This window comes from Aminivibrio pyruvatiphilus (assembly GCF_004366815.1).
Classification (GTDB): Bacteria; Synergistota; Synergistia; order Synergistales; family Aminobacteriaceae; genus Aminivibrio; species Aminivibrio pyruvatiphilus.
The window spans coordinates 1-113,726 of record NZ_SORI01000004.1; the positions used below are offsets into that span (position 1 = coordinate 1).

Here is a 113,726-nt window from a genome sequence, read left to right on the forward strand (position 1 = left end):
TGGTCTTCGGGAAGCCAGTCCTCAATGGACTGGGGGAGTATGTACGGAGTCGCTCTGTCTACTGTCTGGAATCTGGTCACCATGCTCTTTCGCCGCCTTTGGTCGGGATGAGTCTATTTTATCCGATGTGGCCTAAGTCCGACAGGCTCCTAGACTGCGAAAGACTTGAGGAAATGCACAATGTAATATGATAAAGTTTTCAACACTTTAGGAGACAGCATTATGCCCCTATATCTGGACAAAAATGAAAATCCTTTCCAGACGCCGAAGGAAATCAGGGATGCTGTTGCGAAAAAGATTTCCGGTCTTCAGTTTAACAGGTACCCTGATCCGGGGTACCCTTTCCTGAAGCGTAAGCTCGCCGGTCTTGCAGACCTTTCTCCGGAATCCGTGGTGATCGGCAACGGCGGCGATGAAATCCTCGGGATGGTTTTCTCCCGCTTTGTACGCCCCGGAGATCAGGTTCTGACGTTTTCTCCCACTTTTTCAGAGTATTACAGGCTGTCCCGACTCGCCGGAGCGAGGCATATTACTCTTCCCATCCACCTGGAGGGGGAGGAACCGGTTTTTCCCGCCGGGGCTTTTCTCGAAGCGGTTGAAAAGGAAAAGCCGGCTCTTGTTCTTCTCGACACGCCGAACAACCCCACCGGAAAAAGCCTGCCTTCTTCTTTTATCGGAGATGTAATTGCCCGAAGTGAGTCCTTCGTGGTAGTTGATGAAGCCTACGGAGAATTCGGAGAAAGCACCTTTCTGGCGGGCCTTTCAGGGGCCCGGGTTCCTGACAACGTTATAGTTCTGAAGACGCTCTCTAAGGCATGGGGAATGGCCGGGGTGCGCTTCGGATGGGCATACTGCGGAGCTTCTGCCGCATCCGCCCTGGAAGAGGCGAGGAGTCCCTTCAATGTGGGAATTTTTACGGAAGCTGCGGCGGAGGTTGTCCTGGAATATCCCGGGTTCCCGGCCCTCTCCGCTGAAAGAGTGAAGAAACTGAGGGATGTTGTCCGGGAAGGCATCAATACCCTTGAAGGCTGGAAGGCCTTCGGGAGCGACGGGAATTTTCTTCTGCTGCGGTTGCCTGTTCCGGAAGGTGAGGTTCGTTCTGCTGCGGAAGGGCGCTTTTGTTTCAAGTTTCTCGATCTGACGCCGGAAACAGGGGACGGGCGTTGCTGGATCAGGCTGACGATCGGCACAGAGGATGAAATGACTGAAGTTCTCCGTTTCTTTTCTTCACTGGGGAATAATCCGGAACGGTTCAGAAGCCGAGGAGGTGCCATTGATGGTCGAAAAATGGAAGGATAAATTGACGGATCAGCTCTGCCAAGCGCTTCTCTCCCTCGAAACTCCGGAGGAAATTTACAGTTTCCTCGAAGACGTGGCAACCATTGGGGAAATCAGGGCTCTGGCCCAGCGGCTTGAAGTGTCCCGGCTCCTCAGCGAGGGATACACATACCCCCAGATTGCCCAGCAGACAGGCGCCAGCACCGCCACAATCAGCCGGGTGAAAAAATTTCTGGAATACGGAGCTGACGGCTACAAGATAGTGCTTGAAAGGCTGCGGAAGGAAGAATCCTGAAAATCGCCCCGCACGGAAAAAACGGGCCCCTCATGAGAGGGGCCCGTTTTTTCCGTTATAGGGACAGAGTCCGGAGATCCGGCATTTTCCGCAGGCCGGTTTTCTTGCACCGCAGACGCCCCTGCCGTGTTCGATGATATTAATGTGTCCCCCGTAAAAACGCTCCCGGGGAACCCATTTCTCGAGGAGAACCTGCATTTCTTCCGGCGCGGTCTTTTCCGAAACCCACTCCATGCGTCTGCAGAACCTTGCAATGTGGGTGTCCACAGGAAAAGCCGGTTTCCCGAGATCGAACAGCATGACGCAGGCGATGGTTTTTGCGCCGATACCCGGCAGCGAGGAAAGGTATTCCCTGACCTTCGTGCCTTCCCAGCCCCTGAGTTCCTTCAGCGAGTAGGTCCCAAAGGTTTTCCTGATCGTATCGAGGATGCGGAGCAGTCTTTCCGATTTTGTTTTCGCCAGCCCGGCGGGCCTGATGCATTCGGCGATGTCTTCGGAGGAAGCACCGGCTGCTGCGTTCCATTCCGGAAAGCGGGCCTTGAGAGCGTCAAAGGCCCTGTCCCTGTTTCGGTCATTGGTGTTCTGGGAAAGCAGGGTCAGCACAAGCCCGTCGAGGGGTTCCTCATGAGCCAGGTCCGGAGGAGCCGATTCATTCCCCCACATCTTTTCCAGGCCGTCAAATACCTCGTCGATTGCGGCGGGTCGGGGAAAGCTACTCTTCGCCATCGTTTTCGTCTTCCTCCGCCTCGAGCTTGTACTTTTTCTTGAGTTTGGCCCCTTCCTTCATCCATTTCTTGAGCCTGTTTTTCACTTTCCTGTGGATGGTGGAAGGAGAAACGCCGGTAAGGAGCTCGATGCCTTCGTCAATGGTCTTGACGGAAAACACTCCGAACATGCCGTCCTTTACCGCTTCCAGGATTTTTTCCTCGAGCATGAGATGGCGGACGTTCTGGACCGGAATGATAACGCCCTGCTCCCCGGTGAGGCCGCGGTGTTCGCAGTACTGGAAAAATCCTTCGATTTTCTCGTTGACTCCGCCGATGGGCTGAATGTTGCCGAACTGATCCACCGATCCGGTCACGGCGAATCCCTGCTTCAGGGGGACACCGGAAAGGGCGGAAAGAAGGCAGTACAGCTCCGTTGAAGAGGCGCTGTCTCCCTCGATGCCTCCGTACATCTGTTCGAAGGTTATGCGGGCGGAAAGGGAAAGGGGCATGTCCTGGGCGTATTTCCTTCCGAGGTAACTCGTCAGGATGAGCAGTCCCTTGTTGTGGATCGGCCCGGTGAGCTTTACTTCCCGTTCGATGTTGACAACGCCTTCCTGCCCCATGTAGACGTTCGCGGTTATCCGGGAGGGGTGCCCGAAACGATAGTCCATGAGATCCACCACGGAGAGGCCGTTGATCTGGCCGACGATTTCCCCGGATGTGTCAATCCTGATGACCCCGTCCTCGTAGGCCCTGGCGATCCGTTCCTGGATCAGGTTTGAACGGAACTTCTTCTCTTCCACCGCCTTCTGCACGTGCCGGCCGGTGACGAGGGAGGCTCCGTCCGCTTTTGCCCACGCTGATGACTCCACGATGACTTCTGTTATTTTGTTGAACTCGGTGGATATTCTTTCCTGGTCGTCGGAAATTCTGCTCGACCAGTCGATGACTTCCGCAACTCCGGAAGCGTCGAAGGGCAGTCCGTTCTCCCGCTTCAGACAGGTGGCGATAAACCGGGCCATCTGCTGTTCCGTCTCCGCGGTCCTCAGCATGTCCGTGTCGAAGTCGGCCTTTATCTTGAACATTTTCAGGAACTCGGGATCGTAATATTGAAGCAGGGCGTACAGGTAGGGGGTTCCCACCATGACGACCTTGAGTCGGATGGGAAGAGGCTGGGGTCTCAGGGAGGAGACGGGAACCGCACCGTACTGCTCGCCCAGGTTTTCAATGTTCGCCTCTCCCGTCCTGAGTACCCGCTTGAGCGCTTCCCATGACATGAAATTAAGAAGGACTTTCTCCGCATCAAGAACGAGAAATCCGCCGTTTGCCTTCTGGAAGGCTCCGGGCACGATCTTCCTGAAGTCGGTGTAGAGATATCCCTGGCGGCTTTCGTATTCAACTTTTCCTGAGAGATTGTAGTATGTCGGGTTGGTCTCCCATATGACGGGAGAACCGTGCTCGGGGTCGTTGCAGACAAAGACGTTTACGGTATAGCGGGTGAAGTCTATGTCGGCGTTTTCGTCTTTCGCCGCGGCGACGAAGATGCTGAAGTTATCGATGATGTCTTCCGTCAGGGCGTCAATCCAGGAACAGAGGATCTCGGTCGTTCCGAACTTCTCCTTCACGTCCTGGAGGTAGGGGGTTATGGCGTTTCTGCATATTTCCGCCTCCAGCTTGACGATACGCTCCTTCAGCCCTTTCTCCAGGTCACGGATTTTCCTGAGTGTGTCCAGGGTTTTCTGGGAAACTTCTTCCGATTTTTTCTGCCAGGACTTCTGATCCTCGTCGGAAAGGGCCTCGAACTCCTCCTGCTGGATTTCCCGCTTCATTTTTTCCCCGTTTTCGCCTTCCTCCTCGGTGAGGGGAATATTGACGAATCCCTGGGGAGTCCTCTTCAGGGAGAATTCCTTTTCCGCAGCCCAGGCCTTCACCTCTTCCATAAGCTGGTTGACCTCTTCCTGGAATTCTTTGACCAGCTGTGCCTTTGCGTCTTCGTACTGGCTCTTCTCGAAGGCCTTGCTGATGGAGATCTTGAGTTCTTCAAGAAGTTCATCAAAGGCAGCGCCGAGAGCCTTTCCTTTCCCTGCCGGGAGGTTTATCGCCAGCGGCTGTCCAGGATCATCAAAGTTATAAACGTACACCCAGTCGTCCGGGGCCGCTCGTTTCGCTGCCGCCGACCTTAGCCGCTCGAGAGAGTAGGTTGTTCTGCCGCTGCCGGGGTTGCCGAGGACAAAAATGTTGTAGCCCTTGCTCTCCACCTCCAGGCCGAAGGAAATGGCGGAAACGGCCCGTTTCTGGCCGATAAATTCCTGCAGGGGCTGAAGGTCCTCCGTTGTGCTGAAGCCGAGAGACCTGATATCTGTTTTTTTTCGAAGCTGTTCCAGTGAAATCTGTTTTCCTCCAGAGTGTTTTGCCATAGAGATATCCTCCCGGAATATGTCTTGTATTCGGTGCCTTTTCAGCAGTCGATTCCCTTTCTGGCCAGAATTCCCTTCCTGTAGGGATGTTTCACCTCGGCCATGTCTGTCACAAGGTCAGCTATTTCTATCAGCTCGGTCGGAGGATTCCTCCCCGTGAGCACCACTTCCACGTGGAGCGGTTTTCGTTTCAGGAGTTCGAGGACTTCCGCAAGGGGTACCAGGCCGAATGAGAGGGCTACGTTGATTTCGTCCAGAATGACAAGATCATAACATCCGGAGAGAAGGACCTGCCGGGCCGCCTGCAGTCCTTTTTCCGCTTCGGCGAAATCAACGGGGTCAATTTGCCCGGGATAGATGTAATCAGGACGGCCCGTTTGGATGAGCTTGACTCCGGGAAGAAATGAGAGCCCCCGGACTTCGCTGTAGAGCCATCCTTTCATGAACTGGATAAAAGCGGTCTTTCCGCCGCATCCGGTCATGCGAACCACGAGTCCCAGGGCACTTGTTGTTTTACCTTTGCCTTCACCCATATAAACATGAATGAGACCGAAGTCCAAAAGCGACATGGCTTCATCACCCCGTTCCACTATGCACCTCTTTCTTTGTATATTACAATGCATTCAGATTGGAGGTTTGTCAATGCTTTTCCACAGAAAGATTCTCGTCTCCGGCATCGTTCAGGGTGTCGGATTTCGTCCTTTTTGCGCCCGACTGGCAGAAAAACTTGGTCTTGCCGGATCGGTCAGAAATACGTCGGGAGGAGTTGAAGTCGAGCTCACCGGTGAACCTGAGGTCCTGGACAGGTATCTCCACGCTCTTTCCACAGAGAATCCCCCGGCTTCCGTAATTACTTCGGCCGTTGTTCTCGAGGACCGCCGGGCGGAGGATTCGGGGGAAACGGCTTTCAGGATTCTCGAGAGCAAAAAGGAAGAAGAGCTGTCTGTGCTCATCCCGCCGGATCTTGCTGTCTGCGATGACTGCGTGTCAGAGATGCGGGACCCGTCCGACAGGAGATACCGGTATCCTTTTATTAACTGCACGAACTGCGGCCCCAGGTACACGATCATACGGGACCTCCCCTACGACCGGCCGAAGACGGCCATGGCCCCGTTTGCCATGTGTCCTTCCTGCAGCAGAGAATATCATGACTCTTTTGACAGGAGGTTCCATGCGCAGCCCAACGCCTGTTTCGACTGTGGTCCTTCGGTATGGCTGGCCGACGGCGGAGGGACCGTTCTCTGCCGCGGAGACGAAGCGGTCAGGGAATGCTCGGCCTTTCTCGAAGAGGGACGGATTGTAGCTGTTAAAGGCATCGGAGGGTTTCACATTGCATGCACGCCCTTCAGCGATGAGACAGTGACACTGCTGCGGCAGAGAAAAGGGAGAAAAGACAAGCCGTTTGCGGTTATGGCTTCTTCCATGGAAGAGGCGGAGAGGATGGCATATATCCCTGGAAGTGCCAGGGATCTGCTTCTTTCTCCGAGAAAGCCCATTGTTCTCTGCTGCCGGAGAACGAAATATCCCCTTTCGGAACTTGTGGCGCCGGGCCAGAAAACGGTGGGGCTGCTCCTCCCCTATTCACCTCTTCACCTGCTGATCCTTGAAGAAAAAAAAGCCCTGATCATGACCAGTGCGAATTTTTCCGATGAACCCATCGTTTCCTCGAACGAAAAAGCCCTCTCCGCCCTTGCGGGGATTGCAGACTTTTTTTTGCTCCATGACAGGGAAATTTATATGGCCATCGATGATTCGGTAGCCGCTCCCCTGGGACGGTCATACTTCCTTCTCCGGAGAGCGAGAGGGTATACACCCGCCCCCATGGCCATCCAGGAAGATACGCCGGTCATTCTCGGAGCGGGAGCGGAAATGAAGTCCACATTCTGCGTTTCAAAAGGAAACCTCGTTTTCCCGGGGCAATACCTTGGAGACATGAAACAGCGGGAAACGGCAGCCTATTTCGGCCGGGCGATGAAACACTTCATGACGTTGTACGGCCTCAGCCCGGAATACCTTGTCCATGATCTTCATCCCCAGTTCCTTTCCACCGCTGCCGCCCTGATGAACCTTCCTTCCTTTGAGGGAGAAAGATTGGCAGTACAGCATCATCACGCCCACCTCGCTGCATGCCTGCTTGAAAACGGCGTCAGGGGCCCTGCCATAGGGGCGATTTTTGACGGCACCGGATATGGTCCGGACGGAACCGTCTGGGGCGGAGAATTTCTTGTGGGGGATTGTTCGGGTTTCTCCAGGAAAGGGCACTTCCATCCTTCCCGCCTTCCCGGAGGTGATGCCGCCGTGATGGAGCCCTGGCGGTACGGGCTTTCACTTCTCGCCGAGACCATGGGACCAGAAACGGCACTGCCGCTGGGGGAGAAACTCTGGCCGGCCAGAAAAGCAGTGATCCGTCAGGTTCTTTCCGTTCTCCGGATCTCGCCGCTCACGACCTCCTGCGGAAGATTCTTTGACGGCGTTTCCGCCCTTCTGGGACTTGCGGAAAAAATCACCTTCGACGGGCAGGCTGCCATGGCTCTTGAAGGGATTGCGGAGGGAGGTCGGATCAGTGCTCCTTTTACTGTTGAAAACCGGGAAGGACACTTGATACTTGACTGGAGGCCCGCCGTCCGCTGGTTGATGGAAAATCGAGGCACCATGAGGAAGGAACTTATCGCGGGAGCGATGCACACAGGGCTTGCCCATGGGGTTGCCGAAGTCTGCTGCCGTTTGGCGGAAGACACAGGGATACGGGATGTGGCTCTTTCGGGAGGCGTCTGGCAGAACAGGAGACTGACGGCAACGGTAAAAAAACTCCTCGTGAAGAGGGGACTCAATCCCCTGCTCCACAGGCTTGTTCCGCCCAACGACGAGTGCGTTTCCGTCGGCCAGGTGGCCATCGGGGCTGAAAAGTGGAAAAAGAAATAAAAAAAGAAGGCGGGAAGAGGTCACCTTTCCGCCTTCTCCTGCTTCAAGTCCTTTGTCTTCAGACCGTGCTGTATTCGATGCCGCTCACCTTGGAGAGTTCCGACAGCTTCTTCGGCATGTGGATGCTGTCCACGAAGCGGATAGTGCCGCTTCGTGATCTCATGACCATGGAACTTGTATGAATTTCCCGACCTTCGTAACGGACGCCCTTCAAAAAATCTCCGTCGGTGACGCCCGTAGCGGCAAAGAACACGTTGTCCCCCCTGACGAGGTCGTTGATGGTGAGAACCTGGTCAAGATCGAGGCCTCTTTTCCTGCTTTCGGCTATATCCTCGTCATTTCTCGGCCAGAGCTTGCACTGCATGCTGCCTCCGAGGCACTTGATGGCGCAGGCTGTGATAACTGCTTCCGGAGACCCGCCGATGCCCATGAGGAGGTCGGCTCCGCCGCGGTCCTTGCATGTGAGAAGAGCTCCGCCGATGTCACCGTCGGGGATGAGCTTGATCCTGGCACCCACATTCCGTAGCCGGGTTTTCAGTTCCTCGTGGCGGGGGCGGTCCAGGACGACTACCGTAACATCATCCAGGGCCTTTCCCTTTGCCTCCGCCACGCGGGCCACGTTTTCCTCGGGAGTGAGGTTGATGTCTATGACGTCCGCCGCTTCGGGACCGACGACGAGCTTGTTCATGTAGTAAATGTTCTTGGGGTTGAACATGGTACCCCGTTCGGAAACGGCGACGACGCTGATGGCTCCGGCAAGACCGAGAGCGGTCAGTCTGGTGCCGTCTATGGGATCGACGGCGATGTCGACTTCAGGGGCGTTTTCCGCTCCAAGCTTCTCTCCGTTGTAGAGCATGGGGGCTTCATCCTTTTCTCCTTCTCCGATGACAACGACACCGGACATGCTGACCGTGTTGAGAATGTACCGGAGCGCGTTTACCGCCGCTCCGTCAACAGCGTTCTTGTCTCCCCGCCCCATCCATCGTCCCGCTGCCATGGCGGCCGCTTCTGTGGCCCTGACCAGCTCGAGCGCAAGGTTCCTGTCAGCAGCAAACATAGTATCTCCTCCCGAATAGATTATATGTTGCCCTGTTACCGGCGGAAACGTGCGAATATCTCGTCAACCCAGCGGAAATAGTGATCGGTTGAAAAAAGGCCCTCCAGGTCCTCCGGGGAAAGACGGGATGCGATCCGTTCATCTTCAAGGAGCAGCTCCTGGAAAGATTTTCCCCCTGACCAGCATTTCATCGCGTTTTCCTGAACTATGGCGTAGGCTTCTTCCCTCGGAAGGCCGAACCGCTCGACCAGATCGAGGAGAATACGCTGGCTGAAAACGAGTCCCCGGGTTATATCCAGATTTTCTCTCATTTTAGAGGTATTTACAACCATATTTTTAACAATATATGTCATTTTTGAGAGCATATAGGTGATCAGGTGAAAAGCATCCGGCCAGATGACTCTTTCAGCGGAGGAATGGCTTATATCCCGTTCATGCCAGAGGGTCATGTTCTCCATGGCGGTGAGGGCGTATCCTCTCAGGAGCCGGCTCATTCCGGAAATGCGCTCGCACAGGATGGGGTTTCTCTTGTGGGGCATGGCGCTCGAACCTTTCTGTTTTGCGCCGAAGGGTTCCATTGCCTCCATAACTTCCGTTCTCTGCAGATGGCGGATTTCTGTTGCAAATCGGTCGAGAGCGCCTCCGAGGAGGGCAAGTGTGTTCATTGCGTTGCTGTGCCTGTCTCTCTGGAGAATCTGGGTTGAAACCAGAGAGGGTTTGAGTCCGAGAAGGTCGCACACTCTCCGTTCCACAGAAGGTTCGCAGTGGGCGTAGGTTCCCACTGCCCCTGAAATTTTGCCGTAGCTGACCTGTTCTTCCGCCAGTTCCAGCCTTTCCGTGTCCCTCTGGAGCTGGTAGAGCCAGTTGAGGAGTTTCAGCCCGAAAGTGGTGGGTTCGCCGTGGATCCCGTGAGTTCGCCCGACGCAGGGGGTGTATTTGAATTCTTCTGCCCGCTCGGCTATGGCGCCCATCAGGGCTGCGGTTTTTTCTTTCACTATGGAGAAAGAGCGTTTCAGCGACAGGGAGGACGCAGTGTCAATCACATCGCTGCTTGTCAGGCCGAGATGGATGTATCTGCCGTTTTCCCCGACTTTTTCGGCGACGGCGGAAACAAAGGCGATGACATCATGGTGCACCTGCTCCTCTATCTCGTTGATTCTCCCGATGTCAAAAGAGGCTTTTTCACAGATGTCCGTGTAGGCATCCGCAGGGATGATTCCCTTTTCCATCCAGACCCTGCAAACGGCGAGCTCCACTTCCAGCCAGGCTCGGAATTTGCACTCTTCGCTCCAGATGGCTTTCATTTCTGCTGTTTGGTATCTCCCGATCATTTTTTGCTCCTCCTCGATTCCATTTCCAGGATCCATTTTTTCCTTACGGCTGAAAGAAAACCGTCATACAGGCCTTGTGCAAAATCGGGAAAGGTGTAGTCGAAGGACTCCCATTTCTTGAATCGGAAACGGAGGGTCACTTCGCCGTGAATTCCTCCGCCGATGTACACCCGATGCGCGTGGTCCTTGGTCGAGGCAAGCACCAGCCGCGCTCCGTTCACATACCCCGGATCGATGTTCACCGCTCTCGGGGCGCCGCTCTCATTCTCGAGCCGGCAGGCGGCCCGTTTCCATTCCGGCAGAGCCCCGCCGTCACGAAGACCCGGAAAGGAAAGAAACCGGCGGAACAGGACGGGGGAAATGTCGGTGTAATAGTCCGTGACGGTGAAGGGAAACTCGGAACTGACATCTTCTGGTAATCCCCAGAGGGCCGAGAGTTTCTCCGCCGTCCAGATCCAGCGGTTTTCGTCCGGGTAGAGAACACCCACGACAAGTTTAACGGGATAAAACAGCGTACCGTCAGAATTCCTTTCCATCCTTCACCTTCAGGTATCCCAGGATGTTATCGTCCCATACGCAGGCCAGGACTTCATCCCGTTCATCTTCAGCGGCAGAGGGAACTTCCGTTGTCTTCTCCACGGAAAAGCCCTTTCCCCTGAGGCGTGAAACGAAGGCTTTCCCTACCGCAGCCCACCATGTCATCTCTTTGGCGTTCCCCATATCCTCGGAGACATCATCCACCAGAAATACTGCGGGATGAATCTCCCTGAACAAAAAGCACTTTCCGCCGGACGTCTCACAGAGAAACTCAGGTCCCTTCCCCCGGGGCACCGGGATGCCGCCGAGCACCTCCGCCGCTTTCCGGTTGGCGGTGAAGCGCCCGCCGGTCCAGGATACGAAAGGAAGGGGGGCATCCCACCAGAGGGGAATGCCCGTTTCGACGTCCCCTTCCGCCATTCCCGCTATGGATGAAACCGAAAGAATCCTCAGGTCGGCGTCCTTCAGAACAAGAAGTTCCGTCTGTTTAACGAGGACCTTCTTTTCAAGAAGGTCCTCAAGAGTTGAAAAGGAAGGGCAGAGTTTCGTCAGTTCACAGACGTTTCTTTCCCCTTCACCCTTTTCGAGCACGGAGATGATCTGATCCTTTGAAAAAACAGGATGCCCCTCACAGGGAGAGAAGAAAAGGCAGAATTCTATTCCGTGGAGGTAGAGATCACGGAGAACCTTCGAAAGTGTAGGGGCGGCTTTTTCGTCTATTCGTCTTCGGGGGGTCTTTTTAGTTTCCCTGCCCATGGCTGTCATCTCCAAGGAGGGCACTGACGAATTCCCTTATATCGAAAGCCCGGAGATCTTCTTCCCCCTCTCCAAGCCCGACATAGCGCACGGGAATTTTCAGGCTGTCTGCGATAGCAAGAAGAATGCCTCCCTTTGCTGTGTTATCGTATTTCGTGAGAACCACGCCGGACAGGGGGAGCAGTTTGTTGAACGTCTCAGCCTGGGCAAGGCCGTTCTGACCCATGACGGAATCAAGAACCAGCAGTACTTCCATCCGGGAGTCTCCCTTTTCTTTTTCCAGGATGCGGTGAATCTTTCCCAGTTCTTCCATGAGGTTGTGCTTGGAATGAAGCCTTCCGGCCGTATCCACGATGAGCACGTCAGCACCGGAGGCCTTCGCTGCCTGGAAGGCGTCAAAGGCGACGGCCGCTGCGTCGCTTCCCTGCTGCTGGGCTATGACGCGGACGCCGGAGCGATCTCCCCACACTTTCAGCTGCTCGATGGCCGCGGCACGGAATGTGTCTGCTGCGGCGAAAACGACCTTTTTCCCTTCTTTCGTCCACCGGGAAGCGAGTTTTCCTGCCGTTGTTGTTTTTCCGCTGCCGTTGACGCCTACAAGGAGGATAATGACCGGCCTTGGATGGGCTATTGACAGGGGCTGCCCCATGGAAGGAACGGCAAGAAGCTGGGAAGAAATTGTATCCTCGAAAAGCCTGAAAAGGTCTTCGGGCCTGCTGATTCTCTTCTCGGCGGATTCCTTCTTCAGCGAATCGATCAACCTGAGCGTCAGGTCAATCCCCACGTCACCGCTGATGAGTATTTCTTCAAGATTGTCCCAGAAGGCCTCATCCACGACGCTTCCGGAAAAGAGGCGGGACAATCCCCCGCTCCACCGCTCCCGGACACCTTTCAGTCCCTGCTTCAACCTTTCAAAAAAGACCACGGCGCTCTACACCTCCGGAGATGGACTGGCTTTTGTATTCTCGCCCTGCTGTGATGGTGTTTCCCTGTTTCCTTTCTGGGGGCGCCTTCGCCTGCTGTTCGGTTTCTTTTTTTTCTGTCCTTCACCCTGACGGACTTCCTGTTCCTGCTGCCTGGGTTTTTCAGGAGCAACAGGTGTCTTTTCAGGGGAAGAAACCGGGGTTGCCGGGGCTTTTTCTCCCTGGGAGGGTTTTCTTTTTCTCCGTCGTTTTTTCTTCGCCGCTCCCGCCTGGGGAGCGGTATCCTTTTCTTTTTCCTGCTCCCGGGGAATTTTCTCCTCGGTTTTCCGTCGCTCCTGTCGGGGAGGGGATTTTTCTCCCGCGGCTTCCTCCCTGGGTTCGGGAGTTCTTTTCCTTGCCGGCCGGAAAGTGTCCTCTCGGGTGCTCCTGAGTTCCTTCGGTGCGGCTGCATCTTCCCAGGAACCGCCCTCCATGACCGTTTCTTTGAACCGCTGGAATTCTTCGGTTTTTACAAGAATTTCCTTCCCTTCCGGTGTCCTTATCCGGACGGATTGGGCAGAGAGCTCAACTCCGTCAATAAGGAAGTTGCCGCCCGGGGTCCTGAGTTTCGAGCCTGGATTCGGCAGCCCCTTCCAGAGTTCTCCGTAGAGATGGTGTTCATAGGACATGCAGCACATAAGTCTGCCGCAGATGCCGGAAATTTTCGTGGGATTCAATGCCAGGTTCTGTTCTTTCACCATTTTGATGCAGATGGGGGTGAACCGGTGAAGCCAGTAGCTGCAGCAGCAGCGCTGGCCGCATGGAGCCAGCCCCTTGACGGCCTTGGCTTCGTCTCTGACGCCTATCTGCCTGAGCTCGATGCGGGTTTTGAATTCCTTTGCGAGGTCTCTGACGAAAGCCCGGAAGTCGACTCTCTGTTCCGAGGTAAAATAAAAAAACAGTTTTTTCCTGTCGAGAAGGAACTCAACATCCACGAGTTTCATGGAAAGATTGTGATTCCTGAGGAGTTCCCTGGCCTTCAGGAGAACGGAGTTCTCCTCTTCCCTCTCCAGGGACGCGTCGTTCATATCCTCTTCGGTTGCTTCTCTGACGAAGGCTATTTCCTGCAGCGCAGGTTCGCCGCCCTTCACCTGGCTGTCCGAGGAATCGTCGCTGCATGAGTTTCTGTAGCGTTCCTCCTGTTCCGGCGAGAGAGGGCCGCCCAGAAGCGCGAGTTCTATCCCCCGCATTGTTTCAGTTACAAGCCAGGCACCTCGTACGGGCACCGGTTCCTGGAGGTCGAGAAGTCCGAGATATCTTGGTTTACCAAAAATCGCCAAATAAATGCTCAAAAACAATACCCTCCTTGAGAGCCAGCACTGTCAGATCAAGAGCCATGGTTCGGGAAAGACGCCTGGATTCCAGCAGAATTCTCAGGCGTTCAGCTTTTCCTGCCCCCTCATGGTCACCGGATTCCACCAGGTGGCGGATCCATGGTTCGAACTGCGGCAGTACGTCGTCAATCTCACTGCCGCTGTTTTTTTCAACCCATCTGCCCCACTCTTCCGGTGAGGACGGGACGGGTTTTTTCTCCGTCTTTTTCCCGTCACGAAGGGACACCGTCCAGGCCCTGCTTTTCAGCGTGGGGAGCAAACGCTCTTCCTCGGAGACGAGAAAGAACACAACACCATGTACGGGCGGTTCTTCCGCAAGTTTCAAAAGGCTGTTGGCTGCAGGCAGCAGCATTCGTTCGGCGGAAAAAATAACGGCGCACCGTTTATGAGAGACCACCGGACGGTATGCCATGGCCCGTATGACCTCTCTGCAGGCGTCTATGGCAGGAGCCTTTCCCGGCTCTCCGCCCCTGACGAGGTCAGGATGGTCTTCCCCTGACCATGCCCTGCAGGCTGTACAGTCGTCTCCCCCGGTCCGGTTGAGGCAGAGAATCATCTCCGCTATTTCCCTGGCGAGCATTCCGTGGATATTCTCCGGTGCCGAAAGGGAAATGCAGTGGGGGAAGAGATCGAGGGCAGCGAGAGACTGAAGTCTCTTCCAGGGTTCGGATGCGGTTAGAGAAGCAGGGAAATGAGACATCCCTTCACCTCTTCCATCAACTGAAGCATTCGGGTCCTTTCGCCTTCCCTCCTGAAAACGACTTCCAGTTCTCCCAGGATGGATTCGACTTTTTCCACCGTGACGTACAGATTGCGGTCGTTCCGTCTCCATTTCATGTCCCTGCGGATACGCAAACCGCCGATTGCCCTCCGGAGGAGCTCTTTCACCAGGTTTCTGTATTGCTGCAGGGTGCTTTCCGCAGGGAACTGGGTCATTTTTCTGCCCAGGAGTTCCAGTTTTTCAATGAGTTCCATTGTCTCGGCGTCTTCGAGAGACTGGGAAAACGGACGGGGTTCCGTTCCCCGGGCCGGGGAGGAAAGCCCTTTCTTTCTCGCCTGGAATCCGGATTCTCCCCCGGAAATTCGTTCATCGGCGTTTTTCTTGACCTTCAAGGGGAAAGAAGCACCTCCGCCCTCCGCGCAATCTCTCCGGCAATGGCGTCTGCGTCATTGTCTCCGTCCAGCCGGGTTATTCGTTCCGGTTCCCGTTCGGAGAGAAAAAGAAAGCCCCTGCGGACATTTTCAAGAAAGGGTGTTCCCTTCTCCTCCATACGGTCCGGGCCTCCCCGGCGTGACACTCTATGATAGGCTTTCCCGGGCGGCAAATCAATCCAGAAGGTCTGGTCCGGAACAGGAAATGCACACCACCGAAACAGCTCCTCGATCTTTTCGAGGGGTATCTTCCTGCCCCATGACTGATAGGCAAGGGTGGAATCGGTATATCTTTCGCATACGACAATTTTCCCCGCTTCAAGGGCGGGAGCGACAACTTCCCTGATATGTTCGCACCGGTCGGCGAGAAAGAGAAAAAGCTCGCTCAGAGGATGCTGCATTCCGTGTTTAAGGAGAAGATCCCGTATTTTCTCCCCTCCTGTCCATCCGCCCGGTTCTTTTGTCCAGAGAACGGCATCATCCCCAAACCGCGAAGCCAGGTTCCCCACAAGGATGCGGGCCTGGGTTGTTTTGCCGCATCCGTCAATGCCTTCCAGGGTGAGAAACACCCCGTTACTCCTCTTCATCTTCAGTCTGCTCGCTGTTCTTTCCATCGCCCTGCTTCACGTTCACAATTTTTCTGAGCAGTCCCTCCACGACGAATTCTGATTTGAAAATCTGGAGAGTGCCGTCCTCGAGCCGCCGTTTCTTCATCTCGCTCAAAAGTTCCTGTTCTTCCCTGGAAACCGGATCCTCGGTATCCCTGCGGTCTTTTCCTCGTTTTGAAACCTTTTCGTAGTTGAACTCAATGATCAGTTCGTTGTTTGTTTCCAGGGCGGACATTTCGGTAAACATCTGGCGGAAATTCGCAATGGTCTTCCACCCCTGGATAACTGCCGACTGATTGAGAGGCTCGATTCCGCCGCCCCTGACGAGAATTTCGCACAATCCTCCGGCATCTTTCGGAATAACGATTTTGAAGACTTTTTTTACCTGCTTCCTGCGGTAAGGCCTCAGGTTAACTTCCACTTCGACCGTGTCTCCCGCAGAAAACGATTCTCCCTTGACCTCGATGCCCTCGATGAACATTAGTCTCGGTTCCTCGGTGAATTCCGCCGAGACTGTCACGCCGAGGGGGTAGACTTCCGCAAATGGGTTGAGGAAGATGATATCCAGCAGGTCAGCCGCTTCCTTCAGCGCGTCGGCTGCAAGGTCCTTGTCGGAGAAGAACATGTTCCTCCGGGTCCAGCCCTGCCCCATGCCCCTTCCGTGTACCGTCAGGGAAAAAACGGCGGTCCCCTGCCCTTTTCTGCCCCAGAGATCGTCGATGAGCCCTGTGAATATTCCGGCGGAAAGCTTTGCCCCAATGAAAGGATCCGGCACGAAGTGGAACCGCTTTCTGCCGTCTGCCTTCCTGTCGGTGTCCATGAAATTGAGAGTGGCCGAAACGGAGGGAGTGAAATAGCCGATTCTCCCTCCGATGGCCTGGGGCCTGTCATGGGTAACTGTTCCGACGATTCTGAGGGGGCTTCCGACCTTGAACGGCGCCTCGAGACTGGGCACGACGCTGTGGATATAGGCCCTCGCTACGGGATAATTCACTGCTCCCTTTCCGAGGAAGGGGTGGGCGAATCCGATGAACCGACCGTCCTGAGCGACCGCCGTGAGGGTTCCGGTTGACCCGATGGTTACATCGCCCCAGGCAAGAAGAACGGTGATCGCCTCTCCGGGAAGAAGTTTGGCATTCATTTCGACGGGGATGTCTTCTGAAAAGCCTCCTCCCGGAACATACCGTTCCTTTCCCAGAAGAGCGGTGAGTTCCGTGGCTTTTCTGGAGCTGATCCCGTCAATGAAAAGAGGTGATACTTCTCCCTGCAGCAGCGGCCCGTCCTCTTCTTCGTCCTTTTCTTTCTCCCGGGTTTCTTTCCGGCTGTTTTCAGGTTTTTCTTCCTTTTGGTCGTTGTCATCTTCGGCTGGCCCGGTTCCCAAAGGAGGGAGGCCCGGAAGGACAACCTTCTTTTCCGGCCAGTCCCATATGGAGGCCATATCCTCGAGAGGCGTCACAAGGCCGAGGTTGTGTTCGCTGAAGTTCCATCCGTACCCGATGGCACCGATGAGCTTTCCATTCACGTACACGGGGCTCCCGCTCATCCCCGCTGCTATTCCCCCGGTTTTCGCTATTACCGGTCCGGAAGCCCGTACCATGATGAGGTTTCTCGGTGAGCCTTTTCTTGGAATGACGCTGACGATCTCAACGGGGAACCGGATTATCTCCCGCCCGGAAACGACCGTCAGGGCATGTCCCTTCATTCCCGGCCTGAGCGATGACGCACCCAGGGAAGGCCCGGAGGGCCTGAAGGGTGCTGCGTCTGCAGAGACAGCCAGCAGAACGGACAAAAGGAGAAACAAAAAACAACGAACAGGCTTCATGGGTTATTTCCTCCCGAATAAGAATCGTCAGTTCTGTTTCTTCCAGCGCAGGAAATTCATGATAAATTCGTCGATATCGCCGTCGAGAACAGCCTGAACGTTTCCCGTTTCGTGTCCTGTCCGGTGATCTTTCACCAGCGTGTAGGGATGAAGAACGTAGCTTCGTATCTGGCTTCCCCAGCTGATTTCCTTCTTTTCTCCCTGAATTGCCAGAAGTTCCTGCTGCCTTTCCTGCCATGCCTTTTCAAAAAGCCTGCTTCGCAGCACCTGCATGGCCACCTGCCTGTTCATGTGCTGGGATCTTTCGTTCTGGCATGCGACAATGATTCCACTCGGAATATGGGTTATCCGGACCGCTGAATCCGTCCTGTTGACATACTGACCTCCGGCTCCGCTGGCCCTGTAGGTGTCCATCTTCAGGTCCTCCGGCCGGATCTCGATCTCCACATCGTCAGGCAGCTCGGGCGCAACGTCCACCGAGGCAAAGCTCGTATGGCGGCGTTTTGCCGCATCGAAGGGAGATATCCTGACGAGTCGGTGAACGCCCTTTTCCGACTTCAGGAAACCATAGGCAAAATCACCTTCCACAAGAACGGTGGCACTCTTTATACCGGCTTCCTCATCCTGGAGAATTTCGAGAATTCTGGCTTTGCAGCCTTCTCTTTCCGCCCAGCGGAGGAAAAGCCGGAGGAGCATTTCCGCCCAGTCCTGGGAGTCAAGTCCTCCCGACCCCGCATGTACTGAAAGGATTGCGTTGTTGCCGTCGTATTCTTCAGAAAGAAGCAGAAGAAGCTGTTCTTTTTCAATGATTTTCTTCAGGTTCGCAGAAGTTGTGCTAAATTCGCTCTGCAGTTCATCGTCGTCAGATTCGGACAGCATTTCTGAGAGAACGGCCAGGTCCTGAAAAATGCCGTCCACCCTGTCCCAGGTGTCCATTTTTTGCTGAAGCCGGGCTATCTCCCTGGTGACGGTATGACAGTCCTCCCGGCCCCAGAAATCCGGGGCGGACGCGGAAGCTTCCAGTTTTTCTTTCTTTTCCCTTATCGAATCCAGGTCAAAGACTGTCCTGCAGGTCTTTTCTCATAACCCGCAGTTCCTCCAGAACAGTGGCGTTTGAAGTTATCGCCATGTCGATTCCCCCTCATTGTTATTGTGCTGCGTGATTTTTCATTATATCATTCGGCTTGGAAGATAAGGGGGACATTCCATGAAATCTCGACGCGCAACCGTTGAACTCTGCCGCCTTCTCCGCGATTCCGGGGGGACCGTTGTTTCAGGAGGAGTTGTCTCGCAGGTGCTTTCCCTTTCAAGACAGGCTGTCTGGAAGGCCGTTCGTGACCTCGAAGAGGAAGGTTTTTCCGTTGCTTCTGTTCCGCAGAAAGGGTACATTCTCCGGGAACTCCCGGTGTATGATCTTGCTCCTTCCCTGATCGGCAGCATGATTTCTCCTGATTGCCCCTGGGGAGGGGAAATCCATGTTTTCGAAAGCGTTTCGTCCACCCAGGAGGCTGCCAAAAGAATAGGCAGGCAGGGCGAAACCGACGGAATTGTCGTCATTGCGGAAGAACAGACAAAGGGCAGGGGGAGAAGAGACAGAACCTGGGTTTCTCCCCGGGGCGCAGGCCTGTACTTTTCCGTTTTTTTCAGGCCCCGCATGCTTCCCGGACGCCTGCAGCTGGTGAACCTGGCCGCAGGGCTGGCGGTCAGGGAAGCAATACGCTCCGTCTGCGGCCGTGAGGTATCTCTCAAATGGCCGAACGACCTGCTGTTCAGGGGGAGAAAAATCTGCGGAATCCTTTCCGAGGCTTCAAGCGATCCCGAAAGAATACGGGACTGCTGTACAGGAATAGGTATCAACATTTCCCTGAGCAGGGAGGATCTTGCCGGCGGCGGACTGGAAAACGCGGCATCCCTGGGTTGGGAAACCGGGCCGGTCCACAGGGGTGCCCTCTGCGCGGCGGTCATAGAGAAGTTTTACCTTCTTATAGCAGGCCTTTCCGGCGACGGGGGAGAATCCCTCCTTTCCCGCTACAGGGAAGAATGCTCAACTATCGGAAAAAACGTTACCGTTCTTACGGAAGAAGAATCCTTTGCCGGAAGAGCCTCGGGCATCGGCGAAAATGGAGAGCTTCTTGTGGAAAACGGCAAGGGTAGCAGGTCATTTTGTGCCGCTGACGTTGTCCATGCCACACCGGAGGGGAAAGGGCTCTAAGAGGGAATTTTCGGGCTGGTGCCGTCTCGAAGGACAAAACCCGCCTTTTCGGAAAGCCTGAATTCATCAGCTGAATTCAGGCTTTTTTTGCCCGGTTTCATCCGTTAATCTCCCTTTTCCGGGTACCGGCGAAGGCCCGAAATGCGTTGTAATTGTAGACAAAACATAGTATCATGAATCTGGTATATAAATATGGAACGAAAAAATCAACATGGAACGATCGGAGTGTATTTTTGTTGTTTTCAACAGAGGTTTCCTACAGCAAAATTTTAACCGTTCTCAGCCTTTCCATGTTCTGTGCCATGCTGGGGATCGGCATTATTGCCCCCGTGCTGCCTCTCTATGCGAAGCGGCTTGGTGCAAGCGGTCTCGCCATAGGAATGATTATCGGTTCCTTTTCCTTTTCCAGGACCGGCGGTATGATCGTATCCGGAGAACTGGCGGAGAGGATGAACAGAAAAGTACTCCTTCTTTCGGGCCTTGCTTTTTACGCTCTTGCATCCGTTGCCTATACATTTGCAGCCACCACGGAAGGCCTCATCGCCATCAGGATAGGCCATGGCATCGGTTCAGCCATGGTCGTCCCCATTACCATGGCCATAGGGGCCGAAGTGGCGCCGAAAGGGAAAGAGGGAGTTTTTTTCGGCTCCCTCCAGGGTGCCCTTTTTCTCGGGGTGGGTACGGGCCCGCTCCTGAGCGGTCTCCTCGCCGAAACAATCGGTTTTAATGCACCTTTCTACGCCATGACGGCATTGACCGTCCTTTCCATGGTCCTTGTCTTCCGTTTCCTGCCCGGCAACCTTTCTTCCGGTCGGGGAAGCGAGGCTTTCTGCGGGCTCAGGTCTGTTTTCCACGGGATTCTCACGGACCATGAAATGCTGATCGTTTTTTTCTTCCAGTTCTGCTCCGCCATGTCCCGGGGAGTGCTTGTGATGATGATTCCCCTCCTCGCCTCGGAAATACGGCTTTCTCTTTCGGAAATTGGATTCGTGGTTTCCCTCAACTCTCTCTCCACCGGCCTTCTGCAGCGGGTTTCCGGCAGGCTCGCCGACAACCTGCACAAGCACCGGCTCATTCTTGTGGGGGGACTGATTTCTGCAGTAACACTTCTTGGTCTTCCGAACCTGAGAACTCTCCTGAGCCTCTCCATTGCCAGCGTAGCCTTCGGCGTCGGCCATGCCTTTGCTTCTCCATCCCTGGCCGCCATGGCTGCGTCAAGGGGAAAGACGTATGGGTCCGGGCGCATAATGGGCCTTTTCAACATTGCCTTCAGTCTCGGAATGACTACGGGGCCTGTCCTGGTGGGAATGCTTCTCGATCATACTGGGAAAGGGATTCCGTTCTATTTTCTCAGTGTCATGCTGCTTCTTGCCGCATATCCTTTCTTTTCGCTGAAAGAAGCAGGATAAGGGAAACGGTACACCGGGAATGCCGGTTGATTCAGGAGCTTTCTTTTCCTGTCTGCTGACGCTGCCTGAGAGGGGCCAGACGATTCCACAGCAAAAGAAACTGATCGTGGAAAAAAAGGAGAAGATCCTGTTCCTGCCCGGGCCGTCCAAGAACAAGGATGTCCTTGTTTCCCTTCAGGGCATCCCTGATCGGTTTTGGGGTGCCCGGGTCGACAATCACCGGAATCCTCTGCTTCAGCGCGTCGCTGACGTTCATCTGCATGCTCTGCAGATCCTCTCCCCTTCCCCACCTTTCCTTCAGTTCCCTGTCCCCGGGTAGAAGAGAGCATCCCGCCGCCGATAGAAGGCTGGAAAAACCGCCGGAAAGGTCAAACACCGGATAGCCCTTCAAAAGCTGTCTACCAACGAGAACAGTACTGTCGAGCCTGGTCTGGAATTCCGATAATCTTCTCTGGTAATAGGAGTAATTCCCCGGATCGAACTGGGACAGGGCAGTAAGGACTCTCTGGGCAATAAAGGGGAGAACGGACGGGTCGGAAAAGTGATAGTCCGCCCGTGTCCTGTCGAAGGGCACCGTGCCGTAAAGGATGAAAAGTCCGGAGAACTGTTTCCGGTCGAGCCCCAGAGAGGCGGCTTCGGAAGCGTCAAGAGCCACTATTCTCGAATCGGTGGGAATGTTCCGCTGGCGTATCTTCCTGAAGGGTAATCCTTCCTCGTTCCATTCCTGGACTGGTTTTACCGAAACATTGACTCCGCCGATGAAGCGGGCTATCGTGGAAAGCCAGGGAGAGGAAACGAACAGATCCCATGAATATCCCGGCGCAGCAGGAAAGAAAATCAGAATGATGGAAAGGGAAAGAAGGAACGCCGGGAAACGGATTCGCGTGGTACGTTTTTTTTTCATTTTGTCTCCGAGGCCTCCCGGTTCAGCAAAAAAACAGCGTTCCGTGCGGCGGCGAATTCGGCGGATTTTCTGCTTTCACCCTCCCCCGCTCCGGCTTCTTCGCTTCCTACAAGGACCCGGACTGAAAACACGGGAGAATGAGCCGGGCCCGAGACCGAAAGGATTTCATAGACGGGACTCGGCATTCCTTTCTCATGGGCCAGCATCTGGAGGGCGGATTTCGGGTCGTTTTCTTCGCCGTCTATGGGATGACGGGAAAAATGGAAAGCGAGATACCGGTTGACCACATCCATTGCCCTGGAGAACCCCCCATCCAGGAAAACCGCCCCCAATAGAGCCTCCACCGCATCGGAACAGAGAGATCCATGGCGCACCTGCTCTGTTTCAAGGCCCCTGCCTGTCCTGAGCAGCTCGCTCAGTCCGAGCTCCCTTCCCCACTCTGCAAGAGATTTCCCGCAGACAATGGCGGCCCGGGACCGGGTCAGCCTGCCTTCGTCAAAGGAGGGAAAGGAGTCGTACAGAAAACGGGAGACGCCGAGCTCAAGCACGGCATCTCCCAGATACTCCATTCTCTCGTTATGGTCCGATTTGCCCTTTTCGTAGGCGTAGGAAGAATGCACCAGGGCGTTCTCCAGTTTTCCCGCGTCACTGAAGCAATATCCAAGACGATCCTGGAGTTTTTCCAGCTCTCCGGAAAACCAGGCTGCATAGTTCATGGAGAAACGGACAGCCTAATCCTCAAATTTCTGGAAAGCGGCCACGCCGTTATGCCCGCCGAATCCGAAACTGTTGACGAGGAACCTTGAGACGTTCTTCTCCACTGCCCTGGAACCGACAACATTGATGGCGCATTCAGGGTCAAGCGTGTCAAGATTGATCGTCGGGTGGATAATCCCTTCCTGGATTGACTGCATGGCAGCCACTGTTTCCAGCGCACCGGCCGCACCGAGACAGTGCCCGATCATGGATTTTGTGGAATTGACCAGCACCTTGTCCGTATGTTCACCGAAAACCGAACGGATAGCCATTGCCTCCATCTTGTCGTTGAGAGGAGTGGAAGTTCCGTGGGCATTGATGTAATCAACGTCTTCCGGCAGCCATTTTGCGTGGGCCATTGCTTTGCGCATGGCCCTGGCCGCTCCGTTGCCTTCTGGATCCGGGGCGGTGATATGGCTCGCGTCACATGTGGATCCGTAGCCGACGAGTTCGGCGTAAATATGAGCGCCTCTTTTCAGTGCATGTTCCAGTTCTTCAAGGACGAGCACGCCTGCCCCTTCGCCCATGACAAAACCGTCCCGGTCAATGTCGAAGGGACGGGACGCTTTTTCGGGAGCGTCCATCCGGGTGGAAATCGCTTTCATTGCAGCGAATCCGGCGATGCTGATGCTTCTGAGAGCTGCCTCCGTACCTCCGGCCAGAATGACATCCGCATCGTCCCGAATGATGGTGTGGTATGCCTCGCCCATGCTGTGGACCGATGTGGCGCAGGCTGTGACAACACACATGTTCGGCCCCTGCGCATGGTGCTTGATGGCCACGTACGCTGTGGACATGTTACTGATCATCATGGGAATGAAAAAGGGACTGACTCTTTTCGCCCCTTTTTCCATCATGGTCTTGAAGTTGTTGAATGTTGTTTCTATGCCGCCTTGTCCGCTTCCTATGTAGACTCCGAATTTATGGGGATCCAGGCTTGCCGTATCAAGCTTCGCGTCAGTGACGGCCAAATCCGCGGCTGCCACTGCAAATTGAATGACCCGGTCGGAGCGCTTGGCTTCCTTGTTGTCCATCCACTGGGACGGGTCGAAATCCTTGATTTCCGCTCCAAAGGGAACAGGGCAATCTGTGACATCAAAAGTGGTATACGGCCCGATGCCGTTTTTGCCTGCTTTCAATGCCTGCCAGTAATTTTCTCTTCCTGTTGCAATTGGGCTCACGACTCCAAGCCCGGTTACGACAACCCTTCTCAAAACGCTTCACTCCTCCGCAGCAGGGTTGGAACATAATAAAACGAAAGGGACCTGACGGGAAATCCGACGGACTTCCCGTCAGGTCAGTTTCCCTGCGACCTACTCTTCAACTCCGAGTTTGCCGAGGGTATAGTTCATTGCTTCTCCCACGGACGTCAGCTTTTCAGCGTCTTCGTCGGGAATTTCAATGTCAAATTCTTCCTCGATGCCCATAATGAGCTCGACGATGTCCAGCGAATCTGCGCCGAGGTCTTCCACGAAGGAAGCCTCCGGAACTATCTGGTCCTCTTCGACATCAAGCCTGTCGATGATAATTTCTTTCAAACGGGCGAGCATTTCCTCTTTTTTCATTCTCGTTCACCCCCTTCCATTTAATTTCAGCACATGGTCATACCGCCGTCAACGGCGATTACCTGCCCGGTTATATATGACGCATCCCCGGAGGCGAGAAAAGCCGCTGCCGCCGCCACATCTTCCGGGGTTCCCGAACGGCCGGCAGGAACCTGCTGTAAAAGTGCGGTTCTTGCGGCGTCAGGAAGGGCATCCGTCATTTCCGTGGAGATAAACCCCGGAGCGAGTGCATTCACTGTAATGCCCTTGCCGGCGTATTCTCTCGCCACGGCCTTGGTAAAGCCGATGATGCCGGCCTTGGAAGCGCAATAGTTGGCCTGTCCGGGATTTCCTATCAGGGCGACCACCGACGAGATATTGATGATCCTGCCCCACTTCGCCCGTACCATTCCTCGAATAGCTTCCCTGGTGCAATGATACACCGAGGACAGATTGGCTGTCAGCACGGAATCCCAATCCTCGGCGGGCATTCTCATAAGAAGCCCGTCTTTAGTTATTCCCGCGTTGTTGACCAGCACGGACACAGGGCTTAGTTTCTTCTCCACTTCGGAAAACAGTTTTTTCACGTCACTCCCGGAAGAAACATCTCCCCTAAAGGGAAATGCTGTTCCCCCGGAATCGCTGATCATCCGGCAGACTTCCTTCGCCTGCTCTTCGCTTCGATTGTAGTTTACCGCGACAAGAAATCCCATCCCCGCAAGACGGAGGGCAACCGCTCTGCCTATCCCCTTGCCTGCACCGGTAACAAGTGCGGTCCTGGCATCCGTCATTCTACACCATCTCCTTCAGTTTGGTTGAAAGAGCTTCGAATTCTTGAACAGAGCTGCAGGTTTGGGCGGTGACTCCCTTTCTGCATTTTTTTACCAGCCCGGTGAGCACTGATCCGGGGCCGATTTCAAAGAATGTATCGACGCCGTCGTCCGCCATTCTGATGACCGAGTCGTGCCACAGGACGGGCATGAAGGTCTGGTCGAAAAGGGCCTGCTGTATTTCGGCGACGGAACGTACCGGCCGTGCAAGTGCGTTGGAGATGATCGCCACTGAAGGCTCATTCCACATCAGGGAGCCAAAGGCTTCCCGGAGTTGGTCGGCTACGGGGCGCATCTGCCTGCTGTGGAAGGGGGCGCTGACGTTCAGGAGAACGGTTTTTTTCGCCCCCGCTTCTTTTGCCTTCTCCATGGCCGCATGGACAAAAGCCGTGTTCCCCGAAATGACCACCTGGCCCGGGGAGTTGAAGTTCGCCGGCTGACACTCCCCCCCGGGGGCTGCGGCCGAACAGACTGCAGAAACCGATTCCTGGTCGAGTCCGAGAATGGCTGCCATGGCGCCTTCACCTTCAGGCACCGCTTCCTGCATGAGCCTGCCCCGAAGATGAACCAGCCGAACGCCGTCTTCGAGAGAAAGGACTCCCGAGGCCACAAGAGCCGTGTATTCCCCGAGACTGTGTCCGGCCAGGGAAAGAGGCGCGGGATTAATGCCTGCTTCCTTTTTCAGGCATTCCAGAATGGCTGTGCTGACAGTGAGGATTGCCGGCTGGGTGAATGCGGTCCTTCTGAGTTCTTCCTCCGGACCGTTGAAGATGATATCCGACAGCGAAAACCCGAGAGCCTGGTCGGCTCGAAGGAAAATTTCCCTTGCAGAGGAAAAGGCATCGTAGAAATCTTTTCCCATCCCCGCTTCCTGGGACCCCTGGCCGGGGAAGATGAGCGAATAGGCCATAACACGCATCACCTCACCTGAAAATCTTTCCGGGAAGGGAGTCAACAACGTGCTCCGCTCCCGAGAAGAGTTCTTTAATGATATCGGCTGCGGGCAGAATGGCATTCACGAGAGCGGCGCTCTGCCCCGCCATGACGGAACCCCACTCCACGTCGCCGTCGACGACCGCGGCACGGAGTTTTCCGGCGCCGAGCCGTTCGTATTCCTCCACTGAGGCGCCGCCTTTTTCAAGTTCCTCGAATTTTGCGGTCAGCTTGTTCTTCAGGCAGCGTACGGGATGTCCCGTAAAACGTCCTGTCACCACGTTGCTCCTGTCCCTGGCGTTGATGACGGCTTCCTTGTAGGCCCGGTGAACAGTGGATTCCTCACAGCAGATAAAACGGGTTCCGACCTGAACTCCCTCAGCTCCTAGGGCGAAGGCTGCTGCCACTCCCCTGCCGTCGGCAATGCCGCCGGCAGCGATGACGGGTATCTCCACGGAATCGGCGATTTGAGGGATGAGGACCATGGTCGTGAGTTCCCCGATGTGCCCGCCCGCCTCCATTCCTTCAGCCACCACGGCGTCGGCCCCCTGTTTTTCCACTCTTTTAGCCTGGGCGACCGAAGCGATAACGGGAACGATAATAGTACCCAGCGGCTTAAGAATTTCGATAACCTTTCCCGGGCTTCCCGCTCCGGTGGTCACAATGGGAACCCTGTATTTGGCCACCAGGTCGATAACCTGGTCGACGGTGGGCGACATGAGCATGATGTTAACCCCGAAGGGCCTGTCAGTCAGGGTCCTCACCTTCTGCAGCTGGATCTCGAGAAGGTCGGGGGGCATATTCGCCGCGGCGATGAGGCCAAGCCCTCCGCCGTTGCTCACCGCAGCGGCAAGACTGGCATCCGCTACCCAGGCCATGCCTCCCTGGACCAGGGGGTACCTGCACCCGAAAAGACGGGTAATTCTGTTTTCGCTGAAAGCAGCGCCGGAGTCATGCTTCATAGATAATACCTCCATAGGTCATGCCCGCTCCGAAAGCCGTAAAGAGCAGCCTGTCTCCTTTTTGCACCCCGCCCGCCCCGAAAAATTCATGGAGAGCGATGAAAACCGAAGCCGCTGAAGTGTTGCCGTATTCGTCGATGTTGATGACCACTTTTTCGGGAGAAATTCCGAGACGTTCCGCCGCCCGCTCGATTATTCTCTGGTTTGCCTGGTGGAAAAACCACCAGTTAATTTCTTCCGGTTCCATTCCGGAGTCAAGGCAGAACTGGCGCAAAAAAGGCGGAATGATCCGGTTTACGAACCGGAAGACGTCATTTCCTTTCATTGAAACGAAATGAAGCTTGTTTTCAAGAGTTTCAGTTGATGCCGGATGTTCCACTAGCCCGCCGGATAAGGTGATCTGGTCGTGTTTTGTTCCGTCGGATCTCAGGTCTGCGGAAATAAACCGGCCTTCACCTTCTCCGGACACGCCGAGCACCACGGCGCCTGCACCGTCTCCGAAAAGGATGCATGTGTTTCTGTCCGTCCAGTCTATCAGGGGAGAAAGAACTTCGGCCCCGATGACGAGGACTTTTTTCCAGATCCCCGATGCAATGCCGCCGGCCGCCAGGGATAGGGCGTACACGCCGCTCGTGCATCCCGACTGGACGTCAAAAGCGCCTGCCTTTTCCGCTCCGAGGAGGCCCTGTACCTTTGGGCCGACTCCGGGAAAGAGAGTATCGGGGCTGTTCGTCGCCACAATAATCATATCAAGGTCAAGGGGATCGGTACCGGAATTCAGGAGGGCGTCGCGGGCCGCCCTGAAGGCAACGTCGCTTGTCAGCTCTCCTTCCGCTGCAATATGCCGGCGGCAGATGCCGGTTCTCTCCCGAATCCACTCGTCGTTCGTTTCGACCATCCGGGAAAGATCGTCATTCGTCAGTACCTTGTCGGGAACATACATTCCCGTACCCTTTATTGAAACGGGAACACCGGAAAAAAAACCCATAGGGGAAACCTCCTTTACCCCAGCTCTTCTCTGATAAGCTCGACGCCGTTCTGCAGAACGAAATTCCGTGCCACTCTCAGGGCATTCGTGATAGCCGGGGCCTTGGACCGGCCGTGGGCCTTCACAACGATCCCGTTTACTCCGAGGAGGGGGGTGCCTCCGTGTTTCTCATAGTTGAACCGTGCCCAGAGGTCCTTCATCATGGGAATCATGAAGACCATTCCGAACTTGGGCATTATTCTGTGTCCCATCTCTTCCTTGAGTATGGAGTACACCGCCGACATCAGGCCTTCCGCAAACTTGAGCACCACGTTCCCCGAAAAGCCGTCGCAGACGACAACATCGGCCCGGCTGTAGGGAATGTCGTCTCCTTCAACGTAACCGGAGAAATTCAGGCCGCTGGCCTTAATGAGAGTTTTCGCTCCCGCTATGACCTCATCGCCCTTGATTTCTTCCGACCCGTTCGCCAGGAGTGCAACCTGGGGCTCGGAAACACCGAGGATTTTTTTTGAATACACGTTGCCCATGTGAGCAAACTGAAACAGGTTTTCGGGCTTGCTCCGAACGGTCGCCCCCACGTCGAGCAGAAAGGTGTACTTGTTGAGCGTCGGGAGAGCCACTCCAAGGGCGGGCCGGTCGATTCCCGCAATCCGTCCCACAACCAGAACGCCACCAGCTACAATCGCTCCCGTGTTGCCGGCGGAAACACATCCCGAAGCCTCGCCGCTCCGGACCATTTCCATAGCTACACGAAGGCTCGAGCGGCGTTTCTTTCGGATGGCGACCGTAGGATGCTCGTCCATGCCTATCCGTTCTTCCGCATGGACAATGGAAATTCTCCCGGAAACGTCCCGTGACACTCCTGCGAGCAGCGGCTCAATATCAGAGCTTTGGCCCACGAGAACAAGTTCGAGATCAGGGTGCTCTTCGCAGGCGGAAATCGCTCCCCTGCAAACTTCTGAAGGGCCATGGTCACCGCCCATGGCATCCAGGGCAAGAATCAAATGGAGTTCACCTCTCTCACGCTACGCTGGTCCGCTGTGTGATACTACTGCAGCAATGAATCTCCCGACGAAAATTTCCTTTTCGCCCACTTTCGTCCTCACGCTGACAATATACTTTTCGTCCTTATGGACACCGACCTTGGCCCTGGCGACCAGGGAATCTCCCACCCTCGCGTGTCCCTTGTATTCTCCCCGCATGGAATCCACTATGACAAGATCGGCTTCCACGACGGCGATGGCAATCGAGCTTGCCTGGGCGTAGATGTAATGATCCCACACCATGTCCGTTTCCCGGAAAGCCATTTCTCTGCGGGTTTCCAGCACCGAAAGGGCCCACTTGTTCGGCTCAAGTTCAAGAAGGTCTCCCACCACTTCGCTTTGTTTCAGAGAGCGGAGCCTGCTGGTGGCCTTCTGGGCCATGGAGCGCATCCTTTCCCTCAGCTCCGGGACACCCAGAACAGCTCTGTCCAGCCTGATGGTGCTCACGCTTGCTGTAAGGAAAGCCGCGAGTTCTTCATCGGTGGCCAGAGGATTGTGTTCGATAAGCTTCAATAGCCTGTCCTGTCTGTTTTTCTTTTTTTGAGACTTAATGGATGTCCCCTCCATTTTGGCACCTGATGATATTATCTGCTCTTAAGATGTGGCAAGTATAGTACCACAGGGGCGAACGGTCAATATGGGGGAGGGCGGAAAATAAAAAAAGAGGAAGGTTTCCCTTCCTCTTGCCTGGTTTCTCCGGATTAAGCCTCTTTTTTCTCTTCCGAGGCGGTCTTTATCACTTGCCTGCCCCGGTAAAAACCACACTCACCGCAGGCCCGGTAATTCTGGATCACCTCACCGCAATGGGGGCACGTCGTAACTTCCGGAGCAGTAAGAGCCCCGATCCACTCAGACTTCCTTTTATGTGTACGGGCATGGGATACCCTGCTTTTCGGCGTTGCCATTCTGGACTTCCCTCCTTTTCGTTATTCTGGCGTCTCTTCAATGTTTATGCCGAGAAGCTTTTCCATCCTCGGATCGAGCTCATTCAGTGAACAGCTGCACTTCCCGTTTTTGAGAGGACGCCCGCACTGGGGGCATAGCCCCTTGCAGTCAGCTGAACAGAGAACTTTGCTGGGAAGTGATATAACAATGCACTCCCATACATGATCCGAAATATCGAAAAAACGCTGCCATCTCGACACCTGTACGACATGGAAATCTTCATCCGCGGAAGTGTCCCCGGCAGACGCTTTCTTCCGCAATGAATAAAGATACAGGAAATCGTTCAGAATTTCAATACGTGAAGGTTCAAGACATCGTGAACATGGAACGGAAAAGGCTGCGGAGATCTTCATTGAAACCGCAAGATCGCTGTCGGCCCAACGGGCCTCTGCATCCACGACCATCGGTCCCTCAAAGGCAAATGTCAGGCCGTCGTACAAAATGCTGTCGAGCTGCTCTGTTCCCGTTTCGGCATGAAGACTGGTCACGGCTTCCGGGTTGCCGAGTTCCGGAGTTTCAAGCTCGAATTTCCATGACGCCGGCTTTTCTGTCAGCATTCTCTGAAGGGCCTCTCGGGATTTTTCCTTTAGTTCCTGTCCATGGCGATCTTCTTCGTATCCCTGGCGATGACGAGTTCTTCATCGGTGGGAACGACGAGGACCTTTACCCGGCTGTCGTCGGTGCTGATAATGCGCTCCTTGCCGCGGACATTGTTTTTCTCAAGGTCAAGCTTGACCCCCATGAACTCAAGGCCGGTGCAGATGCCTTCCCTGGCCCTGCCGCTGTTTTCGCCGATGCCGGCGGTGAAAACCAGCACGTCCATTCCGCCCATGGCGGCGGCATAGGATCCGATGTACTTCCTGACTCCGTAATACAGCATGTCTTCCGCAAGCCTGGCTCTCTGGTTTCCAGCATCCGCTGCTTCTTCGATATCTCTGAGGTCACTGCTCACGCCGGAAATTCCCAGAAGTCCGCTTTCTTTGTTGAGAACATGGCTCATGGCTTTGTTGTCAATTCCTTCCTGGTCAGAGAGGAAGGAAACAAGCAGCGGGTCAACGTCCCCGGATCTCGTTCCCATGATCACGCCGGGAAGAGGGCTGAATCCCATGCTGGTATCCACGGATTTTCCGCCCTTGACGGCGGCGATGGAACTGCCGTTGCCCATGTGGCATGTGACGATGTTGAGGGATTCCACGGGTTTCCCGAGGATTTCCGCAGCCCTCCTGGACACGTAGAAGTGGCTTGTGCCGTGGAAACCGTAGCGGCGGACCTTGTACTTCTCGTAATAGTGGTAGGGAACACCGTACATGTAGGCATATCCCGGCATGGTCTGATGGAAGGCGGTGTCGAAAACGCCCACCTGGGGTATGTTGGGAAGGGCTTCTGTAACGGCATAAATGCCCATGAGGTTTGCGGGGTTATGGAGGGGGGCGAGGGGGACGCACTCTTCAAGGGCGTCGATGACATCCTGGGTGATCATGACTGAGCCGGCATACTTTTCCCCTGCATGGACTACCCGGTGTCCCACGGCGGAAAGTTCGTCGAGGCTCTTCAGCGCTCCGTGGCTATCGTCGAGCAAGGCCTCGACTACAACCTTGAAGGCCACCTTGTGGTTGGAAATCTCCGTGTTCCTGATAACGGCATCCATACCGGTCTTCGTGTGCTTGATCCGGGCTCCCTCTATGCCTATTCTCTCCACAAGTCCCTTGGCGAGGACCGATTCGTCGGTCATGTCAAAAAGCTGATACTTGAGGGATGAACTACCGCAGTTGACCACCAGAATTTTCATTACGCAACCCCTTCCTCTCTTCTTCTTGACCGCTGCCGTCCCCAGGCTGTATTTTTATGGTGAAACCCTGCGGAAGGCGGATGGTCGGAATATATAAAAAAATAATAGGTATTGTGGCCGAATATAACCCGTTTCATAACGGTCATCTTTTTCATCTCGGAAAAGCAAGAGAAAACAAGGACGACGCCATTGTTGTCGTGCTCTCTTCCTATTTTACCCAACGGGGCGAACCTGCCATAATGAGCAAATGGGACAGGGCTGAATCAGCACTCAGGGCCGGGGCCAATCTCGTGCTTGAACTGCCGGCTTTTTTTTCCTGTCATAACGCCGGTGTTTTCGCCGCAGGTGCTGTGGATATTTTAGCCGCCGCGGGGGTGGTGGATTCTCTTTCTTTCGGGATGGAGCAGCCCGAATTCGACACGGCCCCTATTCTTGATATTCTAGTGCACGAACCCTCACATTTCAAGGATAATCTGAAAAAAAAGCTGAATTCGGGATTTTCCTACGTCAAGGCCCGGGCCGCAGCCCTCGAAGAAATACACGGCGGGTGGGGGACTTTTGTGTCGTTGCCGAACAATACTCTTGCTCTCTCATATATGGAAAGAATTGCAAAAAAAGGGTACTGTCTTTCCTGCAGGCCTGTGCAGCGGAAGGGAGCCGGGTTTCATGACACGACGCTGGGAGATGCCCTGCCGAGCGCTGCGGCAGTGAGGAAGGCCCTTGCGGAGGGCAATCGAGAAAAGGCCCAAAAAGCCCTTCCCTCCTCTACCGTCGGGATATTAAGCCGATGCATCAGAGACGGGAAAGTGGTTCTCTCCGGGGAAATGCTCTGGAGACTGACCCGCTTTCTGATCCTCAGAACGCCCCCGGAAGAGCTGGCCCGGTCGTCCGAGATGACCGAAGGCATGGAAAACAGGATGAAAAAATATGCCGCCCTCAGTACTTCCTGGCCCGGTTTCGTCTCACAGTGCATCACGGCCCGCTATCCGCGGGGCAGAATACAGCGCCAGCTGATCCATTTCCTCCTTGGGATAGGTCACCAGGAAAACAGGAAGCTTCAGCGCTCGGGCCCTCAATATATACGGGTTCTCGGTGCGGACGTGGTCGGTATGGAGATTCTTCGAAAAATGCGTTCCGCGGCGTGCCTCCCCGTGATGGGGAAAGCCCCGGCAGGACTGAAGGGAGAAGGTCTTCTCCTCGCAGGCATTGAACAGACGGCGTGCACTGTGTGGGAAGAGCTGACGTCCGTTTTTTCTCCGGGAGAAGAAAAGAAACGGCATCCCCTCATGGGAGAATGTTTCCCGGAAGGGGAAAACGTTCCCTGAGCCGCCGGAAGACCCCGGGGGGTACCATGTCATGGACTGCGCCGCCGAACTGGTAAATTTCCTTCACCGCATGGCTCGACAGGTATGAATACCGCGCCTCGGTGACGATGAACAGCGTTTCGATTTCCGGAGCAAGCTGTCTGTTCATAAGGGCAAGCTGGAACTCGTACTCGAAGTCCGAAAGGGCCCGGAGTCCCCTGATGATGATCCGGCTCTGCTCCTGCCGCAGAAAGTCCACAAGGAGGCCCGAAAAAGAGTCAACCTTTACGTTGGGAAGATGGCTCAAAGCCTCCCGGGCCATTGCCTTTCGCTCTTCAACCGAAAAGGCCGCCTTTTTTTGGGGATTCAGCAGAACGCTGACCACAACCTCGTCGAACAGAGCGGCTGCCCGTTCTGCAATATAGATGTGCCCGTTCGTGATCGGGTCAAAGGAACCAGGGTACACCGCGCTTATTGACCGTTTCATTCTTCTCCCCCTCTCCCGGCAGACGAGAGAAATGTCAGGACCGAGTCTCCGTATTCCCGGCTGTCAATAACCTGCCAGCCTTCCCCTTCCGGCATCTCCTCCCTTGAGGAATGTTCCACAACCGCCGTTCCCCCCGGAGCGAGAAGGGATCCTTCGGGGGGAAAGAGAATCGGCCCCAGGACGGAAGGCCACCCTTCCCCGTAGGGAGGGTCAGCGAATATCACATCGAAAAGAAAGCCCTTTCTCCGCAGAAAACCGACGGCTCTTCTGACATCCATAGTCAGTATGGTAACATCGTCATCTCCGGAAAAAAGGGACCTGATGTCCTTCACCCTCCGGGGCAGAATTTCGACAGCCGCCACAGGGGCCGCTCCACGGTCCCTCGCCAGGCGGGCAACTCTTCCCGTACCGGAAAACAGGTCGAGGAACGCCTTGCCGCGCAGATCGCCGAGAATGTTGAAAAGGGCCTGCAGTACTATCCCGGAGGTTGGACGGACTTCCTTCACCTGGGCCGCCCCTCTTCAGCTCTGCCCGCAAAGAGACTTTTCGCCTGCGCGGGGCCCGAGCTTTTCAGCGAGATTTTCGATGGCGCCCTTTACCGAGGGAGTCAGAAAGGGTGCGGAATACGGCGACACTTTGATAAGCACGTCTTCCTCACGCTGGACCGCCTGGAGAAAAAACTTCTGTTCGAAAGCTCCGTCGGAGGCGACCACTTCAATCAAACGGACTCCGTCTCCGGCAGCGTACTGTTTCCTGAACACCCAGCGGGCATCAGGCACGCCGCCTTCAGCGCCATAGAGACTGCCGAGAAAAGAATCCAGATCATGTTTTCCCATTACGCGAATATGCACGTTTTCAGCCCTCCCAAGGAAACCGGACTTCCTTTCGCAGTTCCCGTCTCTTTTCGAAAATCGTGACAGAAATATCTTTTTCCCCATGTCGAGCCATTTTCGTTCATATTTTGTCCTGATACTTCTCGGGGGATTAATTTCCCATGCGCTGAGCGAAAGCGCCGGGTGGGATGAAAGGGCGTCCCGTACTTCCCTCCCGTACCATTCCTCGTCCGTGACCAGTTCAAAAAAACCTCCGGGCCTGAGCACCCTTGCGATTTCCGCCGAAAATTCTCCGCTCGACACCCTTCTCTTCGAATGCTTCTTTTTCGGCCACGGGCAGGGAAAATTCATATAAATACCCTGAAGAGAACAGGAGGGAACGCATTCTTTCAAAATGAACCTGGCGTCTCCGCATACAAGGAAAGCATTGAGGAGATCCTTTTTTTCAATTCTTTTCCAGGCTCTCATCAGGCAGGCTTTTGACATTTCAACGCCCCAGAAAACCCCCTGCCTGTTTACTCCGGCGAGGTTCTCGAGAAATTCTCCGTTGCCGAATCCTATCTCGAGAAACACATCCGCTCCGGTCTTTCCCCGGTCCATTTCCAGGGGAAGATCCTCCTTCTCGGGCGAAACAATGGCTCTGTTCATATCGCTCACATTCGGGACCCCTCTTCGTTCAGTTCAAAGTTTTCAGGGTTACAATTATAACAGCCCTGATCCCGCCTCCGCACAAACGATGCCGAAAATGGCTTTTGCCTCACGGAAAACCGGAATCTGCAGTCTGAACCATTTCCCGGTGACAGGCCTCTCCCGCGGTTTCTGATTCAGCAATTTTTCTCACACAATTTTTTTCACAAATTGACCGGACGAAACTTTATGGTAAGATCAGCACGTGAAAATTTATGTATTTTGGTTTTCATCCGATGCCGCTGCCGGATTATACAGAATGCAAAATCCCTGTTTTGATGTAAAATAAGAAGGTAAGGCAGTCCGAATTCGCCTTTCGCATCTATTCCGAAGGAATAATAATCAGGCCGAGGGGCTCAAGGCGCCCCCGCCTGAAATTCAAGAGGGGGTACCTTAATGAAAAGAAACTGGAAAACGATGGACGGAAACACCGCGGCGGCTCACGTCTCATACGCTTTCACTGAAGTTGCCGCAATCTATCCCATCACACCGTCCTCCACAATGCCCGAAGTGATTGATGAATGGGCGGCCCATGGCAGAAAGAACATTTTCGGAAAAACTGTCAGGGTCACCGAGCTCCAGTCCGAGGCAGGAGCTGCCGGCGCAGTTCACGGAAGCCTTTCCGCAGGTTCTCTCTCCACCACGTTTACGGCCTCCCAGGGACTTCTTCTCATGATGCCCAATATGTACAAGATCGCCGGCGAAATGCTTCCCGGAGTTTTCGATGTCAGTGCCCGGGCCATAGCAGGCCACGCACTCTCAATCTTCGGCGATCACAGCGACGTCATGGCCTGCAGAGGCACCGGCTTCGCCATGCTTGCCGCGGGAAGCGTCCAGGAAGTCATGGATCTCACTGCGGTGGCCCACCTTGCCGCCATCAAGGGAAGCATTCCCTTTCTCAACTATTTCGACGGCTTCAGAACTTCCCACGAAGTCCAGAAGATCGATGCCCTGGAATATGAAGACCTGGCGAAACTCGTAGATTATGACTCCCTTGCGAAGTTCAAGGCCCGGGCCATGAACCCGGAACGCCCCTTCCAGAAGGGAACCGCCCAGAACCCCGATATTTTCTTCCAGGCAAAAGAAGCCATCAACCGTTTCTATACGGTGATTCCCGAAATAGTCGAATCCTACATGCAGGAGATCAAGAAACTTACCGGACGGGAGTATCACCCCTTCAACTATTACGGCGCCCCCGACGCGGAGCACGTGATCATCGCCATGGGCTCTGTATGCCAGGCCATCGAGGAGACGGTAGACTACCTCAACGCGCGGGGCGGCAAGACCGGCGTGCTCGAAGTTCACCTCTACAGGCCCTTCTCAGAGAAGTATTTCTTCGATGTTCTTCCGGCTTCCGTCAAGAGAATCGCCGTGCTCGACCGCTGCAAGGAAATCGGCGCACTCGGCGAACCTCTCTATGAGGATGTCTGCACCCTCTTCAAGGACAAGGCCGAGAAACCCCTTGTGATCGGCGGAAGGTACGGTCTCGGCTCCAAGGATACGACACCGACCCACATCAAGTCGGTGTTCGACAATCTCAAGTCCTACCAGCCCAGGGACCATTTCACCATCAGCATCACCGACGACGTCACCTTTACCTCGCTGCCGGTCAACGAGGAGATTGCCGCCGCACCGGAAGGAACCATCCGCTGCAAGTTCTGGGGACTCGGCTCCGACGGAACGGTGGGCGCCAACAAGAACTCCATCAAGATCATCGGCGACGAAACTGATCTCTACGCCCAGGGATATTTCGCCTACGACTCGAAGAAGTCGGGCGGTATCACGGTTTCCCATCTCCGTTTCGGAAAAAAGCCCATCAAGTCCACCTACCTCATCGACACGGCAGATTTCATCGCCTGCCACAAGCAGGAGTATGTCCACCTGTATGACGTTCTTGCCGGCCTGAAGGAAGGCGGCACGTTCCTGCTGAATACCCAGTGGACATCCGTTGAAGATCTGGACAGGCATCTTCCCGCCAAGGTCAAGCGCTACCTTGCCAACAGGAAGATCAACTTCTACGTTATGAACGGAACCGATATCGGCGAAGAAATCGGTCTCGGCAACAGGATCAACATGATCATGCAGTCCGCCTTCTTCAAACTTTCCGGCGTCATTCCCATCGAGGACGCGGTGAAGTACATGAAGGATGCCATCGACCACACCTATGGCAAGAAGGGCGAAAAGATCCTCGAGATGAACTACAAGGCAGTGGATGCCGGGATTGATGCCCTGAAGAAGATCGAAATCCCTGCCGATTGGGCAAACGCCTCCACCGATCCGGTGCTTCTGAGCGGCCTTCCCGAGGAAATCCCCGATTTCATAAGGGAAGTGTGCATGCCCATCAACGCTCAGCAGGGCGACAGCCTTCCCGTCAGCGCTTTTGTCGGCCGGGAGGACGGGCATTTCCCGTCGGGCACGTCGGCCTATGAAAAGCGGGGCGTTGCCGTCAACGTTCCCGAGTGGAAGAGCGACAAGTGCATCCAGTGCAACCAGTGCTCCATGGTCTGTCCTCACGCTTCCATCCGCCCCTTCATCCTGAACGAAGAGGAAGCCGGCCAGGCTCCCGAAGGATTCGGCGCAGTGGAAATCAAGGGAAAGGAATTCCCCGGATGCAGGTACAAGATGCAGGTTGACGTCCTGGACTGCATGGGCTGCGGAAACTGCGCTGACATCTGTCCCGTGGGCGCCCTCGAGATGAAGCCCCTTGCCACCCAGGAGAAGGAAATACCGAACTGGAACTACGCTCTCACCGTTTCGGACAAGTCTGCCGAGACGAACAAGTTCACAGTCAAGGGAAGCCAGTTCTCCCAGCCGCTTCTTGAGTTCTCCGGTGCATGCTCGGGATGCGGAGAAACTCCTTATGTTAAACTGGTCACCCAGCTCTTCGGAGACAGGATGATCGTTGCAAACGCCACCGGATGCACCTCCATCTGGGGCGGTTCGGCTCCGAGCATGCCCTACACCGTCAACGCAAAGGGGCAGGGGCCTGCATGGGCGAATTCCCTCTTCGAGGACAATGCCGAATACGGGTACGGCATGAAACTCTCCCTCAACGCCACGGTTGATTACATCGTCGATGCCATGAACGGCCTCGTTGCGATGGATATCCCCGAAGACATGAAGGCCGCCTTTACCGAATGGCTGGAGTCCATGGACGACGGAGAAAAATCGAAGGCAGCCGCGGAAAAGGTGCTCGCCGTCCTGGACAGGGATATCGGAGCTGAAGGCAATAAGCTGCTGTGCGAAATTGCCTGCAGGAAAGACTATCTTGTCAAGAAATCCGTCTGGATTTTCGGCGGCGACGGCTGGGCTTATGATATCGGCTTCGGCGGCCTCGACCATGTGCTTGCTTCCGGAGAAGACGTGAACGTCCTCGTCCTCGACACGGAAGTCTATTCCAACACCGGCGGACAGTCCTCCAAATCCACTCCCACCGCCGCTATTGCCAAGTTTGCCGCCTCCGGCAAGCGGGTCAAGAAGAAGGACCTCGGCCGGATTGCCATGACCTACGGTTACGTCTACGTTGCCCAGGTTGGCATGGGAGCAGACAAGAACCAGCTGATGAAGGCCCTGAAGGAAGCCGAAGCGTACAAGGGGCCCTCCCTAGTGATCGCCTACGCCCCCTGCATTGCTCACGGCATCGGTGCCGGAATGGGCAAGACCCAGGAACAGACGAAAAAGGCGGTGGAAGCCGGCTACTGGCACCTTTACAGGTATAACCCCGACCTTGCCCTTGAAGGAAAGAACCCCTTCGTCCTGGATTCCAAGGAGCCCAAGGCTGATTTCCAGGAGTTCCTCATGAGCGAAGTCCGGTACGCTTCCCTGAAGAAGGAGTTCCCCGATGTGGCGGACCAGCTCTTTGAAAAGGCCGAGAAGGACGCCAAGGAGCGGTATGAGATCTACCGCCAGCTTGCCGAAATGGGCAAACAGCCCGTGAAGGCGGAAGCATAGGTTTCACGGTACGCTGGGGGGAGAGGCATTGCTTCTCCCCCTTTTTTCAAAAGAGTACATTATTTTTCTCCCTTGACCGATGCGCCGGAAAAGGGTAGAATATCCCGGTCAGTACGGGACGTAGCGCAGTCTGGTTAGCGTACCTGCATGGGGTGCAGGTGGTCGGAGGTTCGAATCCTCTCGTCCCGACCAGAAATGACAAGCGGGGTTTTACAGCCCCGCTTTTTTTGTATTCTCATGGGAGTGAAAACAGCATGGTTGAAAGGAAGCCGTTCCGCCATAAAAAGAGCCTGGGGCAGAACTTTCTTGCCGACAGGAACATTCTCCGGAAAATCGTCGAAAGGGCCGCTCCTGCGCCCGGAGATGTTCTTCTGGAGGTGGGAGCGGGCCAGGGAGTGCTCACCAGGGAGCTCCTTGCCTCTCCATGCGCCTTTTTGTACAGCATGGAAATCGACAGGGGACTGGAGCCTTTTCTTTCCGATATCCCCCTTCTCCACCCCGCCCGCTTTCGCCTCATCTGGGGCGACGCGCTGGAGGCAGACTTTTCTCTGCTTTCCCCTGCTCCGGACAAGGTGGTGGCAAACATCCCCTACAATATAACGACCCCCCTGCTCTGGAAACTTCTCGAGACCCTTCCTTCTGCCGCCTATTTTCTGCTCATGGTCCAGAAAGAGGCCGCAGACAGAATGATTGCTCCTCCCGCCACGAAAGAACGGTATCCGCTGGGGGTAACCCTTGAATTGACGGGGAGTGTCCGGAATGTGCTGAATGTTCCGCCGACGGCTTTCCGTCCTGTTCCGGCGGTCAATTCCTGCCTGCTGGAAATATCCCTGGGGAAAGAACACCGGGAACTTGCCACGGACGTCTTTTGGAGAGGAATGCTCAGGAGCGGTTTTGCCCAGAGGAGAAAAAAGCTGCTGAAAAACCTGAAGGCCTTCAGGGATGATGTTCCGTGGCCGGAGGTATTTGCAGATCTGGGGATAGGGGAGAATTCGAGGGCTGAAGAGCTTTCCGGAGAAAAATGGCTTGCATTGTACCGGAGAGCAAAAAAATGAAGGCCTCTTCTTCAAAAAAAGAGAAGAGGCCAACCAAAAAAAGAAAGGAGAGCGATTATTCCACCTTGTCCTTGAGAGCTTTTCCGGGCCTGAAAACGGGAACCTTCTTCGCAGGGATCTTGATGACTTTCTTGGGATCCTGGGGGTTCCGGCCTTCACGGGCAGCTCTTTCACGGACTTCGAACGTTCCGAAGCCAACCAGCTGAACCTTTTCACCCTTTGCAAGGGCACTTTCGATGGCTTCGAAAATCGCTCCGACGGCAGCGCCGGAAGCCTTTTTGTTCAACCCTGTCGCCTTTGCAACCTCAGTTACGAGTTCTGCTTTGGTCACCTTTTACAGCCTCCTCTGGATTAAAATGTGGTACCGGTTCGAGTAAAATAAAGCCAACTCAGGTCCGAACCATCATTACGTTTATTATTACCAGCAAGTCCAGTTCTGGTCAAGCATTAAACTTCATTTTTCCTCTTTTCCCCGCCAGAAAATGCGAAGAGGTACCCCTTCGAAGTCTTCAAGTTCCCGCAATTCGTTTTCGATATGGTTTTCAAATGCCTTTTCAGCCAGTTCCGGATAATTGACGAAAAAGATAAACGTCGGCGGCTCGATCTCTGCCTGGGTACAGTAAAATATCTTGAAAGCTCTCCCCCTGTTGTCGGTGGGAAGCCTGTCAAAGGCGAGGATATCACGGAGAAGCCTGTTTAATAAAGTGGTTTTTATCCGTTTCTTCCGGTTTTCGAACACTTTGATCACAAGGTCCGATATTTTCTGCATCCCTCTTCCCGTAAGGGCAGAGACGAAATGCACAGGCGCATGGGAAACGAAGACCATTTCATCCTTTAGCTTCTTTTTCATGGAATCTCCGAGGGTCTCTTTCTTCCCGAGGAGATCCCATTTGTTCAGAAGAAGCACAATCCCTTTTCCCCGTTCGATGATTTCCCCCGCAAGTTTTTTGTCCTGATCGGTAAAGGGCTCTTCGGCATCCATTACGAGGAGGGCGACATCGCACCTGTCGATGGCCTGAAGTGTTCTCACGTAGGAATAATATTCGATGTTGTCTTCGACCCGGCTTTTTCTCCTCAGGCCGGCGGTGTCGATCAGGCGGAATGTGGTGTCGCCAATTTTTACAAGGGTGTCGAGGGCATCCCTGGTAGTTCCGGGTATATCGCTCACCAGGGCCCGCTCTTCCCCTGCAAGCCGGTTGAGGATACTTGATTTGCCCACGTTCGGCCTGCCTACGATGGCCACTCTCACGGCACTGTCATCCTGGGGGACGGGAGCGTCTTTGGGAATCTTATCAAGAATGAGGTCCAGAAGGTCGTAAATATATCTTTTGTGTTCGGCGCTGATCCCTATGACATCCTCAAATCCCAGGGAGTAGGCCTGAAAGACGGAGTCTTCGTGGACTCCCTCGTCAATTTTATTTGCCACGACGATGACGGGTTTTCCTGATTTTCTCAGCATATCTGCAACGTCTTCGTCCATCCACGTGGGGCCTTCCCTTCCATTGATGACGAAGAGGACGAGATCGCTTTCGGCGATGGCCGTCGCGACCTGCTGTCTCATACCGTGGACGAAGGCGTTTTCATCCTTGGCGAGAAAACCCCCGGTGTCGATAACGTAAAACTTTCTTTCCCTCCACTCCACCTCGCCGTACAGCCTGTCCCTGGTTACCCCCGGCATATCGTCGACGATGGCTTCCCGCCGGCCGATAAGCCGGTTGAAAAGCGATGATTTGCCGACATTCGGTCTTCCGATGATGGATACTACTGGCATGGATACTATTTCCTCCTTGGGCTCAATCTATCCAGACGGTAATTTCGGGAAAACCGGTCCTGGAGTTTCCTATGGAAAAAAAGGGAGCAAGGGCATTCTGAACCCTGGACGGTGAAGGAACCGTCACCCAGAAGACAAGAGGCGGTTCTCCCGGATCCATCGGGACCAGCCCTGTTTCCTCCAGTTTCGCCATTATACTCTCTTTCAGGCGCTGGGAAGGAGACTTGATCTCGAGAAGAAACGAAAAAGGAGGCAGCTCGAGTTCCCTTCTTTCGCGGAGTTCATCGTTCCAGAAATGATCCCAGCCGAGAAGCATCCCCTTTTGCCACCCGCTGCCCGGACGCCTGCTCTGGAGGAGGACGGTGCGCCCATCCGGGCTTCCTCTCCAGAGAGATTCCCACATCATGGAAAAGGCCGTGAATTTCGCCTGAAATGAAACACTCCTCACTTCGCTGTCGGCGTCGATCCACGCAGCGAAGCCCACGTCGGCCATGTCGCACAGAGCCAGGGCGGAACGGGTTCCCAGGACGATGCCCCCCTCCGCGAATTCTTTTCTGAGTTCCTGGGCTGCCTTCTTTCCCGAGGCTTTTGTTCCATCCCAGACAAGCACCGGTTTCTTATCAGGCGCTGCCGCCCGGGCCACTGGAAGGAGGGCCTCAAGACCGGGGCGCTTCCCTGTGAGAAGGACTCCCCTGCAGGAGGGGCAGGCCTCAGGAAGGGGGAAAACCCTGCCGCAGGAAGTGCATCTGAGTCTCCGGCGTTTTTCCTCCCAGGCTGCGACCCGTCCGCAGAAACTGCATAAAAGGGGATTTCCGCATTCCTCGCAGGCCACCTCGCCTGCGTATCCCTTTCTGTCCAGAAGCCAGAGAGCCGTTTTCCCCGCGGCAAGGACCCGCGTTGTTTCTGAGAAAAGCGCGGCGGAAAGGGGAAGGGAACCCGAGATGCCCTGGAATTCGGAAGAAAAGCTGTCTTTCAGATCCACAAGCTTTACTGACTCCCGGGGAGGGCGCCGGGTGCATTTCGGTTTTCCGCGAAGGTATACCCTCGAGGAAGGCAGCCGTCCTGAAAGGATGAGGGCCGCTTGTGCCAAAAGGGCCTTTCTGGCGGCAACCGACCTGATGTTGAGAAAGGGGCGCCTGTAGGTCCTGTAAGCGCCGCTGCTTTCTTCATCCACAATGACGGAGCGGATACGGCAGAGCGGGGCGAAAACGGCTCCCGGCCCCCCGATAATGCCTCTAACCCGCCCCATTCGTGCTGCAAGCCAGGCATCGTGCAGTTTTTTCCCTCCTGTCGGGGGCCACAGGAGAGAAGTTTCCCTGGCCGTGGGTGAAAGAACGTCAAAAAACGCTGCTGCCATCCTCTGTTCCGGGAAAAGGGCAAGGAAGGGATGACCGTTGTTCAGGGATTCTGCAAGTTTTTTCCACCGGGAGGAGGTGTCGCATTCATAGAGGAACATCTCTTCGTACTGGCCGGGGACCTCCGGAAAAGGCCCTTCTGCTGGGGTAAAGTCTTCAAGAGAGCCGGGGCAGGAGAGAACGTCAGGCGGCACGGCAATTTTCAAAACCTCGCCGGGACCGCAGAGGAAGGTCTTTCCGGTCCAGTTGATGAGATCGAGTTCTTCGTCCGTTACCAGGGGGCCGCCATCGCAAAGAATCTCCGCCTGACGAACGGTGAATGATTCTTTTTCCGGAAGGGAGGCAAAAAATGAATCCGCTATTCCGAACCGCGTTCCCCTGCCTACAGGTATCCTCAGGCGGCATCCGCGGGGAAGGGGTGAAGGCAGTTCATAGGTCAGGGGGTTCCACCATGGTCCCGGTACGATGACATTGCAGAAACAGGGAGCCCCCACATTATTCACAGAAGCCAGTCCTCTTCAAGAATTCTGTTCCACACCCTTTCGGCCACATCCTCCTTTGTTCCGGAGAATTCGTCGGCGCTCCCGTCCCTGGAAAGAAGCCTGACCGAGTTGGTGTCGGTCCCGAAACCTGAACCGGAGGCGGTTATGTCATTGGCAACAATATAATCGAGATTTTTCCGCTTCATTTTTTCGGAGGCGTTGGCCAGCAGGTCGTGGCTTTCAGCGGCGAAGCCGATGAGAGTCTGTCCCTGCCGCTTCCGCTCCCCGAGCGAAGCGGCAATGTCCGTGTTCTGGACCAGGTCCACCGTGACAGCGTCGGCATTCGCCCTCTTGATTTTTCTGTCGCTGAAGGAGGCTGCCCGGAAATCGCCCACTGCGGCCGCCTTGACGATATAGTCCATTTCTTCTGAAAGGGCCAGAACCGTCCGCTTCATTTCCTCTGCAGACACAACGGACTTGACGTCAAACCCGCTGAGGTTGGAAAAGGCGGCAGGACCATGGACAAAGGTTACCGAGGCGCCTCTGTACCATGCAGATCTCGCCATGGCATACCCCATCTTCCCCGTGCTGGGATTGCTGAGAAACCTGACGGGATCAAGAAATTCCCAGGTGGGGCCGGCGGTGACGAGGACATTTTTTCCCTCGAGTTTTTTTGAAGGGCACAGGGTTTTCCACATTTCCTCCAGAATAACCTCCACGGAGGGGAGCCTGCCTTTGCCTTCGTATCCGCATGCCAGGCTTCCCGTTTCCGGATCGGCAATGATGATTCCCGTTTCCTTCAGGATTTCCATGTTTCTGGCCGTAGCGGGATGATTGAGCATATTCACGTTCATTGCCGGGAACACCACTACGGGCGCTCCGGTAGCAAGGAGCAGAGAGCAGAGCAATTCCTTTCCCGCCCCCCTGGCCATGTTCGACAGTGTTTCCGCTGTGCAGGGGGCGACGATGACCACATCAGCCCAGTCCGCCAGCGTAATATGGGGTATTTTCCACCCCGCGTCATCGGAAAGGAAGTCGGATTGTCTCCAGACCCGTTTGCCGGCCAGTGTGGACAGTACCATGGGGCTGACGAACTTTTCGCCGTCGGAGGTGAGCACTGCCTCCACGTCACACCCGGATTTCACGAGAGCACGTACGATCTCCGGGGTCTTATAGGCGGAAATGCCTCCCGTTATGCCGAGAACGACTTTTCTCTTCTGCTTCCAGTCAGGCATGGCGAATCAGGAATCGGCTCCGTTCTCCGGGGCGGATTCCTGCTCCAGGGAGAGGCGGACTGCGCCGAGATCAAATTCCTGAAGGGCTGTGGAGATGAATTTTTCGTTGTCCTCATCAAGGGTACGCCCTTTCTGTTCGCTGAGAGCCCGGGCACGGGCTGCCACTGCGGCGGTGAGGAGATATTTGTTGTTTATACCCTGTTTTTGGGCCAGAGAATCCATATCGTAGAAAATCATTTTCGTTCCTCCCTGATTGATCTGTAGCCGGTAATTACGGACTTCAGTTCTTCGGAAGCCCGTTCGGCGTCATCGTTCACTATAACGTAATCATAATCTTTGGCTTTCATCATCTCAAGCCTGGCATTTTTCATCCTGAGCCGGAGATGTTCACCGCTCTCCGTTCCCCTTTCCCTCAGGCGGTGCTCAAGTTCTTCGAGGGAAGGAGGAGAGACGAACACAAGGACGCTCTCGGGCATTTTTTCCCTTATCTGGAAAGCTCCCTGGACGTCAATTTCGAGTACCATATCAAGGCCGCCTGAAAGTGCCTGCTCCACGTCTTCCCTGAGGGTTCCGTAGTAATGTCCATGGACTTCCGCATGTTCGAGAAACTTGTCCTCCTTCAGAAGGGAAAGAAAGGCTTCTTCGGAAATAAACCGATAGTCTATGCCCTCCTTCTCTCCCTGCCGGGGAGGCCTTGTGGTGCATGATATCGAAAAACGGATGCCCTGCACCGTTTCGAAGACTTTTTTCCGCAGTGTTCCCTTGCCGGCGCCGCTTGGGCCGGAAAGGACAAAGAGCTTACCCCTGTCCGAGCGATTCATCCTCAATATCTTCCTCGAATCTGTTCACGATTGTCTCGGGCTGAATTGCCGAAAGCACTACATGGTTGCTGTCGGTGATCAGAATCGCCCTCGTTTTTCGGCCCTGGGTGGCGTCAATGAGCCTGCCCTGTTCCTTCGCTTCCTCCTTGAGACGCTTGATGGGAGCCGAGGTGGGATGAATGATTGCCACGATCCTCTCCCCTACGATCATATTGCCGAATCCGATATGAACAAGCTTTGCCGTCATCACGGTCACTCCACGTTCTGAACCTGTTCCCGGATTTTCTCCAGGAGAGTCTTTGCCTCCACCACCATCCAGCGGAGCTCGGCATCCGTTATTTTGGATCCCATGGTATTGACTTCCCGATTCATCTCCTGAATCAGGAAATCAAGTTTTCTCCCCTCGGAAGAGGGGCCTTCAAGGATGGTGCGGAATTGTCTGCAATGGCTCCTGGAACGGACGAACTCTTCGGAAATGTCCCATTTGTCCCCCATAAGGGCAAGTTCCTGGGCTACCCGCCCCTGATCAGCTTCAGTCGTCACTCCTTCAAGCAGAAGGGTGACCCGTTTCCTGAGTTCTTCGAAGAGCTCCTCCTTTTTTCCGGTCCAGTATTTTTCAATGGAACCGACGAGGGATTCAAAGGAGGAAAGATACCCGTCGACCGCCCGCCGCAGGTTCTCACCCTCTCTTTCCCGCATCCCGGCAAGGCTTGTAATTCCGGTCCCCACGATTTCTTCAAGGGCCCCGCCCACCTGCCCCTCCACCATGGAGAGCACGGAGGGCGAGTCGAGAACGCCCGGAAGGGACAGAAGGGACGGAAGCCCCGGTTTCTGCCCGGTTCCGAGTTCCTCCGAGAGAGAGAGGATCTGGGTATAATAATTGCGGAGGACGTCCCCGTCAATGGCGAGGGCCCTGTACCTCGGAGCCCAGCTTATTTCGGCGAAGAACCGTACCTTCCCCCGTCCCAGGCCGGAACGGAGAAGGCCTCCGATTGCCGATTCGAAGGAGGCGAGTTCCCTCGGCAGACGGATCGTAAGTTCCTGGTACCTGTGGTTCACCGAGGAAATCTCTATGGTGAGGGTTCCCCACTCGAAGTTTCTGCTTTCCCTTGTAAAACCCGTCATGCTGCGTATCATGAGTCCCCATTCCCTTCTCTGGAAATCGTCTCCGTCTTTTGGAGAAAGGCGTCAAGGGTTGCGAGCAGCTCGGGCAACCCTGTTCCGGAAAGGGCGCTGATTGAAACGGCTGCTTCTCCCGCCTCCCTGAACTTCTCCTCCACAGCCCGGCTTTCATCCGGGGCGAGAAGATCGCATTTGTTCAGGGCAAAAAAACGGGGAATCTCTCCTCCGCCGATCTCCTGAACAGTTTTCTCGACGACTTCCCGAACCTCCTGGTAATCCGGAGCGGCTACATCCAGAACAAAAACGAGAAAAGCGGACGACACGATTTCTTCCAGTGTTGTCCTGAAAGCCGCCACGAGGCCGGGAGGAAGGTCCCTGATGAAGCCCACTGTATCGGAAAGCAGAATCTCCCTTCCCGACGGCAGTCTCACTTTCCTCATGAACGTATCCAGGGTTGAAAAGAGCCTGTTCTCCGCCACAAGAGACGCATCCCTGCTCAGCGCCCTGAGGAGGGATGATTTTCCGCTGTTCGTATATCCCACCAGCGAAACAACGGGAAGATTCATTTTCTTCCTCCGGTCACGCTGCAGGGTCCTCTTTCTTTTCAGCACTCCGAGTTTTTTGCTGATGTCCCGCACACGCCGCTCAAGCTTTCTCCTGTGGCGCTCGAATTCCGTCTCTCCCGGGCCCCTGGTCCCGATTCCGCCCCCGAGGCGGGACATCTGCGCTCCGAGTCCCTTCAGGTGAGGTATCTCATATTTGCACAGCGCCATCTCCACCTGCATTTTCGCTTCGGAAGAACTTGCCCGGAGCTCGAAGATTTTCATAATGACAAAGGGCCGGTCCCACACCTCCACGCCTGTGGCTTTCTGGAGGTTGTTTTTCTGCCCCGGAGTCAGCGATTCGTTGCATACGAGAAGCGTTGCGCCCACGCTTTTGCAGAAGAGAGCCAGTTCTTCCGCCTTGCCTTTCCCTAGGAGAAAAGCCGGGTCGGGCCTGCTTCGCCGCTGTATGACCGAACCTGCGGACGCTATGCCCAGATTTCCGAGGAGAAGCTCCAGCTCCTCAAGAAGCACCGAGGGAGAAAAAGGCTGATCCGGGAGTTCCAGTCCCGCTATCACCGCCTTACGTTCAGGCATGACCGTCAAAGAAGGGCCCGGGCCCTGGGCTCGAGGGAAACCAGTTCTTCTTCCAGTTTTTTGAGCAGCAGATCTCGCCCCTCCCTGCCAAGTCTTGCATATTCTGCTGTTTCAATGGTCTCGCCGACAACCACCGAAAGATGGAGGGGCTTGACGAATTTTGAGCCCGGAGGCATGGCCTCGAAAGTTCCGGCGACAAAGGCCGGGACGACCGGTGCGCCCGATTTCAGGGCGATAAGGGCGGCCCCTCCTTCAAGGGGTTGGAGCTTTCCGTCCAGAGATCGGCCTCCCTCCGGAAACAGAAGCACATTTTCACCGTCATCGAGCAGCTTCAAAAATGCCCTCAATGCGGCTCCGGCGCTCTGGCTGTCCTGTTTCAGCACTGGAGTGGCGCCCAGTGCACGGACCATGCTCCCGAAAATGAAGGGCTCAAAGAGCTCTGCCTTGGCGAGAAAGCGGAGCCTTCCGGGGAAAATTGCTCCCATGACCACGGGGTCAAGGTTGCTGCAGTGATTGGCTATGACGATGTAATTCCGGCGCGGAAGCGGAGAGAGCCAACGGATTGAAATCCTGTTGTACACCTTGAGGGAGATGTAAAAGAACCATTTTACAAAAAAATAAAAGAGTTTATTGGACAGCGTCATTATGATTCTCCTTGTTCAGGATTTCTCTCACCAGAGCGAGCACACTGCCGGTCACTTCCCCGATAGTCAGTCCGTCGGTACTCAGCTCGACCGCGTCATCGGCCTTCCGCAGCGGAGCTGTGGAGCGGCTGCTGTCCGCCCGGTCCCTCTCCCGTATCTGTTCAAGCACATCTTCATAGCGTGCGTTTTCCTTCCGCTCCCTGAGTTCGAGAAAACGGCGCCGTGCCCTTTCCTCGTCAGATGCGGTGAGGAAAATCTTCACCCGGGCATCAGGAAATACGACGGTCGCCATGTCTCGCCCGTCCGCTACAAGACCTTTCCTTTTTCCCTGTTCCCGCTGGAGGTCAAGGAGGCGGTTCCTGACCATGGGCAGCGATGCGTAGGCGGAAACAACGGTGTCGATGCGGGGAGTGCGTATTTCGGCCCCGACGTTTTTTCCCTCGAGCAGGATTTCTTTTTCGGTTATTTCCAGGGAGACCTCCTGAAGGGCTGAATACAGTGCATCGCATTCCACGGGCGGAATGCCCCTGGCGTCAAGAAAGAGGGCAAGCGCCCTGTACAACGCCCCGGTGTCAAGATAGGGAACCCCCAGGGATCCGGCTACCAGTTTCGCCACGGTGCTTTTTCCGGCTCCGGCCGGTCCGTCGATGGCCACAATGAGCGGCTGGGCCGTCATTGGAAAGCTTCCTCCATTTCCGACAGCTCCGCCTCTGCCTGGGCGACGAAATCCACCAATTCGGACATGAGAAGTTCATAATCGGTGATGCCGAGCCTTTCCAGCGACTCTGGATAGAGATAGCTCTGGAGGCCGTCGGCGCCGAGTCCGACGCCGAGCATGAGGCAGAGGGAGTTTGCGATATGGACCACGTCGACCAGGGGTTGGTATTTCGGTTCCTGAAGGGCGTTGGGAGAGTGGTGATACGCCACCGCAAATCTGAAGGGGTCGGGAAGTCCCCATTTTTCTACCAGAAGGGTTCCCACAGCGGCGTGGTCAAACCCGAGAACCTGGACTTCGGCGTCGAGGAAGGGAATCTGCTGCTCCTCCACCAGTTTGACGATGATGCCGTATCCGAAACGGACATAATCGTTCAGCACCACTTTCCCGATATCGTGAAGAAGCCCTCCGACGTAGGCTTCTTCCGGAAGGGCTTTCCTGGTCTTCTGGGAAATGTACCGTGCCGCATAGGCCACGGTGAGGGAATGGCGCCAGAGGGCTCCCCTGTCAAGGGCATATCCCGTGAGGGATTTGTCCATCACGGAGTAAACCGAGGCCGAGAGAACGATGTTGCTGATGTTCTTGTACCCCAGGAGAGCGATGGCTTCCGCGACGCTCGAAATCTCCCTGGAAATTCCATAGGCAGCGGAATTGGCCAGCTTGAGGGTCCGGATAACAAGCCCCTCGTCCCGGGAAAGGCTGGCGGCCACATCCTGGGCGCTGCTGTCCGGGTCATTCAGTTTGCGCATCGTTTCCACGACGAACTGCGGAAAAGATTTGATTTCCTTTATTTTGTTGAGGATGCGTGTTTTAATGAGTTCCCGTGACCGCTCGTCAATTCCGTCCATCTTCCGCCCTCCTTGAATGACCTAAACGCTTCCCCCCGACCGGATCGCATTCCAGAGTTCCCCGCGGGACATCTCGACGAACTTTCCCGCAGGAAGTTCCTTCAGCTCCATTTTACCAATTCTTTTCCGAACAAGCACTTCGACTTCAAAGCCGAGACTTTGGGCCATCCGGCGCACCTCCCGCTTGACCCCCTCCGCCAGGACCACGGAGACCCACCTGCCCGCTGGTTCCCGGTCAAGGATAAGAACACTTGCCGGCTTCAGCAGACGCCCGTCGAGCTCCACGCCGGAAAGCCACTCCCTGGCGGATTTCCGGTTAATTTCCCTGTCGAGAAGGGCGTGGTATTCCCGCAGTATTCTCCGGGAGGGGTGCAGCACCTCCTGGGCGAAGGTGCCGTCATTGGTGAGGATCAGCAGGCCTTCTGTTTCCCTGTCGAGCCGACCCACGGGAAACAGGCGGAAGGAGCGGTACTTTTCCGGAAGCAGGCCGGCTATGACCGGATCAAAGGGATCGCTGACGGAACAGACCCAGCCCGCAGGCTTGTTCATAACGACGTACACTTTGCTTTCAGGCTGAACACGGCTGCCGTCGACGGTAACTTCATTTCCTTCGTCCACACGGTATGCCGGCATGAGAACCACCTTTCCGTCCACCTTAACACGGCCGGAAGAAATGATATCCTCGACCTTTCTTCTCGCTCCCAGCCCGCACATGGCCAGGAACCTGTTGAGCCTGATCCCTTCATTCACGGCAGATCATCCCCTCTCCGCCGTCCCCGATTTCTTTCGGCTGACCGGCCGATTCCTTCCGGGGCTTTTCTTCGGGCGGCGGCGCAAGTTCCTGAAGCTCCTCAAGGGTGGGAAGTTCTGAAATGGAGGAAAGGCCGAAGGTCTCCAGAAAGAGGTCCGTGGTCCTGTAGAGCAGCGGTGAGCCGGTGCCTTTTTTTCTTCCGGCGATTCTGATCATCCCGTGAGAAAGGAGTGTTTCAATCACCCGTTCGCACCTGACCCCCCGGATGTCCTCCACTTCGCTCCTGGTCACCGGCTGGTTGTAGGCGATCACGGCCAGCGTTTCGACCGCTGCCCTGCTCAGGCGGATCTTCTGCGTCTGGGCTGTATCGCGGAACAGGGAGACTGTATCGGCCACGTCCTCTGCCGTCACCATCCGCCATCCTCCTGCAGTTTCCTGGAGGAGAAGCCCCGATCCGGTCCTCCTGAGGAAGTCTCCGAGTCGCCGTATTTCTCCTGAGATGATTGAAAGAGGCAGGGACAGGACCTCTGCAAGTTCCGCAGCCGCAACAGGAGTTCCGGCGACGAAGAGGATCGCCTGAATCCTTCGGCCGGTGTCGGAAATGCCTTCAGACACTGTATATGAGCACATCCCTGAACAGCTCCTCCTGTACGATGCGGATTCGCCCCATTCTGCTCATTTCGAGCAGGGAAAGAAGCGTCACGACGAAAACGCCCACGTTTCTGCCGTTTCCGAGAAGGCCCGAGAAGGAGAACGCCGGGGATTTTTTGAGAATCCCCATTATCTCCGAAATCTTCATGTCGATCTGCTCCTCATCCGGCAGCGGAACAGGCATTCCTTCCCAGTCATCTTCCCTGTCCATCCAGGAGAGCTTTCCCGAAGAACCGGAGGACCTTTTTTCTTCCAGAAGGTCCCACCAGAGACTGCACAGTCCGTAGAGGTCGCCGAGGTCCCAGGATTGTCCTTCTTCCCCGGAGGAAGGACGGAAAAAAACGAAATCCTGCTTTTCCTTCCTGTTCCAAAGGAAAAAGGCTGCTTTCCGGTATGGCCTGTACCGGGAAAGTTTTTCCTCCACATCGTACCCGTCAAGGGGTTCATCTTCCATGCCGGACTGGTCATCTTCCTGCCCTCCGGCTTTCCCCGGGAGAAGGAACCTGATCTTGTTCAGCACCAGAGAGGCCGCCAGGGTCAAAAATTCGGAGACCACGGCAACGGAGACCCGCCTCGTGTTGGCCAGGTAGGCTCCGTAGATCCTGACGGCCTGACCGACGGAAATACCGGCCGCATCGAGCTGTCTGTTTTCCACCAGGTAGCATAGCAGGTCGAAAGGGCCGGAAAAACCGCTTACCTCCGCCTGAAAACCGCTCAGGTTGTGGTTCGGAACCACATCATCGACCTACCCTCTCCGGACGAATCCCAGGGCGGCCACAACCTCGTCCATGGTTTTGCGGGCGACAGCCCCGGCCTTCACTGCTCCCTCCCTGAGGATGTCCCCGAGAAGATCGGGATTTTTTTCGTAATATGCCCGTTTCTCCCGTATGGGGTTCATTACCCTCTCCACATGAACCTTCAGCTTCTTCTTGCAGTCCACGCAGCCGATGCCTGCGGTCCTGCAGCCCTCCGCTATCTCGGCTTTTTCACTGTCGCTGTTGTTGAAGACCTTGTGGATATCCCAGACAGGGCATTTTTCCGGATCGCCGGGGTCGGTGCGTTTTTCCCGGGCAGGGTCGGTCACCATGGTCCGCAGTTTGTTCCAGACATCCTCAGGGCTGTCGGCAAGGTTGATCGAATTTCCGTAGGATTTGCTCATTTTCTTGCCGTCCGTTCCGGGAACCTTCGGAGTGGGGGTCAGCATGATCTGGGGTTCGACCAGGACCTCCCCGAAAAAGCCGTTGAATCTCCGCACCATTTCCCTGGCAATTTCCAGGTGGGCGCTCTGATCCTCGCCCACGGGCACGATCCCCGCCTTGTACAGAAGAATGTCCGCCGCCATGAGGACAGGGTATCCGAGGAAAGCATAATTGCTGAGGTCCTTGTTCTGTATGTTGATGATCTGTTCCTTGTACGTGGGGCATCTCTGGAGCCAGCCGAGCGGTGTGACCATGGAAAGGGCAAGATGCAGCTCCGCGTGCTGGGGGACGTGGGACTGAACGAAAATGACGCACTTTTCAGGGTCAAGGCCGGAGGAAAGCCAGTCGATAAGGACCTCCCTGCAGTTTGATTCTATTTTGGAGCTGTCGGCATAGTCCGACATGAGGGCATGCCAGTCAACAATGCTGTAGAAGCAATCATACCCATCCTGGAGCTTGATCCAATTCGTCAGGGCTCCCGCAAGATGCCCAAGGTGGAGCTGTCCTGTGGGTCTCATTCCGCTGAAAACACGCTGGTTCATTTCTAACCACCTCGAATGGGAAATGTCCGGAAAAATCCGTCAAAAAATCTAAGATATCATATCATTTGAACCGGAATCGTCATAGGCTAGAATGATGTCAGCCTATGACGACAGGGGCACGGGGCATGCCTCTGAAAACAGGAACTCCGGATCCTGAGGCTTCGGAAACAGTCCCGGCCAGTGCCTCGAGAGAAAACGACTCTGCTTCCCCGTGATCTCCAATGAGGAGAAGAAGTCCTCCCTCAAGGGCCTCCAGCCTTTCGTGGTACTTCACATCTGATGTGAAGTAGGCGTCAGCCCCGGAAGCTTTCGCTCCGCCCCACAGGCTGCCACCGGAGCCTCCGCACAGTGCGAGCCTGTTCACTGAACGGTGGGGGGCGCCGTAGAGGTCGAGACGGGAGAGCTTCAGCACGGAACGGATCATCTGCCCCAGTTCCTGCCCTGTCATAGCTGCTGGAAGATTTCCCAGGGCTCCGAGTCCCCATGCACCGGAGGCTGAGGGAACAAGGGGGCAGACGGACTCCAGTCCCAGGGCCCCGGCTATGGCGGCGTTGACGCCTCTCGGGCTCGAATCCCAGTTTGTATGCATGGAGATCACGGCAATGTCTTTTTTCAGCGCGAAGGCGACGGCCTTTCCGGTGCAGGTGGAAACATCAATCTTTTTCAGCGGGGAAAAGATGAGAGGATGGTGGCTCACCAGGACGGAGCATCCATTTTCGGCCGCATATTCCATGGCTTCCGGAGTCGGGTCGAGGCATACCGCGACCCCCGTCACCGGAGACTCGGGATTTCCCGTGATGAGTCCCGAATTGTCCCACTCCTCCGCCCAGCTGAAAGGAACCATGGCGTCAAGGTTCCTGAGAAGATCCTTCACTCGCATCGCCTTTCCTCCTCCCAAATCCAAATAAAAAAAACCGTTCCCCCGGAAGGAAACGGCGATTTTCGTGGTGGGCCTACCTGGACTCGAACCAGGAACCTTCCGGTTATGAGCCGGTGGCTCTAACCACTTGAGCTATAGGCCCGGAAAGAAGCGTTGCTCATTATACGCCCCAGGTCTGAGGAAATGCAAGGAGCATGCCATATTTCTAAAAAATCCGCCGATTTACTCCTCTATAACGATGCAGCCCACAGGGCAGCTCTCGGCAGCTTCCTGAGCGCAATCGCCGCCTTCGGGGCGAATTACCTTGGAAACCCCTGCATCTTCGTCCATGGAAAAGACCTCGGGGCACACCTGAGCGCATACACCACAGCCGATACATTCTTCCTGATTAATAGATACACGCATGAAAGATGTGGTCACCTCCTTCCGTCAGAGGGATTGTATATCAGCGGGGGGCTATCGTCAAACCCGCCCGGCCTGAATCCCTGGACTCACTCCCACAGGGCCACCTTCGGCTGTCTCTTTTCCACGCCGTCAAGCCGAAGCAGAGCCTTGTAGGAGGAAACGGCCTTCACCTCGGGGTCAGAGGAAACCATGAAAATTCCCGTTCCCGCAACCTCAGCACCGAATTCCTTGGCTACCAGGAGCATTCCGGCTGCCGTACTGCCGCCGCGCATGAAGTCGTCAACTATGAGGACCCGCTTCCCCTTTCCGAGCTGCTTGGTTCCCATGTACATGGCTTTTACATCGCCGTTCTTTGTGGGGTAATGGACGGTGACAGCCGATCCGTCGCTCGCCCGGTTCCGGAAACGGCATACCGCCAGGGGAATGCCCATGGCGTGGGCGGTAAAAATGGCGAGGGGAATGCCCTTGACTTCGGATGTCATGACCACGTCCGGCCTCGTCTCGCTGAAGAGGGAGGCCATGGCGTACCCGAGACGGAGGGCGTAGTGGGGGTTGAAGAGGATGTCGCTGTAATAGACCAGCCCTCCGGGAAGAAAACGGTCTTCGCAGTTGAGGAGGTCCATTATTTCCTTGAGGAGGGTGTCCTTGACCCCCGCCGCCATCCTCGGAACGAAGGACGCGCCGCCCGTTCTTCCCCGGTCGACGCTGATCCCCCCCATCCCCTCCCGGGAAAGGGCTTCGTCGATGATCGCCACATCATCGCTGATGACCGTCTTCGACACAAGGAAGTCCTCGGCAAGGGATGTCAGTGAAAGCTGCTTCGAAGGGCAGGTTAAAAACCTGGCCGCAGTGCGGATAAGCCTTTCTGTTCTTTGTCCTTTCATTTCGTCATCACTCCAGGCAGAAAATTTTCCGTATCCAGTCGTATTTCGTCATATCTCTGAAAAAACAGCCGAGGCCGCTTTTTTCGTAGAAGAGCCCGAAACAGGCACTCCCGCTTCCCGTTATTCCCCAGCCTGTGGCGCCGTATTCGCCGAAAGCGCTGAAGAGATCCGAATACCGGGGGTGTAAAGTCCGAAGCACCGGCAGAAAATCGTTCGGCAAAAGCCCGACGTGCCGTTGTGCCCGCAAAGCGCCCAGAATGTCTTCCGTTTCCTTTTCCGCCTCGCCGGCGTTCAGGGGAAACCGTCCGCCGTATGTGTTCTCGAGGAGAGAAAAAGCCCTTTTTGTGGACATCTCCCAGGACGGAACCGCAACAAGAACCGCAGGCGTTTCCGGTGGAGAGGAAACAGGCATGATATTGTCTCCCCTTCCGCTCACTACGGCCCATTCGGCATCGCTGAAAAGAAAGGGGACATCGGAGCCGAATTCCCCCGGCCCGGGATTATTTCTCCCGCTCATGCGCTGCAGCCAGGAAAGCAGGGCCGCGGCGTTTCCGCTTCCTCCGCCCAGTCCGCTTCCCGGCGGGATATTCTTCACAAGGTTTATGTGAAGGGGTGGAAGATCCATGGTCTGCCCGGCAGCGGTCAGCACTTCCTCAAGTATGTTTCTTCCCGGGACGGTCTCTCCGTAAACGGACAGGCTGTTCCGGACATTATGATCATATTGCGGTGTAATTGTCAATGATTCTACCGAGGATAGTCGCAAAAAAACCGATCTGAGTTCGTGGTATCCGTCAGACCGTTTGCCGGTGATCCGCAACGAGATATTGATTTTGGCATCCGAATGGACAAAAAAGGACATAATGGCCTCCTCTTGCGAGAGAAAAAAAAGATGCCCCGGCACGGAGGGGTGTCGGGGCGTCTTTTTTCGGACGTTCGAAAGGGATCAGTTCCTGCTTCCGGAAAGAAGCTCCAGTTCTACCTCGCGGGTCAAAAGCTCCGCATAGCTGAAGGATACCTTGCTATCCTGAGATTCGACGTAAAGGGTAAAGAGGTTCGGATAGGTTTCCAGGATGACTCCCTGGCGTTCTTCAACCTTGCGGCGCCCCTTGGCTGTCCTGTACCGGACTTTCAATCCCTTGTACAACGCAACCTGTTCACGGATCGAAGTTATTGTCGCCATTCGGGTCACTCCCAATACTGCAAATGTTGCATGAATCTTATCATAAATATGAAAAAATATCAAATGTCAGGGGGGCTCATGCCGACCCGGGGCCAGGGGCCCGGTACCTCAGGGACCGGAAATTTCCCGGGGGAGCTTTGACGCGAGAAGGACCCTTTTCTCTCCCGCTCTCCGGGTGAACCCCTTCGCATCAAGATATTCGAGCAACGGGAGAATGAATTTTCTCGAACTCCCCGTGATATCCCGTACCCGGGCCAGGGTGATGCCGTCTTTCTCCCGGAGGAGGATACGGAGAAGCTCATTCTCCACCTCCGCTGAAAGAAGAAACTCTCCGGACACAACGGAAACCATGCCCGTTTCCCGCATGCCGTTGAGCAGTGTAGAAAAAGCCTCCTCTCCGATGGCGAGGATCTCTCTCGCCTCAGAAATCACGGGAGGCTGGAATCCTCTTTCCCTGCACAAGGAAAGGATCCCGGCGGACCGTCTTTCAAAGGCCTCGTCGTCTCTCGGCAGAAAATTTCCCAGGCGGAGAAGCCCTTCTTCCGTGAGTACCACGGAACCGCCTGAAACGAGGGCTTCGAGAAAAGCCTTCGCCGTTCTCGAATCGAAGGATTTGAGAGAGGAAAGGGCTGTCACGTCAGGAGGAGCACCCTTCTGGGACGGATGGGAGTCGTGGTAGGACCCGAGGAAGGCTTCCACGTTCCCCGCCAGCCGAAGAAAGCATTCCCTGGAAAGAAGGAGCTTTTTTTCCCCCTGGAGAAACACAATGTCTTCCCTCTTCCTGAGCTTCTCCGCCAGGCGGGCAGTTTCTCCGGGGGATTCCTGGATAAAGAGGGCTCCATCGGAAAGCTCCAGCATGGAAAAAGACCTGACCAGCGCAAGGAGCCTTTCTTCAGGGTCGTGGACCGCGGCAAGGTCCCGTACCCTTTCAATGCATGAGGTCCTGGCTTTTCTGCCCTTGGGCTTGGCGGCGTAGGGAAACAGGACTCTCCCGCCGGCGATGGTCTCAAGGGGGCTGTATCTCCGCAGGACGAAGCGCTGGTCCACGAGGCAGACGATATCCTCCTCGGCGACGATCTGGGCCGGAGCGGTCTCTCCAGGCTGGAGCAGGGGATTTTCGAGAAGGGCGATACGGGCCACCACATCGGAGGTCCCGATGTGCAGGCGTACTCTCTGCCAGTGACGAACCGGCTCTCCGGCGCTCTCAAGCAGACGGAGTTCGCACTCGAAACACCGCGTGGTCCTGTAGACACCCTTTGCGCAGAGGACATCACCCCTGGACAGCCCATCGGAAGAAATCCCCGCGACGCTCACAGCGACCCTCTGTCCGGCCCAGGCCGTCTGGACACCGGCTCCGTGCACCTGCACGCTGCGGATCCTGCCTTCGCTACCTGAGGGGAGAGCCGCGGCTTCCATGCCGACGGATATTTCCCCCCTGTAGGCAGTCCCGGTGACCACGGCGCCGAAACCCGCCACGGGGAATGTCCGGTCAATGGGAAGGAAGAAAGGGCCTTTCCTGGGCCTCGGGCGGATTCGGTCCACAAGACTCCCGAGTTCCTCCCGGAGAAGAGAAAGGTTCGTCCCGGAAAGTGCGGAAACGGGTATTACCGGTTTTCCTTCCAGGAATGAACCGCGAAGGAAATCACGGACATCCTCAAGGGCGAGCTCCAGGAATTCCTCATCCACAGAGTCCGTTTTCGTCACGGCGACAAGCCCGTCCTTTACGCCGAGGAGTTTCAGTATCTCGAGATGTTCCCTTGTCTGGGGCATTACCCCCTCGTCGGCGGCCACCACGAGAAGCACCCCGTCAATTCCGGAGGCTCCGGCCACCATCTGGCGGATAAACCGTTCATGACCGGGGACATCCACAATGCTGACAATCCTGCCGTCGTCAAGGACGAGGGGGGCGAATCCGAGCTCGATGGTTATTCCCCGCTTTTTTTCCTCGCTGAGGCGGTCGCAGTCAACCCCGGTTATGGCTTTCACGAGGGTTGTCTTTCCATGGTCGATATGACCTGCCGTTCCGAGCACAAGGGAAATTTCCCGGCGGTCCACGGCATCACCTCCCGGAAGCGATGGCCCTGAAGGCATCGCAGATTCTTTCTTCGTCTCCCGGAAGGAGAGTGCGGACGTGAAGGAGAACCACATTGTCCCGGGCGCCTGCTATAACAGGAACAGGGAGAGTTCTCAGAAGGGAGAGGATCGTCCCGGCGCTCCCTACGGATTCCAGGACAATTCCCACTGCCCATCCCGGAAGCCGTTCTGCCGGAAAGGCGCCTCCGCCCACGGCGTCATCGGCTTCCGTCAGGGAAACGGTACCCGCCGGGAGAATCCTTTTCAGTTTATCAGAGAGTCTCCGGGCTTTCTTTCGGAGGGAATCGCCTGTTTCATTCAGCATGGCGAGAGTCGGAATCCTGAGATGCCTCCCGGAAAGATAGAGGCGGAGGGTTGCCTCGAAGGCGGCGAGGGTCATCTTGTCTACTCTCAGCGCCCTCAGAAGAGGATAACTGCGCAGCCTGTCCACAATCTCCTTCTTTCCGGCCAGGCCCCCGATCTGGGGTCCGCCGAGCATTTTATCTCCGGAAAAAGTCACAAGGTCCACTCCCGCGCGGAGGCACGAGGAGACTGTCGGCTCCCCCTTCAGACCGAAGGGGGCCATGTCGATGAGGGTTCCGCTCCCCAGGTCTTCCAGGAAAAGGAGTCCTCTTTCTTTGGCAAGGCCGTTAAGCTCTTCTCTCGGGACCGAGGAGGTAAAACCCTCCATCCGGAAATTCGACGGGTGGACCTTCAGAAGAGCTGCCGTGTTTTCCGTCACCGCGTTTCCGTAATCCTTCAGGTGGGTTCTGTTCGTGGACCCCACCTCCACGAGACGGGCGCCCGAAAAGGCCATTATGTCGGGAATGCGGAAGGATCCTCCGATTTCCACGAGTTCCCCCCTGGAGACGATAACTTCTTTTCCGGCGCACAGCCCGGCCAGCATGAGAAGGACCGCCCCGGCGTTGTTGTTCACCACCAGCCCCGCATCGGCACCGGTGATTTCCTTCAGGAGCCATTCCACGTGATCACTCCTGTGCCCCCGCTTGCCTTCGGAAATGTCGTATTCGAGGGTACTGTACCTGTCGGCCACGGCCAGAACCGCGTCCCTGGCCTCGGGGGCCAGGCATGACCTGCCGAGGTTCGTGTGAATCACCACGCCCGTGGCGTTCACTACCGGCCTGAGACTTTTTCCGGCCCTGGCGGCAAGTACGGGAAGAGCCAGTGTCAGGACGGATTCCGCGGAAGGTTCGGCCCCCTCGCCTTCGAGAATTTTTTTCCGGAGGGAGTCCATGGCGTCCCCAAGGACTGTCTTCACCGCCTCTCTGCCCATGCTTTCCAGAAAGGGCTCCATGTCCGGCATGCCAAGGAGGCTGTCCATGGCCGGGAGAGAGCGGAGCCTGTTTTTTTCTGCATTCTGTGCCTTCATGGAAGAAACATCACCTTTCTCCGGAGAAAAGAAGTGTACAACGAAAGGGCAAGCGTCCCGCACCGTAAAAGGCCGGGTGGAGGAAAATACTTTGCTCCCGCCCATATTCTACCCTATAATAGCAGGCTGTACGGGTCGGGATTTTCAAAACACTTCGGGGAGGCGACAGTATGGCGAAGATCGACGCCAGGGGCAAAAGCTGCCCCCAGCCGGTCATGATGACCAAAACGCATGTGGACTCGGGAGAAAAGGAACTCGAGATTTACCTCGACAACGCGGTGTCCGCTTCCAACGTCCAGCGTTTTCTTGAAAAAAACGGATTTCGGGTACAGATCATAGACGAGGACGGAACCATTACCATCAGGGGGACGAAAGGCGACTGGCCGGAAAATGCCGTCAAGGCAACGGAAGAACAGCAAAAGGCCTTGCAGAATACGGCCGTCCTGATTGCCGACAGGGTAATCGGAGGAGAAGACCAGGTATTGGGAGAAGTGCTCATGAAGGGCTTCCTCGGAACCCTCTCCCAGCTCTCAAACCCGCCGTCGGTGGTGGCGCTCATGAACGAGGGCGTCAAGCTCGCCCTGAAAAACACGTCATCCTGCGACCATCTCTCCGCTCTTCGGAAGAAGGGAACCAGAATCCTCGTCTGCGGCACCTGCACCAATCATTTCGGCATTACTGCCGATATCGGCGCGGGAGTGATCTCCAACATGTTCGAGATCACGGAAGCCCTTCTTTCCGCCGAGAAGCAGCTTACCGTCTGAAGAGTCCTGCTTTCATGCCTCCCCTTCCCTGAAGGGGAGGCATGAAAGCAGGTATTCCGCCAGGAAAGAAAGAGCTTCCCCGGTGCTTCTATCGGGAGAAAGAAACGTCATAAGCCTTTCCTCCGCAGGAAGGTAGGCCACGTGGACCTCGCTGTCGAGTATGTCCTGCTCCGCTTCCGGTGCGTCCTCGTCGAAAAGAAGCATCCATCCCGGCGTAGTGACCCCTACCAGCGTCCAGTCCGTCCCTGGGTAGGTATGGTGAATGACACCGCTGAAGTTTCGTCCCGACCGTGAAACAAGCCTGCCGCTGATCCAGCGGGCCCGCTCCTCCATGGAGTCCGCCGCGATGAGAAGGGATCCTCCCTCCTCCTCCAGGGAAACATAGACCCTCGACAGGGGGAGCAGCGACCCCCCGTTGAACCCGTTTCCTCCGTCCACGCCTTCCATGAAGGAAAGGCCGCCCCGCAGAGAGTCGGAAACATTCACCGCATATCCCTTCACGGGCCGTGGGGGCGAAAATCTCGCAAGGCACATGAGCACGTCTTCCACCACGTAATCTTCGCCGGAACCAAAGCGGATCATTCCGTATTCCACAGGAGCAGCCCCTTTCATCTTTCTTAGACTATCAGACTCCAGAGGGCGTTTGCGACCCTCATCCCTTTCGGTGTCAGCGAAAGGCTGCCCGGGCTTTCCGAAAAACAATCGGCGGGAGCTTCCCGCCTGAGGGTATCCTGAATGCTGTCAAGTATTGCCTGACCGTATTTGTGCGAAAAAGCGTCGAAGGGAATGCCCCATTGTGTCCGGAGCAGAAGCACAGCTGCTTCCCTGGCAGCCTTCTCCCCTGAGACCGACTCCATCCCGGCCACGCTTCCCCCGAAGGCACGAACGGAAGAAGCGTACCCCTCAAGGCTGCCCTCATTCCGGTACCGTTTTTCCCCGAGAAAACCCCAGGCACCTGCTCCAAGCCCCAGGACGGGATCCCTCCGCCAGTAGGCGGTGTTGTGGCGGCTGTGGCGCCCGGGCAGGGAAAAACTGGCGATTTCATACTGGCTGAAGCCTTTGCGGGGAAGATACCACTGGCTCCACCTATAGAAAGGATACCCGTCCGTTCTTCCGGAAGGGGGGGAGGAATTCCACCGGCATCCTTCGTCAATGCTGAGCTGGTACAGGGAAATATGGTCCACTCCGAGCCCCAGTGCAGTCTTCACGGAACCCGCCCAGGACCGGAGCGTCTGGTCCCGCAGCCCGAACATCAGGTCGGCGCTGACGGAAAAGCCTCCCAGGACCGCAGTCCTGACGGCTTCGCATGCTTTTGAGGCATCATGGGGGCGTCCGAGCCAGAGAAGATCACCGTCCGAAAAACTCTGGACGCCGATGCTTACCCTGGAAACCCTCCTCTTCTTCCAGACGGCGGCATGCCTCTCCGAAAAAGACTCCGGATTCGCCTCCACCGTAATTTCCGCGCACGGTGAAACGGGAATGTTCTCTTCCAGAAATGACAGCAGGTCTTCCCACTGGCCCGGGGAAAGCATGGTGGGCGTGCCGCCTCCGAAGTACAGAGTGGACGCTTCGGATTTCTCCCCGAGGAATGCCCGGTAAAAGAGGATCTCCTTTTTCAGCAGATCCAGGTATTTTTCGCTCTCCCCGGGTGTTGCGGGAACGCTGAAAAAAGAACAGTAAGGGCATTTCCGGAGGCAGAAGGGAATATGGATGTAGACAGAAAAGGGTCCGGAAAGGTCTCCCAGAGAAGAACCGATTTCGTGTGAAAGGGAGCTATTTTTCCTCATCCTCTTCCACCTGGAGGAAAGCGAGGAACGCCTCCTGGGGAATGGAGACCTTGCCGATCTGTTTCATCCGCTTCTTCCCTTCCTTCTGCTTTTCGAGCAGTTTCCTCTTCCTGGTGATGTCTCCTCCGTAGCATTTGGCGAGAACATCCTTGCGAAGGGCTTTCACGTTCTGGCGTACGATGACTTTTTTTCCTACGGAGGCCTGGATGGGAACCTCGAAAAGCTGGCTGGGGATCAGCTCCTTCAGTTTCCTCACGGCCGCCTGCCCCCTGTAATAGGCTGAATCCCGGTGGCAGATGAAGGAAAATGCATCCGCAGCCTCGCCGCTCACAAGCACATCGACCCTCACGAGATCGGCCGCTTTCAGGCCGATGAACTCGTAGTCAAGGGAGGCGTACCCTCTCGTCTGGGATTTGAGCTTGTCGTGAAAGTCGATGATGAATTCCGCCAGTGGAAGTTCATACACCAGCCGGACCCTGTCCGGAGCGAGATAATCCATGGAAACATAGGTGCCCCGCTTGTCCTGGCAGAGTTTCATCACCTTCCCGACATACTCCGTGGGAACGAAAAGGGAGATCTTGATCACCGGTTCCCGGACTTCCTGGATCTCGCCGATTTCGGGGAAATCGGAAGGCCTGTGGGCCTCGATGAGGCCCCCGTCCTTCGTCACAACTTCGTAGACCACGTTGGGGGCTGTAGCCACGAGTTCCACCCCGAACTCCCTCCGGAGCCGTTCCTTCGAGACATCCATGTGCAACAGGCCGAGAAAGCCGCACCGGAAGCCGAAACCGAGGGCCACGGACGTCTCGGGCTCGAAGTTGATGGAGGAATCATTGAGGGTCAGTTTTTCCAGGGCATCCCGGAGCTGAGGGTAATCATCCCGCTCCACGGGATAAAACCCGCAGAACACCACGGGCTTGACCTTGCGGTAGCCCGGGAGGGGCGAGGCAGCGGGCCTGCCGTTGTCGGTGATGGTATCGCCTGTGTGGGCTTCCGCCACTGTTTTGATATTGGAGACCACATACCCGACTTCTCCGGCGGCAAGTTCATCGCAGGGCTGGAAACCGGGGCGGAACACTCCCACTTCCTCCACGGGGAAGACACCTCCGGTGGCCATGAAACGGATGGTCTGCCCCGGGCGGATCCTGCCGTTTACCACGCGAATGTAGCAGATGACCCCCTTATAATTATCGTAGACGGAATCGAAAATCATCGCCTGGAGGGGAGCCTCCCGGTCGCCCAAAGGAGCGGGAACTTTCTCTACTACCCGTTCCAGGATATCATCGATTCCCTTTCCCTCCTTGGCGCTGGCGAGGATGACATGATCGCAGTCAAGGCCCACCACGTCCTCGATTTCCCGAATCACGTACTCCGGCCTGGAGGACGGAAGATCTATCTTGTTGATCACCGGGAGGATCTCGAGCCCCTGGTCCACTGCCATATAGGCGTTTGCCAGGGTCTGGGCCTCCACGCCCTGGGTGGCGTCCACCACGAGCAGCGCCCCTTCGCAGGCCGCAAGGGACCGGGAAACCTCGTACCCGAAGTCCACGTGTCCCGGCGTATCTATGAGGTTGAGCACATATTCCCTGCCGTCCTTCGCCGTATAGTTCATCTTTACCGGAACGAGCTTGATGGTTATGCCCCGTTCCCGTTCAAGGTCGAGAGAGTCGAGAATCTGCTGCTTCATGTCCCTCAGGCCGATGGTGCTCGTGCTCTCGAGAAGACGGTCGGCAAGGGTGGACTTGCCGTGGTCTATGTGGGCGATGATGCAGAAGTTGCGAATGTACTGCTGTTCCATGGTGTTCTCCTTCCCGAAGTGCAAGAATCTCTGTTAATCAAAGAGGTGTGCGTTTCCCGGATCCAGGAGATCGTTTCTTGTGTTCAGATTGCCGAAGGATTTTTTGTAGCCCGGGAGATGGGAAAAATGCTCATCATCCACTGGGGACACCTTCAGCGAGTCATAAAAAGACGTGATCTTCCGTTCTCCGGACTGCACCGCCCTCTCTATGGCAGGAATGCATTCCCTGCTGTAAAAAGCGTGGAGAGGTTCGAAATATCCGCCGATCCTCGGCACGACAATGTCGGCGTCTTCCTCTCCGCAGCTCCACAGGGTCCTGACGACGGCCCCTGAAATCCATGGCATGTCACAGGCGCAGACAAAAGACCACTTCAGGGAAGCCTGCTTCAATCCCTCCAGAATGCCGCCCAGGGGACCGCTCCCTTCCTGCCTGTCTTCCACGAGGCGCAGGCCGTACTGAGAGATTATACCCGAGAGCATGCCGGAAACATACGGTGTTTGTCTCGGCGCCACGGAAAGGAGAACCTCTCCCGAAAAACGGGAAACTTTCCTGAGCACCTTCAAAACGAGGGGGACAGAGTTGATCTCAAGAAACAGTTTTTCTCCGCCCATCCGCCGGCCGTAACCGCCTGCGAGGACTATAGCCGTTACCGGAACCCCTTCCAAGGCCTTCATTTTCCGAGGCTCTCCTTTTTATTGACATTTTTTGCGTTCTAGTAAATAATGTGAGCACATCATTCCGCCGGAGGTGCCCCCATGGAAAAAAGAGAGTTTCTGTACGAAGGAAAAGCGAAAAAAGTCTGGACCACTGACGATCCTTCCGTGTACGTCGTGGAATATAAAAATTCCCTCACGGCCTTCAACGCCCTGAAAAAAGACTCCATTGAAGGCAAGGGAAGGCTCAACAACCTCATCAGCTCCGTCCTGTTCGAGCACTTGGGGAAAAAAGGCGTTCCCACCCATTTTATCAGCAGGATCGACGATCTCCAGCAGCTTGTCCGGAAGGTCACCATCATCCCCATCGAGGTAGTGGTGAGGAACATCACCACGGGAACCCTCTGCAAACGCCTCGGAGTCGAGGAAGGCAAGGTGCTTCCCCGCCCGCTGGTTGAACTCTACCTGAAGGACGATGCTCTGGGCGATCCGATTATAACCGAGGACCATGCCCTTCTCTTCGGCTGGTCGACTCAGGAGCAGTTAAATAAAATAAAGGAAATAACCCTCAAGGTCAATTCTCTTCTCTCCGAATATTTTCTCGGCCTCGGGATCATACTGGTGGACTTCAAGCTCGAGTTCGGAACCGACACGGAAGACAACCTTCTTCTCGCGGACGAAATTTCCCCCGATACCTGCCGTTTCTGGGACAGGGACACCAAAAACCGCCTGGACAAGGACCGTTTCCGGAAAGACCTGGGAGACGTTCTCGGAGCTTACGAAGAAATCTGGAGACGGGTATCCTCTGCGGAGGCCCTGTGATGCTCCGTCACGTCCATGTTTTTGTTCAGCTCAAGGAGGGCGTTCTCGATATCCAGGGAAAAACGGTGGCCAATTCTCTTGTTTCCCTCGGTCATGATTCCCTGGGATCCGCAAAAGTCGGGAAGTACATCCAGCTCTGGATCGAAGCCGATTCGGCAGCCGGCGCCAGGAAAGAAGCGGAACAAATGTGTGACGATCTCCTGGTCAACCCCATAATCGAACAGTACCGCATCGAAGTGGAGGGAGAGTAGGTGAAGACCGCCGTCGTCATTTTTCCGGGGAGCAACTGTGACCAGGATGTCATTCATTCCGTCAGGGACACCCTCGGATGTGAAGTGAATGCCGTCTGGCACAGGGAGGAACGGCTCCCCGAAGGAACCGATCTCGTCATTCTGCCGGGCGGTTTTTCCTACGGAGATTACCTGAGAAGCGGCGCCATGGCGGCCCGATCCCCCGTCATGGGGGCGGTCAGGGAGCACGGCGGGCATGGGGGACTCGTTCTGGGCATCTGCAACGGGTTCCAGATATTGACTGAATCCCGCCTTCTTCCCGGAGTGCTTCTTCCCAATAAAACCCTTTCATTTATCTGCAGGCCGTGCTGTTTGTCGGTGGAAAACACGGAAACGCCCTTTACGGGCCTTTTCGAAAAAGGACAGGTAGTGCAGTTTCCCATCGCCCACGGGGACGGCCTCTTCTTCCTCCCCGCAGACGAGCTCGAAGACCTGGAAAAAAGAGGAGGGGCCGTTTTCCGCTATGTCTCTCCCGGCGGTGACGGAGGAGATGAGTGGAATCCCAACGGGTCCGTGAACAGCATCGCGGGCATTGTCAATCCGGAGGGCAATATTCTTGGCCTTATGCCCCACCCGGAAAGGGCGAGCGAGGCCATTCTCGGAGGAGAGGACGGCCGGCTGTTCTGGCGGTCCGTCGCTTCTTTCCTCGAGAAAGGAGGCAGGCGCCATGGACTTCAGTAAATACGGCATCAGGAAGGAAGAATTCGCCGCCGCCGAAGCCGCCCTCGGAAGGGAGCCCAATGAATGCGAACTCAGGATCCTCGGGGTTATGTGGTCTGAGCACTGCAGCTACAAGTCCACGAAACATCTTCTTAAGCATTTCCCCACAAGGGGGCCGAAGGTCATCCTCGGACCAGGTGAAAACGCCGGAATCGTCGACCTCGGAGACGGTCTTGGAGCGGCGTTCAAGGCGGAAAGCCACAATCACCCGTCCGCGGTGGCGCCCTACCAGGGAGCAGCCACCGGGGTCGGAGGCATCATCCGGGATATTCTCGCCCTTGGTGCCAGGCCTGTGGCCTCCATGGACGGACTCTTTTTCGGAGACCCGGAACATCCCAGAACCGGTCATCTGTCTGCGGGAATCGTGAAGGGGGTGGGAGACTACGGGAATGCCGTGGGTGTCCCCACCGTCGGAGGAAAAACGGCCTACGATTCATGCTACAACGAAAACCCTCTTCTCAACGCATTCTGCATCGGTCTCGTCGAGCTGGATAAAATCGTCAGTTCCCAGACCGCCCGCCCGGGGCAGCTCGTGGTTCTTCTCGGGTCCAAAACCGGACGTGACGGCATAGCAGGCGCGGCATTCGCATCCGTCGAACTTTCTGAGGACGCCAAGGAAAGCAGGCCTTCCATACAGATAGGCGATCCCTTCGCGGAAAAAATGCTTATCGAGGCATGCCTTGAACTGAAGGAAAAGAACCTGATCGTCAGCATGCAGGATATGGGTGCCGCAGGCATCACCTCCTCCTCGAGCGAGGTGGCAGCCAAGAGCGGTGTCGGCATGAAACTCCACTTCGACAGGGTGCCCCTTCGGGCAGAAGACATGGAGCCCTGGGAGATCGCCCTCTCCGAATCCCAGGAGAGAATGCTGCTCATCGTCGAACCGAAAAATATTGACGAGGTCTGCTCGGTCGCCCGGAAATGGGAACTTGACTGCGCGGTCATAGGGGAAACCGAGGAGGGGGATGACTACTCCATTTTCTTCCACGGAGAAAAAGTTGCTTCCCTTCCCGCCACGCTCATCGGGGACGGGTGTCCCCCCATTCACTGGCCGGCGGAAAAACCGGCGGACTTTGAAAAAAGATGGAATTTCGACCTGGACGGTCTCCCCGTTCCCGGAGACTGGAACCAGGCGCTGCTCTCCCTCCTCGGTACTCCTTCCATGGCCCCGAAACACTGGATTTCCGAGCAGTACGACTCCATGGTGCAGCTCAACACGGTCAGGGGGCCGGGACATCCGGTAAGCGTCCTCAGGGTCAAGGGAAAAGAGTCTCTTATCGCCCTGGTTCTCGACGCTGATCCCTGGAAATGCGGCCTCGATCCTTTCAGCGGAGGCGCCGAAACAGTCGCCCGGACCGTGCGGGCTCTCTCGGTTGCAGGAGCTGAACCCCTCGGGCTGACGGATTGCCTCAATTTTCCGTCCCCCGAGGTTCCCGGGCAATACTGGGCCCTGGAAGAATGCATCAAGGGGATGGCGGCAGCGTGCGTAGCCCTCGGCTGTCCGGTGGTCTCAGGGAACGTGAGTCTCTACAACGAAACGAAATCCGGCGCCATTCTGCCTACTCCCGTGGTGGGGACGGTGGGACTCATTCCTTCCCCCGACGATTACCTTCTCTCAGGTGCCTGGGAAGAAGGGGATGTCCTCTTCTTTGTGGGCCCCTGCAACCCTTCCCTCGCCGGCAGCCAGTACCTCCGGTCCCTTGGCCTGTCCCCTGCAGGGCGCCCTCTCGGTTTCTCCGGTGAAGCCGAAAAGGATTTTTCCGAAAGGGCCCTCAGAACCGCCCGTGCAAAAGCGGCACGGAGCGGGCGGGCTCTCGCCGGAGGGGGACTTGCCGCCGCCCTGGCGAAGGACTCTGCGGAAAGCGGTCTCGGGGCACACATTACCCTCGGGATTCCCACAAGAAAAGATGTGGTTCTCTTCGGCGAGGGAGGAGCCCGGGCCCTGTATTCCGTTCCCATGTCCAGGGTTCCTCTCTTTAAGGCAATCTGGAGCGGCTATCCGTGCCTTGAACTGGGGCGGGCAGGCGGCGACTCTCTTTCCGTTGACGGGGCTTTCAGCCTGACGGTTGCCCGTCTACGGGAAATATGGAGGAATAACTGAATGTGCGGCATTTTCGGTGCCTACTCCCCCATGGGGAAAAAGGTTCTGGAGGACGTCTACCTGGGCCTCTACGCCCTGCAGCACAGAGGCCAGGAGGCGGCGGGAGTGGCCTGGGTCAATCCCCAGGGCCGGATTTCCTCCATCAAGGGATCAGGGCTTGTCCATCTTGCCCTGAACCAGGCAGAACTTGCGGCCGTGGAAACGTCGTGCGCCATAGGCCATGTCCGGTACTCCACCGCAGGGGGATCTGAACTGGCGAATGCCCAGCCGCTCACAGCGAGCACTTCGAAAACCTCCCTTGCCGTGGCCCATAACGGGAACCTGACCAATGCAGGCGGAATCAAGCTTTTCCTTGAAAACCGCGGAGCCATCTTCCATTCGGCCACGGATACGGAGGTCATCCTTCACCTCATGGCCCACCAGCCCCACAAGGAGTCCCTGGACGCCCTGCTGGATTCTCTCACCAGACTGAGGGGGGCCTACTCCCTCGCCATGGTGATAGGCCAGGATCTTGTGGCCGCCAGGGACCCCTGGGGATTCCGGCCGCTGGTCATCGGAAAGCGGGACGACGTGTTTTACGTCTCCTCGGAAACCTGCGCCCTGAACCTTGTAGGTGCCTCAGTGGTGCGGGAAGTTGAGCCGGGAGAGGTGGTCATCTTCGGCCGGAAGGGCATGGATTCCATCCCCATTCCGGTGGACGTGAAGCGCCGCTACGGATGTGCCTTCGAATTTGTCTATTTCGCAAGGCCCGACAGCGTCATCAGCGGGCGCTCGGTCTACGAGGTCCGGAAAGAACTGGGAAGGAAGCTCGCCGACCGGGCACCGTGCCCCGAAGCCCATCTCGCCACGGGAATGCCGGACAGCGGCACCATCGCCGCCCTCGGCTACGCGGAAAAAAGTGCCACTCCCTATGAACAGACAGTGGTCAGGAACAGGTACGTCGGCAGGACCTTCATCGAACCGACCCAGCGGGTCCGGGAGCTCGGCGTAAGAATCAAGCTCAACCCAATCACGGAAGTGCTTTCGGGCAAGAACGTGGTGGTGGTGGACGACTCCATCGTCCGGGGGACCACGTGCCAGAGGATGATTTCCATGATAAAGGCATGCGGTGCAAGCCAGGTTCACGTCAGAATTTCGTCTCCGCCGGTGCGGTTCCCCTGTTACTACGGCATCGATACGCCGACGAGGGTGGAGCTTGCGGCGGCCAGGATGAACCTCCGGCAGCTCGAACGGGAGGTGGGGGCGGATTCCCTCTCCTACATAACGGAGGAAGACCTCATCGAGGCTATCGGTCTTCCCTGCGGCGAGGTCTGCACGGCCTGCTTTTCCGGCCAGTACATGGAGGGAGGAGAAGATAATGAACCTGAACTATAGGGACGCGGGGGTGGACATTCCCCTTGCCGACCAATGGGTAGGGACCATCAGGAATATCGTCCGGTCCATGCCGGCCGACCCGAACGTCCTGGGGGGAATCGGAGGATTCAGCGGCCTCTACAGGCTTCCCGGCGGCCTTGTCCTCGCGGGGTGCTGCGACGGAGTGGGAACGAAGATCGAAGTGGCCAAGGCTGCGGGAAAATTTGACGGGATCGGCCAGGATCTGGTGGCCATGAATGTGAACGACCTTGTCACCTGCGGCGCCCGGCCCCTCTTCTTCCTGGACTACATCGCCTGCGGAAGGCTGAAACCCGAAATCCTCGGCCCCATCGTGGAAAGTGCGGCCAGGGCCTGCCGGGACAGCGGGTGTGCCCTCCTCGGGGGAGAAACTGCGGAAATGCCCGGTACCTACAACGAAGACGGACTCGATCTTGCGGGTTTTTCCGTCGGCATGCTCCGGGAGGATGAAATTATCGACGGGAGCCGTATCGCCCCCGGCGACGCCGTCGTCGGCATTGCGAGTTCGGGAGTTCACAGCAACGGTTTTTCCCTCGTCCGGAAGGCCCTTTTCTCTTCCGGCAATCCCTGCGGTCTTTCCGACACGCCGGAAGTTCTCGAGGGAAAAACCATCGGCGAGAGTCTCCTCGTCCCCACGAGACTGTATGTCTCCGTTGCCCTCGAGGCCGCCAGCTCGGGACTCGTGGGGGGCATGGCCCACATCACCGGCGGGGGGCTCTATGACAACATCCGGCGGGTCATTCCCGGAGATCTTGCCCTCTCTCTTGACTACGACGCCTGGCCCCGTTCCCCCATATTTTCCCTTCTCCGTGACCGGGGCATTGACGAGAGCGAAATGCGAAAAGTCTTCAACCTGGGCATCGGTTTTGCCTTCATCGTCAGGAAAGAGAAGCTCCCCGAGTTTCTCTCCCTTCTTGAAAGCCTGGGAGAGAAAGGATACGTCATCGGCGGGGTTTCGGCATGACATCCTTTGCCGTCCTCATCTCCGGACGGGGAACAAATATGGCCGCCATCGCCAGGGCTGTGGCCCGGGGAAAGCTGGATGCCCGCCTGAAGTTCGTCGCGAGCGACAATCCAGGGGCAGCCGGACTTGATATCGCCAGAAAAATGGGTTTTCCGGCGGAAATGCTTGATTACGGTAAGGAAGGCAGACGGGGGGCAGAACAGCAGCTCGCCCTCCTCTGCTCCCGCAATAATGTGGAGTGGATCGTCCTGGCGGGTTTCATGCGCCTCCTTTCTCCTGAATTCGTTGCAGCCCGCAGAGGCCGCATTGTGAATATCCACCCCTCTCTTCTCCCTTCATTTCCCGGCAGGGACGGCATCGGCGATGCGTGGAGATACGGGGTCAAAATTACCGGGGTAACGGTCCACCTGGTGGACGAAGGGGTGGATTCCGGACCGATACTGGCCCAGAAGGCAGTTCCCGTCCGCCCCTGTGATACCCTCGAATCCCTGGAGAAGAGAATCCACAGGGCGGAGCACGGACTGTACTGGAAGACCCTCGCCGGGCTTTTTTCCGGCGTCCCTGCATCTGAAAGGAGCTGAAACAATGAAGGGCAAAAAAGCGCTTCTCTCCGTTTTCGACAAGACGGGAATCGCCCGCTTCGCGGAAGAACTTGTTTCCCTGGGCTGGGATCTGATTTCCAGTTCAGGAACGGCCGATCATCTCAGGAAGGCCGGCATGCCTGTCACCGAAGTCTCCGACGTCACCGGGTACCCCCACATTCTCGGGGGCAGGGTGAAAACCCTCCATCCCCTCGTCTTCGGAGGAATTCTCGCCCGGAGGGAAGTAGCGGGGGACATGAAGGAGACGGAGCAGTTCGGCATTCCCCTGCTCGACATGATCGTCTGCAACCTCTACCCCTTCGAGGAGACGGCCCGCCGTGCTCCTGAACTGGACGAACTTCTCGAGAACATCGATATTGGGGGAGTCTCCCTGCTGAGAGCCGCAGCCAAAAACTACCGGCAGGTCGTTGTGCTCACTGACCCCGGCGATTATGACGGCATCGCAGCAGAACTCCGTTCCGAAGGGGATGTTTGCCAGGAAAGCAGGCAGAAACTGGCACTAAAGGCCTTCCGCTCCACCTCTGCATACGATGCCGCCATCGTCGACGGGCTTGCTGAGGCGACCGGGTCAGCCCCCACTCACCTTCCGGAAAAAATGCCCCTTGCCTTTGTGAAGAAACAGGATCTCCGGTACGGTGAAAACCCCCACCAGGAAGCATCCCTTTACCTGCCTTCCCTTGCGGATCTTCCGTGGGAACAGATTTCCGGAAAGCCTCTTTCCTACAACAATATCCTCGACACCGACTGCGCCATGAGAGGATGCGCCCTCCTCCAGGACTGCTGCGGAGCCCTGGTGATCAAGCACACCACCCCCTGCGGCATGGCCTGCGGTTCCACTCCGCGGGAGGCCTACGAGAAGGCGGTGGGGTGCGATCCTGTTTCCGCCTTCGGCGGAGTGGTGGGAATTTCGAAAAAAGTGGACATGGAAACGGTGCTCGCCATAGCGGACCGGTTCACCGAGGTGCTTGTTGCCCCTGATTATGACGATGAAACGGTGGAAATTCTCCGGGAGAAGAAACCTTCCCTCCGGGTGCTCCGCTGGAAGGGCGGCAGGGTGTCTCCCCTCCAGTTCACCGGAACCTGGAGCGGCCTCCTGGTGCAGCAGGACAGCCTTCCTCCCCTTCCCCTTCCCGATAAGGGCGAATGGATAGGGAAACCGCGGCCCGACCTCTGGGAAGACCTTCTCTTCGCCTGGAAAGTGGCCGCCCTTTCCAAGAGCAACGCCATCTCCATCGTGAAGAACCGGGAAGCGGTGGGTATAGGAAGAGGTTTCTGCAGCAGGCTCCACGCCGTCGATTTTGCCGTGAGGCAGGCCGGAGAGAAGGCACGGGGAGCGGTTCTGGGCTCCGATGCATTCTTCCCCTTCTCCGACGGTATCGAGGCGGCTGCGGACGCCGGCATCGAGGCGATCATCCAGCCCGGCGGATCGGTACGGGACAGCGAAGTCTTCTCATCCGCAGAAAAGCTCGGCATTTCCATGTTCATCAGCGGATGGCGCACGTTCCGCCACTGAGGAGGCAGGGGGGAATGACAAACTTTCTGGTTGTCGGCGGCGGATCCAGGGAACACGCCATCGTGTGGGCCCTTTCGAAATCGGGTGCCGTCGGAACCATTCATGCGGCGCCCGGAAATGCCGGCATGGCGTCACTCGCCGTCCTCCACCCCTCTGCAGGCCTTTCCGCCGGGGAGCTTCTTCCCCTTCTCCGGGCCCATTCCATAGGCCTCGTGGTCATCGGTCCGGAAGTTCCTCTTGCAGCCGGTCTCGCAGATGACCTCCGGAATGAAGGCCTTTCCGTATTCGGTCCCGGAAAGGCAGGAGCCATGCTCGAAGGAAGCAAGCTCCACGCCAAGAAATTTATGGAGAGGCACGGCATCCCCACAGCGCCCTGGGATCTGTGTTCCACCGTGGACGAAGTGCGCTCGGCCCTTGAAAAGCGCCGCGCTCCCTTTATAGTCAAGGCAGACGGCCTGGCCGCAGGCAAGGGCGTGGTTGTCGCCTCTTCCATGGAGGAAGCGATACAGGCCGCCAGGGGGATGATCGAAGAGGGCCTCCTCGGAGAATCAGGCAGGAAGGTCATCGTTGAAGACGCCCTGGAGGGGGAGGAACTGACCGTCCTCGCCCTCACCGACGGCCTGACCTGGAGGATGCTGCCTCCAAGCCAGGACCACAAGAGGGTGTTCGACGGCGACAGGGGGCCGAATACCGGCGGAATGGGGGCCTTTGCACCGGTGCCGTGGGTTGATTCATCCCTGTGCGACAGGATCAGGAACCTGATTCTCGAGCCCTCGTTCCGGGGACTCCGGGAAGACGGAATCCCCTACTGCGGCATACTCTACGCCGGACTGATGATCGGGTCTGACGGAATGCCCAGGGTCATAGAGTACAATGTCCGGTTCGGAGACCCTGAAGCCCAGGTTGTGATTCCTCTTCTCGAGGGCGATTTTGGGGAGTTGATCATCGCATGCTGCGAGGGACGGCTCGGCGAAGTTTCTTTCCGGGAACCCGCCCGGTGGTCTGCAGACGTGGTTCTCGCCTCAGGAGGATATCCAGGATCATTCGAAAAGGGTAAAAAAATTACGGGCCTCGACGAAGCCGCCGGTATGACGGATTTTCTTGTATTCCACGGCGGCACCGCCCTGGACCCGGAAGGGCACTTCATCACGTCCGGGGGCAGGGTTCTCAGCGCTGTAGGACTTGGAAACTCCCTGGAGGAGGCCATCGCAAAGGCCTACGAGGGAGCTTCCGCGATCAGCTTTGAAAACGTGCACTACAGGAAGGACATAGGCCAAAAGGCATTCCGCCAAAGGAGGAAATGAACAATGAGAGACGAAGAGAGATCAGCACCCGAAATAGGCATTCTGCTCGGATCGAAATCCGACCTGGCACTGGTGAGGAAGGTGGAGGAGGTTTTTTCCTTCTTCGGCGTGACATGGGAAATTTCTGTTGCTTCGGCCCACAGGACCCCGGAGGATGTGGCCCGCTACGCCTCAAGGGCAAGAGAACGGGGGATCCGGGTGCTTGTGGCTGCAGCGGGTCTTTCCGCCGCCCTTCCCGGAGTGGTGGCCGCCCATACTACCCTTCCGGTGGTGGGAATTCCGGTGAATGCCGGATCAGTGGGAGGGCTTGACGCCCTGCTGGCCGTGGCCCAGATGCCTCCCGGCGTTCCCGTGGCGTCGGTGGGAATCGACGGGGTAAAAAACGCCGCCCTTTTTGCCGTGAGAATACTCGGCCTGCACAGGGAAGATATCGCAGCCAGGCTCGAGGATTGGTCCGGAAAGGAAAAGGAAGCGGTCCGCTCGGTGAGAAAGGAACTTGGGGATCTCCCCTGCCCTCCTGAAGAAGTCTTTTCCTGACGAATCAGAAGAAAAGAGACTGTGCCGGTTCAATGAACAAAACCGGGGCCTCACTGAGAAGAAGAGGCCCCGGTTTTCCGTGTTGTCCGCTGTCCTTGTTTACTGGGCGGGGATCTCGATGGCTTCCTTGGACTCGTGCACCTGCCTCCACGTCTTGATGGGAAGACCCCATATCTTGATGAAGCCCACGGCGGCGCTGTGGTCGAAGGCGTCTCCTTCCGAATAGGTGGCGAGGGTATGGCTGTAGATGGAATCCACTGACTTCATGCCTCTCACTACGGCTTCTCCCTTGTACATCCTGACTTTTACAATCCCTGAAACGTACTCCTGGGTTGTTTCGATAAAGGAGTTGATGGCGTCCTTCAGGGGAGAGAACCAGTAGCCTTCGTAGGTGAGGTCGCTGAACTTGATTTCCAGTTCTTTCTTTGCGGCGATGACCTTCTTGTCAAGGGTCAGGGTCTCAAGGGCCCGGTGGGCGTTGATCAGGGTAATGGCAGCGGGGCATTCATAGACTTCCCTGCTCTTGAACCCCACAAGCCGGTCTTCCAGCATGTCGATCCTTCCGACTCCGTGCCGGCCGGCCCTGACGTTCAGTGCTTCGATAAGAGCCGGACCGTCCATCTTCTCTCCGTCGAGAGCTACGGGGATTCCCTTGCTGAAGGCGATCTCCACGTATTCCGGCTCATCCGGAGTGTCCCAGGGATCGACCGTCAGGGTGTAGGCGTCCGAAGGAGGTTCATTCCACGGATCCTCCAGAATGCCGCATTCGATGGACCTGCCCCAGATGTTGTCGTCAATGCTGTAGGGCGAAGCGGCCGTCGCAAGGACGGGAATTCCGTGGGCCTGTGCATACTCCATCTCCGCCTCGCGGGTGAAGTGCCAGTCGCGGACGGGGGCGAGCACCTGCAGCTCGGGGTTGAGCGCATTGGTGCACACCTCGATGCGGACCTGGTCCTGTCCTTTGCCGGTGCAGCCGTGGGCGACGGCCACAGCTCCTTCCTTCTTCGCTATCTCCGCCATGACCTCCGCGATGAGAGGCCTCGAAAGGGCCGAGTTCAGAGGATAGGTGCTCTGGTACATGCCGTTTGCCTTCAGGGAGGGCCAGACGAATTTCTCCACGAAGACCTTCTTGAGGTCGAGAACATAGGCTTTCACCGCTCCGCTCCGCAGGGCCTTGTTCTTCGCCGCCTCGAGATCCACCGCCTGCTGACCCACGTCGGCCGTCATGGTGACCACGTCGTATCCCTGTTCCGTGAGCCACATGACGGCTACGGACGTATCAAGACCACCGCTGTACGCCAGAACCACTTTGCCCTTTTTCGACATGAAAATCCCTCCAGGATACTCTAAAAATAAAAACCCGCCCCGGAAAGGGGCGGGCGTTTGCCCGTGTGCCACCCTGCCTTGCGCGAAATGCGCCCGGCGTCTGTTTCTCCCTGGCCGGAAGCCTTTCCTCGAAACAGGCTCAGGGGTCCTCTTCCTCCCTGCCGGAGCCGGAAAAGCTTTCAGCCGCGGCTCTTCCTCTCTGTTGCCCGCAAAGGAGTACTCTTCCCCGTCATCGCCTTTCAAAACGCCGACGAAGAAGATTATACAGAGGAATAAACAAATGTCAAGTAAACCAGATTCAGTTACTTGAAGTTTATTTTTTCGGCGCCGTCTGCTGTGAGAGTGTCGATGGAAGGAAAATGGGTCATGTCCATGTGTACGGGAGTTACAGAAACGTACCCGTTTGCCGCCGCCCAGACGTCGCTGCCCTCCTCGAGCTGATCCTCCGGGCGTCCCGCCACCCAGTAGTAGGTCCTTCCTCCGGGATCGGTAAAGCGGGTCACCTTTCCCTCGTACAGCCGGACGCCCTTCCTGGTGACCCTGATGCCCCTGAGGAGGGACAGGGGAACATTGGGGACGTTCACGTTCAGAAGGACTCCCCGGGGAAGAGGATTGGAGCTGATGAATTCGATCAGGGCCCCGGCAACCGTAGAGGCGGTTTCATAATGCTGTTCCTGGTCGCTTTCATGGCAGTCCAGGGAGAAGGCGATGGCTCCCCGTCCGAGGATGACCCCTTCCATGGCTGCCGATACCGTTCCCGAATAGGTCAGGTCGTCGCCCAGGTTCGGTCCCCTGTTGATTCCGGAGACCACGAGCTCCGGATCGGGCATGATCTCCTCCATCCCAAGGACGACACAGTCAGAGGGAGTGCCGTCGCAGGCGAAAACGGCGCATTCGGGAGGATAGGGTCCCGGGGCGGCCTTCCAGAGCCGGAGAGGCCGGGTCAGGGTGATGGAGTGCCCGACGCTGCTCCGCTCCCGGTCGGGGGCGGTGACGGCACATTCGTGCCCCAGCCGGCAGAGGGCTGAAGCCAGTTCCACGATGCCGGGGGCGAAAACTCCGTCGTCATTGGTGATGAGCAGTTTCATTTTGAAACTCCTACAGAAGTATCAACCTGAGGAAAAACATCACCACGGGCCCCATGATGGCCTGCACCACACCGAGAGCGACAAGGATCATGAGGATGAAAAAACCGTACCGTTCGAGCCAGAAATACTTCTCCAGGAGCGCCGGCGGCAGAAGGGGGTATAGCAACTTCGAACCGTCGAGGGGCGGAATGGGGATGAGGTTGAAAACGGCGAGGCCGATGTTGATGACGATCATCAGGAAGATGAACTGTCTCAGGGCCGGAATCGCGAGAAACGGGTACGGAAAGAGCCTGGCGATCATACCGAACAGGAAGGCCGTGAGAAAGTTTCCGCTCACTCCCGCAATGGAGACGAGGAACATATCCCTCCGGGGATGCTTGAAATATCTCGGGTCCACGGGCACCGGCTTTGCCCATCCGAACCTGAACAGAAGGAGCATGAGGGCTCCTATGGGGTCAAAATGATGCAGGGGGTTGAGGGTCAGCCTGCCCATCCGGGCAGCCGTGGGGTCTCCGAGCCGGTATGCCATATAGCCATGGCAGAACTCGTGGAAGGTTATGGCCCAGAGAACGGCAGGTACGCTCAGTAACAGGTCCGCAAGTGCGGGCATACGCAACATTGGTCTTCACTCTCCTTTAAAAAACTCACAGGGGGAAATTATACCGCACGTAGCGGACCTCATCATCCCGATTTTCAAGGATACCGTCAAGCCTGAGTATTTTCAGCTTTTCGAGGATGGCCCCGATTCTCGGGGTCGCCCCGTATCCCAGTTCGATCAGGTCCCTGCCTTTCAGAAGGGAGGATGTGCGGTGGAGCCTGGTAAGGTACAGAAGAATCCTTCTCCGGACCCTCCATCGGCCTGTAGCGGCACTCCAGAAGAGGCAGGCCGCCGGGTCCGCATCCCTGAGAAAGGCATATATTTGGGAATTCGAAGGTCCCGAGCGGCCTCCGAGTTCGTGCTCCACCGCTCCCAGTTCTGAAAGGCATTTAACCACGATGCCCCGCTCAGACTCGGGAAGGTTCAGCCTGTCAATGGCGGCAAGCCGTATATTCTCCGGGGATTCCATGAGAAGGGCGGAAAAGAAGGCCAGCCACTGTCTGCCCCGGAAATCCGGAAAATCCCTTGAAATACGGCCGAGAAAGGCGCCGAGGCGTCTGAAGGTTCTCCTTCCGGTTTCGCCGAGACGGAGCCCCGGGAAAAGTACTTCCCAGACTCCAAGCTCTTCCATCCGTTTTGCCGCCGGGTAAGGGAAACGCTCCCTGAAGGACAGTTCAAGCTCGCTCCTGAGCCGGAAGCCCGAGAGTCTTACGAGAAGGCCTCCCCGCACGCAGCTTCTCAGGAGCCTCAGGGTATTGTCCTCCAGGGCAAGGCCGAGGCGCTGCTCCAGCCGGATTCCTCTCAGGACCCTGGTGGGGTCTTCCACGAAACTCAGGTTGTGGAGGACCTTCAGGATTTTCTTCCCTAGGTCCCTCCGTCCGCCGAAGAAATCCACCAGGACGCCCCACGTGGATTGGTTTATGGAAACGGCCATGGCGTTTACCGTAAAGTCACGCCGGTACAGATCGTGCTTCAGGGAATCGGTAAACACCTTCGGCTGGGCGACGGGAAATTCGTAAAACTCCCGCCGGGCGGTGGCCACATCGACTTTTTTTCCTCCCGGGAATACCACTGTGCCCGTCTTGTACCGTTCGTGAACGGACACCCGGAGGCCGTCTTTTTCCCAGCTTTTCAGAAATCGGGGGGCGTCACCCTCCACCACGATGTCCAGGTCGAGATTGTCCCTTCCGAGAAAAAGGTCCCGCACGATTCCGCCGACGATGTAGGCTCTCATTCCGAGCTTTTCCGCCCGTTCCCCCAGGGTTCTCAGGAGGCAGATGGATTCCGGGGCGAGGCTTTTTTCAAGAAGCCACGAAACGTCCTCGGTCCAGGGAAGCTCCGGGGCGCCGCTTCTCTCTTCTCTGGGAAGAGACAGGGGATAGAGGGCTTTCACAAGGTCGGTGCGGGTGATGATACCCGCAATCCGGTTTCCGTCGGTGACGGGCAGGCGCCCGATGCTGTGGGTGACGAAAAGCCTGTGGGCCTCATGAACCGAGGCTTCCCTCGAAATGCTGATGACTCCCTCGGTCATGAATTCCCTGATGAGGGTCTTGCCGAAACCGTGGAGGTGAGCCTTGTCCAGGTCTTTCCTCGTGATGAGGCCGAGGATGGCCTTTCCCTTCACCACGGGGAGGGCGGAATGGCCGTACCGTATCATGATCCTGTAGGCGTCATCCACGGAGGAATCCGGCGGAATCACCATGACGGGCGACGTCATGATATCTCCTGCGGTCAGCGAAGGTTTTACCGCTTCGGAAAGCCGAAGCTCCATTTCCTTTACGAGGGGGAGAGGCTTGGCGTTATGGAGGGTTACCGAAGCCGCCTGCGGATGTCCGCCGCCTCCGAGGGGAGAAAGAAAGGCCGCCATATCGAGAATATCGTCATGGCTTCGCCCGATCAGGTAGGTCCGGGTATCCATCCGGACCGCGGCGATGGCTATATCGGCGTCGAAATAGTCCCTCAGCCTGTGGACGAACAGGGAAAGGCCGTCCACGTATCCGGGGGAGGAGACCGCGGAAAAAACGGCTTTTGCGCCGTTGATGAACCTGACCCAGCCGTTTTCTATGAGGCTGTCGAGAATTTTCCTCTCCGGAGCGGAGAAGGTCATTTCTATGAATGTCGGTATGCTCGTGAGGTCGGCCCCGAGCTCCTTCATTCTGGCGACGGCAGCAAAATCCCTGGGCGTTGTTCCGCTGAAGGTGAGGCCGCCGGTATCCTCGTAAATACCGGTGGCAAAGAGGGTTGCCTCACAGGAGGAGATGGGGATTCTCCTTTCGAGGAGAATTTCCACGAGGAGCGTGGTGGTTGCCCCAACCGGTTCGATGGCGATGAACTCGGCGTCGATATCGTCGGAGGAGGGAGGGTGATGGTCGTAGACGTGAACCGGGATGTTCTTCTTTCCGAGCAGGGAGGCGAAGGGGCCAATTCTCGAACGGGATCTCGCGTCCACCACGACGAGCATGGTGATTTCGTCAAACTTGATTTTCTTCGGGGTCGCCACTGACCACCGGTTGCCGTGCTTCTTGAGAAACTCCCTCACCGTACGGCTTGCGGAACCGGCCAGGCAGAGCCTGGCACCGGGATAAAGCTTCTGGGCCGCCACCATGCTTGCAAGCGAGTCAAAATCGTTGCCCATGTGACTGGTTATGACCTTCACTGCGAGAGTTCCTCCGAAAGGGCAATGCGCTTTTTGTAGGGCATCCGCCGTATGGTGGCCGTGTAGGGGCCCCTGGCGCGGTCCATTACGTGAGGACGGGAAAGCCCGGCAAAGAAACTCTCGCGGGAAATAAAGGAAACGAGCCAGTTTTCCGTGTTTTTCTCCATGGTGTCGCTCCTGAAGCAGTGGAAATCGCTCCCGAGCCGTTCTTTCCAGAGAAAATCACGGTACAGAAGAGCATCCTCGTATCGCTGGAAGGTCACGGTGTACCGGACAAGGCCTGAAAGGCGGCGGAAAAAAAGTGCTTTCTTTCCCGCCGTCTCCCTGAGATCTTCAAGGGTGCCGGTGTTTTCAAGCACCATGTCCGCCCGGCGCTTTTTTTCCTCCGACGGAAGAAGAAAAGATTCTCTCCTGAGAATTTCCTTTCCGTCCCATCCCCTCACAGAATTTCGATCCCTTCTTTTTTCTTCCGGGGCGGCCAGGTAGACCGTAGCGTCGATCCATTCGGGCACCCCGCCCTCGAAAAGAAGGGGTATTTCGGCCACCACCCAGCCTTCCAGGGAGGCGGAGATGCGTTCCATTTCAATCCTGACGAGAGGGTGAAGCAGCCCGCAGAGCCAGGCGTAATCTTCCGCGCAGCTGAAGGCCCGGGCCGCTATTTCTCCCCGAAGGATGTTCCCGCCGTTGTCCGCCACTCCCCTGCCCCACCGTGAGACCGCCTTGCCGATGACATCGGGGCGCTTCCACAGGCTCCGGACGATCTCGTCCGCATCCAGGACGGAAGCCCCCATTTCCTTCCAGAAACGGGTCAGCGTCGATTTACCAGCCCCAACGTCTCCTGTTACTCCCAAAGCCAGCATGCTGTTTTTCCTCCTCGCCCCTGTCGTCCACAGTTTTGAACTTGTCAGGGATTTCCCAGAGAAAACGGGAAAAACCGTTGCGGAATGTGGTGCCGAAGAGCCTGCGGGACCTGACCCCGGTCATATAGAGCCGTTCCTCGGCCCGGGTCATGCCCACGTAGCAGAGCCGCCGCTCCTCTTCCATGTTCTCCCTGTCCTCCAGGCATTTGAAGTGGGGAAAGACCGCCTCTTCCATTCCGACAAGAAAAACCACGGGAAACTCGAGCCCCTTCGCAGCATGAAGGGTCAGGAGGTTCACCGCGTTCTTGTCGTCAAGGTCGAGCTTTTCAAGGTCCGTGAAGAGTGCCGCCTCGGCGAGCATTTCGGAGAGGTCGCCGCCTGCGGGAACTATGGAGCGCAGTTCCCTGATGTTTTCCACCCTCTCTTCCCACCCGTCGGGATCATCCTTCCTGAGGATGTCCTCGTATCCCATGGAATCGAGAATGTAGGTCAGTATGTCAGCCAGGCTGTCGGAAAGGGAGAGAATCTTCACCATGTGCCGTGCCAGGTCTTTCAGCCCTGTCCCTGCCTTTCCTTCCGCCGCCCTGACCCCTTCCGCCAGGGTCTTCCAGTACTCCCCGGCGGAAAGGGCCGGCAGGGATTCCAGGAAGGCGAACACCTTTTCCAGGCTCTTCTTTCCGAGCCCTCTTGCCGGGATATTGGCGATTCGGGTAAGGGAGACCCTGTCCAGGGGGTTCACCGCCGCCCTGAGGAAGGAGAGGATATCCTTCACTTCCTTCCGGTCGTAAAAGGCCGTTCCCCGCACGACCCGGTAGGGAACCCGGTTTTCGAGGAATTTTTGTTCGTAGACCCGGCTCATGGCGTTGATGCGGTACAGGAGGGCCATATCGCCGTAGCTGTACCCCTCCCTGTCATGAAGTCTCCGTATCTCCGACACCAGGAAATCCGCCTCCTGGTACTCCGTCTGGCCGAGGAGCGTGTAAATTTTCTCCCCCATGTTGCGGGCAGTCCACAGGTCTTTTTTCCGCCTCTTTGAATTGCCTTCGATCAGGGCGTTCGCCGCCCCGAGGATGGTGCCGGAAGACCGGTAATTCTGGTCGAGAATGACGACCTTTGCCGAGGGGAAATCCTGTTCGAAATTGAGGATCATGGTCATGTCGGCGCCCCGCCAGCCGTAGATCGACTGGTCAGGGTCCCCCACCACCATTATTTTGCGCTTCGGTCCCACCAGCTTCCCGAGGGTGAGGTATTGGGGCCTGTTGACGTCCTGGTATTCGTCCACCAGGATCCACGAAAGTCGGTTTCGCTCCCTTTCCAGCAGATCGGTACCGGAGGTGAGCAGGCGGAGGGGAAGAAGAAGCAGGTCGTCAAAGTCGACGGCGTTCTGCCGTCTCAGGGCTTCGTTGTAGGCGGTAAAAACGTCGCCGTAGATCCCCTCGAGCAGGGGGGAAGACCTTCCCGCCGGGAGGCAGTCGTTCTTGACCGTGGAGATACGGTCGAGCATGGATGAAGGCTCGAACTGCTTCGTGTCGATATTGAGCCCTTCCATGATCTCCTTGACCAGGGAACGGCTGTCTCCCCTGTCGAAAATAGCGAAGCCTTCCTTCAGTCCGACTGAGGGAAGCACTGCCCTGTTCCGGAAAAGAAAACGCAGGCCAAAGGAGTGGAAAGTGCAGATCTGCATCTCCCGTCCCGTTTCCCCGAGAAGCGCCCTGACCCGTTCCTTCATTTCGCTGGCGGCCTTGTTGGTGAACGTCACGGCAAGAATATCTTCCGGCCTGGCCAGTCCCTTTGCCACGAGATAGGCGATTTTATGGGCCAGGACCCTGGTCTTGCCGCTTCCGGCGCCTGCCAGGACCAGAAGGGGGCCGTCGCAGTAGGCGACCGCTTCCCTCTGTCGGGGATTCAGTTTTTCCAGGAGTTTTTTTTCATCGTGCATCCGCTTTTTTCTCCTTGATCCTGTCTTTCAGAAAGTCCGTCCATCCCCCGAATCCCTCACCGGTGAGCCCGTTGAGGTGCAGGACCGGTGCTTCCGGGTTGAGGGATTTTACATCGCCGGAGAACATCTTCATATCGAAGGGAAGGTAGGGAAGGAGGTCGGTCTTGGTCAGAAGAACGATCTTTGAGGAGCTGAAAAGGTAGGGATATTTCAGCGGTTTGTCCGCTCCTTCCGGCGTACTCAGCATGGCCGCCTTGAAGTCCTCGCCAAGGTCGAATTCCGCGGGGCACACCAGGTTTCCCACGTTTTCGACAAAGAGGACGTCGAGGGAGTCCAGGGGGAGAGCTTCCATTGCCTTTTCCACCACGTTCGCCTCCAGGTGGCATCCTCCGTGAGTATTCACCTGAACAACAGGGACACCGAGAACATCGAGCCGTTCCGCATCCCTGCTCGTCGCCAGGTCTCCCTCGATTACGGCGAAGGAGAGGCCGGAGTCTTTCGCGGTCCGCTCGAGGAGAGTCGTCTTCCCGCACCCGGGAGAACCGATGAGGTTCACCATGAGGAGACCTCTTTTTCTGTTCGCTTCCCTGATGGATGCGGCGAATTTTTCGTCCTCGGCCATAATTGACTGCTGAAGGGTAACGATCCTGCTCATGATTGCTCTTCTACCTCCACCGATTCAATTTCCAGTTCCATCCCCGCTACCGTTTCCCGGTGAATCGATCCGCAGGAAGGGCACAGGGCAGTCTCGTCCTTCCACGACGTTCCGCAGTCTCTGCACCGGAAGGAAAGGGGAACGTCCTCCACGACGAGACGGGCTCCTTCAAGGGCGGTGCCCCGGGAGACGGTGCTGAATGCGAAAGAAAGAATGTCGGGGAAGACCTGTCTCAGGACACCGATCCTGAGCCGGACTTCCACGACGGATTTCCAGCGCTGTTCTTCCTGCATTTGAAGCAGGGCGGTTACAATAGATTCCGCGAGAGAGACTTCATGCATGCTCTTTCCGTCCTATGAAAAAGAGGACCCGCGCAGGGTCCTCTCCGTGTCAGACAACCCTCTTCGGGAGCGGATCACTCCGAAGGTTCGAGGAGACCGTACCCGCCGTCCTTCCGTTTGTAGACGACGTTGACGGAACCGGATTCCGCATTCTTGAAGAGGAAAAACTCGTGACCGAGAAGGTCCATCTGCATGGTCGCTTCTTTCGCGCTCATGGGGCGCAGGGGGAAACGCTTCACCTTCACGATCTCCTCTTCGGGAGGAATGGGCGGCTCAACCTCGGTCAAGGGCAGCTCGAAGGAAACGTCATGGGTTTTCAGCTGGGCCCGGTCCTTCAGGTATGCATTGTGCCTCTTGATCTGCCGCTCCAGATTCTTAAGCCCCTGGTCGAAGGCCTTCCTCATGTCCGGGGCACTGGACTGCCCTCTCATAATGACCCCGTTGGCGTTGGAGGTGATCTCCACGGTGAACAGTCCCCTCCCGAAGCTCATCACAACCTGGCCGTCGATGATGCGGCTGAAAAATCTCTCAAGCTTGGACATCTTGTTTTCCATGTAGTCCTTCAGGTCGTCCTTCAGTTCGACCCCGCGGGTGACAAAGCGTATGTCCATGCAAATCCCTCCATTCAGGCTCTGTAATTATGCTATCATTCTAACACCGGGGGAGATTCTGGGCAACAAAAGGAATAAGCCCCCATCAGCCCCTGTATGGGGTATAATGACGCTAACACCATATCGTGCAGGAGGTATTATGTCATGTACATTTCCGAGAGAGCCCGAAAGATGGAACCTTCAGCAACCCTCGCCGTTACAGCAAAAGCAAAAAGCCTCAAACGGGAAGGAAAGCCGGTTATTTCCTTCGGCGCCGGAGAACCCGACTTCGACTCTCCCCCTTCGGCGATCCGCTATGCCGAGGAAGCAATGAAAAAAGGGCAGACCCACTACACCCCGGGCACGGGCATTCCGGAGCTTCGAGAGGCTGTCTGCGCCTATTACAAAGAGCATTTCGGCCTTGAATATTCTCCCGCCAACGTCGTCGTCGGGGCAGGAGCGAAGCCCCTCCTCTACGAAGCTCTGGGCTGCGTCATCGATCCGGGCGACGAAGTCCTGGTCTTCACACCCGCCTGGGTGAGCTACGTGGAACAGATCCGCTTCTTCGACGGCAAAGCGGTTCTCGTGGATACAAGCAAAACCGACTTCATCCCCCGGTACGACGACATAAAGAAAGCCATCACCCCGAGAACCCGGGCCATGATCGTCAACACGCCCAACAACCCGACGGGCGCCATTTATGACGAGCAGTGCCTCAGGGACCTCGGCAAACTCGCAGTAGAACACAATATCGTCATCATCTTCGACGAGATTTATGAACGGCTTGTCTACTGCGGAGAAAAACACCACCAGATCCTGAACCTCGTTCCTGAGGCAAAGGATCTCACCATCATCATTAACGGAGTCAGCAAGGCCTTCGCCATGACAGGCTGGAGGATCGGCTACGCCCTCGGTCCCTCGTCCATCATGGGATATCTCGGCGACCTCCAGGGTCACATCACCTCCAACGCATGCTCCGTGGCCCAGTGGGCCTCAGTCGGTGCACTGAAGGAGGCCGACCAGGACGTCAGGACCATGCACAAGGCTTTCAGCAAGAGAAGGGACCTCATCGTGGAGCTTATGAAGGATATGCCTTACATTTCCTTTACCGAGCCCAAGGGAGCGTTCTATGTGTGGTTCAACGTGGACAGGATCCTTGGAAAAAGCTGGAACGGGAAGGTTCTTTCCGACGATTCCGAACTGTGCAAGGTGTTCCTTGAGTCCAAGTACGTCGCCCTTGTTCCCGGCAGCGCTTTCATGGCACCGGGCAACGTCCGCATTTCCTACTCGAACTCGGAGGAGGAAATCAGAGAGGGTATGAGACGCTTCAAAGAGTTCCTCGAAGAACTGAAATAGACAGGGACGAAAGCTGAAAAAAACGCCCCCTCCGGCACAACGGCGGAGGGGGCAGCTTTTTATTCCTTCCAGGCTTCCGGATTCACCAGGTCGGCCGGTTTTCTTCCTTCCAGCGCGGCCAGGAGGTTTTCGGCGGCCTTTCGTGCCATGCCTTCCCTGGCCCTGATCGTGGCACTCCCGAGATGGGGTATGGTGGTGACGTTCTTCAGCGAAAGAAGGGGTTCGTCCAGGGGAACAGGCTCCTTTTCGAAAACATCGAGCCCCGCGCCCCATATCCATTGTTCGGAACAGGCCCTGTAGAGGGCTTTCTGGTCCACCACAGGTCCCCTTGAAGTGTTGATGAGAATGGCAGATTTCTTCATCATCCGAAGCTCCCGCTCACCGATGAGCCCTTTTGTCTCCGCGCTCAGTGGGCAGTGAAGGGAAACGAAGTCGCTTTCTCTCAGCAGTTCATCGAGGGGCACCTGCCTGGCGCCAAGCTCCTTTTCCATGTCGGGCCTCGGGGAACGGTTGAAAAACAGGATCTTCATGGAAAAGCCCGCCGCCCTTTTCGCCACTGCCCGGCCTATTTTCCCCATTCCCACGATGCCGAGAACAGCTTCGGACACATCCTGCCCGAGCAGCAGGTCAGGATGCCAGGTGACCCAGTCTCCCGAACGAAGAAACTCGTTCGCCTCCACCACCCGGCGGGCAGATGCGAGAATCAGGGTGAAGGCTATATCGGCTGTGGCATTGGTCAGCACGTCGGGCGTGTTGGTGACCAGCACTCCCCGTCTCGTGGCCGCCTCCACGTCGATGTTGTCGTATCCCACCGCGTAGTTGCTCACCACTTTCAGCCCCGGACAGCGGGCGAGAAGCTCTTCGTCTATCCTGTCCGAAAGGGTGCACAGAAGCCCCTGAACCTGTGAGGCCTTCTCCAGAAGCACTTCCCGGTCCACGGGGACGGTTTTTTCCCAGACTTCAAATTCCACCCGCCCGGGAAGAAGGCCCAGTCCCGCATCCTGAACCCTGCGGGTTACATACGCCTTTGGCAGCGGCATGTCCATCCCTCCTGCAAAAAGAAGCGGGGGTACTCCCCCCGCTTCCTGAAAATTCCGGAGTTCCTGTCTACTCCTCCATAATCTCCTTTTCCTTCGCCTTCAGCGTTTCGTCGACTTTTTTAATAAATTCGTCGGTTACGTCCTGGACGTCCTTGGTGTATTTCTTGAGGTCGTCCTCGCTGATTTCCGAGTTCTTTTCCTTCTTTTTAAGAACTTCATTCGAGTCCCGCCGAAGGTTCCTCAGGGCAATCCTGCCTTCCTCGGCGTATTTCCCCACGAGTTTCGTCAGTTCCACCCGCCGTTCCCTGGTGAGCTCAGGCAGGTTCACCCGGATGATTTCGCCGTCGTTCTGGGGCGTCACGCCGAGGGATGAAGCCAGAATGGCCTTCTCGACGAGCTTGAGGGCCGACCTGTCGAAGGGAGAAATGGCAATCTGTCTTCCCTCGGGGACCGAGATAGTGGCAATCTGCTTGATGGGGGTGGGAGCTCCGTAATAATCCACCTTGATGTCGCTCACCAGTCCCGGGTGAGCCCGTCCCGTCCTGATGGCGAGAAATTCGCCCTTCAGGTGCTCGATAACCTTTTCCATGCGTTCCCGCAGTACTTTCAGCTCTTCTTTCGGCATACCGGAATTCCTCCTCTTAATGAAGAATGGAAAGGCGGACGCCCGTCCTGCACCTCAAGCCCCGCCGTCCTCTTGTGCTGAAACTATGGTTCCCGTGTCGGTACCCTTCACCAGAAAGTTTTTCAGGTTTCCTTTCTGGAGTATGTTCAATACCACTATCGGTATGGCATTTTCCATGCAGAGGGAAAATGCTGCCGCATCCATCACCTCAAACTGCCGGCGCAGGGCCTCCATGTAGGTCAGCCTGTGCAGAAGCACCGCGTCAGGGTGCTTCTTGGGGTCAGCATTATATATACCATCTACCTTGGTGGCTTTCAACAGGCAATCCGCTTCCATTTCCGCGGCCCGCAGCGCCGCCGCCGTATCGGTTGAAAAATAGGGGGAGCCGGTGCCGGCGGCAAAAATCACGATCCGGCCCTTTTCCAGGTGGCGAAGGGCACGGCGCCTGATATACGGTTCGGCCATCTGGCGCATTTCTATGGCGGTCTGGACCCGGGTGGGAACGCCGAATTTCTCCAGCACATCCTGCAGGCAGAGGGCGTTCATCACCGTTGCCAGCATGCCCATATAGTCCGCCTGGGCCCGTTCGACCCCGAGCTTTTCCAGTTCCCGCCCCCGGAGCATGTTGCCGCCCCCGACAACCATGGCGATCTGGATCCCGGACTGGGCCACTTCGACTATTTCTTCGCCTATGCGGCGCACGGCGTCGAAGTCGAATCCGAAACCGTTGGAGCCGGAGAGAACCTCTCCGGAGAGTTTCAAAAGTACTCTTTTGAAGCGCATACCTATCCCTTCCCTTTCGCGGCGGAGAAAACGGAATATAGAAAAAAGGCGAGGCTTTTCGCCCCGCCTTTCGCTTCTTTACCTACTCGCCTATGTTGAAGCGGGCGAACCGTCTTACGACGATATTCTCGCCGAGCTTGGCGATGGTTTCCATGACGACGTCCTTTATCTTCTTGTCGCCGTCGCGGATCCAGGCCTGGTCCATCAGGCAGTTTACTTCGTAGAACTTGTTGATCTTTCCGTCGGCGATCTTGTCGACGATATTGGCGGGCTTGCCCTCTTCAAGGGCCTGCTGCCGGTAGATTTCACGCTCGCGCTCCAGCACGTCGCCGGTCACTTCCTCGGAGGTGAGGAACTGGGGAGCGGCCGCAGCAATATGCATGCACAGCTCGTGGCCGAGATTCTGGAATTCGTCCGTCTTGGCGACGAAGTCGGTCTCACAGTTCAGTTCGACAAGGGCACCGAGTTTTCCGTTCGTATGGATATAGGAAAACACCCTTCCGTCGGACGCTGTTCTGGAAGCCTTTTTTGCCGCCTTTGCGAGCCCTTTTTCACGAAGGTAATCGATGGCCTTTTCCACGTTCCCGCCGGTCTCGGCAAGGGCGTGCTTGCAGTCCATCATTCCAGCACCTGTTCTATCGCGGAGTTCCTTAACAGCTCCGGCGCTAATTTCCATATTTATTGCCTCCCTTTATGGCTTAAGCTTCTTCCTCGGAATCGTCGTACACTTCGTGAAGACGTTCCTTGACTTCAATGATGTTGTCGGAGGAAACATCGACGGGCTCCCCGTCTTCGGAGGAGATCATCTTGACGCCCGCGTCCTCGCCCTGCCGTCCCTCGATGAACGCGTCGGCCATAAGACCGGCGATGAGCTTGATGGCCCTGATGGCATCGTCGTTTCCGGGGATGGGGAAGTCAATGACTTCGGGATCACAGTTCGTGTCCACAATGGCAATGACAGGGATTCCGAGTTTCCGGGCCTCGAGGACTGCGTTTTCCTCCCTGCGGGGATCGATGAGGAAGATTGCGTCGGGGATGGCCTTCATGTTGGTGATTCCCTTGAGGTATTTTTCGAGTTTGCCGAGTTCTTTCCTCAGAAGGGCAACTTCCTTCTTGGGAAGATCTGCCCAGTTTCCCTCGTCCTCCATCTTGCGAAGCTCCACCATGCGGGCCACACGTTTCCTGATCGTCGGGAAATTGGTCATCAGTCCGCCGAGCCAGCGCTGGTTGATGTAAAACTGGCCGCTTCTCTCGGCCTCTTCCCGGATGGTGTCCTGGGCCTGTCGCTTGGTTCCGACGAAAAGAACGGAACCGTTGTTCTTGGCGACTTCCCTGATGTAGTCATAGGCTTTTTCCAGGCCCCTGACCGTCTTCTGGAGGTCGATGATGTACACTCCGTTCCGCTCCGTGAAGATGAAAGGCTTCATCTTCGGGTTCCACCTGCGGGTCTGATGACCGAAATGAACGCCGCACTCCAAAAGCTGCTTCATACTGACTACTGCCACAATAACCCCTCCTGTAAAAAATATTTTTCCCTCCACAAACGTCACCTGGAACCGGGACCATGCTTTCAGGGCACAGCAACCCCCGGCCCCATCAGTTTGTGTGTGTGATGAGGACCGAAAGAGTATACCACAACCCGCAGTTGACCGGCAACTGCGGAAGAAGTACGATATACCCCGTATTTCAACAAGAAAAACAAACGACTGGGGGCATTGAGAAATGGCAAAAGACTCACTTATCGAGCGGCTGGAAAACCTGCCTCAGGACAGGAAGGCCATGCTGAACAGGCTCCGCCGCGTCGAGGGACAGCTTCGCGGTATCCAGAGGATGATCATCGAGGAAAAACCCTGCTACGACGTTCTCCTCCAGCTTTCCGCCGCCAGAAAGGCCATGCAGAGAGCCTGCATAGAAATACTGAAGAACTACCTTCAAAAATGCGTCCATGAGGCAAAAGCCCCTGATTTTGACAACCTTGAGAAGCTCATCGAAGCGCTTATCGAAATTTCTCCCGCCGCCAGGGCACATTCTCCGGAAGGGGACGAATAAGCGCAGCCGTCTGCGGGAAACCCAGTTTCCCCGTGGCACCCGGAAAATTCTCCTTACTGCTGCTCCCTTCCGGGCCTGACAGGGTTCGGAGGTTTCCGCCGCACGGGACTGGATTCCCCGCAGACGGCTGCGGGGTATGGAACCCGGAAATTATAGCACGGAGTTTTTCTTTGTGCCAGCACGGGAAAGTCCCATAAAAAAAACGGGGAAGCGGCGTATCCGCTTCCCCGTTTTGCTCCGTTGCGGTCTGAACCTACTTCAGCCACTTTTCGAAGAGCCTGTCAAGGTCTCCCCGAAGCTTTGCATCGTTCCAGAGATACTGCATCACCCGCAGGAAATCGGGATCATCCTTCTGGATAAAGAATCCCATAAAACTGATTTTTGTCAGAGGCTTGTCGGTGAAGGCGCCGTAGAGTCTTTCGTCCTTCCGTGAATACACCACGGCCTCGTAGACTTCGGTGATCATCACATCGCCCTTGCCTTCCGCGATCATGGCGGGTATTTCGGCGTTGCTCTGGTGAACCACGACTTTGGCGTTTTTGAAATTGGCCTGGACAAACTTCTCGTTCGTTCCGCCAGGGTTCACAATGACCGTCGTTTCAGGGACATCCATCGCTTCCAGGGAAGAAAACTTTTCCCTGTCCGCCTTCCGGATAATGGCGACTTTTCCGTTGGGAGCGTAGGGCGGCAGGAAATCCCCCTTCAGCATCCGGGCAAGGCTCCTGGTGATTCCACCCACGGCGATATCGAAGGATCCGGCAAGATAATCCTCCATAAGCTTCGGCCACGTGGTGGGGACAAACTCCACCGCGACGCCGAGTTCGGAGGCAAGAAGCTCCGCAAGCTCCACATCGTGCCCTTCATATCTCCCCGATGCCTTGTCCAGCATGGAAAAGGGGCGGTAATCGCCGGGGGTGCCCACCCTGAGCACTTTCGTCTCCATGATCCTGTCCAGTCTCGGCCCTGCCAGGGCCATTCCCGAGACTGCGAGCACAACAAGAAACGCGGAAATCAGAACTACTGCCCTCGTCACTCTTTTGCGGGTCATCATAAATACACCTCCAGAAAAATTTTACCCATTATACTCCATCATGCTACTTTGTCAGCATATTCTCCCAGAGTCTCGGATCATCGGGGCTGACCTCCTGGGGAACGAGGGGGCCCTGGAGCACAACGAAGGCGCCGTCGTCCGCCCAGGGATTCCGTATGACCTTTGCCGGAGACCACAGAGCTCCTTCGACCACAACCGTATCCCCTATTTGCGGTACGGGATTTCCCCTCAGCTTGTCCACAAGATACTGAACGGCAAGGGCAGCCGCGTCATACGCCGGCTGGGCAACCGCCCCGAGCATTTTTCCCTTCTTGATGAGGTCGATTCCCTCGGGTCCGATGCAGATTCCGGAGATTCCGAAATCCGCCGCGTTCAGTCCGGCCGCTTCGATGGCCGCGACCACGCCCGGTCCCATAATGTCCGGAGTCTGGACGTAAATTCCGAGAACCCCGTTTCCGAACCTGGTCAGAAGATCCGAGACGACCGCATGGGAATCCGTGTTGTTCCATTTGCCCTCTCCCTGGGCGATTTCGAGCTGGGGATATTTCGAGAGAACGGAATCAAAGCCTTCGGTGCAGGCATGGCTGAACATATCCGCCTTATCCCCGAGAATTTCGAGGACGACGCCTGCGGGAACCGTTCCGCCGTTCCGTTTTTTGATCCCCTCGACGAAGAGTTCCGCAGCTTTTGCGCTTGACTGTACCAGATCGAAGGACAGGAAAAAGTCCACAATGCCGCCTTCCGGGGAAGTATCCAGGGCCGCCACCGGAATCTTAGCCTCGTTGAGCCTCCGTATTCCGGGAACGAGGGCACGGAGGTCCACCGCACCTCCCAGGATAAAGGCATCGATTCCCTGGGCCATGTATGTGTCGATAATATCCATGATTTTGATGGAATCGCCTTCACCGTCACGGATAAGGAGATTGACGCCAAGCTCCCCGGCCTTTTCCTCGGCAGCCTTCATGAACGCCTGGATGTAGGGGGCGGTCGGCTCCTTCACCACGAGCCCCACCGTGAGCTTCTTCTCCGATGCCCCTGCCGCGGACAGGAACGTCAATACCAATGCTGCCGCCATCACCGAGTGCCAGAACTTTTTCATACTGATTCCTCCCTTGGTTTTCCGACTGTGTATTCCGCTCCCCGGTCTTCTTCCCTGTGGAGCGTTCGTATCTGTTCTTTCCGCAGCATGGAGCTCCGGAGCGAAACTCTGAACCGGTCGACAAGAATCGCGAGAAAGATGAGCGTCCCCTGGGCGGCGTGGATGAGAGTCACCTTGACGCCGAGAAGGTTCAGGGCGTTGGAAAACATGCCCAGCAAGATCGCCCCTCCCAGCATGCCAAAGGCAGATCCCTTCCCTCCTGACATGGACGTCCCGCCTAAAAGGGCTCCGGCGAAGGCCAGGAGGGTCATTCCGTTTCCCATGGTGTTCGACACGGAATCCTGCCTTCCCGCCGTCAGCATTCCCGCTATGGCCGAGAGAATTCCCGCCACCATGAATCCCAGGATGATCATTCTGTTCGTGTTGATTCCGGCGACGAAACTCGCCCGTGCATTCCCGCCGGTGGCGAGATAATTTCTTCCGAAGACCGTGTAGTTGATCAGCACGTGGAAGATGAAAAAGATGAAAAATGTCACAGGTATCGCCGCAGGGATATTGCCGAGCTGGGCGATCCTTGCCTTTCCGATGAAGGAATACACCGGGTCGAGGGGGAAAATGGACAGGGGGATGAAGAACAGCACCAGTCCCCTGAGGATGATGGAGACAGAAAGGGTCTGCATGAAGGCGTTCATTCCGAGCCGGGCAACGCAGAATCCGTTGAAAAGCCCGAGCAGGGCACCGATGGACAGGGTGAGAACAATGGCTGTCCAGGGGCTGCCGAGCAACCCGGGAAACCACTTCACCGACATCAGGACAGCCACGCCGGGGGCGAAGGCGAGAACGGCATCTATGGACAGGTCAAGGTTTCCGCTCATGAGAACGAATCCCTGGGCGAGAACGAGCATGCTCATGATGGTCGTATGGTAGAGAATGTTCACCAGGTTGGTCCAGGTTGCGAAGGCCGGTATGCTGAGAGCGCACACTGAAAAAAACGCGATGAGCATCATCCATATAATATTGTCCAATAAAGCGAGCCTGAGCTTCAAACTGCCTGACATTCTCTTCCACCTCTCCGTTCCTGTTGTCCGAATCCTTGCATATCGAGGAACAGCCTGTGTTCGCTGAAATCCTTCCGCTCATATTCCCGGAAGATGCCGCCCTTCGAGAGGACGAGAATCCTGTCGCATACTTCAATGAGGTCATCCAGTCCCGGGGAGGTGATGATGACGCCTGCCCCGTTTCTGATTCTTTCGGACACAATGGACAGAATGGCCTTCTTCGCGCCGATGTCCACTCCCCTGGTGGGTTCGTCCAGAAGATAAATTTCCGGGCTGTTCGCCATGATCCGCCCGATGACCACCTTCTGCCTGTTGCCGCCGGACAGCTCGTCCACTCCCTGGTGGATAGAGAAGGCTTTCACCCGAACTTCCCTAAAAACGGCCAGTGCCCGCTCCTCGCTCTTTTCCCAGCTGATGAACCTGCCGCCGCAGACGTTTCCGAAGCTGTTGAGAAGGAGATTGTCCCGTATGGAAAAAGACCTGAGAAGCCCCTCCTTTTCCCTCTCCTCGGGAAGGTAGGCAATTCCTTCGGCGAGAGCTTCCGCCGGCGAACGGAAACGAACACTGTTTCCCCTGAGAAAGATCTCTCCTTCGTCGGCGGGGTCGATGCCGGCGAGGGCTTTCAGCAGCTCCGTCCTTCCGCTTCCCCGGAGACCAGCAAGCCCCAGGATCTCCCCCCGCCGCAGGGAAAAGGAAATATCCCCGAAGGCCCCCCACCTGGAAAGCCCTTCCACCCTGAGAATTTCCTCTCCCGGAGTCGGGGTGTCTTCAGACCGGCCCCCGGTGAGCGACGATTCCTCTCCTATGATGAGCTCGGAAAGAGAGGCGTGGTCCAGGGAAGCTCTCTCCCTCACGGCGACCGCTTTCCCGTCCCGCAGAACCGTCATTCTGTCGCAGATTTCAAGCAGCTCGTCGATATGGTGGGAGATGTAAACAATTGCCTTTCCCCGGGAGCGCAGATCCTCCACGATCTTCCTGAGGATGAGGGCGTCCCTGCCGCTGAGAGGTGCGGAAGACTCGTCGAGGACGACGATGGGTGCATCTTCCACCACGCAGGATTTGAGTATGAGCAGAAGCTGCCTTTCGCTCAGGGAAAGGTCCCCAGCCAGTAGGCCGGCGTTTATGCCGGTTCCGTAGGCTGAGAGGACTTCCTCAGCCAGGGTGCGCATCGTTTTCCGGTCCAGCAGGCCTTTCCTCGATGGAAGTTCTCCGAGAAAAAGGTTTTCCGCCACCGAAAGATCCAGGATAAGTTCCGGTTCCTGGGGAACGATGGCCACTCCTTCCCTCTTTGCCCGGACACGGGAAAGGGTGCGGAAAGAACGGCCTCCCAGGGAAATCGTTCCTTCCGTCGGTTCAATCAGGCCCGCGAGAATTCCCACCAGGGTGGACTTCCCCGCCCCGTTTTTTCCGATGAGCCCGTGAACTTCACCGGGATAGACCTCAAAGGACACCCGGTCCAGGGCAACCGTTCCGGGATAAATTTTAGAAATCCCGTTCAGGGTAAGGGCAGGTGTTTTCATCCCTGTTCCCTGTCGCACCCGCCGTCTTTTTTTCGAAGCTCCGCAGACCGCTTGTGGCCGAAAAGGCCCTCCAGATCGGCGAAAGAGACGCATTTTTCTGCCAGGGAATATGCGCCCTCACGGGAGATCTCCTGGTAGGAGCTGACCTTTATGAAGGTTCCCGCGTACACGCCGTTGGAAAACCGTGCGCAGCGGACGGTGGGCAGAATGTGGTTCGGGCCCGAAACATAGTCCCCGAAGGCTACGGGGGCATAGGGGCCGATGAAGAGGGAGCCGAAATTATTCAGCTTCTCCGCCGTTTCCCCGCTGTTTTCAGTCATTACCTGGAGGTGTTCCGGGGCGATCTCGTCGGTGATTGTCACTGCTTCCTCAAGGGAATCGGCGAGCAGTATCCTTCCGTTGTTTCTCCACGCTTCGAGGGCGAGTTTTCCCGTGGGGAGGATCTCCGCCTGCCTGAGGATCTCTCCGGACGTCTTCTCCGCGAGTTCCCTGCTGGTGGTCACGATAACCGTCCACGAGTTCGGGTCGTGTTCGCACCGGGCAAGGGCGTCCGCCGCCACCCATTCGGGGTTTGCCGACCCGTCGGCAATGATGACCACCTCGCTCGGCCCGGCAAGCATGTCAATTCCCACCGATCCGCTCACCTGGCGCTTTGCTTCAGTAACATACCGATTTCCGGGCCCGGCGATAATATCCACCGGTTTCAGGGTTTCCGTGCCGAAGGCGAGGGCTCCCACTGCCTGGGCACCGCCCATGCAGTAGATTTCGTCAACGCCGGCAATATCCATGGCCACGAGGACGGCAGGGTGAATCCCCTCCTGCCCCCTGCTCGCAGGCGAACAGGCCGCTATTCGCTTCACCCCCGCCACCTTAGCCGGAATAGCCGACATGAGTGCCGACGACGGAAGAGGGTACCTCCCGGCAGGCACATAGCATCCGCACGAAGCCACCGGAATCAGACGATGGCCGAGGACAACGCCGGGGGATATCTCCCAGCGGAGTTCTTTCATGCATTCCCTCTGCTTCAGGGCGAAGTCGCGAATTCTCAGGGCCGCAAACTGCAGGGTCTCCACCGTTTCCGGGGCCACCTTTCCGTAGGCTTCCCTGACAGTTTTTTCTTCAACCCGCAGTGAAGCGGGCCGGAACCCGTCAAATTTCTCCGTGTAATTTCGTACGGCCTCGTCGCCTCCCGACCGGACGGCATCGAGGATATCCCGTACCGTCTTTTCGACCGAGGCGGTTTCCGTCGCTCCGCTTATTTCCGCTTCCTTGAAAACGATCATTTTCCTGCTCCTTCCGGAAGCTCAGCTCGCGAGCCAGCCGCCGTCAATATAGATAATCTGCCCGGTGAGATAGTCCGAGGCCGAACTGCAGAGAAACACGAGCGTTCCCAGAAGGTCTTCTGCAGTGCCCACCCGACCGGCCGGAATGCGTTCCTCTATCCACTTCCTGTGTTCCGGGTCAAGGAAGAAGGGCTCGGTCATGGGGGTCCTGAAGTACCCCGGCCCCATGGCGTTCACCTGGATGTTCGACCGTGCCAGTTCTATGGCCATGGTCTTCGTGATCTGCACCACTCCGCCCTTGGTACCGCAGTACACGGCGGATTTCGCAAGGCCGATGGCGCTGCCGAGAGACCCTATGTTCACTATTTTTCCCCGCCCCTGCTCCGCCATGATCCTGGCCGCCGCCTGGGCGCAGAAAAAAACGCCCCTGAGGTTGACGGCCATGATCTTGTCGTACTGTTCCTCCGTCACTGAAAGAAAATCATTGATCTCTTCCACACCCGCGTTATTCACAAGGATATCGAGGCTTCCGAGCCTTTCCGCCGCCGAGCGGAAACACTCCTGAACCTCGGCGGGCTTCGTCACGTCAAGCCGGATGCCTTCGGCCCTTCCGCCGGAGAGGCGGATCTCCTCCGCTGTTTTTCCGGCGGCTGAACCGTCGATATCAGCGCACACCACAGCGGCGCCTGCAGCAGCAAGTCCCAGCGAATACCCTTTCCCAAGGCCGCGGCCCGCACCGGTCACCACCGCTGTTTTTCCGGCGAGGGAGAATTGTTCGAGAAATGCCGTCATGTCAGTCAAAAACTCCTTTTTCTTTTCAGTTATGGAAAACCCCTGAAGGAATTCTTTTCCATAGAATCGTTTTGATCAAACGCTTTAGCATGATAGCACATGCTATGGATAATGCAATAATGCAAAGAAGAGACGAAATAGAAAAAAAGATTCCCCGAAGGGAATCTTGAGCAGCAGAACGAATTATCCCTGGTATCTTTTCCCCGGGCATGCGCCATAAACGGGAAAGAAAAGCTACTCCCCTTTTTTCCTCCTGAAGAATTTCATGACAGGGCCTCCGAAAAAGACAAAAAGGATGAGAAAAATCAGCGTGAGACAAATCGGGTCGAAGATGAATTCACCGAGCCCTCCGTGGGTTTTGATGAGCCCGACCCTGAGATTGTCCTCTATCATCGGCCCCAGGATGATGGCGAGAATGAGGGGCGGCAGGGGAATATCGAGGTATTCAAAGAAAAAACCGGCAACGCCGAAGGCCGCCATGATATAGATGTCGAAGAAACTGTTCCTGATGGCGTAGGATCCGATGACGGAGAAGATGAGCACGATGACCATGACGATATTCCGGGGCATTCTCAGTATCTTTCCAAAAACCCGGATTCCTATGAGCCCCACCGGAATGAGGAAAAGCTGAGAAATCAGTCCGACCGCGAAAATACCGTGAACGAGTTTCAGGTTCTCCTGGAAAATGAGCGGTCCCGGCCTCAGCCCGTACATGAGCATGGCTCCGAGGACGATGGCCGTAATGGAATCTCCGGGTACACCGAAAACAAGGGCCGGAATCCACGTTCCTCCCAGGGCCGCGTTGTTGGCGCTCGTAGGGGCAATGACTCCCTTTATGGATCCCTTCCCGAATTCCTCCGGATTTTTGGATGTCTTTTTCTCCATGCCGTAGGCCACCCAGGCCGCAATGTCCGCTCCGGCTCCGGGAAGGGCTCCGACGCACGTGCCCAGGAGCGAGGCCTTCAAAACGGTCATTTTGTTTCTGAGAATGATCTTCAGGGTTCCCAAAAGGGAGATGCGTCCGAATTCGGGAATGCTGCTTTCTCCGAGGAGCTTTGCGTCTCCCACGTTCTTGAGCACCTCGGAGAGACCGAAGAGCCCCACCATGGCGGGAATAAAGCCGATCCCCTCCAGCAGTTCCATGTTTCCTCCGGTAAACCGCGGGAGTCCCGTGGTGATATCCATTCCGACGGTGGAAACGAGAAGCCCCAGCGTCGCGGACAAAACGCCGTTGAGGGGCTTTCCTGCGCTCAGAACGGCGCTCATGCTCAGCCCGAAGATTCCGAGCCAGAAATACTGGAAATTGGTGAATTTAAGGGCAAACTTTGCCAGCGGAGGAGCGACCGCCATGAGAAGAAGAATACCTATGAAACCTCCTATGGCGGAACAGAGCAGATCCAGGGAGAGGGCTTCCATGCCGCGGCCCTGTTTGGTCAGTTCGTAGCCGTCAAGTGTGGCCGCTCCTGAAGCAGGGGTTCCGGGAATTCGAAGCAGGGTTGCCGGTATGTCCCCGGTGAATATGGACGTGAAGGACACGCCGAGAATCATGGCCATTCCTGCGAGAGGTTCCATGTAATAGGTTACCGGTATGATGAGGGCCACACCCATGGTGGCCGTCAGGCCGGGGGTGCCTCCTATAAGGACGCCGAAGGCCATGGAAAGGAGCCATGGAAAGAGTATGGCGGGGCGGAAAACCGCGAGTATTTCCTCGAACATTTCAGGCCCCTCCTACCATGGAATTCCCAGCTCTCCGAGAGGGAGCTGTATCTGAAAAAGACGGCCGAAGACAAGAAGAATAAAAACCACCGTAATAATTGTCACCGCAAGAGCTTTCAGCACGCCTACCCTGAGACGGAGAAGAAGGAACATGGAAAAAATAAAGGTGGAAAGGGCATATCCCATCCACTGCATCAGCTGAACATACACGACAAGGGACAGAATGACGATCGCCCCGTTGGCCGCTCCGGAACCCCATCTCCTGCCGGCGGCTTCCGTCCCGGACCTCAGGGCCGAAACCGCCTGGTGAAGCCCGCACGGGATCAGCACCACGGAAAGAAGCACCGGAAAAAAAGCCGGGCCGGGGATTTTCTTTCCGGCCGAAACTGCCTCGGGAAAGGTGGAACTGGTACGGATGACCCACAGGGAAACAAGGACCAAAGATACGCCGAAGAGTATTCTCAGAGTTTTTTTCATTGACAGCCTCCGGAAGAAAGGGCACCCCGCCGGAATGCGGCGGGGTGCTTTCCCTTGTAAAGGTACTATTTTTTAAGATATCCGCCCAGCTCCATGACGTTTTTCAGGTCAGTGTCCTGCTGTCGGGCGAATTCGGCAAACTCCTTCGGACCGCGGACAAGTACGCCGAAGCCGTTCTTGCTCATGAACTCCTTGTATTCATCGGAATCGGTAATCTTTTTCATGGCATTGTACAGAACATCGATTACTTCGGCAGGCGTGCCCTTCGGGACGGCAAAGCCCCGCCACGTTCCGGCCGACCAGTCGATTCCGCTTTCTTTCAGTGTCGGAACATCCGGGAAGGCGGAGTCCCGGCTATCGGCCATAATGGCCAGGGGCCGTATTTCCCCGGCCGCAATCTGGGAAGCCGCTTCGGGAAGGCTGCAGGTGATGACTTCCACGTGACCTCCGAGAAGCTCGATGATGGAGGGGGCCGCTCCCGTCGTGGGGATCCAGCTGACTGCATTGACAGGGATTCCGGCCTTGTCGAGCATTCCTATCCTTGCAAGGTCCCAGACTCCGCCGGCAGCAGTTCCGGAGAACTTGAACTTCTCGGGATTTGCCTTCACCGCTTCCAGAAGGTCACCGAGGTTCTTCCAGGGGGCGTCCGCTTTCACCATCACCCCGGCGGGGTCCTGGTTCAGCTGGATCACGTAGTCGAAATCAGCGTAGGTGAGCTCGGTAAGCCCCATCCAGTGCATGGTGGCCAGCTCCAGGGTCACCATGGTGATCGTGTATCCATCCGGCTTTGAAAAGGCTCCTGCTGAATGGCCCACAGCACCGTTCCCGCCCGTCTTGTTCGTGACGGGAAAAGGCTTGCCGAGCTCCTTTTCGAGCTGAGCCGCCATGAAGCGGGTCAGCCTGTCAGTGCCGCCGCCCGCTCCCCAGGGGCAGACGACGGAAACGCTTCTTTCAGGGAAGGCCGCGAAGGCAGCCGAGGCCAAAAATACGAAGAGAACCGAAAAAACCAGTATCCGGGACATCTTACTCATGCAAAACCAACTCCCTTCAGAAAAATATGGGACACAGAACACCTTTACGCTATAAGCTGTACCCTCCTTTCAAAGGGAATACAAATTGCGCAATACGCCTTTTTCAATGAGTATATCAAAAAAGGACATCCGCTACACCACTTTCGCCCCTCTTCCCCCTGAGAAGTCAGTACTTTCCGCCCTGAATCCATACCTTGAAAAAAAAGGCTCCTTGGGCGAGAATAGTACAGGATTCTTTTCGTTCCCGTAATGAACTGCTTTCCATAAAAAACAAAACGAATGAACTTCAGGAGCGAAGAATCGAAATCTCGGAAAGAGGTGACATGATGACCCGTTACACATCAGATGAACTGATGAAAATGGAGCATGAATACGGCGCCCACAACTACCATCCGCTGGAAGTCGTAATTTCAAAGGCTGAAGGCATCTGGGTCGAAGACCCGGAAGGACGCCGTTACATGGATATGCTCTCGGCATACTCGGCAGTGAACCAGGGCCACCGGCATCCGAAGATCATCAAAGCACTCAAGGACCAGGCAGACATCCTCACGCTCACCTCGAGGGCATTCTTCAACGACAAGTGGCCCCTCTTCGCACAGAAGCTTTCGGCGCTTACGGGGAAAGAAATGATCCTCCCCATGAACACCGGCGCGGAAGCCGTCGAAACGGCCATCAAGACCATGAGGAAATGGGGCTACATGGTCAAGGGCGTTGAAAAGGACAAGGCCGAGATCATCGTCTTCGCCGACAATTTCCACGGAAGAACGGTCACCATCATATCCTTCTCCGTCGATCCCGACGCAAAGGACAATTACGGACCCTTCACCCCGGGATTCGTCATCGTACCCTACGACGACCTCGAAGCGGTGGAAAAGGCAGTGAATAAAAATACGGTCGGGATTCTCGTGGAACCCATCCAGGGAGAGGCCGGCGTGGTCGTGCCGAGAGATGGATTCCTCAAGGGACTGGAGTCCATCGCCCGGAAGAACAACCTCCTGCTTGCGATAGACGAGATCCAGACCGGGTTCTGCCGCACCGGAAAAACCTTTGCCTTCGAGCATGAAGGAATCAACCCCGACATCATCATCATGGGCAAGGCCCTGGGCGGCGGGGTGATGCCGGTTTCTGCCATCGCGGCCGACAAGGACGTGCTGGGAGTGTTTCTTCCCGGAACCCACGGCTCGACCTTCGGAGGAAACCCCCTTGCCTGCGCCGTGGCATCCGCTTCCATCGACGTCCTTGTCGAGGAAAAGCTGGCTGAACGCTCCGCAGAACTTGGAGCCTATTTCATGGAGGGCATCCGTGCTTTGAACTCCCCCAAGATCAAGCTGGTCAGGGGAAAAGGCCTTCTCATCGGCGTGGTGCTTCACGAATCTGCGGGCAAGGCGAGGATTTACACCACCGCCCTCAAGGAAAAAGGCCTTCTCTGCAAGGAGACCCACAACTGGATCATCCGGTTCGCTCCTCCCCTTGTCATCACCAAAGCCGAGATCGACGCGGCTCTCGAGAAGATGGCAGAGGTTTTCTGTCCCGTAGTGGCAAAGGCTTAGCAAATCAAACCCAGGGAAAATAAATGGAATCCCGGAAGCTTCCGGGGTTCCATTTATTTTCCCTGAAAAGAAAAGGAGCCCCCATGACAAAAAATGAAAAAAGCAGTTTTCTGGTTGATATGCCCCATTCTCTGCCGGGTGAGGAGATTCTGGAAAAACTGAAGTCCTCCCGGGAAGGCCTTTCAAAAAAGGAAGCCTCGGAAAGGCTGGCAGACCTGGGCCCGAACCGCCTTCCGGAGCCGGAAAAAGACGGTCTCCTGAAGCGTTTTTTCTGACATTTTCACGATACGCTCATCTATGTCCTGCTGGCTTCCGCCGTTATCACCGCCCTCCTCCGCCACTGGACCGATACCGGCGTCATCCTGGGCGTGGTGGTCATCAACGCAGTAATAGGCTTTCTGCAGGAAGGGAAAGCGGAAAAAGCCCTTGAGGGAATCCGGAAAATGCTCTCCGTCTCCGCCCATGTCCGCCGGGAAGGCGACTGGGTGGAGGAAAACGCGGAGAACCTGGTGCCCGGAGATATTGTCCGCCTTCGTTCAGGGGACAGGGTTCCCGCCGATATCCGCCTTCTTGAGGCTGTGAGCCTCAGCATAGAGGAATCGGCTCTTACCGGAGAATCACTCCCTGCTGAAAAAAATCAGGACCCGGTGGAGCCGGATGCAGGCCTCGGAGACAGGCACGGAATGGCCTTTTCCGGAACCATGGTAACCGCCGGCCGCGGAACGGGAGTGGTCACAGCCACAGGCTCAGAAACCGAGATAGGAAGGATCAGCACCATGATTTCCGAAGTGGAAACCCTCGCCACTCCGCTCACCCGGCAGATGGACCGCTTCGGAAAGATCCTTTCTGCGGTGATCGTAGTTATGGCCGTCGCTATGTGGTTTGCCGGAAGGATGCTCCACGATTACACCACGGGGGAACTTTTTCTTTCCTCCATAGGATTTGCCGTGGCTGCCATCCCCGAGGGGCTGCCTGCCGTGCTCACCATAACCCTTGCCCTCGGGGTCCAGCGCATGGCCTCGAGAAACGCGATCACCAGGAAGCTGAATGCTGTCGAAACCCTCGGTTCAGTGACGGTCATCTGCTCCGACAAGACGGGAACCCTGACAAAAAACGAAATGACGGTAAAGCATGCCGTGGTCCGGCGGGCAGTCTACGACGTTTCGGGATCGGGATATCAGCCCGAAGGCCACATCACCCTGGATGGGAATCCCGCCGCCCTTGACGGGGAGGAAGGCCTCCGGGATCTCGTGGAGATCATGGCGGTCTGCAACGACTCCCATATTTCGCAAGAGGACGGCTTCTGGAAAGTGACGGGAGAACCCACGGAAGGCGCCCTCCGTACATTTGCCGCGAAGGCGGGCTTCGACCCGGCAGCCTATGAACGGAAGGCCGTCATTCCCTTTGAATCGGAAAACAAGTTCATGGCAACCCTGAACAGCACTCCTGACGGGAAAACGGTGATCCTGGTGAAGGGGGCTCCTGACCGTCTCCTGGACAGGTGCGGCACCCAGGCGGCGGACGGAGGGAAAAAGGAGCCCCTCGACAGGCGTTTCTGGGAAGCAAAAATTGAAGAACTCAGCGGCAGGGGCCTGCGGGTCCTTGCCGCAGCACGAAAAGAAGCCGATGACGGCAAAAACGGGCTCAAGCACGGGGACATAGAAGCGGACTTGACGTTTATAGGCCTCGCCGGGATCATCGATCCTCCGCGGCCCGAGGCTGTCGAGGCGGTCGCCCTATGCCGGACGGCCGGCATAGGGGTCAAGATGATTACAGGTGACCATGCAGGCACCGCTTCGGCCATAGGACGGGAAATGGGCATAGGGAACGGCGGCAGGACCGCAACAGGCGACGAGCTTGAGAAAGCCTCGGATGAAGAGCTCAGGGAGCTTGTCAGAGAGGTTGACATCTTCGCCCGTACCAGCCCGGAACACAAGCTCCGTCTCGTCAGGGCCCTCCAGGCGAACGGAGAAGTGGTAGCCATGACGGGAGACGGCGTCAACGACGCCCCTGCCCTGAAACGGGCCGACGTGGGCATCGCCATGGGCATCAAGGGCACCGAAGCCACCAAGGAGGCGGCTGACATCGTGCTGGCCGATGATAACTTCAGCACCATAGAAAGAGCCGTGGAAGAAGGCCGGACCATTTACGACAACCTCCGGAAGGCGATCATCTTCATTCTTCCCACGAACGGCGCCGAAGCTTTTGTCATCCTTGCAGCGGTGGCCTTCGGTCTTGTGCTTCCCATCACGCCGGTGCAGATACTTTGGGTGAATATGGTCACGGCGGTCACCCTGGCCCTTGCCCTGGCCTTCGAACCCGCCGAACCCGGTGTCATGAAGCGCCCGCCGAGGGACCCCGCCGCCTCCATTCTCGGCGGCAATTTTCTCTGGCGGATTGCCTTCGTTTCTCTCCTGGTGGGAGGAGCCGCCATAGGGGTCTTCCTGTTCGAAAAAAGGATCGGCATGCCCCTGGATCTCGCACGGACTCTCGCAGTGAACACCCTGGTCTTCGGCCAGATCTTCTACCTCTTCAACTGCCGCTACCTTGATGAATCCAGCATTTCGGCAGGGCGGCTTTTCGCGAACCGCGCAGTGTGGATGACTACGGGGATTCTGCTGGTGCTGCAGCTCGTTTTTGTCTATGCCCCGTTCATGAATACCTGGTTCGGTTCTGCGCCGCTTCTGGCGCGGCACTGGCTGATCCCCCTCTCCATCGGCTGTGCCGTGTTCCTTGCGGTGGAAGCGGAGAAGGCTCTCACCAGGCGATGGAGCGGACGGTAGGAGCCACAAGCCCGACCGAACCGGAACCATGGGAAAAGGGCTCCTCCTGCAGCACAGGGGGAGCCTTTTCCTGTTGGTGTCCTTTTACTGACAGGTTCCCCTCAATGAAAAGCCGAATCTCTGGTATCCTTAAGAAATCTTGTCCTTAATGAAGGAGCTGATATCCTTGCGCTACCTTCCATTCGGCAGCACAGGCGCCATCGTTTCAGAACTCGGTTTCGGCGGCATCCCCATCATCAGGCTCACAACGGAAGATGCGGTGCGGGTCCTCAAAAGGGCCTATGACAGGGGAATCACCTTTTTTGACACAGCGAATTCCTATGAGGGAAGCGAAGAGAAATTCGGATCGGCGCTGTCCGGCGTGCGGGAGAAAATCTTCATCGCCACGAAGAGCAAAAAACGGGACGGAAAAGGCGTGACAGAGCACATTGAGCTCAGCCTGAAGCGGATGAAAACCGATTATATAGATCTCTTCCAGTTCCACCAGGTTGTCCAGGAAAAGGACTGGCAGGCCATCATCGCTCCCGGCGGGGCCCTCGACGCCGCCCTGGAGGCCCGGCAGCAGGGGAAGGTCCGGTTTATCGGCATCACGTCCCACGGAATCCCCACGGCTCTGAAGGCCATCTCCACGGGCGAATTCGTCTCCATCCAGTTTCCCTTCAATTTCATCGAAACGGGAGCTGCGGAGTCCCTTCTCCCCCTCGCCCAGAAAACGGGACTCGCCTTCATCGCCATGAAACCTTTCGCGGGAGGGGCCATCACTGACGCGTCCCTCGCCTTCAAGTTCCTGAGATCCCACCCGTACGTACTGCCCATTCCCGGCTGCGACTCGGTGGAATCCGTGGACCAGGTGTCGTCATTCTACGAATCTCCCAACACCGTGAGCGAAGAAGACCGCAGGGCCATGGAATCCATAGCGGACACCCTGGGAAAGGAGTTCTGCCGCAGGTGCGAGTACTGCCAGCCATGCCCCCACGGCGTTTCCATCACCCTCGGCATGACCTATCAGCTGCTTGCATCCCGCATGTCGCCCCGGGTGGCCTGCGGATACGTGACAAAGGCTCTGGAGACGATTCCCCGGTGCGTGGAATGCGGCGCCTGCCTGCCGAAATGCCCCTACAATCTTCCCATTCCGGACATGCTCAAAAAACACTACGCCCTGTTCAGGGAACACCGGAAGCTCTATCACAACGAACAGAATTAACGTATGCCCCCGCCTGCCGGCAGGGGCATACTGATATCGGGCCCGGGGCGAATAAACTTCAGACCCCGGTACGGCTTTTTTCGATGATCCTTTTCACGAGAAACTCCAGAAGATGGGGAAACACTTCCATGGCATACCGGAGATGAATTCTCTCGGTGTTCTTGTGGGCATCCCTGCCGAGGGGGCCGAGGTTCAGCACCGGGATGTCGAGCTCGGCAAGAGCCTCTGTGGGAAGGCTGTACAGCTTCCCCCAGCCCGGCATGTTGCGTGCGAAAACATCCATTTCCGGGGCAGGTCCCTGAAAGCCGCAGTAGCTCAGGTCGGAAACGCCCTCAAAGAAGGGGCGAAGCTGCAGCGTTTCACCAAAACGGATCTCCGCCTCCCGAACCGTCTCTCCTGCCGCCCATGCGGCAGCGCGCTCGCCCTCTGAATCTCCGAGGCTGCTTCTGTGGGGGTACCACGGCGGAAGGAAGCCTACGATCACCAGGGGGCCCGCGAGGCCGCACAGTTCAACCATGGCCTCTACCAGTTCGATCGCCCGGCCCCGCTCGTCGGCGTCTTCGGGGGCGGACGCAAGGGTTTCCTCGACAAACGGAGTGAAATTATTCCCAAGCAAATCCTCCGCCCTCCGCGACAGGTCCTCGAAATCCATCACCTGAGGGGTCCAGGACTTCGGGGGATTTCCGGATCCGTCCAGAGAAGAGAACGCTTCGGCGTTCTTCCTGTACCGGCTGATGGACCGGTCAAGGGCCTCGGCGGCTATGGCCCGCATCTCCGAAAGAATCTGGCCGGGCAGCCGGGTTGCCGTCAGGTAGCTGTAAAACGCGAAACCGCGGGTCATGATGGTCGCGGAATACTCCCGGCGGAGATCCGTCTGCCTCATGCATCCGAAGGGAGGATAGGACCTTCCGAACCGCGAGTCCGCATATTCCGGGCTGCCGTCGAGCATGAGGTTGATGTGGGAGAGGACCGGGGCGGCACTGAATCCCTCGTAGTATTCCCCCACGTGGGTCTCTTTTCCCGCGCAGAAGAAAAAAGGATTGATCTTTCCGATGCTCCCCAGGTACATCGAAGGCTTCGCCTCCTCCCCGGCGGCGAATGTGGGCTCAAGCATGATGCAGGCCAGGAACCGCACCTTTTCTTCTTTCTGGAAACGGGCCAGGAAAGACGCTGCGGACAGCATGCCGCTCGAATTGTTCTCCTCGTCGGGAACGGCGAGAAGGGCAATGTTCGCCCCGGGAGAGCCGCCATCCCCGGCAGCCCGCATCACCAGGTCCATTCCGCCGGCGAGCCCGCTCTTCATATCGGCGACGCCCCGCCCGAAGAGCCACTCCCCGGTCTCGAGATCTTTCCGTACCTCCGGGGAAATATCCGCAGCCCGGATCCTCTCCGTATATTCCTCCGGATCAAACGCAAATGGAGCGAGGGAACCGCATGCCTGAACCCCCACCACGTCCATGTGCCCGGCCAGCAGCACCGTATCGGCAGTGGGTTCCTGCGCCCTCACCACGGCGAAGACGAAATGTCTGCCGAGAGGATCGTTCTCCAGCGGCAGAAGGCGGACATCTTCAGGGTGCCTTCGGAAATAGGGCTGCGCCGAAAGAGTTTCGAAGATAAACCGCGCAATTCTGTTTTCCCCTTCCCGTGAAGGGGAAACGCTTCTGAATTTCACAAGATCGGTAAGAAGCCTGTACAGTACGCTGTCTTCATATCTGTTCATTTTCTTCGCCTTTCCCGGGAACGTCACTCCGAATAGACACCTTCCCTCAGATAGGCATTCAGCATCTGCCTGTCCATATGGGCAATTCCGAGATCTTCCAGGGTAACACCCGTTTTCCGGAAATCCGTTCCCGTCATTACGGAGGCCAGGGTTATCATCGATTCGATTACCGGCACATCCACGCCGAATTTTTTGGCCAGTTCGCTGAAAATATGGCACCCCACGGGAATATCCTCCGTGATGTACCTGTTGTGGATCGTAAAGGGTCCCGTACCCAGAGCAAGGGTGTACTGCTCATTGAAAGGGACCTCGAACTTCTCTCCCATGTGCTCGGCCCCGAGAATATTCGACCGGGAGAAAAAGGCCTTCTCGGGGAAATCCTGGATTCCCACACCCATGGCGTCCGCAATGGCGCATTCCTCCCGGTACAGGGCAAGCTGCACCCGCGAAATGGACGGACAGTAGGCATGGGAGTAGATGGAGAAATCGTACTTGTTCTCACCGTAGACCACACCCCAGTTTTCCATGGCGCCCACGCCCAGGATGGTTCCCGGACAGTGCAGAATGGGGTTCACGTTGCTGAACCCTATGTCCGCTATCGTATCGCCCCGGACGGGATGAACCACCGAATCCAGGGAAGGCACACACTCCTTTGACGCGAAAAAGGCGTCCTGGTCGGTCATGGGCAGCGCGGCTCCCCGGAGGCTTATGGCCCAGTAGTTGACGCTCACCTCCGGCATCTGTTCCCCTCCGGCCATTTTTACCCGGATGCCGTAGGGCTGGCTGCTCCACTCCCCCACGATGACCTTTTTATCACATCCCGCTTCCCGCATCATTTTGCGGAAAAGAAGAGAACCGAAGTTCGCCGTAGTGAAGTGGATAACCATTCCGTCCTCCAGGCAGGGGATGAGCTTTTCGAGAAAAGCCCTGTACCCCACTGCCGGGAAGCTGATGATCACAATCCCTGCTCCCTCCACGGCTTTCTTCATGTCGCTGGTGACCACGTCGATCTTCGCAAGCCCCTCTCGCTTGAATCCGTACAGGCTTTCCTGTTTTCCGCTGACGCGGATCTCCCTGTTCTTCGCTATGCATCCGAGGCCGTCGAAAAAGCCGGGAAGCTCATAGAGGCGAACCTCCCTGCCGGCAAGGGCCGTGCACGCGGCATGGCCCCTGGCCGTGGCTCCTCCTCCGAGGACCGCGACGGGTTTGTTCCCCAGGTACTCCATTCCAGTCATGACAAAACCTCCTATAGTCTGCCGCCGAGCACAAGCCGGGGAAGCCAGAGTGCGAGCTCCGGAATGTACGTGACGGCCAGAAGCGTGGGAAGCCAGGCAAACACTATAAATATCATTGCCGGCTTCATCATCTGTGAGACGGGCGTCTTCGCCATCCGCCCGCCGAAATAGAGGGTGGGCGCAGTGGGCGGAGTCACGTTTCCCAGTCCCAGGTTGGTCCCTATGATCGCCGCGAAGTGGATCGGGTGTATCCCGAGGGACACCACCACGGGAAGCAGTATGGGCGTGCACAGCAGCATGGCGCTCACGTCGTCCATGATCATTCCGATGATGATCATGAAAATATTGATCATGAGCATGATCACGTACTTGTTGCTGGAAATCGCCGTGAGGAAGGCTATGATCATGGCAGGCAGCCGCTCCTGAACGTAAATCCGGCTCAGCATCATGATGCAGTACATCATGAGCATAACGACGCCCGTGGTCGTCGCAGTCTCGATGATCACCTCGATAAAGTTGTTCCGGTTCAGCCCCCTGTAGATCAGGAATCCCACGGGTATGGAGTACAGAACGGCAACAGCGGCCGCCTCGGTGGGGGTCATGATGCCGCCGTAAATGCCGCCGAGCACGATCACAGGCATGAAAAGGGCGGGGACCGCCTTTCTCCCCCGGCTTCCGAGAAGCTCGATCTTTTCCTGGAAGGTGATCTTCGGAGCCACGTTTACGTTGGGGTCGTTCCTGAGCATAATGAGGTTAAGAATGCTGAGAAGGATCATGAGCACGATCCCCGGCCCCACGGTGGCAAGAAAGCACGCAAGCACCGACTGCTGCCCCACCCACGCGAACAGGATCATCTGGGAGCTGGGGGGGATCAGAAGGCCGAGGGGGGCCGCGCAGGACACCAGGGCGGCGCTGTGCCCCATGGGGTAGCCGTTTTCGCGGAGGCGGGGAAACATGATGGAGCCGATGCACGAAAGGGTGGCGGCGCAGCTTCCGGAGATGGACCCGAACACCGCACAGGAGACCACAGCCACCACTCCCAGGCCTCCCTTTATCCTCCCGACGAACACATCGACGAAATTCACAAGGGACGTGCCGATACCCCCCCTGTCCATCATTCCGCCGACCATGATAAACAGCGGGATGGCGAGAAGCACTATGGAACTCATCTGGCTGAACCCGTAGGGAAGAAGGAACGACGGGTCGTAGCCGTGGGTTATCACCATGAACGTGGTGGAAAGCATAAAACAGAAAGGAACCGGCAGCCCGAGAAGAAGGGTAATGATAATAAGCAAAAGTGCAATGGTAATTGCCATAGGCGTTTCCTCCAGATTTCGGCCGCGGCCCGCCCTTTTCCCTCCGGGGCCTGGCCGGGGCAGACTCAGTTCAGGATGTTCTCTGCTGCGCTCCGGACAAGAACCTGAAAAGGCCCTCGAAAAAATGGACCACGGCATACAGGGACATGAGCGCGTAGCCGGCGAGCACCGACGACTGGGAAATGAATACCGGTATCCTCAGCCCTGTCGTCCGGGGCATCCACTCGATGCTGTACAGCACCATGTCCACGGCCCACACGGTGAACAGAATGCAGAGGGCCGCCATGGTCAGGTCCATGACAACCGCAAGCAGGGCTCTTCCCCTGGGAGGAAGAAGCTGGGGAATAATGTCCGCCTTCACGTGGCTCTGGTCATAGACGCCATAGGAGCTTCCCATGAAATAGAGCCAGAAGGCCGCGATGACCACGATTTCTTCCATACCGAAAAGGTCCGACTTGAATACGTACCGAAGCAGCACGGTCACGCACATGATAAGAACGACGAAAAGACTGCTCAGCACCAGAAGGGCGCGCTGCAGCCAGAGGACGAACTTCCAGGCGGGGGAATTTTTGACTGCGTCCAAAAACCTCAATGGGGATCCCTCCAGGCGGGCCGGGCAGCACAGGCCGCCCGACCCGAAGAGTGTGTTACTGCAGCGATTCCTTTATTTTGTCCAGTGTTTCCTTTCCGTAGGTCTTCTCCAGTTTGGGCCACGTGGTGCTCCGTATGGTTTCGGCGAGCTCGGCCATCTCCTTCTCGGGGATGGAAATGATCCTGACGCCGAAATCGGCCAGCTTCTGCTGGAACTCGAGATCTTCAGCCTTGCTGTCTGCGAAGCTCTTGTCCGCCTGCTCGTTCACGGCCTTCACGATGACCTTCTGGTCGGCTTCGGAAATCTGGTCCCACACCTTTTTGCCCACGATGTAGGCTGTCTGGTCGAACAGGCTGTTGTAGGGAACGTAGAATTTGATCACGTCCCGGAAGCTCAGGTAGTTGATCTGGGACGATCCGCCGATCCATCCGTCGCAGACCCCGGTCTGGATGGCGCTGTATGTGTCGGCGTAGGGAATGGACGTGGTCCGGAAGCCGAGATCCTCGGCGGTTTCCTTGTACACGGCCAGGGGGGCGACGCGGATCATGGCGTCCTTGGGCATGCCTGCCCTGAGGGGATTCGCGGGCTCCTTCGCGAGGCCGACGCCCACAAAACCGTCACCGTAGATCCGGAGGAGCCTGACGCCCAGCTTCTCCAGGGATTTCTCGATAATGTCATAGACCACCGACCCGGGGGAAAGCTGCTTCTGCATTCCTTCTCCCGTCCCGGCCAGGAACGGGAGAGACCCGACCTCGAGCATAAGATCAAACTGGCTGGGAAGGAAAATAAGTCCCATCTCGATGGTCCCCCGCCGGATTTCTTCGAAGACCTGGGTATAGTCTCCAAGCTGGTTGGCCGGGAAAAGATCCAGAATAATCCTCCCCTCGGTTTCTTTTTCCACCACTTCCTTGATGGCGAACAGGGATTTTGTCCCCCTGTACTCCGGCGCGGAAATGCCGGCCACTTTCAGCGTCAGCGGTTTGGCAGACGAAGGTGTAATGGCGGCAGAAATGATAACCGCTCCAAGGATAAAAATACCCAGCATCCGATAGGCTATGCTCTTCTTTACCATATGAATCACTCCTTTTTTAAAAATGGTGTGTTCCGCGGGAAAACGCAGTGCGCGAAATCCCCTGTATTCTGCCCTCCCTTCATCTAGTGCCTGAATCTGAAACTGATTGAAATCTCTTCCGCACCCTTTTTCAGAATATGGATCCACTCGGGAATTTTTTCCTCCGGAAGGTGGTGCTTGGGAGCCGAAAGACCAAGACTGGCAATGACAACGCCTTCCTGGGCGAAAATCGGAACGGCCAACGTAATCTCCCCCAGGGAGAACGTTTCGTCTTCAATGGCATAGCCCCTCTCCCGGATCTTTCCGTACTCCTCCAGCAGACACTCCCTGTCCATAATCGTGAAGGGCGTTCTTTTCTCCAGCTCCGCCGTACTCAGAATTTTCCTCATCAGCTCCCCATCCTGGTACGCACAGAGAACCATCGCCGATCCTCCGGAATTCAGAGGGATGCTTGTCCCGATAAAATCTGCGGCATCGTAGCAGCCGCCCCGCACGACGTTTTTATAGGCCGGAAACGCCCGGTCGCCTTCCCAGACGGTAATGTAGGTGGTCTCTCCAAGCGTACGGGAAATGTATGAAAGAACAGGCCGGATGATTTCTTCGATCCCCTTCAGGCGTCCATACACATTCCCGAGGCGGATCATGATCGGACTGAGATGGTATTTTTTCGTAAGAAAATCCTGGATGACAAAATTATGGGCCTGGAGGGTTTTCAGTATTTTGAAAGCGCCGCTTTTCCCGATATCAACAAAAGAGGCGAGCTCTGAAAGGTTGAATTCGTAAGGAGGATCTCCCAGATGCTTCAATATGGACATGGCTTTATCGAGACTGCCCATTTCAACCTCCCTTTCCCTATGGGAAACAGTTTTTCCAAAATATAGATTTATATCACTATAACAGCAAATGCATTATTTGTCGAACGAAGGGAAGATAAAAATACTCCATCCGGAAGGGGGTGTCGAAAAACGGATTTGAAATAAAAAAGAGTGTTCGGGATTTCATTTTTCGGGCAATCAACCTGAACCCTTTCCACTTGGCAAGCCGAAAATGAACGTGTATAATACTTTTCCGTGCGGAGAAGTGCCCGAGTGGTCGAAGGGGATTGACTCGAAATCAATTGGGCGGCTTGCTGCCCCGTGGGTTCGAATCCCACCTTCTCCGCCAGCAAAAATCCGT

111 protein-coding genes, 3 tRNA genes and 1 other RNA gene are annotated in these 113,726 nt (G+C 56.4%); 27 read left to right on the plus strand and 88 right to left on the minus strand.

What is annotated here, in order from left to right; translation table 11 throughout:
- Window positions 1-222: 222 nt before the first annotated feature.
- Together C8D99_RS04150 and C8D99_RS04155 are read left to right on the plus strand one after the other, a co-directional pair.
- A complete protein-coding gene (locus C8D99_RS04150) occupies window positions 223-1,299 on the plus strand; it encodes a pyridoxal phosphate-dependent aminotransferase (protein WP_133956713.1) in 1,077 nt (358 codons plus the stop codon).
- Window positions 1,277-1,573, plus strand: coding sequence for a YerC/YecD family TrpR-related protein (locus tag C8D99_RS04155; protein WP_133956715.1), 297 nt, complete (start codon window positions 1,277-1,279; stop codon window positions 1,571-1,573). Before C8D99_RS04150 ends, C8D99_RS04155 begins: the two co-directional genes overlap by 23 nt.
- Window positions 1,574-1,603: 30 nt before the next feature.
- Here the strand turns inward: C8D99_RS04155 and C8D99_RS04160 are convergent, their stop codons facing one another.
- The 3 genes from C8D99_RS04160 to C8D99_RS04170 are packed head-to-tail and all read right to left on the minus strand — an operon-like array spanning window position 1,604 to window position 5,266.
- Window positions 1,604-2,299: an endonuclease III domain-containing protein gene (locus tag C8D99_RS04160; protein WP_133956717.1), complete on the minus strand. Its 696-nt coding sequence runs from the start codon at window positions 2,297-2,299 to the stop codon at window positions 1,604-1,606.
- Entirely contained in the window at window positions 2,286-4,697 is a 2,412-nt protein-coding gene (locus C8D99_RS04165; protein WP_133956719.1) for a Lon protease family protein, read from the minus strand. The genes C8D99_RS04160 and C8D99_RS04165 overlap by 14 nt, the downstream gene beginning before the upstream one ends.
- Window positions 4,698-4,738: 41 nt before the next feature.
- Window positions 4,739-5,266 (minus strand): cob(I)yrinic acid a,c-diamide adenosyltransferase, encoded by a 528-nt coding sequence (locus C8D99_RS04170; RefSeq protein WP_133956721.1) that lies wholly within the window; start codon window positions 5,264-5,266, stop codon window positions 4,739-4,741.
- A gap of 73 nt (window positions 5,267-5,339) precedes the next feature.
- On the opposite strand from C8D99_RS04170, the gene hypF reads away from it, so the two are divergent.
- A complete protein-coding gene (hypF, locus tag C8D99_RS04175; protein ID WP_133956723.1) occupies window positions 5,340-7,619 on the plus strand; it encodes a carbamoyltransferase HypF in 2,280 nt (759 codons plus the stop codon).
- Between the two features lie 58 nt (window positions 7,620-7,677).
- Here the strand turns inward: hypF and glpX are convergent, their stop codons facing one another.
- The 11 genes from glpX to prfB form a co-directional block, all read right to left on the minus strand.
- On the minus strand, window positions 7,678-8,676 hold the full coding sequence (gene glpX, locus C8D99_RS04180; protein WP_133956725.1) for a class II fructose-bisphosphatase: 999 nt from the start codon (window positions 8,674-8,676) through the stop codon (window positions 7,678-7,680).
- A gap of 35 nt (window positions 8,677-8,711) precedes the next feature.
- The gene (purB, locus tag C8D99_RS04185; protein ID WP_133956727.1) at window positions 8,712-10,007 is read right to left on the minus strand and encodes an adenylosuccinate lyase; all 1,296 of its coding nucleotides are present in this window, start codon (window positions 10,005-10,007) and stop codon (window positions 8,712-8,714) included.
- Window positions 10,004-10,543, minus strand: coding sequence for a DUF4416 family protein (locus C8D99_RS04190; RefSeq protein WP_243833831.1), 540 nt, complete (start codon window positions 10,541-10,543; stop codon window positions 10,004-10,006). The genes purB and C8D99_RS04190 overlap by 4 nt, the downstream gene beginning before the upstream one ends.
- Entirely contained in the window at window positions 10,527-11,300 is a 774-nt protein-coding gene (locus C8D99_RS04195) for a hypothetical protein (RefSeq protein ID WP_133956729.1), read from the minus strand. The genes C8D99_RS04190 and C8D99_RS04195 overlap by 17 nt, the downstream gene beginning before the upstream one ends.
- Window positions 11,284-12,225: a signal recognition particle-docking protein FtsY gene (ftsY, locus tag C8D99_RS04200; protein ID WP_133956731.1), complete on the minus strand. Its 942-nt coding sequence runs from the start codon at window positions 12,223-12,225 to the stop codon at window positions 11,284-11,286. The genes C8D99_RS04195 and ftsY overlap by 17 nt, the downstream gene beginning before the upstream one ends.
- A 6-nt stretch (window positions 12,226-12,231) precedes the next feature.
- Entirely contained in the window at window positions 12,232-13,554 is a 1,323-nt protein-coding gene (ricT, locus tag C8D99_RS15730) for a regulatory iron-sulfur-containing complex subunit RicT (RefSeq protein WP_133956733.1), read from the minus strand.
- The gene (locus C8D99_RS04210) at window positions 13,526-14,296 is read right to left on the minus strand and encodes a hypothetical protein (protein ID WP_133956735.1); all 771 of its coding nucleotides are present in this window, start codon (window positions 14,294-14,296) and stop codon (window positions 13,526-13,528) included. The genes ricT and C8D99_RS04210 overlap by 29 nt, the downstream gene beginning before the upstream one ends.
- Window positions 14,272-14,709, minus strand: coding sequence for a DUF327 family protein (locus C8D99_RS04215; RefSeq protein WP_133956737.1), 438 nt, complete (start codon window positions 14,707-14,709; stop codon window positions 14,272-14,274). Before C8D99_RS04215 ends, C8D99_RS04210 begins: the two co-directional genes overlap by 25 nt.
- Complete coding sequence (tmk, locus tag C8D99_RS04220) at window positions 14,706-15,335, minus strand: dTMP kinase (RefSeq protein ID WP_243833832.1); 630 nt, start codon at window positions 15,333-15,335, stop codon at window positions 14,706-14,708. Before tmk ends, C8D99_RS04215 begins: the two co-directional genes overlap by 4 nt.
- Window positions 15,322-17,178 carry a SpoIVB peptidase S55 domain-containing protein gene (locus C8D99_RS04225; protein WP_133956739.1) on the minus strand — a complete coding sequence of 619 codons (1,857 nt, stop codon included), beginning with the start codon at window positions 17,176-17,178 and terminating at the stop codon, window positions 15,322-15,324. The genes tmk and C8D99_RS04225 overlap by 14 nt, the downstream gene beginning before the upstream one ends.
- A 27-nt stretch (window positions 17,179-17,205) precedes the next feature.
- A protein-coding gene (gene prfB / locus C8D99_RS04230) for a peptide chain release factor 2 (RefSeq protein ID WP_133956741.1) occupies window positions 17,206-18,307 on the minus strand; the annotation gives its coding sequence in 2 pieces (ribosomal slippage) (window positions 17,206-18,234 and window positions 18,236-18,307; 1,101 coding nt in all).
- 78 nt (window positions 18,308-18,385) lie between these two features.
- Between prfB and C8D99_RS04235 the strand changes: the two genes are divergently transcribed.
- Both C8D99_RS04235 and C8D99_RS04240 read left to right on the plus strand, forming a co-directional pair.
- Window positions 18,386-19,390, plus strand: coding sequence for a biotin--[acetyl-CoA-carboxylase] ligase (locus C8D99_RS04235; protein ID WP_133956743.1), 1,005 nt, complete (start codon window positions 18,386-18,388; stop codon window positions 19,388-19,390).
- A 290-nt stretch (window positions 19,391-19,680) separates the two neighbouring features.
- Window positions 19,681-20,799 (plus strand): MFS transporter, encoded by a 1,119-nt coding sequence (locus tag C8D99_RS04240; protein WP_208321072.1) that lies wholly within the window; start codon window positions 19,681-19,683, stop codon window positions 20,797-20,799.
- Window positions 20,800-20,830: 31 nt separating this feature from the next.
- Here C8D99_RS04240 and C8D99_RS04245 read toward each other — a convergent pair whose 3' ends face one another.
- From C8D99_RS04245 to C8D99_RS04305, 13 genes are all read right to left on the minus strand, one after another.
- Window positions 20,831-21,703 carry a hypothetical protein gene (locus C8D99_RS04245; protein WP_133956747.1) on the minus strand — a complete coding sequence of 291 codons (873 nt, stop codon included), beginning with the start codon at window positions 21,701-21,703 and terminating at the stop codon, window positions 20,831-20,833.
- Window positions 21,700-22,419 carry a ribonuclease III gene (gene rnc / locus C8D99_RS04250; protein WP_133956749.1) on the minus strand — a complete coding sequence of 240 codons (720 nt, stop codon included), beginning with the start codon at window positions 22,417-22,419 and terminating at the stop codon, window positions 21,700-21,702. The genes C8D99_RS04245 and rnc overlap by 4 nt, the downstream gene beginning before the upstream one ends.
- A 15-nt stretch (window positions 22,420-22,434) precedes the next feature.
- Window positions 22,435-23,673, minus strand: a complete 1,239-nt coding sequence (gene fabF, locus C8D99_RS04255) for a beta-ketoacyl-ACP synthase II (RefSeq protein WP_133956751.1) — start codon at window positions 23,671-23,673, stop codon at window positions 22,435-22,437.
- 99 nt (window positions 23,674-23,772) lie between these two features.
- Window positions 23,773-24,024 carry an acyl carrier protein gene (gene acpP, locus C8D99_RS04260; protein ID WP_133956753.1) on the minus strand — a complete coding sequence of 84 codons (252 nt, stop codon included), beginning with the start codon at window positions 24,022-24,024 and terminating at the stop codon, window positions 23,773-23,775.
- A gap of 26 nt (window positions 24,025-24,050) precedes the next feature.
- Entirely contained in the window at window positions 24,051-24,794 is a 744-nt protein-coding gene (gene fabG / locus C8D99_RS04265; RefSeq protein ID WP_133956755.1) for a 3-oxoacyl-[acyl-carrier-protein] reductase, read from the minus strand.
- 1 nt (window position 24,795) lies between these two features.
- Window positions 24,796-25,743 (minus strand): ACP S-malonyltransferase, encoded by a 948-nt coding sequence (fabD, locus tag C8D99_RS04270; RefSeq protein ID WP_133956757.1) that lies wholly within the window; start codon window positions 25,741-25,743, stop codon window positions 24,796-24,798.
- A gap of 13 nt (window positions 25,744-25,756) precedes the next feature.
- The gene (gene fabK / locus C8D99_RS04275) at window positions 25,757-26,728 is read right to left on the minus strand and encodes an enoyl-[acyl-carrier-protein] reductase FabK (protein WP_133956759.1); all 972 of its coding nucleotides are present in this window, start codon (window positions 26,726-26,728) and stop codon (window positions 25,757-25,759) included.
- Entirely contained in the window at window positions 26,718-27,716 is a 999-nt protein-coding gene (locus C8D99_RS04280; RefSeq protein ID WP_133956761.1) for a beta-ketoacyl-ACP synthase III, read from the minus strand. Before C8D99_RS04280 ends, fabK begins: the two co-directional genes overlap by 11 nt.
- 14 nt (window positions 27,717-27,730) lie before the next feature.
- Entirely contained in the window at window positions 27,731-28,720 is a 990-nt protein-coding gene (gene plsX, locus C8D99_RS04285; protein WP_133956763.1) for a phosphate acyltransferase PlsX, read from the minus strand.
- A gap of 21 nt (window positions 28,721-28,741) precedes the next feature.
- Complete coding sequence (fapR, locus tag C8D99_RS04290; RefSeq protein ID WP_133956765.1) at window positions 28,742-29,326, minus strand: transcription factor FapR; 585 nt, start codon at window positions 29,324-29,326, stop codon at window positions 28,742-28,744.
- A gap of 134 nt (window positions 29,327-29,460) precedes the next feature.
- On the minus strand, window positions 29,461-29,664 hold the full coding sequence (gene rpmF, locus C8D99_RS04295) for a 50S ribosomal protein L32 (protein ID WP_133956767.1): 204 nt from the start codon (window positions 29,662-29,664) through the stop codon (window positions 29,461-29,463).
- Window positions 29,665-29,685: 21 nt separating this feature from the next.
- Window positions 29,686-30,261, minus strand: a complete 576-nt coding sequence (locus C8D99_RS04300) for a YceD family protein (protein WP_133956769.1) — start codon at window positions 30,259-30,261, stop codon at window positions 29,686-29,688.
- 29 nt (window positions 30,262-30,290) lie between these two features.
- On the minus strand, window positions 30,291-31,493 hold the full coding sequence (locus C8D99_RS04305; RefSeq protein ID WP_133956771.1) for an acetate/propionate family kinase: 1,203 nt from the start codon (window positions 31,491-31,493) through the stop codon (window positions 30,291-30,293).
- A gap of 80 nt (window positions 31,494-31,573) precedes the next feature.
- Here C8D99_RS04305 and C8D99_RS04310 point away from each other — a divergent pair, with 80 nt between their 5' ends.
- Window positions 31,574-32,818: a tRNA(Met) cytidine acetate ligase gene (locus tag C8D99_RS04310; protein WP_166670001.1), complete on the plus strand. Its 1,245-nt coding sequence runs from the start codon at window positions 31,574-31,576 to the stop codon at window positions 32,816-32,818.
- Here C8D99_RS04310 and coaD read toward each other — a convergent pair.
- The 3 genes from coaD to trmB are packed head-to-tail and all read right to left on the minus strand — an operon-like array spanning window position 32,778 to window position 34,765.
- Window positions 32,778-33,284, minus strand: a complete 507-nt coding sequence (gene coaD / locus C8D99_RS04315) for a pantetheine-phosphate adenylyltransferase (protein ID WP_133956775.1) — start codon at window positions 33,282-33,284, stop codon at window positions 32,778-32,780. The genes C8D99_RS04310 and coaD overlap by 41 nt on opposite strands.
- The gene (locus C8D99_RS04320; RefSeq protein ID WP_133956777.1) at window positions 33,281-33,790 is read right to left on the minus strand and encodes an RsmD family RNA methyltransferase; all 510 of its coding nucleotides are present in this window, start codon (window positions 33,788-33,790) and stop codon (window positions 33,281-33,283) included. The genes coaD and C8D99_RS04320 overlap by 4 nt, the downstream gene beginning before the upstream one ends.
- Window positions 33,791-33,805: 15 nt before the next feature.
- Window positions 33,806-34,765, minus strand: a complete 960-nt coding sequence (gene trmB, locus C8D99_RS04325; RefSeq protein WP_208321074.1) for a tRNA (guanosine(46)-N7)-methyltransferase TrmB — start codon at window positions 34,763-34,765, stop codon at window positions 33,806-33,808.
- A gap of 435 nt (window positions 34,766-35,200) precedes the next feature.
- On the opposite strand from trmB, the gene nifJ reads away from it, so the two are divergent.
- From nifJ to rsmA, 3 genes are all read left to right on the plus strand, one after another.
- Window positions 35,201-38,755, plus strand: a complete 3,555-nt coding sequence (gene nifJ, locus C8D99_RS04330) for a pyruvate:ferredoxin (flavodoxin) oxidoreductase (RefSeq protein WP_133956781.1) — start codon at window positions 35,201-35,203, stop codon at window positions 38,753-38,755.
- A gap of 114 nt (window positions 38,756-38,869) precedes the next feature.
- Window positions 38,870-38,947 (plus strand) — tRNA-Pro (locus tag C8D99_RS04335).
- Between the two features lie 62 nt (window positions 38,948-39,009).
- On the plus strand, window positions 39,010-39,810 hold the full coding sequence (gene rsmA / locus C8D99_RS04340; RefSeq protein WP_133956783.1) for a 16S rRNA (adenine(1518)-N(6)/adenine(1519)-N(6))-dimethyltransferase RsmA: 801 nt from the start codon (window positions 39,010-39,012) through the stop codon (window positions 39,808-39,810).
- A 55-nt stretch (window positions 39,811-39,865) separates the two neighbouring features.
- On the opposite strand, the gene C8D99_RS04345 is transcribed toward rsmA, so the two are convergent.
- The 24 genes from C8D99_RS04345 to selA form a co-directional block, all read right to left on the minus strand.
- A complete protein-coding gene (locus C8D99_RS04345; RefSeq protein ID WP_133956785.1) occupies window positions 39,866-40,141 on the minus strand; it encodes an HU family DNA-binding protein in 276 nt (91 codons plus the stop codon).
- Window positions 40,142-40,264: 123 nt separating this feature from the next.
- Window positions 40,265-41,581, minus strand: a complete 1,317-nt coding sequence (der, locus tag C8D99_RS04350) for a ribosome biogenesis GTPase Der (RefSeq protein ID WP_133956787.1) — start codon at window positions 41,579-41,581, stop codon at window positions 40,265-40,267.
- Window positions 41,582-41,603: 22 nt separating this feature from the next.
- Window positions 41,604-43,439, minus strand: coding sequence for a primosomal protein N' family DNA-binding protein (locus C8D99_RS04355; RefSeq protein ID WP_133956789.1), 1,836 nt, complete (start codon window positions 43,437-43,439; stop codon window positions 41,604-41,606).
- A complete protein-coding gene (gene coaBC, locus C8D99_RS04360) occupies window positions 43,436-44,653 on the minus strand; it encodes a bifunctional phosphopantothenoylcysteine decarboxylase/phosphopantothenate--cysteine ligase CoaBC (RefSeq protein ID WP_133956791.1) in 1,218 nt (405 codons plus the stop codon). Before coaBC ends, C8D99_RS04355 begins: the two co-directional genes overlap by 4 nt.
- Window positions 44,654-44,659: 6 nt before the next feature.
- A complete protein-coding gene (locus tag C8D99_RS04365; RefSeq protein ID WP_133956793.1) occupies window positions 44,660-44,890 on the minus strand; it encodes a DNA-directed RNA polymerase subunit omega in 231 nt (76 codons plus the stop codon).
- Window positions 44,887-45,474 carry a guanylate kinase gene (gene gmk / locus C8D99_RS04370; RefSeq protein ID WP_133956795.1) on the minus strand — a complete coding sequence of 196 codons (588 nt, stop codon included), beginning with the start codon at window positions 45,472-45,474 and terminating at the stop codon, window positions 44,887-44,889. Before gmk ends, C8D99_RS04365 begins: the two co-directional genes overlap by 4 nt.
- Window positions 45,452-45,721: a DUF370 domain-containing protein gene (locus C8D99_RS04375; RefSeq protein WP_133956797.1), complete on the minus strand. Its 270-nt coding sequence runs from the start codon at window positions 45,719-45,721 to the stop codon at window positions 45,452-45,454. The genes gmk and C8D99_RS04375 overlap by 23 nt, the downstream gene beginning before the upstream one ends.
- 5 nt (window positions 45,722-45,726) lie before the next feature.
- Window positions 45,727-46,599: a YicC/YloC family endoribonuclease gene (locus C8D99_RS04380; RefSeq protein ID WP_208321075.1), complete on the minus strand. Its 873-nt coding sequence runs from the start codon at window positions 46,597-46,599 to the stop codon at window positions 45,727-45,729.
- 8 nt (window positions 46,600-46,607) lie between these two features.
- Complete coding sequence (gene hflX / locus C8D99_RS04385) at window positions 46,608-47,735, minus strand: GTPase HflX (protein WP_133956801.1); 1,128 nt, start codon at window positions 47,733-47,735, stop codon at window positions 46,608-46,610.
- A 5-nt stretch (window positions 47,736-47,740) separates the two neighbouring features.
- Window positions 47,741-48,379 carry a lysophospholipid acyltransferase family protein gene (locus tag C8D99_RS04390; protein ID WP_133956803.1) on the minus strand — a complete coding sequence of 213 codons (639 nt, stop codon included), beginning with the start codon at window positions 48,377-48,379 and terminating at the stop codon, window positions 47,741-47,743.
- On the minus strand, window positions 48,363-49,055 hold the full coding sequence (cmk, locus tag C8D99_RS04395) for a (d)CMP kinase (protein WP_133956811.1): 693 nt from the start codon (window positions 49,053-49,055) through the stop codon (window positions 48,363-48,365). The genes C8D99_RS04390 and cmk overlap by 17 nt, the downstream gene beginning before the upstream one ends.
- A complete protein-coding gene (locus C8D99_RS04400) occupies window positions 49,052-49,942 on the minus strand; it encodes an HDOD domain-containing protein (protein WP_133956813.1) in 891 nt (296 codons plus the stop codon). Before C8D99_RS04400 ends, cmk begins: the two co-directional genes overlap by 4 nt.
- 21 nt (window positions 49,943-49,963) lie before the next feature.
- Window positions 49,964-50,692 carry a pseudouridine synthase gene (locus C8D99_RS04405; protein WP_243833833.1) on the minus strand — a complete coding sequence of 243 codons (729 nt, stop codon included), beginning with the start codon at window positions 50,690-50,692 and terminating at the stop codon, window positions 49,964-49,966.
- The gene (gene scpB, locus C8D99_RS04410; RefSeq protein ID WP_243833834.1) at window positions 50,685-51,308 is read right to left on the minus strand and encodes an SMC-Scp complex subunit ScpB; all 624 of its coding nucleotides are present in this window, start codon (window positions 51,306-51,308) and stop codon (window positions 50,685-50,687) included. The genes C8D99_RS04405 and scpB overlap by 8 nt, the downstream gene beginning before the upstream one ends.
- Window positions 51,301-52,080 carry a segregation and condensation protein A gene (locus C8D99_RS04415; RefSeq protein WP_133956818.1) on the minus strand — a complete coding sequence of 260 codons (780 nt, stop codon included), beginning with the start codon at window positions 52,078-52,080 and terminating at the stop codon, window positions 51,301-51,303. The genes scpB and C8D99_RS04415 overlap by 8 nt, the downstream gene beginning before the upstream one ends.
- A 9-nt stretch (window positions 52,081-52,089) precedes the next feature.
- Window positions 52,090-53,085 (minus strand): tryptophan--tRNA ligase, encoded by a 996-nt coding sequence (gene trpS / locus C8D99_RS04420; protein WP_133956820.1) that lies wholly within the window; start codon window positions 53,083-53,085, stop codon window positions 52,090-52,092.
- A 97-nt stretch (window positions 53,086-53,182) separates the two neighbouring features.
- The gene (locus tag C8D99_RS04425) at window positions 53,183-53,965 is read right to left on the minus strand and encodes a Nif3-like dinuclear metal center hexameric protein (protein WP_133956822.1); all 783 of its coding nucleotides are present in this window, start codon (window positions 53,963-53,965) and stop codon (window positions 53,183-53,185) included.
- A 65-nt stretch (window positions 53,966-54,030) separates the two neighbouring features.
- Window positions 54,031-54,107: transfer RNA gene (locus C8D99_RS04430), tRNA-Ile, on the minus strand.
- A gap of 80 nt (window positions 54,108-54,187) precedes the next feature.
- A complete protein-coding gene (locus C8D99_RS04435; RefSeq protein WP_133956824.1) occupies window positions 54,188-54,370 on the minus strand; it encodes a ferredoxin in 183 nt (60 codons plus the stop codon).
- Between the two features lie 86 nt (window positions 54,371-54,456).
- The gene (locus C8D99_RS04440) at window positions 54,457-55,254 is read right to left on the minus strand and encodes a phosphoribosyltransferase family protein (RefSeq protein ID WP_133956825.1); all 798 of its coding nucleotides are present in this window, start codon (window positions 55,252-55,254) and stop codon (window positions 54,457-54,459) included.
- Window positions 55,255-55,261: 7 nt separating this feature from the next.
- The gene (locus tag C8D99_RS04445) at window positions 55,262-55,903 is read right to left on the minus strand and encodes a GHMP family kinase ATP-binding protein (protein WP_208321076.1); all 642 of its coding nucleotides are present in this window, start codon (window positions 55,901-55,903) and stop codon (window positions 55,262-55,264) included.
- Window positions 55,904-56,197: 294 nt separating this feature from the next.
- Window positions 56,198-56,434 (minus strand): Veg family protein, encoded by a 237-nt coding sequence (locus tag C8D99_RS04450; RefSeq protein ID WP_133956829.1) that lies wholly within the window; start codon window positions 56,432-56,434, stop codon window positions 56,198-56,200.
- Between the two features lie 108 nt (window positions 56,435-56,542).
- A complete protein-coding gene (selB, locus tag C8D99_RS04455) occupies window positions 56,543-58,489 on the minus strand; it encodes a selenocysteine-specific translation elongation factor (RefSeq protein ID WP_133956831.1) in 1,947 nt (648 codons plus the stop codon).
- A 4-nt stretch (window positions 58,490-58,493) separates the two neighbouring features.
- Entirely contained in the window at window positions 58,494-59,897 is a 1,404-nt protein-coding gene (gene selA / locus C8D99_RS04460; RefSeq protein ID WP_133956833.1) for an L-seryl-tRNA(Sec) selenium transferase, read from the minus strand.
- Window positions 59,898-60,067: 170 nt separating this feature from the next.
- On the opposite strand from selA, the gene yedF reads away from it, so the two are divergent.
- Window positions 60,068-60,661: a sulfurtransferase-like selenium metabolism protein YedF gene (gene yedF / locus C8D99_RS04465; protein ID WP_133956835.1), complete on the plus strand. Its 594-nt coding sequence runs from the start codon at window positions 60,068-60,070 to the stop codon at window positions 60,659-60,661.
- Window positions 60,662-60,673: 12 nt separating this feature from the next.
- On the opposite strand, the gene C8D99_RS04470 is transcribed toward yedF, so the two are convergent.
- From C8D99_RS04470 to mobA, 4 genes are read right to left on the minus strand one after another with little or no spacing between them, the layout of a single operon-like run.
- Window positions 60,674-61,243 carry a hypothetical protein gene (locus C8D99_RS04470; RefSeq protein ID WP_208321077.1) on the minus strand — a complete coding sequence of 190 codons (570 nt, stop codon included), beginning with the start codon at window positions 61,241-61,243 and terminating at the stop codon, window positions 60,674-60,676.
- Window positions 61,244-61,278: 35 nt separating this feature from the next.
- Window positions 61,279-62,448: a radical SAM family heme chaperone HemW gene (gene hemW / locus C8D99_RS04475; RefSeq protein WP_133956839.1), complete on the minus strand. Its 1,170-nt coding sequence runs from the start codon at window positions 62,446-62,448 to the stop codon at window positions 61,279-61,281.
- A complete protein-coding gene (lepA, locus tag C8D99_RS04480; protein ID WP_133956841.1) occupies window positions 62,435-64,246 on the minus strand; it encodes a translation elongation factor 4 in 1,812 nt (603 codons plus the stop codon). The genes hemW and lepA overlap by 14 nt, the downstream gene beginning before the upstream one ends.
- A 33-nt stretch (window positions 64,247-64,279) precedes the next feature.
- The gene (gene mobA, locus C8D99_RS04485) at window positions 64,280-64,921 is read right to left on the minus strand and encodes a molybdenum cofactor guanylyltransferase (protein ID WP_133956843.1); all 642 of its coding nucleotides are present in this window, start codon (window positions 64,919-64,921) and stop codon (window positions 64,280-64,282) included.
- An 81-nt stretch (window positions 64,922-65,002) separates the two neighbouring features.
- On the opposite strand from mobA, the gene purC reads away from it, so the two are divergent.
- Genes purC through purE form a run of 10 tightly spaced genes read left to right on the plus strand, consistent with a single transcriptional unit; the run spans window position 65,003 to window position 75,145 of the window.
- A complete protein-coding gene (purC, locus tag C8D99_RS04490; RefSeq protein WP_133956845.1) occupies window positions 65,003-65,722 on the plus strand; it encodes a phosphoribosylaminoimidazolesuccinocarboxamide synthase in 720 nt (239 codons plus the stop codon).
- Complete coding sequence (purS, locus tag C8D99_RS04495; RefSeq protein ID WP_133956847.1) at window positions 65,722-65,973, plus strand: phosphoribosylformylglycinamidine synthase subunit PurS; 252 nt, start codon at window positions 65,722-65,724, stop codon at window positions 65,971-65,973. Before purC ends, purS begins: the two co-directional genes overlap by 1 nt.
- Window positions 65,974-66,693: a phosphoribosylformylglycinamidine synthase subunit PurQ gene (gene purQ, locus C8D99_RS04500; protein WP_133956849.1), complete on the plus strand. Its 720-nt coding sequence runs from the start codon at window positions 65,974-65,976 to the stop codon at window positions 66,691-66,693.
- Complete coding sequence (gene purL / locus C8D99_RS04505; RefSeq protein ID WP_133956851.1) at window positions 66,680-68,833, plus strand: phosphoribosylformylglycinamidine synthase subunit PurL; 2,154 nt, start codon at window positions 66,680-66,682, stop codon at window positions 68,831-68,833. Before purQ ends, purL begins: the two co-directional genes overlap by 14 nt.
- Window positions 68,834-70,207, plus strand: coding sequence for an amidophosphoribosyltransferase (purF, locus tag C8D99_RS04510; protein WP_133956853.1), 1,374 nt, complete (start codon window positions 68,834-68,836; stop codon window positions 70,205-70,207).
- Window positions 70,191-71,189, plus strand: a complete 999-nt coding sequence (gene purM / locus C8D99_RS04515; protein WP_133956855.1) for a phosphoribosylformylglycinamidine cyclo-ligase — start codon at window positions 70,191-70,193, stop codon at window positions 71,187-71,189. The genes purF and purM overlap by 17 nt, the downstream gene beginning before the upstream one ends.
- The gene (gene purN, locus C8D99_RS04520; protein WP_133956857.1) at window positions 71,186-71,770 is read left to right on the plus strand and encodes a phosphoribosylglycinamide formyltransferase; all 585 of its coding nucleotides are present in this window, start codon (window positions 71,186-71,188) and stop codon (window positions 71,768-71,770) included. Before purM ends, purN begins: the two co-directional genes overlap by 4 nt.
- A 4-nt stretch (window positions 71,771-71,774) precedes the next feature.
- Entirely contained in the window at window positions 71,775-73,304 is a 1,530-nt protein-coding gene (gene purH, locus C8D99_RS04525; protein WP_133956859.1) for a bifunctional phosphoribosylaminoimidazolecarboxamide formyltransferase/IMP cyclohydrolase, read from the plus strand.
- A gap of 14 nt (window positions 73,305-73,318) precedes the next feature.
- Complete coding sequence (gene purD / locus C8D99_RS04530) at window positions 73,319-74,608, plus strand: phosphoribosylamine--glycine ligase (RefSeq protein WP_133956861.1); 1,290 nt, start codon at window positions 73,319-73,321, stop codon at window positions 74,606-74,608.
- A 3-nt stretch (window positions 74,609-74,611) separates the two neighbouring features.
- A complete protein-coding gene (purE, locus tag C8D99_RS04535) occupies window positions 74,612-75,145 on the plus strand; it encodes a 5-(carboxyamino)imidazole ribonucleotide mutase (RefSeq protein WP_133956863.1) in 534 nt (177 codons plus the stop codon).
- Window positions 75,146-75,244: 99 nt separating this feature from the next.
- Here purE and C8D99_RS04540 read toward each other — a convergent pair whose 3' ends face one another.
- The 9 genes from C8D99_RS04540 to hpf form a co-directional block, all read right to left on the minus strand.
- The gene (locus C8D99_RS04540) at window positions 75,245-76,471 is read right to left on the minus strand and encodes an argininosuccinate synthase (RefSeq protein ID WP_133956865.1); all 1,227 of its coding nucleotides are present in this window, start codon (window positions 76,469-76,471) and stop codon (window positions 75,245-75,247) included.
- Between the two features lie 302 nt (window positions 76,472-76,773).
- The gene (surE, locus tag C8D99_RS04545) at window positions 76,774-77,559 is read right to left on the minus strand and encodes a 5'/3'-nucleotidase SurE (protein ID WP_133956867.1); all 786 of its coding nucleotides are present in this window, start codon (window positions 77,557-77,559) and stop codon (window positions 76,774-76,776) included.
- Between the two features lie 10 nt (window positions 77,560-77,569).
- Entirely contained in the window at window positions 77,570-78,178 is a 609-nt protein-coding gene (locus C8D99_RS04550; RefSeq protein WP_133956869.1) for a site-2 protease family protein, read from the minus strand.
- Between the two features lie 25 nt (window positions 78,179-78,203).
- Window positions 78,204-80,813 carry a CBS domain-containing protein gene (locus C8D99_RS04555; protein ID WP_133956871.1) on the minus strand — a complete coding sequence of 870 codons (2,610 nt, stop codon included), beginning with the start codon at window positions 80,811-80,813 and terminating at the stop codon, window positions 78,204-78,206.
- Window positions 80,810-81,673: a dephospho-CoA kinase gene (gene coaE / locus C8D99_RS04560; RefSeq protein ID WP_133956873.1), complete on the minus strand. Its 864-nt coding sequence runs from the start codon at window positions 81,671-81,673 to the stop codon at window positions 80,810-80,812. The genes C8D99_RS04555 and coaE overlap by 4 nt, the downstream gene beginning before the upstream one ends.
- Window positions 81,633-83,612, minus strand: coding sequence for an ATP-dependent helicase (locus tag C8D99_RS04565; protein ID WP_133956875.1), 1,980 nt, complete (start codon window positions 83,610-83,612; stop codon window positions 81,633-81,635). The genes coaE and C8D99_RS04565 overlap by 41 nt, the downstream gene beginning before the upstream one ends.
- A complete protein-coding gene (hypB, locus tag C8D99_RS04570) occupies window positions 83,602-84,267 on the minus strand; it encodes a hydrogenase nickel incorporation protein HypB (RefSeq protein ID WP_133956877.1) in 666 nt (221 codons plus the stop codon). Before hypB ends, C8D99_RS04565 begins: the two co-directional genes overlap by 11 nt.
- Window positions 84,264-84,608 carry a hydrogenase maturation nickel metallochaperone HypA gene (gene hypA, locus C8D99_RS04575; protein ID WP_133956879.1) on the minus strand — a complete coding sequence of 115 codons (345 nt, stop codon included), beginning with the start codon at window positions 84,606-84,608 and terminating at the stop codon, window positions 84,264-84,266. Before hypA ends, hypB begins: the two co-directional genes overlap by 4 nt.
- 74 nt (window positions 84,609-84,682) lie before the next feature.
- Window positions 84,683-85,219 carry a ribosome hibernation-promoting factor, HPF/YfiA family gene (gene hpf / locus C8D99_RS04580; RefSeq protein WP_133956882.1) on the minus strand — a complete coding sequence of 179 codons (537 nt, stop codon included), beginning with the start codon at window positions 85,217-85,219 and terminating at the stop codon, window positions 84,683-84,685.
- A gap of 144 nt (window positions 85,220-85,363) precedes the next feature.
- On the opposite strand from hpf, the gene C8D99_RS04585 reads away from it, so the two are divergent.
- Window positions 85,364-86,554 carry a pyridoxal phosphate-dependent aminotransferase gene (locus C8D99_RS04585; RefSeq protein ID WP_133956884.1) on the plus strand — a complete coding sequence of 397 codons (1,191 nt, stop codon included), beginning with the start codon at window positions 85,364-85,366 and terminating at the stop codon, window positions 86,552-86,554.
- A 59-nt stretch (window positions 86,555-86,613) separates the two neighbouring features.
- Here C8D99_RS04585 and C8D99_RS04590 read toward each other — a convergent pair whose 3' ends face one another.
- The 5 genes from C8D99_RS04590 to rpsB all read right to left on the minus strand — a co-directional run bounded on the left by C8D99_RS04590 (window position 86,614) and on the right by rpsB (window position 90,507).
- Entirely contained in the window at window positions 86,614-87,594 is a 981-nt protein-coding gene (locus tag C8D99_RS04590; RefSeq protein WP_133956886.1) for a 2-hydroxyacid dehydrogenase, read from the minus strand.
- A gap of 67 nt (window positions 87,595-87,661) precedes the next feature.
- The gene (gene frr / locus C8D99_RS04595) at window positions 87,662-88,219 is read right to left on the minus strand and encodes a ribosome recycling factor (protein ID WP_133956888.1); all 558 of its coding nucleotides are present in this window, start codon (window positions 88,217-88,219) and stop codon (window positions 87,662-87,664) included.
- 54 nt (window positions 88,220-88,273) lie between these two features.
- Window positions 88,274-89,002, minus strand: a complete 729-nt coding sequence (gene pyrH / locus C8D99_RS04600; protein ID WP_133956890.1) for a UMP kinase — start codon at window positions 89,000-89,002, stop codon at window positions 88,274-88,276.
- An 82-nt stretch (window positions 89,003-89,084) separates the two neighbouring features.
- On the minus strand, window positions 89,085-89,678 hold the full coding sequence (gene tsf, locus C8D99_RS04605) for a translation elongation factor Ts (RefSeq protein WP_133956892.1): 594 nt from the start codon (window positions 89,676-89,678) through the stop codon (window positions 89,085-89,087).
- Between the two features lie 22 nt (window positions 89,679-89,700).
- Window positions 89,701-90,507: a 30S ribosomal protein S2 gene (gene rpsB, locus C8D99_RS04610; protein ID WP_133956894.1), complete on the minus strand. Its 807-nt coding sequence runs from the start codon at window positions 90,505-90,507 to the stop codon at window positions 89,701-89,703.
- A gap of 217 nt (window positions 90,508-90,724) precedes the next feature.
- Here rpsB and C8D99_RS04615 point away from each other — a divergent pair, with 217 nt between their 5' ends.
- Window positions 90,725-91,051, plus strand: coding sequence for a metal-sensitive transcriptional regulator (locus C8D99_RS04615; RefSeq protein WP_133956896.1), 327 nt, complete (start codon window positions 90,725-90,727; stop codon window positions 91,049-91,051).
- Between the two features lie 15 nt (window positions 91,052-91,066).
- Here C8D99_RS04615 and ffs read toward each other — a convergent pair.
- The 10 genes from ffs to C8D99_RS04665 form a co-directional block, all read right to left on the minus strand.
- Window positions 91,067-91,166: signal recognition particle sRNA small type (ffs, locus tag C8D99_RS04620), an RNA gene on the minus strand.
- Between the two features lie 138 nt (window positions 91,167-91,304).
- On the minus strand, window positions 91,305-92,102 hold the full coding sequence (locus C8D99_RS04625; protein ID WP_133956898.1) for a transporter substrate-binding domain-containing protein: 798 nt from the start codon (window positions 92,100-92,102) through the stop codon (window positions 91,305-91,307).
- A gap of 43 nt (window positions 92,103-92,145) precedes the next feature.
- Complete coding sequence (locus tag C8D99_RS04630) at window positions 92,146-93,201, minus strand: sugar ABC transporter substrate-binding protein (RefSeq protein ID WP_133956900.1); 1,056 nt, start codon at window positions 93,199-93,201, stop codon at window positions 92,146-92,148.
- Window positions 93,198-94,259 carry an ABC transporter permease gene (locus C8D99_RS04635; protein WP_133956902.1) on the minus strand — a complete coding sequence of 354 codons (1,062 nt, stop codon included), beginning with the start codon at window positions 94,257-94,259 and terminating at the stop codon, window positions 93,198-93,200. Before C8D99_RS04635 ends, C8D99_RS04630 begins: the two co-directional genes overlap by 4 nt.
- A complete protein-coding gene (locus tag C8D99_RS04640; protein ID WP_133956904.1) occupies window positions 94,244-95,779 on the minus strand; it encodes a sugar ABC transporter ATP-binding protein in 1,536 nt (511 codons plus the stop codon). Before C8D99_RS04640 ends, C8D99_RS04635 begins: the two co-directional genes overlap by 16 nt.
- Window positions 95,776-97,062, minus strand: coding sequence for a histidinol dehydrogenase (gene hisD / locus C8D99_RS04645; RefSeq protein ID WP_133956906.1), 1,287 nt, complete (start codon window positions 97,060-97,062; stop codon window positions 95,776-95,778). Before hisD ends, C8D99_RS04640 begins: the two co-directional genes overlap by 4 nt.
- Before the next feature lie 21 nt (window positions 97,063-97,083).
- Complete coding sequence (locus C8D99_RS04650; RefSeq protein WP_133956908.1) at window positions 97,084-97,854, minus strand: SDR family NAD(P)-dependent oxidoreductase; 771 nt, start codon at window positions 97,852-97,854, stop codon at window positions 97,084-97,086.
- Between the two features lie 234 nt (window positions 97,855-98,088).
- A complete protein-coding gene (locus C8D99_RS04655) occupies window positions 98,089-99,570 on the minus strand; it encodes a tripartite tricarboxylate transporter permease (RefSeq protein WP_133956910.1) in 1,482 nt (493 codons plus the stop codon).
- A 12-nt stretch (window positions 99,571-99,582) separates the two neighbouring features.
- Entirely contained in the window at window positions 99,583-100,047 is a 465-nt protein-coding gene (locus C8D99_RS04660) for a tripartite tricarboxylate transporter TctB family protein (protein WP_133956912.1), read from the minus strand.
- 65 nt (window positions 100,048-100,112) lie between these two features.
- Entirely contained in the window at window positions 100,113-101,078 is a 966-nt protein-coding gene (locus tag C8D99_RS04665; protein ID WP_208321078.1) for a tripartite tricarboxylate transporter substrate binding protein, read from the minus strand.
- Window positions 101,079-101,404: 326 nt separating this feature from the next.
- Here C8D99_RS04665 and rocD point away from each other — a divergent pair, with 326 nt between their 5' ends.
- The 4 genes from rocD (at window position 101,405) to C8D99_RS04680 (ending at window position 106,615) form a co-directional block, all read left to right on the plus strand.
- A complete protein-coding gene (rocD, locus tag C8D99_RS04670) occupies window positions 101,405-102,628 on the plus strand; it encodes an ornithine--oxo-acid transaminase (protein ID WP_133956914.1) in 1,224 nt (407 codons plus the stop codon).
- An 83-nt stretch (window positions 102,629-102,711) separates the two neighbouring features.
- A complete protein-coding gene (locus tag C8D99_RS15375; protein WP_208321079.1) occupies window positions 102,712-102,903 on the plus strand; it encodes a cation-transporting P-type ATPase in 192 nt (63 codons plus the stop codon).
- A 93-nt stretch (window positions 102,904-102,996) separates the two neighbouring features.
- Window positions 102,997-105,411, plus strand: coding sequence for a cation-transporting P-type ATPase (locus tag C8D99_RS04675; protein ID WP_208321080.1), 2,415 nt, complete (start codon window positions 102,997-102,999; stop codon window positions 105,409-105,411).
- A gap of 166 nt (window positions 105,412-105,577) precedes the next feature.
- On the plus strand, window positions 105,578-106,615 hold the full coding sequence (locus tag C8D99_RS04680; protein WP_133956916.1) for an aldo/keto reductase: 1,038 nt from the start codon (window positions 105,578-105,580) through the stop codon (window positions 106,613-106,615).
- A 58-nt stretch (window positions 106,616-106,673) separates the two neighbouring features.
- Here the strand turns inward: C8D99_RS04680 and C8D99_RS04685 are convergent, their stop codons facing one another.
- The 6 genes from C8D99_RS04685 to C8D99_RS04710 all read right to left on the minus strand — a co-directional run bounded on the left by C8D99_RS04685 (window position 106,674) and on the right by C8D99_RS04710 (window position 113,386).
- Window positions 106,674-108,335, minus strand: coding sequence for a M20/M25/M40 family metallo-hydrolase (locus C8D99_RS04685; RefSeq protein ID WP_133956918.1), 1,662 nt, complete (start codon window positions 108,333-108,335; stop codon window positions 106,674-106,676).
- Window positions 108,336-108,358: 23 nt separating this feature from the next.
- Entirely contained in the window at window positions 108,359-109,570 is a 1,212-nt protein-coding gene (locus tag C8D99_RS04690; RefSeq protein WP_133956920.1) for an NAD/NADP octopine/nopaline dehydrogenase family protein, read from the minus strand.
- Between the two features lie 11 nt (window positions 109,571-109,581).
- On the minus strand, window positions 109,582-110,886 hold the full coding sequence (locus tag C8D99_RS04695; RefSeq protein WP_133956922.1) for a TRAP transporter large permease: 1,305 nt from the start codon (window positions 110,884-110,886) through the stop codon (window positions 109,582-109,584).
- A gap of 70 nt (window positions 110,887-110,956) precedes the next feature.
- Window positions 110,957-111,478, minus strand: a complete 522-nt coding sequence (locus C8D99_RS04700; protein ID WP_133956924.1) for a TRAP transporter small permease — start codon at window positions 111,476-111,478, stop codon at window positions 110,957-110,959.
- Window positions 111,479-111,533: 55 nt separating this feature from the next.
- Window positions 111,534-112,550 carry a TRAP transporter substrate-binding protein DctP gene (gene dctP, locus C8D99_RS04705; RefSeq protein ID WP_133956926.1) on the minus strand — a complete coding sequence of 339 codons (1,017 nt, stop codon included), beginning with the start codon at window positions 112,548-112,550 and terminating at the stop codon, window positions 111,534-111,536.
- 83 nt (window positions 112,551-112,633) lie between these two features.
- Window positions 112,634-113,386, minus strand: a complete 753-nt coding sequence (locus C8D99_RS04710) for an IclR family transcriptional regulator (protein WP_133956928.1) — start codon at window positions 113,384-113,386, stop codon at window positions 112,634-112,636.
- A gap of 238 nt (window positions 113,387-113,624) precedes the next feature.
- On the opposite strand from C8D99_RS04710, the gene C8D99_RS04715 reads away from it, so the two are divergent.
- Window positions 113,625-113,714, plus strand: a tRNA-Ser gene (locus tag C8D99_RS04715).
- Window positions 113,715-113,726: the final 12 nt, after the last annotated feature.

Coding starts and splice junctions, on each gene's coding strand:
- gmk (WP_133956795.1), bottom strand. CDS start 45,474: ATGAATCGCTCGGACAGGGGTAAGCTCTTTGTCCTTTCCGGCCCAAGC.
- C8D99_RS04155 (WP_133956715.1), top strand. CDS start 1,277: ATGGTCGAAAAATGGAAGGATAAATTGACGGATCAGCTCTGCCAAGCG.
- coaBC (WP_133956791.1), bottom strand. CDS start 44,653: ATGCCTGACTGGAAGCAGAAGAGAAAAGTCGTTCTCGGCATAACGGGA.
- coaE (WP_133956873.1), bottom strand. CDS start 81,673: ATGCTGGCTTTGGGAGTAACAGGAGACGTTGGGGCTGGTAAATCGACG.
- C8D99_RS04225 (WP_133956739.1), bottom strand. CDS start 17,178: ATGAAGCCTGTTCGTTGTTTTTTGTTTCTCCTTTTGTCCGTTCTGCTG.
- C8D99_RS04450 (WP_133956829.1), bottom strand. CDS start 56,434: ATGGCGACAATAACTTCGATCCGTGAACAGGTTGCGTTGTACAAGGGA.
- cmk (WP_133956811.1), bottom strand. CDS start 49,055: ATGACGGCCCAGCCGCTCATTGTGGCCATCGACGGACCGGCCGGAGCC.
- C8D99_RS04585 (WP_133956884.1), top strand. CDS start 85,364: ATGTACATTTCCGAGAGAGCCCGAAAGATGGAACCTTCAGCAACCCTC.
- trmB (WP_208321074.1), bottom strand. CDS start 34,765: ATGAACAGAGCCATTGTTTCGCCCGAGAAGGAGGATCTTCCCCTGGAA.
- acpP (WP_133956753.1), bottom strand. CDS start 24,024: ATGAAAAAAGAGGAAATGCTCGCCCGTTTGAAAGAAATTATCATCGAC.
- selA (WP_133956833.1), bottom strand. CDS start 59,897: ATGAAGGCACAGAATGCAGAAAAAAACAGGCTCCGCTCTCTCCCGGCC.
- surE (WP_133956867.1), bottom strand. CDS start 77,559: ATGAAACTGCTCATCACCAATGACGACGGAGTTTTCGCCCCCGGCATC.
- C8D99_RS04695 (WP_133956922.1), bottom strand. CDS start 110,886: ATGGCAATTACCATTGCACTTTTGCTTATTATCATTACCCTTCTTCTC.
- C8D99_RS04690 (WP_133956920.1), bottom strand. CDS start 109,570: ATGACTGGAATGGAGTACCTGGGGAACAAACCCGTCGCGGTCCTCGGA.
- C8D99_RS04380 (WP_208321075.1), bottom strand. CDS start 46,599: ATGACGGGTTTTACAAGGGAAAGCAGAAACTTCGAGTGGGGAACCCTC.
- hypA (WP_133956879.1), bottom strand. CDS start 84,608: ATGCATGAAGTCTCTCTCGCGGAATCTATTGTAACCGCCCTGCTTCAA.
- C8D99_RS04440 (WP_133956825.1), bottom strand. CDS start 55,254: ATGAAAGGACAAAGAACAGAAAGGCTTATCCGCACTGCGGCCAGGTTT.
- pyrH (WP_133956890.1), bottom strand. CDS start 89,002: ATGCGCTTCAAAAGAGTACTTTTGAAACTCTCCGGAGAGGTTCTCTCC.
- C8D99_RS04540 (WP_133956865.1), bottom strand. CDS start 76,471: ATGTCGAAAAAGGGCAAAGTGGTTCTGGCGTACAGCGGTGGTCTTGAT.
- purN (WP_133956857.1), top strand. CDS start 71,186: ATGACATCCTTTGCCGTCCTCATCTCCGGACGGGGAACAAATATGGCC.
- C8D99_RS04245 (WP_133956747.1), bottom strand. CDS start 21,703: ATGAAAAAAAAACGTACCACGCGAATCCGTTTCCCGGCGTTCCTTCTT.
- tmk (WP_243833832.1), bottom strand. CDS start 15,335: ATGAAGAGGAGTAACGGGGTGTTTCTCACCCTGGAAGGCATTGACGGA.
- C8D99_RS04565 (WP_133956875.1), bottom strand. CDS start 83,612: ATGCACGATGAAAAAAAACTCCTGGAAAAACTGAATCCCCGACAGAGG.
- C8D99_RS04210 (WP_133956735.1), bottom strand. CDS start 14,296: ATGTCTCATTTCCCTGCTTCTCTAACCGCATCCGAACCCTGGAAGAGA.
- C8D99_RS04195 (WP_133956729.1), bottom strand. CDS start 11,300: ATGGGCAGGGAAACTAAAAAGACCCCCCGAAGACGAATAGACGAAAAA.
- hypF (WP_133956723.1), top strand. CDS start 5,340: ATGCTTTTCCACAGAAAGATTCTCGTCTCCGGCATCGTTCAGGGTGTC.
- purD (WP_133956861.1), top strand. CDS start 73,319: ATGACAAACTTTCTGGTTGTCGGCGGCGGATCCAGGGAACACGCCATC.
- purL (WP_133956851.1), top strand. CDS start 66,680: ATGGACTTCAGTAAATACGGCATCAGGAAGGAAGAATTCGCCGCCGCC.
- rocD (WP_133956914.1), top strand. CDS start 101,405: ATGACCCGTTACACATCAGATGAACTGATGAAAATGGAGCATGAATAC.
- C8D99_RS04590 (WP_133956886.1), bottom strand. CDS start 87,594: ATGCCGCTGCCAAAGGCGTATGTAACCCGCAGGGTTCAGGATGCGGGA.
- fapR (WP_133956765.1), bottom strand. CDS start 29,326: ATGGAGGGGACATCCATTAAGTCTCAAAAAAAGAAAAACAGACAGGAC.
- C8D99_RS04375 (WP_133956797.1), bottom strand. CDS start 45,721: ATGACGGCAAAGCTTGTTCATATCGGATTCGGCAATATGATCGTAGGG.
- purC (WP_133956845.1), top strand. CDS start 65,003: ATGGAAAAAAGAGAGTTTCTGTACGAAGGAAAAGCGAAAAAAGTCTGG.
- C8D99_RS04650 (WP_133956908.1), bottom strand. CDS start 97,854: ATGACGGCATTTCTCGAACAATTCTCCCTCGCCGGAAAAACAGCGGTG.
- C8D99_RS04365 (WP_133956793.1), bottom strand. CDS start 44,890: ATGATTTTCTACGATATGGATTCTCTGGCCCAAAAACAGGGTATAAAC.
- mobA (WP_133956843.1), bottom strand. CDS start 64,921: ATGAAGGCCTTGGAAGGGGTTCCGGTAACGGCTATAGTCCTCGCAGGC.
- lepA (WP_133956841.1), bottom strand. CDS start 64,246: ATGGAACAGCAGTACATTCGCAACTTCTGCATCATCGCCCACATAGAC.
- purS (WP_133956847.1), top strand. CDS start 65,722: ATGCTCCGTCACGTCCATGTTTTTGTTCAGCTCAAGGAGGGCGTTCTC.
- rpmF (WP_133956767.1), bottom strand. CDS start 29,664: ATGGCAACGCCGAAAAGCAGGGTATCCCATGCCCGTACACATAAAAGG.
- C8D99_RS04665 (WP_208321078.1), bottom strand. CDS start 101,078: ATGAGTAAGATGTCCCGGATACTGGTTTTTTCGGTTCTCTTCGTATTT.
- rnc (WP_133956749.1), bottom strand. CDS start 22,419: ATGAACTATGCAGCCTGGTTTTCCGGAGAGCTGGAAAAACTCCAGGAT.
- hisD (WP_133956906.1), bottom strand. CDS start 97,062: ATGATCGTTTTCAAGGAAGCGGAAATAAGCGGAGCGACGGAAACCGCC.
- C8D99_RS04280 (WP_133956761.1), bottom strand. CDS start 27,716: ATGGGTTTTTTTTCCGGTGTTCCCGTTTCAATAAAGGGTACGGGAATG.
- hflX (WP_133956801.1), bottom strand. CDS start 47,735: ATGCCTGAACGTAAGGCGGTGATAGCGGGACTGGAACTCCCGGATCAG.
- C8D99_RS04655 (WP_133956910.1), bottom strand. CDS start 99,570: ATGTTCGAGGAAATACTCGCGGTTTTCCGCCCCGCCATACTCTTTCCA.
- purH (WP_133956859.1), top strand. CDS start 71,775: ATGAAGGGCAAAAAAGCGCTTCTCTCCGTTTTCGACAAGACGGGAATC.
- C8D99_RS15375 (WP_208321079.1), top strand. CDS start 102,712: ATGACAAAAAATGAAAAAAGCAGTTTTCTGGTTGATATGCCCCATTCT.
- hemW (WP_133956839.1), bottom strand. CDS start 62,448: ATGAGGAAAAATAGCTCCCTTTCACACGAAATCGGTTCTTCTCTGGGA.
- C8D99_RS04435 (WP_133956824.1), bottom strand. CDS start 54,370: ATGCGTGTATCTATTAATCAGGAAGAATGTATCGGCTGTGGTGTATGC.
- fabG (WP_133956755.1), bottom strand. CDS start 24,794: ATGACGGATGCCAGGACCGCACTTGTTACCGGTGCAGGCAAGGGGATA.
- frr (WP_133956888.1), bottom strand. CDS start 88,219: ATGCCGAAAGAAGAGCTGAAAGTACTGCGGGAACGCATGGAAAAGGTT.
- purB (WP_133956727.1), bottom strand. CDS start 10,007: ATGATCGGGAGATACCAAACAGCAGAAATGAAAGCCATCTGGAGCGAA.
- purM (WP_133956855.1), top strand. CDS start 70,191: ATGAACCTGAACTATAGGGACGCGGGGGTGGACATTCCCCTTGCCGAC.
- C8D99_RS04310 (WP_166670001.1), top strand. CDS start 31,574: ATGGTCGGAATATATAAAAAAATAATAGGTATTGTGGCCGAATATAAC.
- fabD (WP_133956757.1), bottom strand. CDS start 25,743: ATGGCCTATTCGCTCATCTTCCCCGGCCAGGGGTCCCAGGAAGCGGGG.
- rsmA (WP_133956783.1), top strand. CDS start 39,010: ATGGTTGAAAGGAAGCCGTTCCGCCATAAAAAGAGCCTGGGGCAGAAC.
- C8D99_RS04305 (WP_133956771.1), bottom strand. CDS start 31,493: ATGAAAATTCTGGTGGTCAACTGCGGTAGTTCATCCCTCAAGTATCAG.
- der (WP_133956787.1), bottom strand. CDS start 41,581: ATGCCAGTAGTATCCATCATCGGAAGACCGAATGTCGGCAAATCATCG.
- C8D99_RS04165 (WP_133956719.1), bottom strand. CDS start 4,697: ATGGCAAAACACTCTGGAGGAAAACAGATTTCACTGGAACAGCTTCGA.
- glpX (WP_133956725.1), bottom strand. CDS start 8,676: ATGTTTGCTGCTGACAGGAACCTTGCGCTCGAGCTGGTCAGGGCCACA.
- hpf (WP_133956882.1), bottom strand. CDS start 85,219: ATGGACATACGCTTTGTCACCCGCGGGGTCGAACTGAAGGACGACCTG.
- purF (WP_133956853.1), top strand. CDS start 68,834: ATGTGCGGCATTTTCGGTGCCTACTCCCCCATGGGGAAAAAGGTTCTG.
- dctP (WP_133956926.1), bottom strand. CDS start 112,550: ATGGTAAAGAAGAGCATAGCCTATCGGATGCTGGGTATTTTTATCCTT.
- C8D99_RS04615 (WP_133956896.1), top strand. CDS start 90,725: ATGGCAAAAGACTCACTTATCGAGCGGCTGGAAAACCTGCCTCAGGAC.
- C8D99_RS04300 (WP_133956769.1), bottom strand. CDS start 30,261: ATGCTGACAGAAAAGCCGGCGTCATGGAAATTCGAGCTTGAAACTCCG.
- C8D99_RS04170 (WP_133956721.1), bottom strand. CDS start 5,266: ATGTCGCTTTTGGACTTCGGTCTCATTCATGTTTATATGGGTGAAGGC.
- C8D99_RS04425 (WP_133956822.1), bottom strand. CDS start 53,965: ATGCGAGTGAAGGATCTTCTCAGGAACCTTGACGCCATGGTTCCTTTC.
- C8D99_RS04150 (WP_133956713.1), top strand. CDS start 223: ATGCCCCTATATCTGGACAAAAATGAAAATCCTTTCCAGACGCCGAAG.
- hypB (WP_133956877.1), bottom strand. CDS start 84,267: ATGAGCAGGATCGTTACCCTTCAGCAGTCAATTATGGCCGAGGACGAA.
- C8D99_RS04710 (WP_133956928.1), bottom strand. CDS start 113,386: ATGGGCAGTCTCGATAAAGCCATGTCCATATTGAAGCATCTGGGAGAT.
- C8D99_RS04685 (WP_133956918.1), bottom strand. CDS start 108,335: ATGAACAGATATGAAGACAGCGTACTGTACAGGCTTCTTACCGATCTT.
- nifJ (WP_133956781.1), top strand. CDS start 35,201: ATGAAAAGAAACTGGAAAACGATGGACGGAAACACCGCGGCGGCTCAC.
- C8D99_RS04470 (WP_208321077.1), bottom strand. CDS start 61,243: ATGATCCGCTTTGGTTCCGGCGAAGATTACGTGGTGGAAGACGTGCTC.
- C8D99_RS04630 (WP_133956900.1), bottom strand. CDS start 93,201: ATGAAAAAGTTCTGGCACTCGGTGATGGCGGCAGCATTGGTATTGACG.
- C8D99_RS04635 (WP_133956902.1), bottom strand. CDS start 94,259: ATGTCAGGCAGTTTGAAGCTCAGGCTCGCTTTATTGGACAATATTATA.
- coaD (WP_133956775.1), bottom strand. CDS start 33,284: ATGAAACGGTCAATAAGCGCGGTGTACCCTGGTTCCTTTGACCCGATC.
- C8D99_RS04390 (WP_133956803.1), bottom strand. CDS start 48,379: ATGACGCTGTCCAATAAACTCTTTTATTTTTTTGTAAAATGGTTCTTT.
- purE (WP_133956863.1), top strand. CDS start 74,612: ATGAGAGACGAAGAGAGATCAGCACCCGAAATAGGCATTCTGCTCGGA.
- C8D99_RS04640 (WP_133956904.1), bottom strand. CDS start 95,779: ATGAAAACACCTGCCCTTACCCTGAACGGGATTTCTAAAATTTATCCC.
- C8D99_RS04660 (WP_133956912.1), bottom strand. CDS start 100,047: ATGAAAAAAACTCTGAGAATACTCTTCGGCGTATCTTTGGTCCTTGTT.
- C8D99_RS04400 (WP_133956813.1), bottom strand. CDS start 49,942: ATGGACGGAATTGACGAGCGGTCACGGGAACTCATTAAAACACGCATC.
- C8D99_RS04240 (WP_208321072.1), top strand. CDS start 19,681: ATGTTCTGTGCCATGCTGGGGATCGGCATTATTGCCCCCGTGCTGCCT.
- C8D99_RS04550 (WP_133956869.1), bottom strand. CDS start 78,178: ATGTTGCGTATGCCCGCACTTGCGGACCTGTTACTGAGCGTACCTGCC.
- fabK (WP_133956759.1), bottom strand. CDS start 26,728: ATGAAGCATGACTCCGGCGCTGCTTTCAGCGAAAACAGAATTACCCGT.
- C8D99_RS04235 (WP_133956743.1), top strand. CDS start 18,386: ATGAAATCTCGACGCGCAACCGTTGAACTCTGCCGCCTTCTCCGCGAT.
- trpS (WP_133956820.1), bottom strand. CDS start 53,085: ATGAACCAGCGTGTTTTCAGCGGAATGAGACCCACAGGACAGCTCCAC.
- tsf (WP_133956892.1), bottom strand. CDS start 89,678: ATGGAAATTAGCGCCGGAGCTGTTAAGGAACTCCGCGATAGAACAGGT.
- yedF (WP_133956835.1), top strand. CDS start 60,068: ATGGCGAAGATCGACGCCAGGGGCAAAAGCTGCCCCCAGCCGGTCATG.
- C8D99_RS04160 (WP_133956717.1), bottom strand. CDS start 2,299: ATGGCGAAGAGTAGCTTTCCCCGACCCGCCGCAATCGACGAGGTATTT.
- C8D99_RS04190 (WP_243833831.1), bottom strand. CDS start 10,543: ATGGAAAGGAATTCTGACGGTACGCTGTTTTATCCCGTTAAACTTGTC.
- C8D99_RS04625 (WP_133956898.1), bottom strand. CDS start 92,102: ATGATGACCCGCAAAAGAGTGACGAGGGCAGTAGTTCTGATTTCCGCG.